This is a genomic window from Paraburkholderia sacchari (genome assembly GCF_000785435.2).
In the GTDB taxonomy this organism is placed as follows: domain Bacteria; phylum Pseudomonadota; class Gammaproteobacteria; order Burkholderiales; family Burkholderiaceae; genus Paraburkholderia; species Paraburkholderia sacchari.
On record NZ_JTDB02000011.1, the window covers coordinates 1 to 115,343 of the forward strand.

At 64.0% G+C, this 115,343-nt stretch carries 95 protein-coding genes and 8 pseudogenes (1 of these 103 running past the window's edge); 43 read left to right on the forward strand and 60 right to left on the reverse strand.

Annotated features, from left to right (window positions below):
* Nucleotides 1-187 precede the first annotated feature (187 nt).
* From NH14_RS27950 to tssK, 3 genes and pseudogenes are all read right to left on the reverse strand, one after another.
* A pseudogene (locus NH14_RS27950) lies at nucleotides 188-964 on the reverse strand (type VI secretion system membrane subunit TssM); the annotation flags it as partial.
* 30 nt (nucleotides 965-994) lie between these two features.
* Nucleotides 995-2,326, reverse strand: coding sequence for a type VI secretion system protein TssL, long form (tssL, locus tag NH14_RS27955; RefSeq protein WP_035535412.1), 1,332 nt, complete (start codon nucleotides 2,324-2,326; stop codon nucleotides 995-997).
* Nucleotides 2,327-2,405: 79 nt separating this feature from the next.
* Nucleotides 2,406-3,401, reverse strand: a pseudogene (tssK, locus tag NH14_RS27960) (type VI secretion system baseplate subunit TssK); the annotation flags it as partial.
* On the opposite strand from tssK, the pseudogene NH14_RS27965 reads away from it, so the two are divergent.
* Nucleotides 3,392-3,706 (forward strand): annotated as a pseudogene (locus tag NH14_RS27965) (type VI secretion IcmF C-terminal domain-containing protein); the annotation flags it as partial. The pseudogenes tssK and NH14_RS27965 sit on opposite strands and share 10 nt — an antisense overlap.
* A gap of 26 nt (nucleotides 3,707-3,732) precedes the next feature.
* Nucleotides 3,733-4,464, forward strand: a complete 732-nt coding sequence (locus NH14_RS27970) for a DotU/TssL family secretion system protein (protein WP_168727165.1) — start codon at nucleotides 3,733-3,735, stop codon at nucleotides 4,462-4,464.
* A gap of 11 nt (nucleotides 4,465-4,475) precedes the next feature.
* On the opposite strand, the pseudogene NH14_RS27975 reads toward NH14_RS27970, so the two are convergent.
* The 3 genes and pseudogenes from NH14_RS27975 to NH14_RS27985 form a co-directional block, all read right to left on the reverse strand.
* Nucleotides 4,476-4,634 (reverse strand): annotated as a pseudogene (locus NH14_RS27975) (IS3 family transposase); the annotation flags it as partial.
* Between the two features lie 40 nt (nucleotides 4,635-4,674).
* Nucleotides 4,675-5,849, reverse strand: a protein-coding gene (locus NH14_RS27980; protein WP_152617377.1) for an IS3 family transposase whose coding sequence is annotated in 2 segments (ribosomal slippage) — nucleotides 4,675-5,600 and nucleotides 5,600-5,849 — 1,176 coding nt in all. Because the reading frame shifts where the segments join, the coding sequence is not laid out codon by codon here.
* A gap of 326 nt (nucleotides 5,850-6,175) precedes the next feature.
* Nucleotides 6,176-11,020 carry an NAD-glutamate dehydrogenase gene (locus tag NH14_RS27985; protein WP_035534006.1) on the reverse strand — a complete coding sequence of 1,615 codons (4,845 nt, stop codon included), beginning with the start codon at nucleotides 11,018-11,020 and terminating at the stop codon, nucleotides 6,176-6,178.
* Nucleotides 11,021-11,043: 23 nt separating this feature from the next.
* Between NH14_RS27985 and NH14_RS27990 the strand changes: the two genes are divergently transcribed.
* Entirely contained in the window at nucleotides 11,044-11,700 is a 657-nt protein-coding gene (locus NH14_RS27990; protein ID WP_152617323.1) for a hypothetical protein, read from the forward strand.
* On the opposite strand, the gene NH14_RS27995 is transcribed toward NH14_RS27990, so the two are convergent.
* The 6 genes from NH14_RS27995 to NH14_RS28020 all read right to left on the reverse strand — a co-directional run bounded on the left by NH14_RS27995 (nucleotide 11,689) and on the right by NH14_RS28020 (nucleotide 19,459).
* Complete coding sequence (locus NH14_RS27995) at nucleotides 11,689-12,864, reverse strand: glycoside hydrolase family 53 protein (protein ID WP_035534002.1); 1,176 nt, start codon at nucleotides 12,862-12,864, stop codon at nucleotides 11,689-11,691. The genes NH14_RS27990 and NH14_RS27995 overlap by 12 nt on opposite strands.
* Before the next feature lie 120 nt (nucleotides 12,865-12,984).
* Nucleotides 12,985-14,952, reverse strand: coding sequence for a beta-galactosidase (locus NH14_RS28000; RefSeq protein WP_035534000.1), 1,968 nt, complete (start codon nucleotides 14,950-14,952; stop codon nucleotides 12,985-12,987).
* A gap of 79 nt (nucleotides 14,953-15,031) precedes the next feature.
* On the reverse strand, nucleotides 15,032-15,883 hold the full coding sequence (locus NH14_RS28005) for a carbohydrate ABC transporter permease (protein WP_035533998.1): 852 nt from the start codon (nucleotides 15,881-15,883) through the stop codon (nucleotides 15,032-15,034).
* A 20-nt stretch (nucleotides 15,884-15,903) separates the two neighbouring features.
* A complete protein-coding gene (locus NH14_RS28010; protein ID WP_035533996.1) occupies nucleotides 15,904-16,809 on the reverse strand; it encodes a carbohydrate ABC transporter permease in 906 nt (301 codons plus the stop codon).
* Nucleotides 16,810-16,899: 90 nt separating this feature from the next.
* The gene (locus NH14_RS28015; protein WP_084225962.1) at nucleotides 16,900-18,183 is read right to left on the reverse strand and encodes an ABC transporter substrate-binding protein; all 1,284 of its coding nucleotides are present in this window, start codon (nucleotides 18,181-18,183) and stop codon (nucleotides 16,900-16,902) included.
* Between the two features lie 124 nt (nucleotides 18,184-18,307).
* The gene (locus NH14_RS28020; protein ID WP_035533994.1) at nucleotides 18,308-19,459 is read right to left on the reverse strand and encodes an ABC transporter ATP-binding protein; all 1,152 of its coding nucleotides are present in this window, start codon (nucleotides 19,457-19,459) and stop codon (nucleotides 18,308-18,310) included.
* 254 nt (nucleotides 19,460-19,713) lie between these two features.
* Here NH14_RS28020 and NH14_RS28025 point away from each other — a divergent pair, with 254 nt between their 5' ends.
* Nucleotides 19,714-20,754 (forward strand): LacI family DNA-binding transcriptional regulator, encoded by a 1,041-nt coding sequence (locus NH14_RS28025; RefSeq protein ID WP_035533993.1) that lies wholly within the window; start codon nucleotides 19,714-19,716, stop codon nucleotides 20,752-20,754.
* On the opposite strand, the gene NH14_RS28030 is transcribed toward NH14_RS28025, so the two are convergent.
* The 11 genes from NH14_RS28030 to catA all read right to left on the reverse strand — a co-directional run bounded on the left by NH14_RS28030 (nucleotide 20,751) and on the right by catA (nucleotide 33,123).
* Entirely contained in the window at nucleotides 20,751-21,752 is a 1,002-nt protein-coding gene (locus tag NH14_RS28030; protein WP_052148545.1) for a porin, read from the reverse strand. The two genes, NH14_RS28025 and NH14_RS28030, sit on opposite strands and share 4 nt — an antisense overlap.
* A gap of 93 nt (nucleotides 21,753-21,845) precedes the next feature.
* Nucleotides 21,846-24,416: a glucose/quinate/shikimate family membrane-bound PQQ-dependent dehydrogenase gene (locus NH14_RS28035; RefSeq protein ID WP_035533992.1), complete on the reverse strand. Its 2,571-nt coding sequence runs from the start codon at nucleotides 24,414-24,416 to the stop codon at nucleotides 21,846-21,848.
* Nucleotides 24,417-24,462: 46 nt separating this feature from the next.
* Nucleotides 24,463-25,560, reverse strand: a complete 1,098-nt coding sequence (locus NH14_RS28040; protein ID WP_035533990.1) for a porin — start codon at nucleotides 25,558-25,560, stop codon at nucleotides 24,463-24,465.
* Between the two features lie 219 nt (nucleotides 25,561-25,779).
* A complete protein-coding gene (locus NH14_RS28045) occupies nucleotides 25,780-26,451 on the reverse strand; it encodes a trimeric intracellular cation channel family protein (RefSeq protein WP_035534024.1) in 672 nt (223 codons plus the stop codon).
* Nucleotides 26,452-26,483: 32 nt separating this feature from the next.
* On the reverse strand, nucleotides 26,484-27,782 hold the full coding sequence (locus NH14_RS28050; RefSeq protein WP_035533988.1) for a M20 family metallopeptidase: 1,299 nt from the start codon (nucleotides 27,780-27,782) through the stop codon (nucleotides 26,484-26,486).
* A gap of 24 nt (nucleotides 27,783-27,806) precedes the next feature.
* The gene (locus NH14_RS28055) at nucleotides 27,807-28,259 is read right to left on the reverse strand and encodes a MarR family winged helix-turn-helix transcriptional regulator (protein WP_035533986.1); all 453 of its coding nucleotides are present in this window, start codon (nucleotides 28,257-28,259) and stop codon (nucleotides 27,807-27,809) included.
* Between the two features lie 108 nt (nucleotides 28,260-28,367).
* The gene (benD, locus tag NH14_RS28060) at nucleotides 28,368-29,144 is read right to left on the reverse strand and encodes a benzoate diol dehydrogenase BenD (protein WP_035533984.1); all 777 of its coding nucleotides are present in this window, start codon (nucleotides 29,142-29,144) and stop codon (nucleotides 28,368-28,370) included.
* Nucleotides 29,141-30,163 (reverse strand): benzoate 1,2-dioxygenase electron transfer component BenC, encoded by a 1,023-nt coding sequence (gene benC, locus NH14_RS28065; RefSeq protein ID WP_035533982.1) that lies wholly within the window; start codon nucleotides 30,161-30,163, stop codon nucleotides 29,141-29,143. Before benC ends, benD begins: the two co-directional genes overlap by 4 nt.
* 54 nt (nucleotides 30,164-30,217) lie before the next feature.
* A complete protein-coding gene (gene benB, locus NH14_RS28070) occupies nucleotides 30,218-30,706 on the reverse strand; it encodes a benzoate 1,2-dioxygenase small subunit (RefSeq protein WP_035533980.1) in 489 nt (162 codons plus the stop codon).
* Nucleotides 30,703-32,061, reverse strand: a complete 1,359-nt coding sequence (locus NH14_RS28075) for a Rieske 2Fe-2S domain-containing protein (protein WP_035533978.1) — start codon at nucleotides 32,059-32,061, stop codon at nucleotides 30,703-30,705. The genes benB and NH14_RS28075 overlap by 4 nt, the downstream gene beginning before the upstream one ends.
* 126 nt (nucleotides 32,062-32,187) lie before the next feature.
* On the reverse strand, nucleotides 32,188-33,123 hold the full coding sequence (catA, locus tag NH14_RS28080) for a catechol 1,2-dioxygenase (protein WP_035533976.1): 936 nt from the start codon (nucleotides 33,121-33,123) through the stop codon (nucleotides 32,188-32,190).
* 191 nt (nucleotides 33,124-33,314) lie between these two features.
* On the opposite strand from catA, the gene NH14_RS28085 reads away from it, so the two are divergent.
* The 5 genes from NH14_RS28085 to NH14_RS28105 all read left to right on the forward strand — a co-directional run bounded on the left by NH14_RS28085 (nucleotide 33,315) and on the right by NH14_RS28105 (nucleotide 37,611).
* Entirely contained in the window at nucleotides 33,315-34,232 is a 918-nt protein-coding gene (locus NH14_RS28085) for a LysR family transcriptional regulator (protein WP_035534023.1), read from the forward strand.
* Nucleotides 34,233-34,368: 136 nt separating this feature from the next.
* On the forward strand, nucleotides 34,369-35,487 hold the full coding sequence (locus NH14_RS28090) for a muconate/chloromuconate family cycloisomerase (protein ID WP_035533974.1): 1,119 nt from the start codon (nucleotides 34,369-34,371) through the stop codon (nucleotides 35,485-35,487).
* Between the two features lie 53 nt (nucleotides 35,488-35,540).
* A complete protein-coding gene (gene catC / locus NH14_RS28095) occupies nucleotides 35,541-35,819 on the forward strand; it encodes a muconolactone Delta-isomerase (protein ID WP_035533972.1) in 279 nt (92 codons plus the stop codon).
* 184 nt (nucleotides 35,820-36,003) lie between these two features.
* Nucleotides 36,004-36,621 (forward strand): J domain-containing protein, encoded by a 618-nt coding sequence (locus NH14_RS28100; protein ID WP_035533969.1) that lies wholly within the window; start codon nucleotides 36,004-36,006, stop codon nucleotides 36,619-36,621.
* Nucleotides 36,622-37,230: 609 nt separating this feature from the next.
* A complete protein-coding gene (locus NH14_RS28105; protein ID WP_035533967.1) occupies nucleotides 37,231-37,611 on the forward strand; it encodes a DUF427 domain-containing protein in 381 nt (126 codons plus the stop codon).
* 51 nt (nucleotides 37,612-37,662) lie between these two features.
* Here the strand turns inward: NH14_RS28105 and NH14_RS28110 are convergent, their stop codons facing one another.
* On the reverse strand, nucleotides 37,663-39,024 hold the full coding sequence (locus NH14_RS28110) for an MFS transporter (RefSeq protein WP_035533965.1): 1,362 nt from the start codon (nucleotides 39,022-39,024) through the stop codon (nucleotides 37,663-37,665).
* A gap of 377 nt (nucleotides 39,025-39,401) precedes the next feature.
* Between NH14_RS28110 and NH14_RS28115 the strand changes: the two genes are divergently transcribed.
* Entirely contained in the window at nucleotides 39,402-40,409 is a 1,008-nt protein-coding gene (locus NH14_RS28115; protein WP_035533963.1) for a zinc-dependent alcohol dehydrogenase family protein, read from the forward strand.
* 15 nt (nucleotides 40,410-40,424) lie between these two features.
* Here NH14_RS28115 and ftrA read toward each other — a convergent pair whose 3' ends face one another.
* Nucleotides 40,425-41,447: a transcriptional regulator FtrA gene (ftrA, locus tag NH14_RS28120; RefSeq protein WP_052148543.1), complete on the reverse strand. Its 1,023-nt coding sequence runs from the start codon at nucleotides 41,445-41,447 to the stop codon at nucleotides 40,425-40,427.
* 97 nt (nucleotides 41,448-41,544) lie between these two features.
* Between ftrA and NH14_RS28125 the strand changes: the two genes are divergently transcribed.
* From NH14_RS28125 to NH14_RS28135, 3 genes and pseudogenes are all read left to right on the forward strand, one after another.
* Nucleotides 41,545-41,955 carry a rhodanese-like domain-containing protein gene (locus NH14_RS28125; RefSeq protein ID WP_035533961.1) on the forward strand — a complete coding sequence of 137 codons (411 nt, stop codon included), beginning with the start codon at nucleotides 41,545-41,547 and terminating at the stop codon, nucleotides 41,953-41,955.
* Between the two features lie 90 nt (nucleotides 41,956-42,045).
* Nucleotides 42,046-42,351, forward strand: a pseudogene (locus NH14_RS28130) (NIPSNAP family protein).
* 60 nt (nucleotides 42,352-42,411) lie between these two features.
* Nucleotides 42,412-43,959, forward strand: coding sequence for a sensor domain-containing diguanylate cyclase (locus NH14_RS28135; protein WP_331253473.1), 1,548 nt, complete (start codon nucleotides 42,412-42,414; stop codon nucleotides 43,957-43,959).
* Between the two features lie 2 nt (nucleotides 43,960-43,961).
* Here the strand turns inward: NH14_RS28135 and NH14_RS28140 are convergent, their stop codons facing one another.
* From NH14_RS28140 to NH14_RS28165, 6 genes and pseudogenes are all read right to left on the reverse strand, one after another.
* Nucleotides 43,962-44,162 carry a hypothetical protein gene (locus NH14_RS28140; RefSeq protein ID WP_152617322.1) on the reverse strand — a complete coding sequence of 67 codons (201 nt, stop codon included), beginning with the start codon at nucleotides 44,160-44,162 and terminating at the stop codon, nucleotides 43,962-43,964.
* 51 nt (nucleotides 44,163-44,213) lie between these two features.
* The gene (locus NH14_RS28145) at nucleotides 44,214-44,492 is read right to left on the reverse strand and encodes an HU family DNA-binding protein (protein ID WP_027818693.1); all 279 of its coding nucleotides are present in this window, start codon (nucleotides 44,490-44,492) and stop codon (nucleotides 44,214-44,216) included.
* Nucleotides 44,493-44,666: 174 nt separating this feature from the next.
* A complete protein-coding gene (locus tag NH14_RS28150) occupies nucleotides 44,667-46,013 on the reverse strand; it encodes a glutamine synthetase family protein (protein ID WP_035533959.1) in 1,347 nt (448 codons plus the stop codon).
* A gap of 152 nt (nucleotides 46,014-46,165) precedes the next feature.
* The gene (locus NH14_RS28155; protein ID WP_035533957.1) at nucleotides 46,166-46,723 is read right to left on the reverse strand and encodes a helix-turn-helix domain-containing protein; all 558 of its coding nucleotides are present in this window, start codon (nucleotides 46,721-46,723) and stop codon (nucleotides 46,166-46,168) included.
* A 14-nt stretch (nucleotides 46,724-46,737) separates the two neighbouring features.
* Entirely contained in the window at nucleotides 46,738-48,027 is a 1,290-nt protein-coding gene (locus NH14_RS28160; protein WP_035533955.1) for an NAD(P)/FAD-dependent oxidoreductase, read from the reverse strand.
* A gap of 130 nt (nucleotides 48,028-48,157) precedes the next feature.
* Nucleotides 48,158-48,343, reverse strand: a pseudogene (locus NH14_RS28165) (dioxygenase family protein); the annotation flags it as partial.
* Between the two features lie 217 nt (nucleotides 48,344-48,560).
* Between NH14_RS28165 and NH14_RS28170 the strand changes: the two are divergent.
* The 15 genes from NH14_RS28170 to NH14_RS28240 all read left to right on the forward strand — a co-directional run bounded on the left by NH14_RS28170 (nucleotide 48,561) and on the right by NH14_RS28240 (nucleotide 66,776).
* Entirely contained in the window at nucleotides 48,561-48,740 is a 180-nt protein-coding gene (locus NH14_RS28170; protein ID WP_035533952.1) for a hypothetical protein, read from the forward strand.
* A gap of 372 nt (nucleotides 48,741-49,112) precedes the next feature.
* The gene (locus tag NH14_RS28175) at nucleotides 49,113-50,054 is read left to right on the forward strand and encodes a hypothetical protein (protein WP_035533951.1); all 942 of its coding nucleotides are present in this window, start codon (nucleotides 49,113-49,115) and stop codon (nucleotides 50,052-50,054) included.
* Between the two features lie 127 nt (nucleotides 50,055-50,181).
* Complete coding sequence (locus tag NH14_RS28180; RefSeq protein ID WP_035533950.1) at nucleotides 50,182-51,366, forward strand: hypothetical protein; 1,185 nt, start codon at nucleotides 50,182-50,184, stop codon at nucleotides 51,364-51,366.
* A gap of 45 nt (nucleotides 51,367-51,411) precedes the next feature.
* Nucleotides 51,412-51,846 (forward strand): hypothetical protein, encoded by a 435-nt coding sequence (locus tag NH14_RS28185; RefSeq protein WP_035533948.1) that lies wholly within the window; start codon nucleotides 51,412-51,414, stop codon nucleotides 51,844-51,846.
* A gap of 21 nt (nucleotides 51,847-51,867) precedes the next feature.
* Nucleotides 51,868-52,101, forward strand: coding sequence for a hypothetical protein (locus NH14_RS28190; RefSeq protein ID WP_035533947.1), 234 nt, complete (start codon nucleotides 51,868-51,870; stop codon nucleotides 52,099-52,101).
* Between the two features lie 19 nt (nucleotides 52,102-52,120).
* Nucleotides 52,121-56,878, forward strand: a complete 4,758-nt coding sequence (locus NH14_RS28195) for a hypothetical protein (protein ID WP_035533946.1) — start codon at nucleotides 52,121-52,123, stop codon at nucleotides 56,876-56,878.
* A 26-nt stretch (nucleotides 56,879-56,904) separates the two neighbouring features.
* Entirely contained in the window at nucleotides 56,905-57,624 is a 720-nt protein-coding gene (locus NH14_RS28200) for a hypothetical protein (protein ID WP_152617321.1), read from the forward strand.
* Nucleotides 57,625-58,119 carry a hypothetical protein gene (locus NH14_RS28205; RefSeq protein WP_035533943.1) on the forward strand — a complete coding sequence of 165 codons (495 nt, stop codon included), beginning with the start codon at nucleotides 57,625-57,627 and terminating at the stop codon, nucleotides 58,117-58,119.
* Between the two features lie 2 nt (nucleotides 58,120-58,121).
* A complete protein-coding gene (locus tag NH14_RS28210) occupies nucleotides 58,122-58,769 on the forward strand; it encodes a hypothetical protein (protein ID WP_035533941.1) in 648 nt (215 codons plus the stop codon).
* Nucleotides 58,766-60,850 carry a hypothetical protein gene (locus tag NH14_RS28215; protein ID WP_035533940.1) on the forward strand — a complete coding sequence of 695 codons (2,085 nt, stop codon included), beginning with the start codon at nucleotides 58,766-58,768 and terminating at the stop codon, nucleotides 60,848-60,850. Before NH14_RS28210 ends, NH14_RS28215 begins: the two co-directional genes overlap by 4 nt.
* An 11-nt stretch (nucleotides 60,851-60,861) precedes the next feature.
* Nucleotides 60,862-61,221 (forward strand): superantigen-like protein SSL4, encoded by a 360-nt coding sequence (locus NH14_RS28220; protein ID WP_035533938.1) that lies wholly within the window; start codon nucleotides 60,862-60,864, stop codon nucleotides 61,219-61,221.
* Nucleotides 61,222-61,278: 57 nt separating this feature from the next.
* Entirely contained in the window at nucleotides 61,279-61,773 is a 495-nt protein-coding gene (locus tag NH14_RS28225; protein WP_035533936.1) for a GPW/gp25 family protein, read from the forward strand.
* Nucleotides 61,766-63,214 (forward strand): baseplate J/gp47 family protein, encoded by a 1,449-nt coding sequence (locus NH14_RS28230; protein WP_035533935.1) that lies wholly within the window; start codon nucleotides 61,766-61,768, stop codon nucleotides 63,212-63,214. The genes NH14_RS28225 and NH14_RS28230 overlap by 8 nt, the downstream gene beginning before the upstream one ends.
* A 55-nt stretch (nucleotides 63,215-63,269) precedes the next feature.
* The gene (locus NH14_RS28235; protein WP_052148542.1) at nucleotides 63,270-65,630 is read left to right on the forward strand and encodes a hypothetical protein; all 2,361 of its coding nucleotides are present in this window, start codon (nucleotides 63,270-63,272) and stop codon (nucleotides 65,628-65,630) included.
* 9 nt (nucleotides 65,631-65,639) lie between these two features.
* The gene (locus NH14_RS28240) at nucleotides 65,640-66,776 is read left to right on the forward strand and encodes a hypothetical protein (protein ID WP_152617320.1); all 1,137 of its coding nucleotides are present in this window, start codon (nucleotides 65,640-65,642) and stop codon (nucleotides 66,774-66,776) included.
* A 68-nt stretch (nucleotides 66,777-66,844) separates the two neighbouring features.
* Here the strand turns inward: NH14_RS28240 and tssJ are convergent, their stop codons facing one another.
* The 5 genes and pseudogenes from tssJ to NH14_RS28265 all read right to left on the reverse strand — a co-directional run bounded on the left by tssJ (nucleotide 66,845) and on the right by NH14_RS28265 (nucleotide 71,041).
* Entirely contained in the window at nucleotides 66,845-67,438 is a 594-nt protein-coding gene (gene tssJ, locus NH14_RS28245) for a type VI secretion system lipoprotein TssJ (RefSeq protein WP_052148541.1), read from the reverse strand.
* Nucleotides 67,431-68,558 carry a type VI secretion system baseplate subunit TssG gene (tssG, locus tag NH14_RS28250; protein WP_052148540.1) on the reverse strand — a complete coding sequence of 376 codons (1,128 nt, stop codon included), beginning with the start codon at nucleotides 68,556-68,558 and terminating at the stop codon, nucleotides 67,431-67,433. The genes tssJ and tssG overlap by 8 nt, the downstream gene beginning before the upstream one ends.
* Nucleotides 68,555-68,959, reverse strand: a pseudogene (locus tag NH14_RS28255) (type VI secretion system baseplate subunit TssF); the annotation flags it as partial. The gene tssG and the pseudogene NH14_RS28255, both read right to left, overlap by 4 nt.
* Nucleotides 68,890-69,930, reverse strand: a complete 1,041-nt coding sequence (locus NH14_RS28260; RefSeq protein WP_035533926.1) for a hypothetical protein — start codon at nucleotides 69,928-69,930, stop codon at nucleotides 68,890-68,892. The pseudogene NH14_RS28255 and the gene NH14_RS28260, both read right to left, overlap by 70 nt.
* A 484-nt stretch (nucleotides 69,931-70,414) precedes the next feature.
* Nucleotides 70,415-71,041, reverse strand: coding sequence for a KPHS_23130 family T6SS system protein (locus NH14_RS28265; RefSeq protein WP_508613269.1), 627 nt, complete (start codon nucleotides 71,039-71,041; stop codon nucleotides 70,415-70,417).
* A gap of 99 nt (nucleotides 71,042-71,140) precedes the next feature.
* On the opposite strand from NH14_RS28265, the gene tssH reads away from it, so the two are divergent.
* Complete coding sequence (tssH, locus tag NH14_RS28270; RefSeq protein ID WP_508613268.1) at nucleotides 71,141-73,300, forward strand: type VI secretion system ATPase TssH; 2,160 nt, start codon at nucleotides 71,141-71,143, stop codon at nucleotides 73,298-73,300.
* Between the two features lie 3 nt (nucleotides 73,301-73,303).
* Here the strand turns inward: tssH and NH14_RS33930 are convergent, their stop codons facing one another.
* The 9 genes and pseudogenes from NH14_RS33930 to NH14_RS28310 all read right to left on the reverse strand — a co-directional run bounded on the left by NH14_RS33930 (nucleotide 73,304) and on the right by NH14_RS28310 (nucleotide 83,082).
* On the reverse strand, nucleotides 73,304-73,426 hold the full coding sequence (locus tag NH14_RS33930) for a hypothetical protein (RefSeq protein ID WP_269151864.1): 123 nt from the start codon (nucleotides 73,424-73,426) through the stop codon (nucleotides 73,304-73,306).
* A gap of 146 nt (nucleotides 73,427-73,572) precedes the next feature.
* Nucleotides 73,573-74,613 (reverse strand): DNA-binding protein, encoded by a 1,041-nt coding sequence (locus NH14_RS28275; RefSeq protein WP_084225959.1) that lies wholly within the window; start codon nucleotides 74,611-74,613, stop codon nucleotides 73,573-73,575.
* A gap of 81 nt (nucleotides 74,614-74,694) precedes the next feature.
* The gene (locus NH14_RS28280; RefSeq protein WP_035534010.1) at nucleotides 74,695-75,039 is read right to left on the reverse strand and encodes a hypothetical protein; all 345 of its coding nucleotides are present in this window, start codon (nucleotides 75,037-75,039) and stop codon (nucleotides 74,695-74,697) included.
* An 82-nt stretch (nucleotides 75,040-75,121) separates the two neighbouring features.
* Nucleotides 75,122-75,616 (reverse strand): 2-thiouracil desulfurase family protein, encoded by a 495-nt coding sequence (locus NH14_RS28285; protein WP_035534008.1) that lies wholly within the window; start codon nucleotides 75,614-75,616, stop codon nucleotides 75,122-75,124.
* Between the two features lie 49 nt (nucleotides 75,617-75,665).
* Nucleotides 75,666-77,315, reverse strand: coding sequence for a fatty acid--CoA ligase (locus NH14_RS28290; RefSeq protein ID WP_035533923.1), 1,650 nt, complete (start codon nucleotides 77,313-77,315; stop codon nucleotides 75,666-75,668).
* 136 nt (nucleotides 77,316-77,451) lie between these two features.
* Complete coding sequence (gene bktB, locus NH14_RS28295) at nucleotides 77,452-78,639, reverse strand: beta-ketothiolase BktB (protein ID WP_035533921.1); 1,188 nt, start codon at nucleotides 78,637-78,639, stop codon at nucleotides 77,452-77,454.
* Between the two features lie 45 nt (nucleotides 78,640-78,684).
* Nucleotides 78,685-79,857: pseudogene (locus tag NH14_RS28300) on the reverse strand (electron transfer flavoprotein-ubiquinone oxidoreductase); the annotation flags it as partial.
* Nucleotides 79,858-79,919: 62 nt separating this feature from the next.
* Nucleotides 79,920-81,710: an acyl-CoA dehydrogenase gene (locus NH14_RS28305; protein WP_035535305.1), complete on the reverse strand. Its 1,791-nt coding sequence runs from the start codon at nucleotides 81,708-81,710 to the stop codon at nucleotides 79,920-79,922.
* 367 nt (nucleotides 81,711-82,077) lie between these two features.
* Complete coding sequence (locus tag NH14_RS28310) at nucleotides 82,078-83,082, reverse strand: AraC family transcriptional regulator (RefSeq protein WP_035535313.1); 1,005 nt, start codon at nucleotides 83,080-83,082, stop codon at nucleotides 82,078-82,080.
* A 414-nt stretch (nucleotides 83,083-83,496) separates the two neighbouring features.
* On the opposite strand from NH14_RS28310, the gene NH14_RS28315 reads away from it, so the two are divergent.
* Together NH14_RS28315 and NH14_RS28320 are read left to right on the forward strand one after the other, a co-directional pair.
* On the forward strand, nucleotides 83,497-84,513 hold the full coding sequence (locus tag NH14_RS28315; protein WP_052148635.1) for a serine hydrolase: 1,017 nt from the start codon (nucleotides 83,497-83,499) through the stop codon (nucleotides 84,511-84,513).
* A 78-nt stretch (nucleotides 84,514-84,591) separates the two neighbouring features.
* Nucleotides 84,592-85,245, forward strand: coding sequence for a glutathione S-transferase family protein (locus tag NH14_RS28320; protein WP_035535302.1), 654 nt, complete (start codon nucleotides 84,592-84,594; stop codon nucleotides 85,243-85,245).
* Nucleotides 85,246-85,268: 23 nt separating this feature from the next.
* On the opposite strand, the gene NH14_RS34180 is transcribed toward NH14_RS28320, so the two are convergent.
* The 5 genes from NH14_RS34180 to NH14_RS28345 form a co-directional block, all read right to left on the reverse strand.
* Nucleotides 85,269-85,397, reverse strand: coding sequence for a helix-turn-helix domain-containing protein (locus tag NH14_RS34180; protein ID WP_152617372.1), 129 nt, complete (start codon nucleotides 85,395-85,397; stop codon nucleotides 85,269-85,271).
* 86 nt (nucleotides 85,398-85,483) lie between these two features.
* Nucleotides 85,484-86,923, reverse strand: coding sequence for an RNA polymerase sigma factor (locus NH14_RS28330; protein WP_052148634.1), 1,440 nt, complete (start codon nucleotides 86,921-86,923; stop codon nucleotides 85,484-85,486).
* On the reverse strand, nucleotides 86,923-87,345 hold the full coding sequence (locus NH14_RS28335; RefSeq protein ID WP_035535297.1) for a VOC family protein: 423 nt from the start codon (nucleotides 87,343-87,345) through the stop codon (nucleotides 86,923-86,925). The genes NH14_RS28330 and NH14_RS28335 overlap by 1 nt, the downstream gene beginning before the upstream one ends.
* 45 nt (nucleotides 87,346-87,390) lie before the next feature.
* Nucleotides 87,391-87,816 carry a YciI family protein gene (locus NH14_RS28340; RefSeq protein ID WP_035535294.1) on the reverse strand — a complete coding sequence of 142 codons (426 nt, stop codon included), beginning with the start codon at nucleotides 87,814-87,816 and terminating at the stop codon, nucleotides 87,391-87,393.
* Nucleotides 87,817-87,981: 165 nt separating this feature from the next.
* Nucleotides 87,982-88,335: a YciI family protein gene (locus NH14_RS28345; RefSeq protein ID WP_035535291.1), complete on the reverse strand. Its 354-nt coding sequence runs from the start codon at nucleotides 88,333-88,335 to the stop codon at nucleotides 87,982-87,984.
* 231 nt (nucleotides 88,336-88,566) lie between these two features.
* Between NH14_RS28345 and NH14_RS28350 the strand changes: the two genes are divergently transcribed.
* The 11 genes from NH14_RS28350 to NH14_RS28400 all read left to right on the forward strand — a co-directional run bounded on the left by NH14_RS28350 (nucleotide 88,567) and on the right by NH14_RS28400 (nucleotide 102,336).
* On the forward strand, nucleotides 88,567-89,829 hold the full coding sequence (locus tag NH14_RS28350) for an ROK family transcriptional regulator (RefSeq protein ID WP_035535433.1): 1,263 nt from the start codon (nucleotides 88,567-88,569) through the stop codon (nucleotides 89,827-89,829).
* Nucleotides 89,816-91,369 carry a sugar ABC transporter ATP-binding protein gene (locus NH14_RS28355; protein WP_035535430.1) on the forward strand — a complete coding sequence of 518 codons (1,554 nt, stop codon included), beginning with the start codon at nucleotides 89,816-89,818 and terminating at the stop codon, nucleotides 91,367-91,369. The genes NH14_RS28350 and NH14_RS28355 overlap by 14 nt, the downstream gene beginning before the upstream one ends.
* 51 nt (nucleotides 91,370-91,420) lie before the next feature.
* Nucleotides 91,421-92,440 carry an ABC transporter permease subunit gene (locus tag NH14_RS28360; protein WP_244143502.1) on the forward strand — a complete coding sequence of 340 codons (1,020 nt, stop codon included), beginning with the start codon at nucleotides 91,421-91,423 and terminating at the stop codon, nucleotides 92,438-92,440.
* A 117-nt stretch (nucleotides 92,441-92,557) separates the two neighbouring features.
* Nucleotides 92,558-93,511 (forward strand): ABC transporter substrate-binding protein, encoded by a 954-nt coding sequence (locus tag NH14_RS28365; protein WP_168727166.1) that lies wholly within the window; start codon nucleotides 92,558-92,560, stop codon nucleotides 93,509-93,511.
* A 147-nt stretch (nucleotides 93,512-93,658) separates the two neighbouring features.
* A complete protein-coding gene (locus tag NH14_RS28370; protein WP_035533426.1) occupies nucleotides 93,659-95,293 on the forward strand; it encodes an NADP-dependent glyceraldehyde-3-phosphate dehydrogenase in 1,635 nt (544 codons plus the stop codon).
* A gap of 14 nt (nucleotides 95,294-95,307) precedes the next feature.
* Nucleotides 95,308-96,747, forward strand: a complete 1,440-nt coding sequence (gene pyk, locus NH14_RS28375; protein WP_035533448.1) for a pyruvate kinase — start codon at nucleotides 95,308-95,310, stop codon at nucleotides 96,745-96,747.
* Entirely contained in the window at nucleotides 96,725-98,362 is a 1,638-nt protein-coding gene (gene pgi, locus NH14_RS28380; RefSeq protein ID WP_035533424.1) for a glucose-6-phosphate isomerase, read from the forward strand. The genes pyk and pgi overlap by 23 nt, the downstream gene beginning before the upstream one ends.
* Before the next feature lie 10 nt (nucleotides 98,363-98,372).
* Nucleotides 98,373-99,311 (forward strand): carbohydrate kinase family protein, encoded by a 939-nt coding sequence (locus tag NH14_RS28385; protein WP_035533422.1) that lies wholly within the window; start codon nucleotides 98,373-98,375, stop codon nucleotides 99,309-99,311.
* Nucleotides 99,312-99,325: 14 nt separating this feature from the next.
* Nucleotides 99,326-100,807 carry a glucose-6-phosphate dehydrogenase gene (gene zwf, locus NH14_RS28390; RefSeq protein WP_052148489.1) on the forward strand — a complete coding sequence of 494 codons (1,482 nt, stop codon included), beginning with the start codon at nucleotides 99,326-99,328 and terminating at the stop codon, nucleotides 100,805-100,807.
* Nucleotides 100,738-101,877, forward strand: a complete 1,140-nt coding sequence (locus NH14_RS28395; RefSeq protein WP_237179794.1) for a hypothetical protein — start codon at nucleotides 100,738-100,740, stop codon at nucleotides 101,875-101,877. The genes zwf and NH14_RS28395 overlap by 70 nt, the downstream gene beginning before the upstream one ends.
* Nucleotides 101,878-101,892: 15 nt before the next feature.
* Nucleotides 101,893-102,336 carry a hypothetical protein gene (locus NH14_RS28400; protein ID WP_052148487.1) on the forward strand — a complete coding sequence of 148 codons (444 nt, stop codon included), beginning with the start codon at nucleotides 101,893-101,895 and terminating at the stop codon, nucleotides 102,334-102,336.
* 50 nt (nucleotides 102,337-102,386) lie between these two features.
* Here NH14_RS28400 and NH14_RS28405 read toward each other — a convergent pair whose 3' ends face one another.
* The 5 genes from NH14_RS28405 to NH14_RS28425 all read right to left on the reverse strand — a co-directional run bounded on the left by NH14_RS28405 (nucleotide 102,387) and on the right by NH14_RS28425 (nucleotide 108,025).
* Nucleotides 102,387-103,814 (reverse strand): purine-cytosine permease family protein, encoded by a 1,428-nt coding sequence (locus NH14_RS28405; RefSeq protein ID WP_407947195.1) that lies wholly within the window; start codon nucleotides 103,812-103,814, stop codon nucleotides 102,387-102,389.
* A 95-nt stretch (nucleotides 103,815-103,909) separates the two neighbouring features.
* A complete protein-coding gene (locus tag NH14_RS28410; RefSeq protein WP_035533417.1) occupies nucleotides 103,910-104,842 on the reverse strand; it encodes an electron transfer flavoprotein subunit alpha/FixB family protein in 933 nt (310 codons plus the stop codon).
* Between the two features lie 26 nt (nucleotides 104,843-104,868).
* Nucleotides 104,869-105,618, reverse strand: a complete 750-nt coding sequence (locus NH14_RS28415; protein WP_035533415.1) for an electron transfer flavoprotein subunit beta/FixA family protein — start codon at nucleotides 105,616-105,618, stop codon at nucleotides 104,869-104,871.
* 26 nt (nucleotides 105,619-105,644) lie between these two features.
* Complete coding sequence (locus tag NH14_RS28420; RefSeq protein ID WP_035533413.1) at nucleotides 105,645-106,784, reverse strand: acyl-CoA dehydrogenase family protein; 1,140 nt, start codon at nucleotides 106,782-106,784, stop codon at nucleotides 105,645-105,647.
* 14 nt (nucleotides 106,785-106,798) lie between these two features.
* On the reverse strand, nucleotides 106,799-108,025 hold the full coding sequence (locus NH14_RS28425) for a CaiB/BaiF CoA transferase family protein (protein ID WP_035533411.1): 1,227 nt from the start codon (nucleotides 108,023-108,025) through the stop codon (nucleotides 106,799-106,801).
* Between the two features lie 108 nt (nucleotides 108,026-108,133).
* Here NH14_RS28425 and NH14_RS28430 point away from each other — a divergent pair, with 108 nt between their 5' ends.
* Nucleotides 108,134-109,081, forward strand: coding sequence for a LysR family transcriptional regulator (locus NH14_RS28430; protein ID WP_035533409.1), 948 nt, complete (start codon nucleotides 108,134-108,136; stop codon nucleotides 109,079-109,081).
* 53 nt (nucleotides 109,082-109,134) lie between these two features.
* Here NH14_RS28430 and NH14_RS34045 read toward each other — a convergent pair whose 3' ends face one another.
* From NH14_RS34045 to NH14_RS28455, 5 genes are all read right to left on the reverse strand, one after another.
* The gene (locus tag NH14_RS34045; protein WP_035533407.1) at nucleotides 109,135-110,400 is read right to left on the reverse strand and encodes a leucine-rich repeat domain-containing protein; all 1,266 of its coding nucleotides are present in this window, start codon (nucleotides 110,398-110,400) and stop codon (nucleotides 109,135-109,137) included.
* A gap of 27 nt (nucleotides 110,401-110,427) precedes the next feature.
* Nucleotides 110,428-110,745 (reverse strand): hypothetical protein, encoded by a 318-nt coding sequence (locus NH14_RS28440; protein ID WP_035533405.1) that lies wholly within the window; start codon nucleotides 110,743-110,745, stop codon nucleotides 110,428-110,430.
* 225 nt (nucleotides 110,746-110,970) lie between these two features.
* The gene (locus NH14_RS28445; protein ID WP_035533403.1) at nucleotides 110,971-112,500 is read right to left on the reverse strand and encodes a SulP family inorganic anion transporter; all 1,530 of its coding nucleotides are present in this window, start codon (nucleotides 112,498-112,500) and stop codon (nucleotides 110,971-110,973) included.
* A gap of 108 nt (nucleotides 112,501-112,608) precedes the next feature.
* Complete coding sequence (locus tag NH14_RS28450) at nucleotides 112,609-113,229, reverse strand: carbonic anhydrase (protein ID WP_035533401.1); 621 nt, start codon at nucleotides 113,227-113,229, stop codon at nucleotides 112,609-112,611.
* A gap of 319 nt (nucleotides 113,230-113,548) precedes the next feature.
* Nucleotides 113,549-115,343, reverse strand: partial view of a hydantoinase B/oxoprolinase family protein gene (locus tag NH14_RS28455; protein ID WP_035533399.1) — the final stretch only. Its footprint extends 1,838 nt past the window's final position; 1,795 of the gene's 3,633 nt are visible here — the last part of the coding sequence; its start codon lies off the right edge, out of view — the gene reads right to left on this strand; the stop codon is at nucleotides 113,549-113,551.

Consider the following 115,343-nt stretch of genomic DNA (forward strand, 5'->3'; position numbering starts at 1 on the left):
GGCGCCAAAGCCAGATTCAAAACCTGTCCGGCGGACTGCCAGGGCTCGCTGAATGGACACAAACGCCCTGCTGCTTCAGACGCTATCCTTCAACACGGAAAGGAGATAAAACCCGGGAAAGACAGAAGCAAACCTCATTAAAACCGGACATTTCTATTGAGCCGGGAGTCGGACATCTGTATCTGGCCGGGACATTTTGTGTAAGAGCAAAGTAGTAGTGTCGTACTTGGGCAGCCGTGTCGATCAGCACCGCATCGTTGGTGAGCCACCAGTCGACGTTGGCAGTTGGCTTCTGCGCGGCGCCTGCGGCACGCTGCATCTGTTCGGCAACCGGGAACGCGAGACCCGCGTTCAGCAGGGCGCTTGTCTTGCCCGAAGACTTCGAGCCGAGCGCGATATACCACGGCAATTCGTACAGGTAGCGTTTGCCCTGGAAAAGACGTCCGATCCCGCGCGCACCGGTTCGCATCGCCTTCAGGCGGGCGAGGGCGTCTGCCACGATGCCGCCGACCTCTTTCAGCTGTGCTGCGGCAGGCGACGGTTCCTTCTTGCCACCGAACGTCAGCATCCGGTCGACCAGCGAACGGTTGCTCTTCATCTCCTGCCAGAGGCGGAAGAGCCAGTACACGGCGAAAATGAACAGCACGACCGCGATGGCGATGATGCGTGCCGACTCCGGCGCGAAGGGCTGGGCCTTGCCAAACGTGAGCAGCGGCGTCGCGTACCAGATCAGCAGGCACAGCAACGCCACGACGACCGGGCTGGTTGACCAGCGGACCAGCCAGAGCAGGACGCCCGCGAGCAGCAGCGCGATGACGAGCACACGCATGCCTGCGCCTGCGAGCGGCTTCAGGCCGCCGAATGCGACAAAGGGTCCGACAAACCAGATCACCAGCGCGACAACAATCAGCGCGAGAAAGGCGAGGAATTGGCGCGAGACCAGAAACGACAGGAATTTTTTCATGCCTGGATGCAGACTGCTTTCATGGTTCCGTTATTCCGCGACCGTGATTTCGACACGTCGGTTCTGTGCACGACCCTGGGGCGTGCTGTTGTCAGCCACCGGGTCGGCGTCGCCCTTGCCAATGGCCTCCAGGCGGCTTGCCGGCACACCTGCGGCCTGCAACATCTGCATGACCTGCGTGGCGCGCTCTTCGGACAATGCGTCATTCGATGCAAACTGGCGGCTTCGGATCGGCACGTTGTCGGTATAGCCGAGCACCGAAACCTTGCCGGGTACCCTGGCAATCTCGGCAGCAATCTTCGCGATGAGCGGGCCCATCGTCGCCTTGACGGAAACACCCCCGGGCGGGAACATCGAATCGCCGCGGAACGTCACCGAACTGTGATGCGTGTCTTCGTCAACACTGACCGGGCCCGCGGCAATTTCGTCCTTGAGCAGCGTCTTCAGATGAAGGACCGGTGGCGCCGGTGGCGGCGTCATGTGTCCAATGTCGGCAATCTGCTTCTGGACCTCAGCGCTGCGACCCAGCAGTTCATACTTGAACCAGCCGAAGCAGCCAAGCAGGATGATCGAAAGCAGGGCTACCGTGATCCACACCGGGAAGTCGTAGAACGACGCTCGTCGACCCTTGACGTCGGACTGCCAGTGCGGCGAAAGGGCGACGGGCACGATGCCGCGCCTCGCCATGATTTCGTTGTAGATGCGCTGACGCACCGCTTCGTGCTTGCGGTGGCCGCCCGCTTCAAAACGGTAGCGGCCTTCGAAGCCCAGGCTCAGGATGCGGTAGATCACTTCGAGCAGGTCAAGATGCTCCTGCGGATCGGACATCAGCCGGCCGATGAGGAGGTAGACCTTGTCACCGCCCTGCCGGTCTTCGTGGAAGATCGTGGCCATCCCACGGGTCACCCATTCAACACCCGCGTCGTGGGTGTTCATACCCGAGGCTGCCACACCCGCATCCTTTCCACGCTGACTCAGCCCGGGCTGTACGGGCATCTTGCTGTTCTTGCCCCAGGTGGTCTGCATGGCCGCCTCGTCGATGGCGGTACACAGGCAGTAGCGGGCGCCGAGCATGTGGTCCCGCCGGATGCTGGTCTGCTCGCACAGCTTCTGGAAGGCACGCACTTCCTGCTCCAGCAGGTCGCGCAGTTGCTCAACCCGCTCATGATCGAGATGCTCCGGCATGTCAGCCAGCGCCCGCAGCAGGGGGCGCGCGGCCTCAAGCAACGGATTGTCCGCGGCCTTGATGGCCGCAAGACGTGTCGTGAGAGACTCGCCGGGCGGCAATTCGCGGCGGGGCGTTGCCTGGATTTCGTTGACGTCCGGGACTTGCCCCACCGGATCTATCGTTGCCTGTGGCATTCCTGCATTTCCTTGTCTGCTTTTCAGGTCGGGCCGGGCACGCTGTTGCCCTTTGTGGTGCCCTTTGTCATGCCCGTCGTTACCCGCGAATGCCCCACAATTCGAGCTTCAGCGAAGGGAATTCCCCCGCAATGTGCAGCGCCAGACCGCCACGGCGTTCGACGTCTTCCCAGAGCTGACCGGCGCGTGAGAGTTCGTAGTAGATGTAGCCCGCATTGAACGGGATCTGCCGCGGTGGCACCGGCAATGCCTGCAGCGTGATACCTGGCAGGTGACCCCGCACGAGATCAGGCAGGCGTTCGGAGGGACCGACCTTGGCCTGTGCAGCGAACTGCTGCTGCAGCGTATCGGGCGGCATCGCGGCGCTGACCGCGAGCACGACCGAGGTGAACCCATGCATTTCCGCCGGATCCACCACGGCATTGCGCATGCCGTAGCCGGCATCCGTCAGTTCGATGCTCTGCGCGCTGCGAACGAGTACGGCGTTGAGCAGCTGGTGGGTGTCATCGACGACCGGCTTCAGACACAGGTGCGGTGCCGTGTGCTGGTATGCCGGATGCGAATCGAGAGGCCGGCGCGTCGTGGTGCGGACATAAGTTGACAGCTCGCCCGCCATGCTGATGAGCAGGGCATAGAGGTCCGCGGGCGACGTGGTCGGCACGCGCCGCAGATGCTGTAACAGCGGTTCGTAGCGGTTGAGTGTTTGCAGCAGCAGGTAGTCCGACACCTCGGCCGCGGTGCCGGCCTTGCCGTCTGCACCGGTCAGACGCTGCGCGAGCGCCGTGGCACGCAGACGGGTGAGGTCATGGATTTTCGCAAGCCAGCTCTCGAGCAGGCTGCTTGCGCCGTAGGCTGAGACAGGCGGCACGAGGGTGTCGTCGAGCACAATGCTGCCGTCGGCGCGGATGGTCTTGACACGCGTGAGCGCAAGACCGATCCATGCATCGGTCATTTCCTTTTCGGGCACGAGACGCAGCCGCAGGTTGGACAGCTGGATTTTCTGTGAGCCCTGGCCGACCGAGTTGGTGTCGCGCAGGTCCGTGTTGAACACCGCGTAACGGGCGAGCGAACCCGCGTATCCGTCCCGACACTTCGACGATCTCAACCGATGGTCCCTGGGCCTTGATGCGCCTGCTGGCAAAGGGGCACGTCGTGGAGACGGCCACACCGGGAAAGACACGCGTGGCCTTCGATTTTGACGGGCGCAAGGCCGTGCTCGATATCGACAGCACCGGTAGCGTTGCCAACCCGCTCACCAGCGATGTCCTGAGAACGTTCCGCTGCCCAAGCTCGATGCCGGTATTTGGTCTCGCCGACAGCGGACCGCCGCCGGGCCTGCCTGCCGCGGGGCTTCCCATGGCGCCAGCCAGCCCGCATTGATCGAGCCCATCTCCGGATACGATCCCATGAGCGCGACAACCGCCTCGCCAGAACCGCGATATGACGCCGATCCTGTGGTGTCGTATCGCGCACGCGTGCGCGCGGCCGAAGGCGCAGCCAATCCCCTGCTCGAAGCCGCGCGCCCGCTGCTGGATGCACTTGCGAATACGCCCGCCGAACTCCATCCGGCCGGTGTTGCCCGGTATCGGCTGTGGCTGGTACAGCACCTCCGGATGTTCGGGAAAGTCTGCGGTGAACTCAGGCTGCCTGCGGAACACATCGAAAAGGCACGATACTGCCTGTGCTCCGCACTGGACGAAGCGGCAGAGCTGACCGACTGGGGCAATGGCTCAAAGCCTGGCATGGACTGGCGTGCTACGGGACTTGCCACCACATTCGGCCATGACCGGCAAGGTGGCGACCGCGTCTACGCCATCGCCACGGATGCCATGCACAATCAGCGTGAAAATCGCTGCCTCATTGAAGTCATCCAGCACATCCTCGACCGGGGATTCAGGGGCCGCTATCTCCTGACCTTGGGATACGCACGCAAGACATTGCTTCGGCACCGCGATCACATCTGGATGCTCGGCGGCGAAATGATTCGAAGCCGCCATGAAGATCCCGATCGCCTTGCCCTCCCGGTGGAAACCCTCCTGGACGAACTCATCGAAGAAGATGGCGGACCCCTCATTTGGCCAGCTATCTCCGAGTCCGAACAGGATTCTGAGGTTGCCCGCGAATTTCGTATCCGCTAACTGAGCGTTCGTTATGCCGCCTGCTGTCGCTGTGCAGCGTACCAACTTCTCTCGAACTGCATAGGACTGACGTAGTTCAACGTCGAGTGCAGACGCCCATGATTGTAGAAGCTCAACCAATCAATCACCTCGTCCATCGCCTCGCGACGCGTCGCAAAGCGCCGGCCGTGAGGTTGCCCGCGAATTTCGTATCCGCTAACTGAGCGTTCGTTATGCCGCCTGCTGTCGCTGTGCAGCGTACCAACTTCTCTCGAACTGCATAGGACTGACGTAGTTCAACGTCGAGTGCAGACGCCCATGATTGTAGAAGCTCAACCAATCAATCACCTCGTCCATCGCCTCGCGACGCGTCGCAAAGCGCCGGCCGTGAATGCGCGCTTGCTTGAGCGATCCCCACAGGCTCTCGGTGGGCGAATTGTCCCAGCAATTGGCCTTGCGGCTCATCGAACAACGCATGCCGTAGCCCTTGAGCAGGGTCTGGAATTCATCGCTGCAATATTGGCTCCCACGGTCGCTGTGCAGGATCAGGCCGACCTCGGGGCGACGGCGGAACCACGCCATACGCAACGCGTCAGAAACCAGCTCGGTGCGCATGTGCGGCTTGAGCGACCAGCCCACGACCTGACGGCTGAACAGGTCCAGGATGACGGTGAGGTACAACCAGCCCTCGTCGGTCCAGAGGTACGTGATGTCTGTCGTCCAGACCAGATCAGGCCTGGCCGGCGAGAACTCACGCTGCAGCAGGTTCGGCGCGACCGGCAGATTGTGTCTGCTATCGGTCGTGGCCTTGAACCGGCGCTTGGTGCGCGCCTTGACGCCATGCAGTTTCATGAGCCGTTGAACCCGGTCCTTGCTCACGCGGATGCCTTGAGCCAGCAGCTTTTTCCAGACGCGCGGCCAGCCGTATTCGCCTTTGGATTCGGCGTACACGGCACGGATGTGGACCAGCAGTGCGTCGTTGCTAATGCGTTGGCGCGGCCGCTCGGGATCGACATCAACAGCCTTGCGTCGGTGATAGCCACTGGGGCTGACGCCCAGCGCCTGGCAGGCTACGGAAACCGGCCATTGCCGGCTGTGTCGTTCGATCCACGCGTACTTCACACCGACCCCTTCGCGAAGTACGCCGTCGCTTTTCCCAGGATATCGCGCTCCATCTTCACGCGGGCCAACTCGGCGCGCAGCCGGGCAATTTCCATCTGCTCGGCCGACACCTGTTTGCCCGCCCCATTGAGCTTGCCCGCATCGTCGGCCTTGATCCATGCATTCAGCGTCTGCGTACTGATGCCCAGAATCTTCGCCGTCGCCGCCTGGCTCTGGCCATTACGCACCATGCGCACCGCTTCAATCTTGAATTCCAATGTGTACCGCGCTCTCGGGTTGCCCATCATTCCTTCCTCCTTCACTGAGTTTTACACACTCTCAGCAAGGGATACGTTTTTCGAGGGCAAGGTCTTTCCTTCGATGCAACATGTCGCAAGCTCTATAAGTATCGGGATCGAGCTTCACCCGGCTAGCCGCGCACAATAATTCACCCATAGATTCCGCCGACGATCCATATTTATTAGTTATCGAAATAATTTGGATGTGGATTTACATTGAATTCCGATTATAAAATGCGGTCGGCTTGATTGACTGGCGCAGCGCCAATTCGAGAATGCTTCACGGGAACCACCCGCATTGAGCCGACGGTTCCCGCGAGTTGTCTAGCACCTCAAGATCGCTCCAGCGCCGCCATCGCGCGCACGATTACCAGCAGCACGGCAAGGCTCACGCCGCTCGTCGCACGCAACTCCGTGAGCAGGTGTCCGTAACGTTCGAGCGCGGCCTCGTGCTGTTCGCACCAGGCATCCACGAGGGCTTGCGCATCGGCGCTGTCTGGCGCGGCGGCAAGCGCGTTCGTGGTGAGCGCGCGCTTGAGGCGCGCCACCTCCGCAAGCGCGGCTGCACGCGCCATCGTGTCCCAGTGCGTGGGCGTAGGCAGTGCCGCCGCGCGTTCTCCGATCCAGCCGTAGTTCAGGCGCATGTCCAGCGCGAAATACGCTGCCGCCACGTGCTCGAGCGGCCGGTCGCACGCCGCCGCCACATCGGCGATATCGAGCAGCGCGATGGAAATTTCACCGCTGGCCACACGCACCGCCAACGCGCTTTCCACGCCCGCGTTCACGAGCGCCGCCTGGCGCGCCGACAACGCTTCGAGATCGCCAGCGGGCAACAGCGCCGGCAATTGCGGCGCGAGCCGCTGCGCCGCGTCGCGGCAACGCGCGAGCAACGCGCCTTCGCTGTCCACCGCGCCCGCCTGCAGATGCCGCAGGAACCAGAGCGCAGCGCGTTCGAGCAGCCGCGCAACGTCGACGAACATGCGTGCCTGCACGTCGTCGGGCACGCGATTGTCGAGCGCGTCGATGTCTCGCCACACATCGTTCAGGTCGAACACGTCGCGCGCCATAATGCATGCGCGCACGATGTCGCCGGGCTGGACGTCGGTTTCTTCCATCAGGCGATGCACGAACGCGCAGCCCACGCGGTTCACGAGTGCGTTCGTCAGATGGGTCGCGAGAATCTCCCGGCGCAGCGGATGGCGCTGCATCGGTTCGCTGTAGCGCTGCTGCAGCGGCTTCGGAAAATAATCGATCAGTAAGTTGGCAACGAGCGGATCTTCCGGCACGTTCGACTCGAGCAGCGCGTCGTAGAGCCACATTTTGCTGTAGGCGAGCAGCACGGCGCGCTCGGGCGACGTGAGGCCGAGCTTCGCGGCCTGGCGTTCCGCGATTTCATCGTCGGTCGGCAGGAACTCGATGGCGCGGTTCAGGCGGCCAGCGCGTTCGAGCCAGCGCATGAGCCGCGTTTCCGCGTCGAGTAGTTCCGCGCTGTAGCGCCCGGCAATCGAGAGCGCCTGGGTCTGGTAGTAGTTGTCGCTGAGCACGAGCAACCCTACCTCATCAGTCATGTCGGCGAGCAGCGTATTGCGCTGCTTCATGGTCATCTCGCCATCGGCCACCACGAGGCCGAGCAGGATCTTGATGTTGACTTCGTGGTCCGAACAGTCGACGCCCGCTGAATTGTCAATGGCGTCGGTATTGATGCGCCCGCCGCGCTGGGCGAATTCGATGCGGCCGAACTGCGTGACGCCCAGGTTGCCACCCTCGCCCACTACCTTGCAGCGCAGTTCCGCGCCGTTCACGCGCACTGCGTCGTTCGCCTTGTCGCCTACCTGGGCGTGTGTCTCGCGTGCGGCCTTCACATAGGTGCCAATGCCGCCGTTGTAGAGCAGATCGACCGGCGCAAGCAATATCGCGCGAATCAATTCGGTTGGCGGAAGCGAGGCCGCTTCGATGCCAAGCGCGCTTTGCACGGCGGACGACAGCGGAATGGTCTTCACGGTGCGCGCGAACACGCCGCCGCCCGCCGAAATGGCTGCGGGATCGTAGTCGGCCCAGCTCGAGCGCTCGAGCGCGAAGAGCCGGCTGCGTTCCGCGAAGCTCGTTGCCGGATCGGGATTGGGGTCGAGAAAGATATGCCGATGATCGAACGCGGCAACAAGCTTGATATGCGGCGAGAGCAGCATGCCGTTGCCGAACACGTCGCCAGACATGTCGCCGATACCGACCACGGTGAAGTCGGTCGACTGCGTATCCACGCCCATCTCGCGGAAGTGCCGCTTGACCGATTCCCACGCGCCGCGCGCCGTGATCGCCATCTTCTTGTGGTCGTAGCCCACCGAGCCGCCCGAAGCAAAGGCGTCGTCGAGCCAGAAGCCGTATTCGTGCGAAATTGCGTTGGCGTAGTCGGAGAAGGTCGCGGTGCCCTTGTCCGCCGCGACCACCAGATACGGATCGTCGGGGTCGTGGCGCACCACGTCGGGCGGCGGTACGATCGCGTTGTTCACGAGGTTGTCGGTGAGATCGAGCAGGCCGCGCAGGAAGGTCTGATAGCACGCCACGCCTTCGCGCATCCACGCTTCGCGGTCGGTGAGCGGCGGCGGATTCTTCACCACGAAGCCGCCCTTCGAGCCCACCGGCACGATCACCACGTTCTTCACCATCTGCGCCTTCATGAGGCCGAGCACCTCGGTGCGGAAATCCTCGCGCCGGTCGGACCAGCGCAGGCCGCCGCGCGCAACCCGGCCGCCGCGCAGGTGCACGCCTTCCACACGCGGCGAGTAGACCCAGATCTCGAACATCGGCTTGGGCTCGGGCAGCCCGGGCACTTTTGCCGGATTGAACTTGAACGACAGTGACGCAAGCGGCGCGCCGTCCGCATCGCGACGGTAATAGTTGGTGCGCTGCGTCGCGTTGATGACGCCCAGAAATTGCCTGAGTATGCGGTCTTCGTCGAGATTGGGCACCTGGTCCAGCGCGCTTTCGATGGCTTTGAGCGCGCGCTCGGCGCGCGCTTCACGCGCTTCTCCCACATCGTCGACCACGGGATCGAAGCGGATGACGAACAACTCGACGAGCTGGCGCGCGATGGCCGGGTTGCCAGTGAGCGCGCGCTCGATATAGGCGTCGCTGAACGTCGATCCCACCTGGCGCAGATACTTCGCATACGCGCGCAGAATGGTGACTTCGCGAGCGCTCAAATAGGCGCGCAGCACGAGGCGATTGAAGTCGTCGTTCTCGATGCGCGCGGTCCACACGGCTTCGAATGCGTCTTCGAACAGGTCTTTCACGCGTTCGATGTCGAACTCCGCGTCATCTGCGAGTTCGAGGCCGAAATCGTGCACCCAGGCAGGGTCGCAGCCTGGCGCTTCGATGACGTATGGCCGCTCTTCATCCACGCGCACGCCCAGATGTTCGAGCATCGGCAGGCTGCGCGACAGCGCGATGGCTTCGCCCGTGCAGTACACCTTGAAGCGGAACGCGCGCGGTCCGGATTCGATGGGCCGGTAGAGATTCATGGCAATGCGCCGCGTGCCCTGCACGCGCTCGATCAGATCGATATCGCGCACCGCCGTGCGCGCCGGATAGTCGTCGCGGTAGCCAGCGGGAAACGAATCGGCGTAGCGGCGCAGGAGCCGCGTGCCCTGCTCTTCGCCGAATGCGTCGAGCAAAGCGTCGGCCAGATCGTCCTGCCAGCGCCGCGTGACCTGAACGAGCCGCGCCTCCAGCTCGCGTGTGTCCACTTGCGGCATCGTGCCGGTTTTCGAATGGACTACGAAATGAATGCGCGCGAGCGCCGACTCGGAAAGCAGCGGTGTGAATTCCACCGATTCGCCGTTGAACGCTTCCTTGAGCAGATTTGCAACCCGCAGGCGCAGATCCGTGTTGTACTTGTCGCGCGAAACGTACACGAGGCAGGACACGAAACGGTCGAAGCGGTCGCGCCGCACGAACAGACGCGTGCGCTGGTGTTCCTGCAAGCGCAACACGCCCATGGCGACATCGAAAAGGTCGTCTTCGTCGGCCTGGAAGAGTTCGTCGCGCGGCCAGGTTTCGAGCACGGTGACGAGCGATTTGCCCAGGTGCCCTTTGGGCAGGAAACCCGCACGCCGCACGATGTTTGCGCATTTGCGGCGCACGATGGGGATTTCGGAACTGGAAACCATGTAGGCCGTGGAGGTGTAGAGCCCCAAGAAGCGCCGCTCGCCGCACACCTTGCCGTCCTGCCCCACGAGCTTTACGCCCACATAGTCGAGATAGCCGGGGCGGTGCACGGTTGCGCGCGAGTTCGCCTTGGTCAGGAAGATGGGCCACGCGCCCGCGACGATTTCCGTCGCCGCGCTGGGCAGCGGGGTAACGTCGGGCGCGCCGGGCACGCGCAGCGACTCGCGCAGGATGCCGAGGCCCGAGCCTTCCACGCCGCGCAGGGCGAAGCCGTCGCCATGCTCGACGAGCGCGTAGTCGCGCTGGCCGAGGAACGTGAAATGGTCGGCCGCCATCCATTCGAGAAACGCGCGCGATTCGACGTCTTCGGCGCTGCTTTCGCGCGCCTTCATGCTCTTGATCGTGGCGCGCACCACCTCCACGATCTTCGGCCAGTCCTCAACCGCAGCGCGCACATCGCCTAGCACCTTGGCGATGGAACTGCGTAATTCTTCGAGTTTTGCTGCATCGCCGCAGCGGTCGACTTCGAAATGGATGAACGAGGCGAGCTGCGATTGACCATCGTCCGCGCCCGCGCCGCCCACGTCCACCCGCACGATTGCGCCATCCTTGCCGCGCCAGATCCGAAACACCGGATGCATCACCGAATGCAGCGCGAGCCCGAGCTTGTTGACGGCCATGGAGACCGAGTCGACGAGAAACGGCATGTCGTCGTTGACGATCTCGATCACCGTGTGGTCGGAGTGCCAGCCGTGCTGCTCGAGGATCGGGTTGTAGACGCGCATGCGCTCGCTGCCCGGCACGAAGCGCTGCGCCGCTTGCCAGTGCGCCATGGCGGCGCCGTAAAGATCGGCCACGCTGCGGCTGCGCAGGTCTTCGGCGTCGACGAAGTCGTAGTAATGCCTCAGAAAAGGTTCGACGATCTGGAAAGTGGATTCGGGTAAACGCTCACACGCGAATTCCACTAGATCGGAGAGCAGATGGGTGACGAATTCCTCGTTTCTCACTTGCATGGCGGACTCCAGAAAGGACGGCCATGGACTGCATCGGCGGGAGTCCATTATGCACCGGCCTCACGCTGGAAAGGGTCTGGATGTGCGCTTCGCGTGCGGTGCTGAATGGCGTGGCGCGCCGCATCGCAGCATTTTTAGTGCCACATTTGCCGGTGCGCTGTTCCATTTACGGGGCTCGAATACCGGTTGCGGGAAAGCGACAATTAACGCCTGAAATGACTGCATTTCGTTTAATGGACTCGTATACTCCCGGCGTAAAGTCGAATCTGCCGGAGCAGCTCCGCTGCCAGCGCTTCCCGGCTTTCAGGAGACATGTGGTGGATTCGTTTAGCAATACGAGGCAATTGACGCTGTACGCGATGATCGCGTGCGCAGCGCTATTGGCTCCGGCGCTTGCTCAGGCGCAGGAAGCCGGCGCCGCGGGCGGCGCCCTTAGCGGAGCGTTTTTCAACGGCTCCAGCGTTTCGATCAAGGCCGCGCGCAACGTCCTCGACAGCGCCAGGGTCGACAATCTCACCCTTCCCCAACCCGATTCATCCGGAAAATCGAAGGCGCCGCCGCCGCGCGTGATGCCTTTCATCGACGGCGGCTATGGGCGCAGGCGGCCGGCAGTAGGCCTCGACTTCTCGTTCGAGTTGGGCCAGACACGCAACAGCCAGCCAGCATCGTCACCGGTTTAGCTTGAATACGTCGATGGACGACAACGCGCGCCCCTGGAAGTCGAATAGTGTGTTGTTGTCCCACTGATCGCCCGTCCCCACTTTCCAGCCCACATTGGGCGTGGGTATCCATTCGGGCTCCCACCAGAAAACGCCCTTGCCACGCCCGTTGGGAATCCCCTTCACGACCTTCGTAAGCGCTGCAAAAAATTGCGCTTGCCCCTCGGGCGTGGGCGCAAACGTGAGCGTGCCGGTGTTGGTCATCGTGTCAGGTTCGGAATCGCCGTCGCTCGTGGTCCACGGGTAGGCGGTCTCGACCACGACAATGTCCTTGCCGTAACGCGTCGCGAGATCGTTCGCGTTGTTCTGCAGGTCGTCGAGCGAACCCTGCCACTGCGGGTAGTACGAGAGGCCGATCAGGTCAAAACTCACGCCGCGCTGCACCGCGCTGTCGAACCACCAGCGACTTGTGGCGTTATTGCCGCCGCTGTCGATATGCAGCATGTGCTTGATTCGCGAGTCGACTGACTTCACGGCATCGTGCGCCGTTTTCAGCAGCGTCGCGAGATTGTCCCACTGGTCGTACTTGCCGAGCGGCCAGAGCATACCGCCCGTGATCTCGTTGCCGGTTTGCACCCATTCGGGCCGCACGCCGTCCTCGCGCAGCATGCGCAGCACGCTGGAGGTGTAGTCGGCGAGCAGATCGCAGGTCTGCGCGAGATTCTTGCCCGCCCACGCATGCGGCGGGTACTGCTTGCCGGGGTCGGCCCACCAGTCGCTGTAGTGGAAGTCGATCAGCACCCGCAATCCCAGTTCGGCCGCGCGCCGGGCAAGCACGCGCACATGCTGCGCGTTGTTGTATCCAGTCTTCGGGCTTTGGTCCGCGGGGAAATAATCAGGATTGCCAGGGTCGTTCCAGACTTTGATGCGGATGGCGTCCAGGCCGTGGCGCTTGAAGATGTGCAGGCAGTCGTCGGCCTTGCCGTGGTCGTAGAAGCGCGCGCCGTTCGCCTCTAGTTCCAGCAATGTCGAGAGGTCCGCCCCCATGGCAAAGCGCTCGCCCGCTCCCGCTGCCCCATCCTCTCCCTTCGACCCGGCGGCGAGCGCCGCCGAAGAAAACGAAGCGCCCATACCCGATGCAAGCGCGGTACCGGCCAGCAAGGACAGCATCTCTCTTCTATTCATCTGTGCTCCTCCGTGGGTTGTGGCGGACCGTGCAGGCGTTGCGGCGGTCCGCTTGCTGATGCGAAGCATGGCGCCGTCGCGGCGATGGACGGCGTGGTGTCGAATATTGCTATGGCGCGCTCAGTGCGGGTCGCGCCAGGCGCATACGTCACCCGTGCAGAGCGCGGCTTCTCCGAGCACGAATTGCGCGCGTGCAGGCGCCGGGGCCTGCACGCGCGTATCGCCGAAGTTGAATGCGAAGGTCAGCCCGCCGCGCCGCGCAAGACGCAGGCCCTCCGGCAGCGCTTGCGGCACGAGTCCCGACGCTCGCGCGGCATCGCCGAGCACGGCGTAATGCAAGCCGTGAGTAAGCCACGCAGCCACGTAGCGCACGCGGCCCCGCGAAACGAGCGCGGGCCAGCCGTCGTCGAATCGGGCATCGACGCGTGCGCCGTCGTTCGGCCGCACGTGCTCGCGCCAGTGAATCGCAGTTCCGCTCGCTTCGCCGATGGAGATTGCGGGCGCGAGCGTGGGCCGCAGCGACTCGGCCTCCAGCACCTGGAACGGCAGCACACGCTGCAACGCGCCGGGCGGCAGCGTGTCTGGAATGGCGAAGTTCGTCGTCTTCGAACCGCTGCGCGGCCCGATCACCCAGTGCGCGTCGCTACGTTCGATCTGCGCGACAAATGCATTGTCGATCACCGCCAGCGACGGTACCACCACGAGTCGGTATGCCGAAAGATCCGCGTGACGCGAAACGATGTCCACGTCGAACCCTTGCTCGCGCAGCGCGCTGTAATAGTCGAACGCGAGCGTCTGATAATCGAAGCCCGCACCGTGACGCTGGATCTCGAAGATCCATTGCGTTTCGTAGTCGAACACGAGCGCGACCGCGGCGCGCTCCGTGGGCGCGAGCGAACGCAGCGCCTCGGTCCCCGCAATCTCACGCGTGGCCTGCGCCACCTCCTTGCCGCCCGGCGAAAGCTCGTCGTTCGGCAGATTCAAGCCGGAATGCATCTGCTCCTGTGCATACGGGCACTGACGCCAACGGAAATACGAAACGAGTTCGGCACCGTGCGCGAAGGCCTCGTAGGCCCACAGACGCACCATGCCGGGCGCCGGCACCGGGTTCCAGGCCGCCCAGTTGACCGGTCCCGCCTGCTGCTCCATCACCCAGAAGCGGCCAGCGCCAACGCCGCGATAGCGGTCGTGGTCAAACGCCGAGACGTCCGGATGCGCGGTGCGCGCATAACGGGCCTTCTGCGCGTCGGGCAAGCCAATCGACTCGGTGCGCGCAATCGGATAGCTATCCCAGGTTGCGACATCGATGGCCTTATCCGCCGCGAAGCGGTAGTGATCGAAGGTCGTGAAAAAACCCATGAAGTTGTGCAACACGTCCGCGTGGGGCGCATGGCGGCGCAGCACATCCGCCTGTTCGCGATGGAAGCTCGCCACCTCGTCCGACATGTAGCGACGGAAGTCCAGCAGGTGTGAAGGATTGGCGTCGGTAGGCGTGAGCACCGGCAGCCCGACCTGCTCGAACGACGGATACTCCATGCTCCAGAACACATTGCCCCACGCGGTGTTCAGCGCCTCCACGGTACCGTAGCGCTGCTGCAGCCACGCCCGAAAGCGCCGCAGCGCGGCGGGCGAATAGCTCGGCACGGTTTCGTGGCAGCCGAGTTCGTTGTCGGTCTGCCATGCCACCACGGCGGGATGCTTGCCGTAGCGCTGTGCCATCGCCTCGGTAATCCGTACGCATTCCTGACGATAAATATCAGAAGCAATGTCGTAATGCCGGCGCGATCCCTGATTCCAGCGCGTACCGTCTGCGCGCACGGGCAAGATCTCGGGATGACGCTCGATGAGCCACATCGGCGGCGCAGCCGTGGGTGTGCCGAGCACGAGCTTCAGGCCTTGCGCGGCCAGCGTCTCGATCGCCTCATCGAGCCATTCCCAATCATGGACGCCCGCGCGCGGCTCCATCCGGCTCCAGGCGAATTCGGCTATGCGCACGTGCGTGATGCCCAGTTCGGCCATGCGGCGTGCGTCGTTGGCCCACATCGAGCGCGGCCATTGTTCGGGGTAGTAGCAGACACCGATTTGCATGAGTAAAAAATCCAGTTCAGAACAGAGAAGCAATCGAGACGACTAGAAAAAGGACCTTCGGCGCTCGCAGGGGGGGAGATCAGCCCTTGCTCGCGCCGAAGGTCAGTCCCGCGACAAAGTGTTTCTGCATGGCGAAGAACATCAGCACGGAAGGCAGCGCCGCGAGCACCGAGCCGGCGGCAACGAGGTTCCATGCGGTGGTCCACTGCCCCTTGAGCGCGGCCACGCCCACGGTGATCGGCGCGGCGTCGTCGCCTTGCGTGAGGCACAGCGCCCAGAAGTAGTCGTTCCAGACGAACGTAAAAACGAGGATGCCGAGTGCGGCGAGCGCGGGCCGCACCAGCGGCATCACGATGCGCCAGTAAATGGTCCACTCGCTGGCGCCTTCCACGCGCGCCGCCTCGATCAGCTCGAACGGCAGTTGCTTGATGAAATTGCGCAGAAAGAGCGTGCAAAAACCGGCCTGGAATGAAACATGAAAGATGATGAGCGCCCAAACCGTGTTGTAGAGCCCGAAGCGCAGCGCCATGTCGCGCACCGGAATCATGAGAATCTGGATAGGGACGAAGTTGCCCGCGACGAAGGCGAACAGCACGGCCGTGTTGCCGCGAAACCGGTAGGTAGAAAGCGCGAAGCCCGCCATCGAAGCCAGCGCAATCGCGCCGATCACCGAAGGTACGGTAATCAACAGACTGTTGGCGAAATAGTGAAGCATGGGCGTTTGCGTGAGCGCCGTGCCGTAGTTTTCGAACAGGGCGAAATGCTTCGGCCAGCCCCAGTAATCGCCTTGCTGCAGTTCGTCGGTGGAGCGGGTGGACGTGAGCAGCACCGCGAGCATCGGCAGCAGCCAGACGATCAGCGTAATCGGCAGCGAGATTTTGTAGAGCGTGCGGCTCGCGGGTTTCCAGCGTTCTACGGGAAGCGGATACATGGGCAATGACTCCGTCGATTTCAGCGTTCTTCGCGCAGCATGCGGCGCAGGTGGAACACGATGTACACAAGCATGATGGCGAACAGCACCACGGCAATCGACGCCGAATAGCCTTCGCGGTAGTACTTGATCGCCTGGTCATACATGAAAAATGCCAGCACGGTCGAGCTGTCGAATGGACCGCCTCCGCTCATCACCGCGATGAGGTCGAAGCTGCGCAGCGCGCCAATCACGGTCAGCACGATCGCCATGAAGGTGACCGGGCGAAGCTGCGGCAAGACCACGTGCCAGAAAAGGCGCCAGCCCGTCGCGCCTTCCATGCGCGCGGCCTCCACGATCTCGGGATTGATCGACGTGAGGCCGGTGAGATAGAGCACCATGCAAAATGGCGTTTGCGGCCACAGCGCGGCGAAGATGATGCCCAACGTGACGAGCTTCGGGTCGCCCAACACCGGCACGCCATGGCCCATGATCAGGCGCAGCAGGCCGAATGTAGGGTCGTAGAACCACGAGAACACGAGACCGACCACCACGCCCGAAAGCACGAAAGGCGCAAAAAACAGCGATTTCACAAGGCGGATGCCGCGCACGCGTTGATTGAGGTACAACGCGAACAGCAACCCGAACGGCGGCGCGAGCAGGAACAACACGAGCCACAGCAGGTTGTTCTTGAGCGCCGTGTAGAACGTATCGGTGTGGAACAGTTCGACATAGTTCGCGAGTCCCACGAAGGTCTTCGCGGTCATGCCGTCCCAGTTGTAGAAGCTCAGGGTGATGCTGCTGAAGATCGGGTAGATCACGCACAGGGTGAATAGCACGCAACCGGGCAGCAGGAACAAGAGCGCGGCGCGATTCTGCTGGCGGCGCGCCGTGGACGCGCGGTGCGTTCGCGACGCCGTAAAGGGGCGCGCCATTGTGTCGGACATAGATGAGTTCTCGCGAGACATTACGCAATACGAACGATGTAAAATGCCGTCATCGCGCGCCAGCGGACTAACCGCCGGCGCGTGCGGCGCTTACTTGTGATAGATGCGCTGACGCGTGGTTTCGAGGCGTGCGAGCAGCGCATCGATCTGCGACGGATCGCTGTAGAACTGCTGCATCGCCTTCATGCCCTCGTCGGCCATCTCCTTTTGCATGTCGCGGTCGTAGAACTGCGCAATGCCGCCGCGCGTGTTCGAGAGCGTCTGGAAGCCCACCTTCGAGATGGCGTCCTCAGGCTCGGGCGCCTTGTTGTTCGACGGCAGCGTGCCCCAGCCGCGTGCGAGATCCGCGTTGATTTGCGGGGTTTCCATGAATGCCAGCAAGCGCCGCGCATCGGCCTTGTTCTTCGCCTTGGCGGGAATCAGCAGCACGTTGACCGGGCCGTCCTCGGCCATCGGCACGCTGGCGTCGATCACCGGAAAGCGGAAAAAGCCCACGTCCTGCTTCATGCTGGCCGGAAAGCTCGCGGAGAAGAACGTGCCCATCAGCATCATCGCGGCCTTGCCGTTCACGAGCACCGGCGCGATCGAATCGACGTCGTAGGACAATGCGTTGTCCATGAAGTAGTGGCTGTCGATCAGCGTCTTCCAGGCGGTGAAAACTTTTTTGACGCGCGCGTCGGTATAGGGAATCTCGCCGGCCATCAATTGCTGGTGAAACGCGTTGCCGTTGATGCGCAGGTCGAGATAGTCGAACCATGCGGCCAGCGTCCAGCTATCGCGCGCGGCCACGGCAATGGGCTGCACGCCGCTCGCCTTGAGTTTCTTGCAGGCGTCGAGAAACTCGTTCCATGTTTTCGGCTCGGCCTTTATGCCAGCCTTCTGGAACAGGTCCTTGCGATAGAAAAAGCCATACGCGTCGTAGCCTAGCGGCGCCGCATACTGCTTGCCTTTGTAGGTCGAAGGCTCCTTCACCGATGCGTACTGTTCATTCCAGCCGTTCTTCGCCCAGTCGGCCGAGAGGTCCTCCAGCAAACCGCGCTGCGCGTAATAGGCCATGCGCTCGCCGTCGTGCCAGGAGACCACGTCGGGCGGATCGGTGGCGAGCCAGCCGCTCATCTGCACCTTGTAGGCTTCTTCGGTGATATAGGACACCTTGAGATCGACGTCGGGATTGGCCTTCTTGAACTTGTCAAAGGCGTCCTGCCAGGTCGAGCGCTGGTTGCCGCGCGCAGCAACGTTGACGGTGAGCGTCGCGGCATCGGCCACGCCGCTCGCGAACGAGCCTGCCACCACGGCCACCGCAGCCACGGCGGCCGTGGTCCGCGCCAGAGTGCTCAAGTTGCGAAAGCGGGTACGAAAACGCTGTGCAAACATCGGTTGTCTCCTGTCTTGCTGCCTGGTTTGACTTTCGTGTCCGGCAGCGGGCTGCCGCCGGTCGTGCCGACCCGCTCTTGCGGCGGGGTGAAATCGATTCATTGTTTCTCATGCACCGCCGCGCTCAGGCCGCCGCTATCAACGGCACCCCCGGCGCATTCGTGACGGTCAAGCGCCGCCGCGCCGCACCGCTTTGCTCGAACAGATGGCAAGCTTCGGCGGGCACGCGTACGCGCAGCCGCTCGCCCACGCCAACGGGCGTATCGCCGGGAGCTTTCGCCACGAGCGTGCCCGCCGCATGATCGGCGTGCAGGTAGCTGTGCTCGCCAAGACGCTCGGCCAGCACTGTCGTGCAAGCGATCGACTGGCCGTCGCCATCGAGACGCAAATGCTCGGGCCGCACGCCCAGCGTCACGCGCTCGCCGCGTTGCAGGCCGCGCCCGTCCACGCTGGCGTGCAGCAGCTCGCCGCTCGCAAGCGTCACTCGCACGCCAGAGTCTTCTACCGAATCCACTTGGCCATCGATGAAATTCATGCGCGGCGAGCCGATAAAACCAGCCACAAAACGCGACTTCGGATGGTGATAGAGCTCGAGCGGCGCCCCGCTCTGCGCCACGCTGCCGTGGCGCTCCATTTCCGCGCCCGCATGCAGCAGCACGATGCGGTCCGCCAGCGTCATCGCCTCCACCTGGTCGTGCGTGACGTAGACCACGCTCGCGTTTTCGAAGCGCTGATGCAGGCGTGCAATCTCCACGCGGGTGTGGCTGCGCAATGCGGCGTCGAGGTTCGAGAGCGGCTCGTCGAAAAGGAACACGCCTGGCTCGCGCACGATCGCGCGCCCGATGGCCACGCGCTGACGCTGTCCGCCCGAAAGCGCCTTCGGGTGCCGGTCGAGCAGCGCTTCGAGTTGCAGGCTGCTTGCGGCGGCGCGCACGCGGCGCTCGATTTCGGCCTTCGGCACCTTGGCGATCTTCAGGCCGAACGCCATGTTTTCGAACACCGTCATGTGCGGGAAGAGCGCGTAACTCTGGAACACCATCGCCACGCCGCGCTCGGCTGCGCTCACCTCGTTGACCACCCGGCCGCCGATACGCAGCTCCCCTTCGCTCAGGTCTTCGAGACCCGCGATCATGCGCAGGAGCGTGGACTTCCCGCAGCCCGAAGGGCCAAGGAACACGCAGAATTCGTGATGGCCGATGTCGAGATCGACACGCCGGATCACGGGCGCGTGCTCGCCGTATTGCTTGCCGACGTTCGTCAACTGGATCATCGCCATGGATTCGTCTCCTCCAATTCGTTATCGCGGCCCGCCGGATTTAAGCGCTTAAATTTTTAGCCACAAATTTAGCCGGGGGACTTGCGCGACGGGTATTTAACCGCTTAAATTTCTGCACGGTCCTGCCGCGCGCTGATCGATTCCCGGCTGGGTGTGCACGAAAATTATCAATCCCCGCGGCGGATTGCAACATTTGAGTCGCCGTCCCTGAATATGGGAAATAGCGGCTAAACGACGGCGAGAAAAGGCAGCACATGGTCACTTTGTCAGAAGTCGCGCGGCGTGCGCGCGTCACCGCCGCCACCGTCTCGAACGTGCTGCGCAATCGCGAGAAGGTTCGGCCGGAGACGGCGGAGCGCGTGCTCAAAGCCATCGCGGAACTGGGCTATCGGCCGAACCTCAACGCGCGCGCGCTCGCGCAGGGCCGCTCGTCCACGCTCGCGCTGATGCTCTCGAACATCGCCAACCCGTTTTATCCCGAGTTCGTAGTCGCGGCCGAGCGCGCCGCGCGCCAGGCCGGCTATTTCCTGATGGTCTGCAATACCGACGACGACGCGCAAATCGGGCGCGCCTACCTGAACCAGATCGCGGGCACCCTGGTGGACGGCGTGCTCGTGATGAACACCGACACGGCCATGAACGAGCTATGCATCGCCGCCATGCGCAGCGCCCCAATCCTGCTGGCGATGTGGGAGCACCCCGAGAAGCCGCCGGCCCTGCCCTGCGTGGCCGTCGACTTCGCGCAGGCCGGCGCGCTCGCGGCACAGCATCTGCTCGGGCTCGGGCATCGCAACATCGGCATGTTGATCGGCGACGGCTGCGGCGGTTTGCAGGATGCGCGCTCGAACGGTTTTCGCACCGCGCTCGCGGCGGGCGGCGTGGTGCGCGCCACGGTGGAAATGGTGGTGCGCGATTCAATCGATTCGGGATACGAAGCATGCATGACGCTGATGGCGACTCATCCCGGGCTCACGGCAATCTTCGCGACGAACGACCTGCTTGCGATTGGCGCGATCCAGGCGCTGGTCGGCATGGGGCATGCGGTGCCGGGCGATGTCTCGGTGATCGGCATCACCGACATCGCTCTCGCTCACCAGGTGCGCCCCGCGCTCACCACCGTTGCGATCCAGACCGAGGCCTCGGCGGCATTGTCGATACGCAGCCTCATTCGCCTGATCGACGAACCCTTGCAGGGGCCTTCGATGGTGATCGCGCCCGCGCCCGCGCTGATCATGCGCGACTCGACCGGGCCGCGCAGAAAGCGCAACGCGCGCGCTGCGAAGGCCGGCGCCTAGAACCGGTCGATCATCCCGAACTGCACGCCGCGCACTGTTGCGCCCGGCCACGATGGCGGGAGGCCGGCGACGCTCACGCCGCGAAGCGTCATTTCGCCTTGCCCGTGATTGCGCAGCCAGCCGGCGCTCGCGTAAAGCAATACGCGCCTGGAGACGTCGTACTCGCACGCCGCGCTGAACTGGTCGGCGTCGTTGTCGCCGCCGGAGCGGTCGCGCATATAGGTGTAGCCGAGCGAAGCGCGAAAACGCGCGCTCACCGCATAGCGCGCCGATACCGACACACCGTCGTTGTGATAGCGCGGCGTGCCGCCATCGCCGTTGAAGAACGAGATAAACCCCGTGACCGGGCCATATACATACGAAACGCCGCCGAGGTTCGCACGCAGCGCGCCATTGCCATGCGTTTGCTGGTGCGCGTATGAAATACGGAACGGGCCGTTTTGGTAGTCGAAGGTTTCGATGTTTCCCGCGATGCCGTTGCCATCGCCATCGCTCGCATTGCGCAGCGCGATCATGAGCGTCGTCGAGAAGCCGTGGAATTCGGGCGAGAGATAAGTGATGGCATTGCTCACGTACGGCGTGATCTTCGAGAGATTGTTGAGCCCCGAAGCGATGGTGCCCGCGCCGAACGCATCGAGCTCGCCCTTGAACGGGATGTAGATGGGCGAGTACTGGCGGCCCATGCGCAGCGTCCCGTATTGCGTGCCCAGGCCGATCCACGCCTGGCGGTTGAAAACCGTGTTCGGCACCGCGAATGTGCCATCGTTCGAGCCGAAGCCGTTCTCGAGGGCGAACAGAATCTGCACGCCGTTGCCGATGTCCTCGGCGCCGCGCAGGCCCATGCGCGAGCCGCGATACGCGCCCGAGTCCATGCGCGCGACCCAGCCCGCGCCGGGGTTGGTGACTTCGATGCTCGTGTCGAGCAAGCCGTAGAGCGTGACGGTGCTTTGCGCATGCGCGTCCCGTACATGCGCCGCCAGCACAAAGAGCAAGACCAGCGAGACGAACGCAACGAGCGCGCCTCGCGGCGCGCTCCGTTCGCCAAAGCGGGCGCGAAACCACGCCCGGGACCGCACACGAAGCCGCACGCGTTACTTCGGCAACGCGTAGGCGATCACATAGTCGCCGAGCTTCGTGCCGAACGAGCCGTGCCCGCCAGCCGCGATCACCACGTACTGCCGCCCGTCGACCGAATAGCTCATCGGCGTGGCCTGGCCGCCTGCCGGCAGACGGGCGCGCCAGATTTCCTTGCCGGTGTTCACGTCGAACGCGCGGATATAGTTGTCCGCCGTCGCGCCGATGAACGCCACACCGCCCGCCGTGACGATCGGGCCACCCAGCATCGGCATGCCCATCTTGAACGGCAGCGGGATCGGCGAGCTGTCACGCACCGTGCCGATGCGCTTCTTCCACACGATCTCGTTGGTCTTCAAATCGATCGCGGCCATGTAGCCCCATGCCGGCTGCTTGCACGGCAGGCCGAACGGCGAGAGGAACGGGTTGAGCGTCACGCCATAGGGCACGCCGTATTGCGGCTGGATGCCCGACTCCGTGCCGCTGCCCTTGGCGCCCGGCTCCGGCTCCATCGGGTTGCCCGGTCCGCGCGGGATCAGCCGCGAGACGAACGGCAGCGCAATCGGGTTGGCGATGGCGATCTGGCGGTCCGTATCGACGGCAATGCCGCCCCACTCGAACATCCCGAGGTTGCCCGGGAACACCAGCGTGCCTTGCAGCGAAGGCGGCGTGAAGGTGCCTTCGTAGCGCAGCTTGTGGAACATCACGCGGCATACGAGCTGATCGTACATCGTGGCGCCCCACATGTCGGCGTCGGTGAGCAGCTTCTTCGGGCGGAACGTGAGCTCGGAGAACGGTTGCGTCGGCGAGACGTGGTCGCCGGGCGCCGCGCCCTGCGGCACCGGCATTTCGGGCGCCGGCACAACGGGCTCGCCGGTGCGGCGGTCGAGCACGAACAGATTGCCCGTCTTCGCAGGGCCGTACACCACCGGCACGGTCTTGCCGTTCTTGTCGGTGATGTTGTCGAGCGTGGGCTGCGAGGGCATGTCCATGTCCCACAGGTCGTGGTGCGCGGTCTGGTAGAACCAGGCGAGCTTGCCCGTGGACGCATGCAGCGCCAGGATGCCGCTCGCGTAGCGCTCCATCAGCGGCGTGCGGTCGCCGCCCCAGATGTCCGGCGTCTTCACGCCCATCGGCAGATAGACGATGTCGAGCTTCGCGTCGTAGGCGGCGGGCGCCCACGAGTTCGGCGAATTCCACGTGTAATGCTCGCCCGGGCCTGGAATCTTGTTTGGATCCTCCGCGCCCGTGTCGAACACCCAGAGCAGTTCGCCCGTGCGCACGTCGAAGCCGCGGATCACGCCCGACGGTTCGCGGTTCGAGAAGTTGTCCTCCACCGCGCCCGTCATGACGATCACCTTGTTCGTGACGACCGGCGGCGAGGTGGGCTCGTACATGCCCGGCGTATTGACCGGCATCGCGTGCTGCAGATCGAGGTCGCCGTTGTTGGCGAAGCCCGCGCAGCGCTCGCCCGTGATCGCGTCGAGCGCGTAGAGGTGGCCGTCGTTCACGGGCAGCAGGATGCGGCGCGTGCAGGCGCCGTTTGCCGATGCGGTGGCGGATGGCGCGGCCGGAACGGCCGCGGTGGCATCACTCGCAGGCGCTGCCGCTTGACTGGCCGATGCGGCTGCGTCGCTCGCGGGCGCAGCACCCAGCGTCGACGAAGCGGCTACGGCGTCCGATGCCGCGGCTTGCGCGGACGAAGCGCCGGCTGCAACGTCGCTCGCGGCGGCCGCAGGCGTTGCGGCCGCATTCGCCGCGAGATCGATGTACGACACGCCGCGGCAGGTCACGTGCTGAAACGACGGATCGGCTTGCAGCTTCGGATCGAATGTCCACTTGAGCTCGCCCGTCTGCGCGTCGAGCGCAAAAAGCTTCTGGTGCGGCGAGCACAGATAGAGCAGATTGCCGATCTTCAGCGGCGTGACCTCATTGGTGATCTCGACCGGATCCTTCGGACCTTTCATGTCGCCCGTGCGGAAGGTCCACGCTACCTGCAGGTTCTTCACGTTTTCCGGCGTGATCTGTTGCAGCGGCGAATAGCGTGTGCCTTCCTGGGTGCGCCCGTACGCGGGCCAGTCGGAAGGATCGATGCCGTCGGGATTCGCAGCAGGTGTCGTGCCAGCCGATGCGCCGAACGTGCCGTTGATCGTCTGCGGATCGTTGAAGCACGCGTAGACCAGCACGCCCGCCCAGATCACAAGTGCGCCTGCGAGCGCGCTCACGCCAGGCTTCCTCGCGCCTTCAAGCCGCCCGCTCACGAGCAACAGCAGCCATACGCCAAAGACGACCAGCACGCCGGAGCGCGGCGCGAGCGCCCAGAAGTCGGGGCCCGACTCCCAGAGCGACCAGAGTGCCGTGCCCACCAGCACGAGCGCATAGAGCACGAGCGCGGCGGGACTGCGCCGGAACAACAGCCACGTCACGCCGAGCAGCACGACGCCGGTCACCACGTAGTACGGGGAACCGCCGAGCGAAAGCAGCCATGCGCCGCCGATCAGTAGGTAGAGCGCCGTAAGCGAAGTGAAAACTAGCGTAATGCCGCCGATAACTCCGAGCGACGTCGACGATGCAGGTTGCCTGGACATGATGTTCTCAACCTCCGTTTGAGGGCGCCGCTTTCACCGCTCCTGATCAGAACACGTGCATCATGCCGATGTACGCTCCAGTCTGCGACTCGCCGGCCATCGGGCTCGTGGGCGAGCTCGAATCGCGCGGCGTGGCGAACACCGAAAAGGTACCGTTCTTGCTGTTGTTCACGTACGCAACGGTGCCGTAAAGGAACGTGCGCGTGCTCAGGTTGTAAGTCGTCCCGAGTGCATAGAGCATGGCATGGCTCGACGGATCATGCGCGGCATCGCCACCACCCTCGCCCACGTGAATGTAGAAACCCGCCGCCGTCATGGCCCAGCGCGGCGTGGCCTGGTAAGTCGCGCCCAGCCAGTAGTGGTCGGCGCTATGCGCCACGCCCACGGGCGAGTCGGGCGCGGAATAGTGCGTGTAGGCAGCCTGAATCTTGAACTTCTGCACGCGCAGATTGCCGCCCGCGAAATACTCGCGCGAGGCGGTGAAGATGTTCGAAAGGCGGCCGTTCTGGTCGCGCAGTTCGTCATAGATGCCGCGCACGTCGAAGAGCGGCGAGTGATACGAAAGCATGATGCCGTCCGAGCGGCCGAATTCGCCCGGTGCACCGCTATTCCATGAGCCCGGCTGATTACCGAACGCATATTGCCCCTGCACGTCGAAGCCGTTCCAGACAGGGCTGTGATATTCGACATTGTTGCTGGTCTGCTGCCAGTTGCGGCCGCGCACGAGCGAAGCCGACGACACCGCCTGCTGCACGAACGGATCGAATTCCCATACGCCATCACTGTCGATGAAGAGATTACGGCCCGCCTGCAACTGGCCCCACGTCTCGTTCTTCATGCCGACATAGGCGCGGCGCGAGAACAGGCGGCCGCCGCCTGTAGTGCCGTTCATGATCTGCACGGCGGTTTCGAGGTCGAACAGCGCGCTGGTGCCGCCGCCCAGATCCTCGGTGCCCTTGAGGCCGAACATGCTGGTGCCCCAATCGCCGCCTTCCGCGCTCCAGCGGCTCGAACTGCCGCCTTTGCCGTCGGCGATATGGTTCAGGTATTCGATGCCGCCGTCGACGCGGCCGTACAGCGTCACGCTAGATTGTGCCGAGGCAGCCGTGCTGGCTGCGAGCAAGACACACGCGCCCAGTTGCATTTTTCTCATCGCAGCTCCCAGGTGGATTTCTTGCTTCGATTTTCCGTACCGCTGGGGATGCTTCACGCAGCACCGGCGGCCAGACATCGTTCGATGCACACCGGTCCAGCCGCACTGCGTCTTGAAAAATATAGCGCGTCATTGAAGCGAATGCATTTTCGCTGCGCTCCGCGATAATGCGCGGCATGGACGGCGGCGCTTCATCCGCCCTTGAACGCGCTACAGTCCGTTCTGCGGGTCGTCGGCTGGATTGGTGCGCGTACGCTTCGCGCCTTCCCGCGTATGAAACACCGGCAGGCGCCAGCCGAAGTGCAATGCCGCGAGCCGCAGCGTCACACAGGCCGCGGTCGCAACCCAAGGCGTCCAGGACGACGACCACTCGGCTACGTTGAGTCCGATCTGCAATGCTGCGCCCAGCAGTGCTGCCGACGCATAGATCTCGCGCTCCAGAATCGCGGGCACGCGCGAAAGCAGAATGTCGCGCAGCACGCCGCCGCCCACTGCGCTCACCATGCCGAGCAGGATCGCCGTCTCCGCGCTGTTGGTCCAGATCCACGCCTTCTGCGCACCCGATACCGCGAACAGTCCCAGCCCGATCGCATCGAAGAACAGCACCGGATGGCGCAGCCGCCGCACTTTCGGATAGGCGGCAATGGTGAGCGCCGCCGCGAGCAGCGACACCGCCAGATACGCCCAGTTGGACAGCCCCGCTGGCGGGATCGCGCCGATGCTCACATCGCGCACGATGCCGCCGCCGCAAGCCACCATGAAGGTAACGACGATAATGCCGAACAGATCGAGCCGCCGCTGCCGCGCGGCCACGGCGCCCGAAATCGCGAACGCGAAGGTGCCGACCAGATCGAGGACCGTGTACGCCGTATGGGCGTTCATATGCGCACCGACGTGCGCACCCAGTACTGCACTCACGCTGCCTCGCTTTCCTGTCCGGTTGTGCGTTCGCTCTGCTTCTCGCGACCGAGCCACGCGCCGGCGGCGCACAGCATCGCTTCGATCCCTGCGCGCAACGTCATGTCGATAACCGGCGCGAACAACGGCGAGTGATTGCTCGGAATCTCGTTGATCTTCTTCGCCGCTTTGGCTTTCGCGTAGATCTCGGGATCGGTGCCGCCGACGAACCAGAAGGCGTACGGCACACCCCATTCGCGGCCAAACACGCTGAAGTCCTCGCTGGCTGCCGCAGGCTGCGTTTCATAGGCGCGCTCGCCAAAGTGCGCTTCGAATGCCGTGCGCAGGCGCGCGGTCGTGGCGTCGTCGTTCACGGTGAGCGGGAGGCTCGAGATCGTGGTGAATTCGGGCTCGCGCGGTGCGTTCGACGCCGCGCATTCCGCACAGCAAATGCGCCGGATCGCGCCGAGCATGTACTCGCGCACGTCCTCGTCGTACGTGCGCACATTGAGCTTGAGCGTGGCATCGTCGGGAATGATGTTTTCCTTCGTGCCCGCCTGCAATGAACCGACCGTGAGCACAGCGCGATCGCTCGGCGCAATCTCGCGCGAAACAATGGTCTGCAGGCGCAACGTGGTGGACGCCGCCATGATCACGGGATCGATCGACGTCTGCGGCTGCGAACCATGCGAGCCGCGGCCGAAGAGTTTCACCTTGATGCTGTCGCCGGCCGAGAGGATCGTGCCGCTGCGATACCCGACCGTGCCTGCGGAGCCCACCATCACGTGCTGACCGAGGATGACGTCGGGCTTCGGAAAGCGCGCGATCATGCCGTCGTCGACCATGCTGCGCGCGCCGCGCCCCACTTCCTCGCCGGGCTGGAACACGGCCATGAGCGTGCCGCGCCAGGCGTCGCGATGCTCCGCCATCAGACGCGCGGCGCCCAGCAGCCAGGTCACGTGCATGTCGTGGCCGCAAGCGTGCGCGACACCCACCTGCATGCCGTCCTCGTCCTTCACGGTGACCTTGCTCGCATAGGGCAAACCCGTGGACTCGGTCACGGGTAGCGCGTCCATGTCGGCGCGCAGCATCACCACCGGCCCCGCGCCGTTGCGCAGCAGCGCCACCACGCCGGTCACGCCAACTTCGCGCGCGACTTCGAAGCCGAGCTTCTCCACATAATCGGCCACGATTTGCGCAGTGCGGAATTCCTGCATCGAGAGTTCGGGGTGCGCGTGCAGATCCTTGTAGATCGATTCAAGTTCGGGCAAAAGCGCGTCGATGGCGGGTGAGAACGATGAAGCCAGATTGGGCATGAGTCACTCCTTGTTGGCAGCTTGTCAGGTTGCGCCGGTGGCGCTCCCCAGCAAACTACCCGAAAGTTTTTCCAGCAGGCGGTCAAGCGTCTTGCGCTCGCCAAGCGCGAGGGCGGCCGAGAGTTCGGCTTCGAGCGCGGCGCCAGCCTTCGCCGATGCCCGCGCCACCTTCACGCCTTCGGGCGTGCCGCTCAGTGCGACGCTGCGACGGTCCTGAGCATGCGTGTCGCGAACGATCAGGCCGCGCGCTTGCAGTTCAGCCAACGTTTTGGAGAGCAGGGTTTTTTCGATCAGGGCGCGCTGCGAGACGGCTTTGGGCGTGATGCCAGCCTCGGCGCAAACGAGCCGCAGCACGCGCAGCGCGCGCACGTCGAGGCCCCAGCGCTCGCGGTAGACGGCGTTGGCGCGCTCGCTCAGGAGCGCGCTCGCGAGATCGAGCCTGAAGGTGAGAAAACCGGAATAGAGTCCTGTGGACAAGCGCGTACTCCCATGGCGTCACCGGCAAGACGGCGACGCATGGGAGTATAGTTATTTAGTTGAAAATTTCAACTAGTGTCGTGTAAATGACGCTCGGACACTCGTGGGTCAGCCGTTGTCTCCGCCCGCGACCGGCAACACGGCTCCTGTGATATAGCTGGCCTCGTCCGATGCCAGAAAGAGAATCGGCGCGATCTGCTCGTCGAGCGTGCCGTAGCGCTTGAAGAACGTCGATTCGGTCACCTGCTGCACCGCTTCGTTCATCCACATCTGTTCCTGCTCGGTGTCGCCGGCCGCATTGCGCGGAACCCGGCGCGGCGGCGCACTGGTGCCGCCCGGCGCGCTCGCGACCACTCGGATATTGTGCCAGGCATATTCCATCGCGAGCGATTGCGTGAGCGCATTGACACCGCCCTTCGCAGCCGAGTACGGCACGCGACGAATACCGCGCGTCGCGTTCGACGAAACGTTGACGATGGTGCCGCCGCCACGTGCAAGCATATGCGGCAGCACCGCGTGACACGTATACAGCGTGGGCATCAGCGAGCGGCGAATTTCCGCGTCGATCTGTGCCGGTTCGAATTCGGCGAACGGACGCATGCGAATCGCACCGCCCACGCAATTGATAAGAATGTCGATGCGACCGAATTTCTGGGCGGCAAACTCCATCGCCGCTTGCGCACCCGCGTACGTCTCCAGATCGGCGACGAATCCTGCAGTCTCGGCGCCCTTGGCTTCCGCTGCGACTTCCGAAACAAAATCGGCCCGATCGACAAAAATTACCTTGCCACCCTCGGCAGCCGCACGCAGCGCCACGCCCCGCCCGATGCCCTGCGCGGCGCCGGTGACGACGATGACCTTATCTGTGAATCGTTGCATGTTCATGCCGCCTTCGCCGATGCGTTGGGTGTGAACTTCTCGTAGTGGAAGCTGTTTGGCTTCACGCCCTCGTCGTCGAAATACTTGCGCACGGCGTCGACCATCGGCGGCGGCCCGCACAGGTACACGTCCACATCGCCGTCGTTCAGCGCATCGGCCGGAATGTGCTGTGTGACCCAGCCCTTGCGCGGATGATTCGACTCCGCTTCGGCCACGACCGTCGCATAGCTGAAATTCGGCAGCTTCGCCACATACGCCTCGATCTCTTCCACCTGCACCAGATCGAGATCGCGCGTGACGCCGTAAATCAGATGCACCTTCTGTTGCGGGTTCGTGCGCGCCAGCACTTCGAGCATCGAGAGGAACGGCGCGAGGCCCGTGCCGCCGGCAAGGAACAGCAACGGACGCTGCAAGTCACGCAGATAAAAACTGCCGAGTGGCCCATGCAACTCCAGCTTTTCGCCAGGCTGTGCCGATTCCAGCCACGTGCTCATCACGCCGCCGGGAATCTTCTTGATGAGGAAGCTGATTTTCGCTTCGCCCGGCGCCGATGAAAACGAATACGAGCGATGCTGCCCGCTGCCGGGAACGTCGATGTTCACGTATTGTCCTGGCAGGAACACCGGAGCATTCGCGTCCACATTCATTTCGAGCACGACGGCTGCATCGTTGTGCTGCTCGACCTTCGATACCGTTGCAGCGAATTTGGCGTGCCCCGTCTTGCACGCGGACGACGAAGTGGGAACCGCAATCACGCAATCGCTTTGCGGCACCATCTGGCAGGTCAGCACGAGACCGCCGTTCTTTTCGTCCTCGGTCAGCGCGTCTTCGATGTAATCGTCGCCGAGATCGTAGCTGCCGCTCTCCGCGCGGCACTTGCAGGTACCGCAAACGCCATCGGAACAATCCATCGGGAGATTGATCTTCGCGCGAAAGGCAGCGTCGAGCACCTTCTCACCCGCCTTGCAGTCGATGAAACGGGTAACGCCGTCCTCGAAATTCAGTGCAACCTTGAAACTGGACATGGGAACCTCCTCCACTGCCTCTGATACCTGTCTCTGATGACCCGGAATCCGACATCAAACGTGGTAGATGTCGAGAACCTGCCGGATATAGTCGTTTTTCAACACGATCTTCTTGTATGCGATCAGCAAGTCGTCGCCAGCTTTTCGCAAGGTCACGAACATCGTGCCGAAATATTGGTCATTCACCTTGTAGCGGTGGCTCAGCGTGTGAAAGTTGTAGCGCACGTCCACTTCGTTTTCGCGTTCGGCCAGCACTTCAACGTTCGTGACGTTGTGAGTCGTGCGCGGTTCGGGCGTCGAAGCGCCGCTGCGCTCGGTCTTGATACGAAACACGCGATCCTCGAGTCCGCCCTTATCGGGGTAATACATCAGCGAGATCTGGCTTTCGTGGTCGTCGGTCAACTGGTCGTCGTCGTCCCATGCGGGCATCCAGTACGTGACGTCGTCCGCATAGCAGGCGAGCCATTCGTCCCACTGGCGGTCGTCCAGGAGCCGCGCTTCACGGTAGAGCGCGGCGCAAATTTTCCGGTAATCGAAGCTCATGCCTGCGCCCCTTGCTGTTCCTTTTTCAGCGCGTCACGCATCACGCGCACCCAGTATTCGTGCTGACACACGAACAAGCCCTCGTCTTCGCTGCGCTCGCCCGAAATGAGCGGCTTCAGTCCCATCTTGCTGGCGTTCTCGTCCGGGCCTTCGACCCACAGCGGCGCACCGCGCGAGAGGTCGTTCCACATCGCCGTAATGCCCGCGTAACCGTTCTGGCACGCGCGGAACTCTTCCAGATCGTCGGCGGTCCCCATGCCGGAGACGTTGAAGAAGTCTTCGTACTGGCGAATGCGCGTCGCGCGGTCGGCGGCGCTCTCGCCCTTCGGCGCGAAGCAGAAAATGGAGACTTCGGTTTTATCCACACTGATCGGACGCACGACACGAATTTGCGTGCTGAACTGATCCATCAGGAACACATTCGGATACAGGCAGAGATTGCGCGTCTGATTGACGATGAAGTCCGCCTTCACCTCGCCCACGCGTGCCTTGATTTCGTCTCGCTGCCGATAAACCGGCCGCACTTCGGGGTTCATCGTTTGCGTCCACAACAGGATGTGCCCGTAGTCGAAGCCATAGACGCCGGCCACGGATTTGCTCCAGCTATTCGCATCCACGGCCTGGGTGCCGTCTTCCTTGCGGCGTCCCATCGTGGCCGCGTAGTTCCAATGAACGGTGCTGACGTGATAACCGTCGCAGCCGTTCTCCATCTGCATCTTCCAGTTGCCCTCGTAGATGTACGAGGAATTGCCGCGCAGCACTTCGAGACCTTCCGGCGCCTGGTCGACAATCTGGTCGATGATCACGCGGGCTTCACCAAGGTAGTCTTCGAGCGGCACGGCATCTGCATTGAGACTGCCGAACAGGAAGCCACGGTAGTTCTGGAAGCGCGCAACCTTCTTCAGATCGTGCGAGCCGTGCGTATTGAATTGCACGGGATATTCGGTGGTCTTTTCGTCCTTGACCTTCAACAGCTTGCCGGTATTGGAAAAAGTCCAGCCGTGGAACGGGCAAGTGAAGCTGCCCTTGTTGCCATGCTTGCGCCGGCACAGCATCGCACCCTTGTGCGCGCAGGCATTGATGACAGCATTGAGCTCGCCGGTCTTGTCGCGCGTGATGACCACGGGCTGGCGGCCAATCCACGTGGTGTAGTAATCGTTGTTGTTCGGAATCTGGCTTTCGTGCGCGAGGTACACCCAATTGCTCTCGAAGATGTGTTTCATCTCCAACTCGAACAAATCGGCGTTGGTGAAAATATCTCGGCGGCAACGGAATATACCGGCCTCTTTGTCGTCCTGCACCGCGGTAGCGAGCAGATGATCCAGTTCGTTGGCTTTGTCGATAATGGCGGACATGGTTCCTCTCCGTGAACGCGAACTGGCCCCTGCACAGCACTCGCGCATCGGTATCGAATGATTCTTGCGGGATTCCGCTATGGCGGCGGCGTTATCCGGCCGCCGTCACAGCGAGATGTTGGGGCATTACGCTGTGGCTGAAACGCGCGGGCGATTGACGATCTGGTTGTCCTTGCCCTGCACCAGCGTGGTCAGTGCGAGGTTGAACTCGATGTCCTTATACGTATCGCTCTTCAGGCCCAATGCCGTACCGCCGGTTTTCTCGACGACGTGAGGAATCAGTTCCTCACGTGTGGCGTAGGCGAAGTCGTCCCAGATCAGCGGATCGCCTTCGATATTGAATTGCGTCGTGAGCTTGCGATGGTTCTCGCTGGTAACGAAGAAGTGCACGTGCGCGGGACGATTTCCGTGACGGGCAATTTCGTCGAGAAGTTGCTGAGTTGCGCCCTGCGGAGGACAGCCGTAGCCCACCGGCATCAGCGTGCGGAATTCGTATTTGCCGTCGGCGCCGGTCTTCACTGCGCCGCGCAGGTTGAAGTCGCTTTGTGCGCCGGTCGGGTCGAAGTGCGAATAAAAGCCCTTCGAATTGGCGTGCCAGCATTCCACAACGGCGCCCGCGACCGGCTTTCCATCCGGACCGGTAACCGTGCCGTGAATAATGAGCGGGCCTGCGTCCGCGTCGGGATTGATGTCGATTTTCGAAACGCCATCGCGCAATGTCGCGCCGGCGACATACAGCGGGCCTTCGATGGTGCGCGGCGTGCCGCCTTCGATGCCAGCAGCCTTGTCCGCTGCATCCATGCGGATGTCCAGGTACTTCTCGAGGCCGAGGCCCGCAGCGAGAAGCGCCGCTTCCCCATCCTTGCCGAGCTTGTTCAAATAGTGAATGCCGGCCCAGACCTCATCGGGCGAAATGTCGAGATCGTCGATGGCTTTGAACAAATCGCCCAGCAGACGATTGAGAATCAGCTTGAAGCGGGGATTGCCGTTCGGGCCGCCAAGGTTGGTGGCTGCTTTCAGCAGGTCTTGCACTTCCTGGGTGTCGAATACCTTCGCGCTCATGGCTACTGTCTCCACTTCTTTATCTCAGGGAAAATATCTCGGGCATTGCTTGCCGCTTCAATCGTGCCGGAGTTTTTATGCTCCGAAGGTATAATGAATGGCGTCGAATGCTGTGAGAGAAGCATAGTTGTAGGGCAGCAGGCGCGTCCAACACTGAATTAGTATCAGGATCATATCCGGCAGGTATGAACATGGAGCTGAGACACCTGCGCTACTTCGTGGCCGTGGCCGAAGAGCGCAATTTCACGCGGGCCGCCCAGCGGCTGCATATTGCACAGCCGCCGCTTTCGCGGCAGATCCAGCAGCTCGAGGAAATGCTGGGCGTGCAACTTTTCGAGCGCGACTCGCGCCCGCTCAAGCTCACCGACACCGGCCGCTTCTTTTATCAGCACGCGGTGCAATTGCTGGCGCAGTCGGCCGAGCTGGAATCCATGACGCGGCGCGTGGGCAAGATCGAGCGCAGTCTTTCGGTGGGTTTCGTCGGCTCGACGCTTTACGGCATGCTGCCGAAAATCATCCGCCGCTATCGTCAGGAGAATGCCGCAGTCGAATTGAGCCTCACCGAAATGTCGACGACAGACCAGATTCAGGCGCTCAAGGAAGGCCGCATCGACGTGGGGTTCGGGCGCATTCGTCTGGAGGATCCGAGCATTCGCCGCGTGGTGCTGCGTGAGGAACGCCTGATCGTCGCGCTGCCGCTCGGACATCCGCTCATCGGCGCCAAACCCACGCTTTCGCTGCGCGAGCTCGTCAACGAGACCGTCATCATTTACCCGAAGCACCCGCGTCCCAGTTACGCCGACCAGGTGCTCGCGGCCTTTCACGACCGTGCGCTCGAACCCCAGCACATTTACGAGGCGCGCGAACTGCAGATCGCACTCGGGCTCGTGGCGGCCGGCGAAGGCATTTCGATCGTGCCGAGCAGCGTCTATGGCTTGAAGCGCGATGACGTGTCGTACAAGGATCTCGACGATGCCAAGCTTGTATCGCCCATCATCATGAGCACGCGCATGCTCGATGAATCCGAGGATGTGCGCCGCATGCTCGATCTCATCTACGTGCTCTACGCGGAAGAGAAAATGGAGCACCTCGCGCCGCCCGAGCGTTAAACCCTCGCGCCATTCAATGCGCATGCGCCACCGGCGCCATACCTGGCAAGTATCGATTCAGACATTTTCGGTGTTGGACACACGGCCCGCGCGGCCTGCATACTCGGGTCAACTCACTTGATCCAATCTGCCAGGTATGAACGCAACCATCAGCTCCATTGAAGCGATCCTCGTGGATCTGCCGACCATTCGCGCGCACCAGCTCGCCATGGCCACCATGCAGCAGCAGACGCTCGTGATCGTCCGATTGCGCTGCAGCGACGGCGTCGAAGGCATCGGCGAGGCCACCACGATCGGCGGCCTCTCGTATGGCGACGAAAGCCCCGAAGGCATCAAGCTCACCATCGACACCTATCTCGCGCCCGCGCTCAAAGGCGTGGACGCAACCAATATTCACGCGGCCATGGCGCGGCTGGACAAGGTCGCGCGCGGCAACCGCTTCGCGAAATGCGCGCTGGAAACGGCACTGCTCGATGCTCAGGGCAAGCGTCTTGGCGTGCCGGTCTCCACGCTGCTCGGCGGCGCGGTGCGCACTGCCTTGCCTACGCTGTGGACACTCGCGAGCGGCGACACGCAGCGCGATATCGACGAAGCCGAACGCTGGCTCGGCGAGCGCCGCCACGACACCTTCAAGCTCAAGATCGGCCGGCGCAGCGTGCGCGAAGACGTGGCACACGTCTCGGCCATCAAGCGCGCGCTGGGCGACCGGGCGCGCGTGACCGTGGACGTCAATCAGGCCTGGAACGAAGCCGATGCGGCAACCGGCATCGCCATGCTCGAAGCAGCGGGCATCGACCTGATCGAGCAGCCAGTGCCGCGCGAACAGCGCGCGGCACTGGCGCGGCTTGCCGCACGCTTCGTGGTCCCGATCATGGCCGACGAAACGCTGATGGGCCCCGAAGACGCGCTCGACCTCGTGCGCGGTGCATGCGCCGATGTGTTCGCGCTGAAGATCATGAAATCGGGCGGTCTCTATGGCACGCTGCGCACGGCCGCCGTGGGCGACGCGGGCGGCATGGCGCTCTACGGCGGCACGATGCTCGAAGGCAGCGTGGGCACGCTCGCGGCGGCGCATTGCTTCGCGACGCTGCCAAGGCTCGCGTGGGGCACGGAATTGTTCGGACCGCTGCTCGTGAAGGACGATATCGTGATCGAGCGGCCTGCCTATCGCGACTTCTGCCTGCATTTGCCGGCAGGCCCCGGGCTTGGCATCGCAATCGACGAAGACAAGCTCGCTCACTATCGCCGCAAGTAACCATCCACGAGTATTTTGGCTTCCTGATTAATAAAATCCACCGAGGACAGAACATGCTTTTCATGGTACGTATGGACGTGCACATTCCCGCCGATATGCCCGCCGGGCAGGCCGAGGAAATCAAGGCGCGCGAGAAGGCTTATTCGCAGGACCTGCAACGTCAGGGCAAATGGCTGGCGCTGTATCGCATCGTGGGCGAATACGCGAACTACAGCCTGTTTGACGTGGAATCGAACGACGAACTGCACACGCTGCTTTCCGGGCTGCCGCTCTTCCCGTACATGACGATGCACGTCACGCCGCTCGCGAAGCATCCCTCTTCCATCCGCTGAGCGCTCCGCTCGCCGCCTGGCTCGTGCCACGACCATTTCGCCCCGTGGATCACGGATTTGGACGAGGCGCTCCAGGCCGAAAAATTCGACGACTGAGATTGCAACGTTCACAATCGGCAGCCGCTCCGTTGGAAGTGTGCCGCATGCTACGATCGACGTGACTCCACTTCAATCTATGTGAGCCATGGCGACGTTGTACGACTTGTTGAACGTCCACGCAGACGTGAGCGACGCGGAAATCAAACGCGCCTACCGGCGGGCCGCGATGAAAGTGCACCCGGATCGCAACGTGGGGCGCGAAGCGTCCGCGCATGCTGAGTTCCAGGAACTCAAGGAAGCCTACGCGATCCTTTCCGATCCTGAGCAGCGCCGTGTCTACGACGCGGTGTACGCCGAGGAGATGAGTCGCCTCGCAAGGGAGCGGGACGAGGAAGCGGCGCGTGCGCAGGCGGTTCGCGACGCGGAGTACGCGCGGCACGTGGCCGTCGCCATGCGCTTTGCCGAACAAGGCCACAATCGCGACGTCGTCTTCGGCGTGTTGCTCGCGCACGATTGCGAATCGCAGCTTGCCGGGCGTATTGCGGATGGCGCGGTCGCGCTGCATTTGTCGCGCCAGGAGCGGACATCGCCGAACGAGCAAGGTGAGGAAGCTACGTCAAGCGATGCCAGCGAGGCGCAGGAGGCAAGGCCGCAAGCCGCTGTGGAGCGCGCGCGTGGTGACGAGCCTCGTGCGAGCGCCGAGCGCACCCCTGTGGACTTCTTCAGCGCGGTCTGGCGCGGGATGTTTGGCCTGCACTCTTGAACTCCCGGATGTGCGCGTCGCGAGGGTCCTCGCTTGATCGTGCCGATTCGGAGCCTTGTTTGCCCTCCGGCCTTTCATGTCAGACATGAGCGCTGCGCATGTTTCCGGTGCAGTATAGATGGGCGGAAACCGTGGAAGACGAGGGAGCCAGACATGGGAAACACCACCAGGCTGGAGTTGTTTTGTCGGTTGTTCCTCGGGCTCTTCGTCGGCTTCTTTTGTGTGACCGCCGCTCTTTTCGTGCGTTACAAGACGGTGACTCACACTCCGCAAGTCACCGCCGTACCGTCTGAAGGCGCGTCGCAAAACCTGTCGGCACGCGCGCTGGCCACGCCGTTCACGTCCGCTTCCCGATCGCAACGCGCAACGCCGTCACTGAAACCTCAGGAAAGGATGCTCATCACGTCATCCACCTCCACGTTCATCACCTTCATTGCGGCCGCCGTGGCGAATTTCATGAGCTGGAGGGAACGCAAGCGCAGGCGGCAAACCGGGAAAAGCGGCGCGCCTTCCACGAGTCGCTCGGTTTTCGCCCTACACTGCAAGGCGTCGGCCGAGCCGCATCAGCCGGCTCCGCCCTCCCGCTTCATGCCTGCAAGGAGTGCCGCCATGCACACGAAAACCGTGAAGATTCCTGGCCCGGACCATCCCATCACGATCGAGCCCTCTCCATTGCGCGTGATCGTGAAGGTCGCGGGCAAGACCGTCGCCGATACGCGACGGGCGTTGATGCTGCGCGAAGCGAACTATCCGGCCGTGTTCTACGTGCCGCGCGAAGACGCCGACATGTCGCTGCTCGCGCGAACCGACCATGCCACGTATTGTCCCTACAAAGGCAACTGCAGCTACTACTCGATCGTGCCGGGCGGCGAACGCTCGATCAACGCGGTGTGGACCTACGAGTCGCCGCATGACGCAGTCGCGCCAATCAAGGACCACCTGGCCTTCTATCACGACCGGGTGGACTCCATAGAAGAACTGGACGCCTGAACAAAACAAAACGGCGCCCGAGGGGATTCTCGAAGCGCCGTCCGCCCACGCTCAACGCGTCTTTTGCGCAGCGGGCACCCCTATCAGCAACGCCACGCCGCTCGCCACCAGCAGCGCAGCGAGCACATAGAGCGCGTTGTCCATGCTGCCCGTATGCACCTTGATGAGCCCGATCGCCCACGGGCTCACGATTCCGCTCGTAATGCCGATACTGCTGATGAGCGCGATGCCGGCAGCTGCGGTCTTGCCCGTCAGGTAGGCAGGCGGCACGGCCCAGAAAATCGGCAGCGCGGCGAAGATCAGCACGGCTGCGAGCGAGAGAATCGCCATCATCGCGGCAAAGCTCGCCAGGTGCAGCGTGAGCAGCGAAAGCGCCACGCCGCCGCCGATGGTGCACGCTGCGAAATGCCAGCGGCGCTCGCCGCGTCGATCCGAGCGGCGCGCGATCAGCATGAGGCCCACGGCGCCTATCGCGTTCGGAATCACCGTATAGAGGCTGATCGCCAGCACGTCATGCACGCCGAAGTCGCGAATCATCAACGGCATCCAGAAGTTGAGCGTGAGCGATGCGCAGGTCAGCGAAAAATAGATGAACGCGAACAGATAGACACGTGGATTGCGCAGCGCAGCGCCGAACGAATGTGACGGCGTCTTGGCGTGCCTGGCCGTGCTCGGGACCAGCGTCGCTCCATCGCGCTGCGCGAGCAAGTGATCTTTTTCTGAATCGCTGAGCCAGCGTGCCTGCTCCGGACCGTCGACGAGCCAGAACGCCGCCATGAGGCCCAGCAGCACAGCGGGCAGGCCCTCGATCGCGAACATCCAGCGCCAGCCCTCCATCCCCATGACGCCGCCCATGTCGCGCATGATCCACCCGGAGACGAGCCCGCCCAGCACGCCCGCCACCGCGACGCCGGCAAAAAAGATCGAAAGCACCGCAGCACGGCGGCGCGGCGGAAACCAGTAGGTCAGGTACAGCACGATACCAGGGAAGAAACCCGCCTCGAACACGCCAAGCAGGAAACGCAGCACGTAAAAGTGCGTGGGCGTATGCACGAACATCATGCAGGTCGAAGCGACGCCCCAGAGCAGCATGATGCGCATGAACGTGCGGCGCGCGCCAAAACGTGCGAGGAGCAAATTGCTCGGCACCTCACATAGCACGTATCCCACATAGAAAATGGCTGCGCCGAGGCCGTACATCGCGTCGCTGAAGCCGAGGTCGTGCTTCATCTGCAACTGCGCGAAGCCGATGTTGATGCGGTCGAGAAACGAAACGACGTAGCAGACGAACAGAAACGGAATGACGTGCCACGAGACTTTGCGGTACAGCAGGTCGTCGCTGGTCGGGGAAGCGACGGCGGACGGCGCGAGCGTGGGGTCGGATGCGCGGTCCGTGATGATCGATTGTGGCATGTGCCTGTCTCCAGATTTTTTCGAAAACCCGCGCCGCGCGGATCTCCGTTTAGTGGCGTCTGACGCGCCTTCGAAATGACTCGGTAAATCTCCTATACGGCATCAAGGATTCAGGTGCGGATGACTGCTGCGCCGCCGAGCCCGTGCGACTACCGTGAGCGCATCATAGGAGCGGCATAATTTATTTGTCAATAGCTAATCATTTAGTCAAACGTAAACGATTCGGGAAAGTGCTCGCCACCGCAGCACCAATGTCTGTCAGGCGGACATATTCGCAAGCTCGCTCGTGCGCACGCGTCTATGCTTCGTCTGTTGCCTGCAACGGCAAGCTCGCCAACACTCACGACGCCGCGCAGCGGCACGTACAGGAGATCGTCATGAAAGCCATCCAGCTGATCGCGCCCGCCGGGCTCGACAATCTCAAGCTCGTGGATCTCGCCCCGCCAGGCGAGCCGCAGGCTGGGGAGATCCGCGTGCGCCTGCACGCCAGTTCGCTGAACTACCATGACCTGGGCGTCGTGCTCGGGAAGATGGGCGCCGCCGACGGGCGCATCCCCATGTCCGACGGCGCGGGCGTGGTCGAAGCCGTGGGTCCGGGCGTGAGTGAATTCGCTGTGGGCGATCACGTGGTGTCCACGTTTTTCCCGTCATGGCTCGACGGCGAGCCCACCCTTGCCGACTTCTCCACCACACCCGGCGACGGCGTGGATGGCTACGCGCGCGAGGCCGTGATCGCGCCCGCCACGGCGTTCACGCACAGCCCGCGCGGCTACAGCCACGCCGAAGCGGCCACGCTCACCACGGCGGGGCTGACCGCCTGGCGTGCGCTGGTTGTGAACGGCTCGCTCAAGGCCAGCGAGACGGTACTGGTGCTGGGCACGGGCGGCGTGTCGATCTTCGCGCTGCAACTTGCCAAGGCGATGGGCGCGACCGTGATCGCCACCTCGTCATCCGACGAAAAGCTCGAGCGTGCGCTGCAACTCGGCGCGGACCACACGATCAACTATCGCAGCGAGCCGCAATGGGCAACCAAAGTGCTGGAATTCACGAACGGCCGCGGCGTCGATCACGTGGTGGAGGTCGGTGGACCTGGCACGCTCGAACAGTCCATTCTGGCTACGCGCGTTGGCGGGCATATTGCGTTGATCGGCGTGCTGACCGGTATCGCGGGCCCGGTGCCCACCGGCACGATGATGCGCCGGCAGCAGCGCCTGGAAGGGTTGATCGTTGGAAACCGGCAGCATCAAATCGAACTTGTGCGCGCCATCGACGCTACCGGCATCAAGCCCGTGATCGACCGTTCGTTCGCGCTAGAGGCAATCGCCGATGCGTTCCGGCTGCAACAGGCGGGTGGGCACTTCGGGAAAATTGCTCTGGAGTACTGATGCAATAGCGGATGCTCACCCCAGCGGGGAAGCGGGCCGCTTTGCACTTGATGCATGCGGCCGCTTGCCCCGTGTGTCGTGCGCGAACTGCTCACGATATGCAGCGGGACTCGTAAGCGCGATGCGCCGGAAATGCCGCCGCAGTGACTCCTCGGAGCCGAAGCCCGCCAGATCCGCCACGCGGTCCATGGGTAAGTTCGGCCGCGATTCGAGCAGATCGCGCGCGAGATTCACGCGCTCGCGCACCACCCACGCATAAGGTCCCATTCCCGTTGCATCGAGAAACTGCCGTTGCAGAGTGCGCGTGCTCATCGCAGCGCGTGCAGCGAGCGAAGCCACGCTATGATCGAGGCGCGGATTCGCGCGCACCCAATCCATCAGCCTCGCGAGCGGACTACTTTCATCGCGAGGCATCGGGCGCGGCACGAACTGCGCCTGGCCGCCGTCCCGATGCGGTGGGACGACCAGTCGTTGCGCCACACGATTGGCTACCGCTGCGCCGTGATCGCGGCGCACCAGATGCAGCAGCATGTCGATGCCTGCCGCCGATCCCGCCGAGGTCAACACCTGCCCTTCATCGATATAAAGCGCGTCCGGTTCGACATGCAGTTGCGGATAGCGCTGCTGCAACCGTTCTGCGTAACGCCAATGCGTGGTTACCCGTTTACCGTCGAGCACACCCGCTGCGGCAAGCACGAACACACCCGAACAGATCGAGCATAGCCGCGCCCCGCGCGCGTACGCGGCGCGCAGTTTCCTGAGCAGCGCTTCGGGCGGATGCTCATCGGCATCGCGCCAGCCCGGTATCACGATCGTTTGCGCGCGATCGAGCATCGCCAGCGTATAGGGTGCGGACACGGTAATGCCGCCCGCCGCGCGTAGTGGACCGCTCTCGGCGGCACATACTGCGAAGCGATACCACGCAACGTCGAGCTCCGGCCGCTCGAGCGCGAAAAACTCCGTCACACAACCGAATTCGAAAGTGCAAAGGCGGTCGTAAGCGAGCGCGACAACGAGATGAGAAGTGGAATCGGACATGGCGCGATGTTACCGGAAATTGTCGATCGCGCCACTGTCGGAGCCACGGTGCGGCGCGAGAAAATCAGGGCATCGACACCACGACAAGGAAGCAGATATGTCAGCCGTATCCGAAGTCCCTGCAGCACCGAGCGCCGAGGCACTCGCCCATTTCAGCGCATTGCTCGCCTTCGAAACCGATTGCGCCGACGTACACGCCGCGTTGTCCCGCGGCGCCTCCTCAGCGGACTTCGTCCTGCTTGACGTTCGCGGTCCGGCACATTTTGCGCGCGGTCACGTGCGAGGGGCGGTAAATCTGCCGCATGGAAAGATCGTCGCTTCGAAGCTCGAAGGCTATCCGCTGGACACGCTCTTCGTGACCTATTGTGCGGGCCCGCATTGCAACGGTGCAATACGTGGTGCAATCCGGCTCGCCAGGCTCGGACGCCCCGTCAAGATCATGACCGGCGGTGTCACCGGGTGGCTGGACGAAGGGTTTGAACTGGCTGCATGCGAAGCCGTGGTTTAAGTTCACATGCACGGCAAGCGCGGCCTCTCGCGCTTTCCCGTGCTCCGCTACACTCGTTCTTCACTCATCCTCTGACCCATCACTCAGGCCATGATCACCTGCTCCCTGCGCTACGTTATCGACCCCTACCGCCTGGCCGAATTCGAAGCCTACGCAAAGATGTGGATCCCGCTCGTCGAGAAATTCGGCGGCCAGCATCACGGCTATTTCCTGCCCTCGTAAGGCGCCAATAACATCGCGCTCGCCCTGTTCTCGTTTTCGAGCCTCGCCGCGTACGAAGCTTACCGGACGCAATCGCAAAGCGACCCCGCCTGCCAGGCAGCCTTTCAATACGCAAACGATACACGTTGCATAGTCAGCTACGAACGCAGTTTCATGCGCCCGGTATTCGGGTAGGATGCGGTTTATCCGCCGCGCCGCCCGCGCTCCCGCCATCCCCATCTCAACGCACGAAACATGCAACAAGGCACACAGGCAACCGCCGCCAGCTTTGCCACCATGGGCGTCGACCTGCTCGACTTCTTCGACGTCACACCCACCTCGCTTTGGCTCGAAGACTACAGCCAGTTGCGCGCCCTGTTCGAGCGGTGGCGCGAAGCGGGCGTCACGAATCTGCGGGCGTGGCTCGAAGAAGACCCGCGCCGCGTAGCCGAATGCTCGGCCTGCATCCGCGTGCTGAAGGTGAACCAGCATACACTCGCGCTTTACGGCGCGCGCAGTCATGAGGAACTCACCGCGCGTCTCGCCGACGTGCTGCGCGACGACATGTTCCAGGCGCACGTGGGCAAACTCGAGCAAATGTGGCAAGGCCGCACGACGTTCCAGAGCAAGAGCGTGAACTATACGCTCGGCGGCCGGCGCATGGACATCCTGCTGCGCGGCGTGATTCTCCCCGGTCATGAAGGCGACTGGAGCCGCGTGCTCGTCTCGATCGAAGACGTCTCCGCGCTAGAGGATGCACGACATCGCGCCGCCATGAGCGAGCAGTACGCGCACGGCATCTTCGAGCACGCGCCCGTATCGCTGTGGGTGGAAAATTTCACGGCTATTCGCCAACTGCTGGACGAAGTGCGCATGCAAGGCATCGTCGATTTCAGGACGTTTACCGACGTGCACCCCGAGTTCGTCGAGCGCTGCATGAGCGAGATCCAGGTAATCGACGTCAATCACTACACACTCGGCATGTATCGCGCGCCCGACAAGGACACGCTGCTCTCACGCCTGCCCGAGGTGTTCCGCGACGACATGCGCCCGCATTTTCGCGAGCAGCTCCTCGATCTATGGGAAGGCCGCCTCTTCCAGCAGCGCGAAGTCGTCAATTACGCACTCGATGGCAGCGCGCTCAACGTGCATCTGCAATTCTCGGTGTTTCCCGGCCACGAGGAGTCCTGGGATCTCGTACTGCTCGCGCTCACCGACATCACCGCGCGCAAGAAGGCCGAAGCCTACCTCGAATTCCTCGGCAAGCACGATGTGCTCACGAAGTTGAAGAACCGCTCGTTCTACGTGGACGAAATAAATCGCTTGCAGCGCAAGGGGCCGTTCCCGGTGAGCGCGATCGTCGTGGACATGGACAACCTGAAGGCCGTCAATGACCAGTTGGGCCACGCCGCCGGCGACGCGTTGCTACGCCGCGCAGGCGAGGTGCTGACGAAAGCGATTCAAAAGCCTTACCACGCCGCGCGCATCGGCGGCGACGAATTCGTGGTGCTGCTGGCTGGCAGCGGCCCGCGCGACGCCGAAGTGGTTGCAGAAAGCATCACGAAACTGGTCGAATTGAACAACCAGTTCTACGGCGGACCGCGATTGAGTTTTTCGCTGGGCTGGCAAAGCTGCGAGGAAGGCGAAAGCGTGGAAGCGATGTTGCGCGCCGCGGACGCAGCCATGTATGAGGCCAAACGGCGGCGCAACGATTCGCAGCGCACTGGCGCGAACGTTGCGGGTGCTGTGGCTGATGTGTGCGACACGAGCCAGGATCACCCGGTAGCCAATAAAGGCGTATGAATTCAACGCGAGCGCGACACCTTCACGCCCACGCGGGAAGCGAAAACGCTGTAATGAACTGAAATAACCAGATCGATATTCTGGCGAATTGGCGCTGAAAAAAACTTACCGGGAGCAAGGCTTGATGCGCCCTGCTCCCGGCTTACGATGCGCTTCGCCACCGCAACCCACCGCACGATCAGCAAGACGGCGGGAACAGACACTCGCTGCCCCGCCGGCTTTCCGGTTCGTGCCGCGTGCGGCGGCGGCCAGCATCACGACGCGTTGACGGCGTCCTTGAATGCCTTGCCGGCCGTGAACTTCACCGTCTTTGCCGCGGCGATCTGGATTTCCGCACCCGTTGCCGGGTTGCGGCCCACGCGGGCAGCACGCTGGCCGGTCGAGAACGAACCGAAGCCGACGAGTTGCACGGAATCGCCCGACGTGACCGCCTTGGTGACCACTTCGAGGATCGCGTCGATTGCGGCTCCGGTGGCTGCCTTGGTCTCGCCCGTGCTTGCGGCGACTGCGTCAATGAGTTCCTGTTTGTTCATCTGCTACCTGTGTTGAGTTGAGAAAACCTGCATACCCTACCTCACACGGGCCAAACAGGCAAATTACGTTGCATATCGAAACGCAAAGCGCACGGGGCTTACAGGCCGGACGACTCCCGGGAATGATTCCTGCAAGCGATTTTCTCGCCGATTTTGTCACTATTTGGCGTCATTTTACAAAAACCAGCGATATTCCCGCGCACCGATCGAATTCATAAAATCGAGGTGGTCCTGGCGTTTATTTTCACAATAAACCATCGTGAAATCGTCGCCGAGCCCCTCGCGCACCCCGGCATGCCCGCGCATGGCGGCCACGGCCGACAGCATGTCACATGGAAAATCGACACCGCTCGTGCGGTCTTGATTGAGCGACGCGATCGGTTCGCGGCCCGCTTCCAGGCCATGTTCGATGCCCGCGAGAATGGCCGCGAGCACGAGATACGGATTGGCGTCCGCGCCCGCGAGCCGGTGCTCGATGCGCAGATTTGCTTCATCGGACTCGGGAATGCGGATGCACGCATCGCGGTCCTCGAACCCCCAACTCGCCCGGCTTGCCGCGTTGACCATCGCGCCGTAGCGCCGGAACGCATTGTGATTGGGCGCGAAGATTGGCATGCAATGCGGAAGCAGCGCAAGACAGCCCGCCACCGCATGACGCAACGCGCGCTGCTCTCGCGCGGCGAGCACGTTGCGGCCCGCCTCGTCGTAAAGGCTCACATGCACGTGCATGCCGCTGCCGGGCGCGTCGAGAAATGGCTTCGACATGAAGCTCGCCCGATAGCCGTGCCGCAGTGCCACGCCGCGCGTGCTCCGGCAAAAGAGCGCCGACCAGTCCGCCGCGCGCAAGGCGTCGTCGCAATGGCCGAAGTTGATTTCGAACTGCCCCGGCCCCAACTCGGCGGTGATGACCGTTGCGTCCACACCTTGCTCACGCGCGGCCTCTACCATCTCGTGCAGCACGGGCGCGAAACGCGAAAGGCGCTCGATATGCATGTTCGGCTGATTGTCTTCGTCATCGCATAGTGGATCGCGTGCGTGCCTGGGCAGCCCTTCGCTCAGCTTAGCATCGAACAGATAGAACTCCAGTTCGAACGCGACCACGGCCTTCAGCCCGCGCTTTGCAAAACGATCGAGCACGCGTGCGAGCACCTGGCGCGGTTCGAAGCCGATGGGCGTGGCGGTGCCGTCCGAGGTAATCAGCATCTGCGCGAGCGGCGGCTGCTCCCAGCGCACCCGCCTGAGCGTGCCGGACACCAGGCGACGCGGCACATCGGGATCGCCGTCGTGGAAGCAGTACTCGCCGATCGGATACACCCCGCCCTGCGCACCGAGCAGGATGCAGTTTTGCGGCAGCTTGAGCAGCGCGCCGGCCGCCACTTTTTCGAGCATGGCGATGGGATAGCGCTTGCCGTAGAAATGCCCGGGGATGTCGAGGCAGATCAAGTCGACGTATTGCACGTCGGGATGAGCCGCGCGAAAGGCGCGTACTTCGCTCACGAGGTCAGTTGCGGTGGTGCTCACGTCGAATTCCTCTTTAGCGGGAAATGGTGGACCAGGGTGGACCAGGGTTGGACCTGCTATTTAATACGGATTCCAAATCATTATGGAAGCACGCGCGCCGGCAAGGCGCGTATCTCCGCTAGCTTCATATCAGGCAGGCATCGAATCGGGCCTCAGGTAAACACCCAAAGCACGCGCGCGTCCTTGTCCGAGCAGTTCGCGTAACTGAAGCGGCAGCGGGCCGGCAGTTGAAAGCTGTCGCCGGCTTTGAGCGTGACCTCCTCATCCTCGCCATCGAGCCAGATCGTGAGTTCGCCTTCGAGCACGAAACCGCCCTGCTCGTCGCTATCGTCCACGGGACGCTCGCCGCTCGTCGCGCCCGGCTCCAGCAGGCTCTCCAGCATCGAGAAACCCGACGACATGCTCGGCGAAACCAGCACATCGGTAATGCCGCCGCCGTAGTAAAGCGTGCGCCGCTCGCCGGGTCGCGTGACCCATGGCAGCGCGCGCGGCTTGCTCACGCTGTAGAAGTACGTGGTGGGCGTTTGCAGCGCTTCGCCGATGGCGGTGAGATCGGCGACCGTGGGCCGCGACTTGCCGCGCTCGACCTGCGAGAGAAAACCCACCGAACGCCCGATCCGCTGCGCGAGATCGGCCAGCGTTACCTTCTTGTGCTTGCGCAGATCGCGAATGAGGATCGCGAGGCCCTCTATCTCTTCTTCCTTGTCCATGCCGGATACCTCAGTCAGACCACGTCGCGCATGCGATACCAGAGCTTGCCGAGCGCTTCGAGCGGCGCGGCCAGCGCGTCGCCGCCCGGGAAACGCGGATTATGGATGGCCTCGTAGCGCGAGAGCAAGCGCGTGTCGCCGAGGATCGCATCGGACACGGCGCGCGCCGCGGCCAGCGTCGGCAGCACGCCATGCCCCGAGAAACCCTGGAGCCAGTAGCGCCCGCGCGCGTGCCCCACGTCCGGCGTGCGCCGGATACTGATGTCGATATGGCCGCCCCACGCGTATTCGAGTTCGACGCCGCACAGTTGCGGGAAAACGCGTTCGAGGCTCGGCCGGATCGAGGCGCGAATGTCTTTGGGAATGCCGCCGAGATACGTGCATGCGCCGCCGAACAGCAGCCGATGGTCGGGGCTCAGCCGGAAGTAGTCGGGAACGAACTGATTGTCGATCACGCAACTATTGCGCGGCAAGAGCGTATGCGCGAGTTGCGGGTCGAGCGGTGCGGTCGCCACCTGATACGTGCCGACCGGCAGGACGCGGCGCGCAAGCTCGCGGTCGAGCCGGTCGATATAGGCGTTGCAGGCAAGCACGAGCGTGCCCGCGCGAATCCGGCCGTGGGACGTAGTCGCGACGAAACCCGTTGGCGTTTCGCGCCATTGCTGCACACGGGTTTGCTCGAAGATGCGCCCGCCCGCGCGCTCGATGGCAGAGGCAATGCCCAGCGCAAGCTTGAGCGGATTGAGGTGGCCGGCCTCGGGATCGAAAAGCGCCGCGAGATAGCGCGGGCTGCCCACCCATGCGGGCATGTCGGGCTCGGTGATGACGCGCAACGCGTCGTAGCCCCATTTGCGCGCGGCTTCGTCGCGTGCCTCTTCCAGCATCGCAATGCGGTTGCGCTTCACGGCGGTCCAGAGGCTGCCGGGCCGGTAGTCGATGTCGAAACCGTGGCGTACGGGCAGTTCGCGCACCTCGCGCGCCGCCCAGCGCATGCTTTCCCATAGCTCGCGCGCGCCTTCAAGTCCGAGCGACTGCTCGAGTGGCCCCATGTCGCACGACCAGCCGAGCAGCGCCTGCCCGCCGTTGCGTCCGGACGCGGCCCATGCCACGCGGCTCGCCTCCACGACCACCACGCGCCGGCCCGCGAGCGCCAGGCGCAACGCCGTATGCAACCCGCTGAAACCCGCGCCGACGATCAGGACATCGGCATCGCACTCGCCCACCAGGGCCGGGCGCTTGGGCGCCTCGCCGGGCAGCGTGCGGGCGTAATAACTCTCCACATGACGGGTCGATTCGACGAACATGGCGGCATCCGTGAAATTCTATCTGTATAATTTCATGAAAAAGTAGCACGACAATTTCACGGATGCAATCGTCTTTTCGGGCTTTCTGGCTTCGACGTTACGCCGCAGTGGCCCTGCGCAGCCGATTGATCGTCGCGCCGCGCGGTGGGCAGCCATAGCCAACGGGCATGAGCGTGCGGAACTCGTATTTGCCGTCCGCGCCCGTCCTCACTGCGCCGCGCAGTTTGAAATCGCTCTGTGCGCCCGTCGGATCGAAGTGTGAATAGAAGCCCTTCGAGTTCGCATGCCAGCACTCCACCGTCGCGCCAGCGAGCGGATGGGCCATGTCCTTTTCGCCGTCGAAACAATGAAAAGGTCGATAGCATTCATCGCGGGTTAACAACCCCTTCGTTCATTTTGTTAAGGGTTCGTAATCCGCACCGGGACGGCCTGCCCGTCCCGTGACAATCGAATCGCTTTTCCTGCCAGATATCTTTCGGATTACCAGTCGTAGCGCCGCTGTCAATGTATTCCCACCACCATCAGAAAGAACAATGACTGCAACCCCATGCAAGGCGTTCGCGCACGTGTTCGGCAGTTATCGCTACAACTCGCTACAACTCGCTACGACTCGCTATGCTCGCGCGCCGCACTGGGGCGCGGTGCAGATCGGTGTGGACTACTTCCTCGCGAAGCGCACCGATATCTACCTCTTCTGCGATTACCAGCGGTAATCAGCAACGCAACCGATGACAGCAGGAAAAACTTTGAACATGCAAAACGCATCTTCATCTGTCCTCTCGCGCAATCACGTTTCGGATACCAAAGTTTGTTTTCGAGTTTGGTTAAAAAGCTTTCACCTTTTCGAACGTGAATAAACATTCGATACTGAGACGCTTAAATAAACGTCATCGGACGAATCACGCGCACGGCGCGTCACGACTGGAGAATGGCCAATCCACAATCGTGCTGTTTCTTGACAAGATTCCCCCATCGTCTACGCTCAACGCACGGCAAAGCCTTTTGAATTTCAATTCAAAACAATGCGGTCTGTTTTCATCGTAGTGCCACGATTGTCTGCAGGCTAGCGAAGAAGGGGCGCCAGCGTGAACTTCGTCGATACGATCCTCATCAGGCTCGCTGATCCGGCGGCGCGCGGCGGCGTGTTCGACAACGACAGCCTCGCGCAAATCGCATCGACGGCTTACGACACCAGCGCGATGCCGATTCAAGGACCGTACAGCGCGGTCTTCGACGATATCCAGCTCGGCCTTGCGGTCCCGCGCGTCGCCACCCTCGAGGGATACTGGGGACGCTCGACAACGGGCGAGCGCACCGACTCGCAGTTCGTGCTGTCCGGGCTCGGCGAAAGCGCGATTCGCGTGGATGCATTCTGGCGCGGCTCGATCATCGCCCGCTCGACGCCCCCTACCGGACATGTGAGCGCCGCACGCGGCAACGTGGTTGATGCTGGACACATCGATGCGGAGATCGTGGCCGCACTCGGCGCGCTGCCCGGCGATCCGGCCGCGCTCGAAACCGAACGACGCACGCGCTTGCTAACGCATCTGCGCGCGGCGTTCGCACAGCCCGACCTGATGACCGGCGCGCTGCTCGACCAGTGGCTGCACGAGAACGGCGCGTCATCCGTGAGCGACCTGATCACGAACCTGCGCGGCGTGCTCCACGCCTGGCCCCTGCAGATCACTTTTTCGCCGCCCAACGAGGTGCCGTCGCTGCCCGAGCCGTTGCCGATCGGCACCGCGCTGTTGATCCGCGACGTGGGCTTTTCGGTCGGCGACCTGCTCACGGAATCGCGGATCGTTCGGCAGCAGCTCGGCCAGATGGGCCTTACCCGCGCGGTAGACGCCAGTTTGCCAATCCGCGAGCCGCTGCCGATCACCTGGATCGTGCCGGCTGCGGCATTCGACGACGCAGGCTGGCCTGGCGCCACCGCTGGCATGGCCGCGGACGCCGCGCGAGCCGCGCGGCGCACGGCCGCCGCCGGCTGGCTGGTGCTACAGGGAATTGGCCTCGCCGCGGTTTGAGAAACCATGTTAGCAATCCATATCGATATGAACAGATAAACCTGGATAAACCTGGCATTGCGAAGTTTCCCCGGGCCGGCATGGATCGCCCGTTTCGTGTTCAGAACTGACATCAAAGGAGCAACTTATGTCAGCAACCGTCCCTGCGGCGTTTCCCTTCATCCTGGTCAACATCGATACGTCCGCGCTGATGCCCATCGCGCAGCGCTCGCCCGGCGTGATCGCCATCGTTGGCAAGACCCCCGCCGGCGCAGACGGCGGCGATGCGGCATTCGACATGCCGACCGTCGTGGACACGGCATCCGATGTGTCCCAGCACTTCGCGAAGGTCAATGGCGACGGCAGCGTGGCCGACACGACGCTGTCGACCTCGCTCAAGCTCGCGATGCTGCAAAGCCCGACGCCGTCGAAGGTATACGGCGTCAAGGTGAACGGCAACGACTACGCCGGCGCGCTGGCGTCGCTAGAAGCCGCGGACGACGTGGACTTCGTCTGCCTCGCGAACGAAACCGACGTGGGCGTGCCCGCCGCCGGCGGCAATCCGCCGACTAACCTGCTCGCGCTCAAGGCGCATGTCGAGACCATGTCGTCGCAAGGCCAGAAGCGGCTCGGCGTGGCGATGGTCAACCCGGCGACCGCGAAGTCGCCCACTTACGTTCACGACATCGACGCCACGGCCACGCCGCTCAAGAGCGACTCCAGCCGCATGGTGCTGGTGGCCGCGCGCGGCGCGGCGGTCGACGTCGCCGCGGCCGCCACCGGCGCAATCGCCGGCTATGCGCCGCAGGTCTCGATGGTGCTCAAGCAGGTGCGCGGTGTCAGCGTGCCGACCGCCAGCCAGTACGGGCCGAGCGAAATCAAAGGCCTCTCGGAGGCCGGCATCGTGCCGATCATCCAACCTTCGCTGATCGTCGGCGGCGGCTTCTACTTTGGCGAGGGCCGCTGCTACACAACCGACGCGAGCCTGCTCTACATCGACATCGTACGCGTGCTCGACGACATCGATTTCCGGCTCAAGGCGGGCCTGATCGGACTGATCGGCGACTCGCGCATCACCAAGGCGGGCCTCACGCAGGTCAAGGTGCGCATCGACGCGATTCTCGGGCCGCTCGTCAACGCCGCCGTGATTGACGACTACTCGACCACGATTCCGGTGTTGAACATCCTCATGACGCCCGAGTCGGCCTGGAGCGCGACGGACAGCGCACTGGTCGTGACCGCGCGCGCGAACCGGACCGTCGACGTGTTTGTGTCGATCACCTACGGTCCGGCGGTGCACCAGCTTCGCGTCACGCTGGCGCCGAGTTTTTGACCGACCGCTTCCCATCCGCGCTTCCTATACGAAGAGGAGCCCAACATGCCCGACTGGAACACCCGGCTGGCCGTGTCCTATACGGCGAACAACCAGACCCGTACGATCACGCCGATCGATTCGTTCACGCCCACCTTCACGCTCACCGCGGAGCCGCTGCACTCGATCGAGCATACGCACATCGGCGTGATCTATTCGCCGCAGTCGATGACGTTCTCGATGACGGTGAAGGCCATCGGCACGGTTGCCGCGGAGCTCACCACGCTGGCGATCAAACGCACGCCGTTCGACGTCACGCTGCAGGAATCGATGAACGGCAACGACTGGGCGTACGCATCGGTGGTGATGAGCAACTGCGTCATCACGAGCGCGGTGCCTTCCACCGCAACCGTGACGGGCGCGCCCACGGCGACGTTCTCCGGCTTCTGTCTTGGCGCGGCCGAGACAGACAAGAGCAACGCCACCGCGACGCTGCCCTAGCCCCGCCCGGAGCAACCCATCATGCCCAACGGACACGACACGCCAGATCCGACCTCGGGAACGCTCGTGCACGACGGCCATTCGATCGGCTGGTCGCTCGGTTCCGAAGCGGACGAGGCGAGCGGCAGCGGCCCGCCGGAGGTGCACTACCACTTCCCGGTGGAGATCGAGGTCCGCAACACGGTGGCGGCCGTCGACGAGGACCGCCTGATTCACGCCACGCTGGAACGGCTCGCCCGCGAGCTGACCGGCTGATACCCGCTTCTTTGCGCGTATGCGGATCAACGTCAACATCCCGGTGCGTTTGTCTGTGGACCTCGATGCGATCGAGCATCGCCCGGCCGACCTCGACGCCGCGCTCGCGGCGGCGATGGCGCGCGCAATGCGGCGCTCGTCGGCGGCAACGGCGCGCTCCGGGGATCCTTCGGCCATCGTCGTGCACGACCCGACTTTCCTGTGGCGCGGCGCGAACCTGCGCAGCGTCCCGGCCGAAACCCGTCAGGATACCGAAGCGCGCCTCGCGCGCGTGATCCAGCGCTCGGCGCGCACGCAGGCGACAACCTCAGCCACGACGGCAACGGGCGCGCGCTTGCGCCGGCGGCCGTGGCGCGGCTGGCAAACGCTGACAAGCATTAATTTTCACGCCAAGGTCGGCGAATACCTCGCGTTCCTCGACACCTCCATCCACGACCGCACTGCCGATTACGCCACGCTCTACGCGGACTACGAGGAGCAGCTGAAATGGGTCTCGCTGTGGGTCGTGCGGGTCGACCGTCCGTACCGGCGCGACGATCTCTCGGCGGAACTGTCCGCTCGCGCGTTGGAGCTGAGCCGTGCGCACCCCGGACGCGAAGACGGGTTCTGGGTGATCAACCTGTCCGAGCGAGACCGGCAGCGCGTGATCGAACTCGATCAAGACAATCTCGTTGCGGGCGCCACACCCGACCTGAGAAGCAACGGCCGCTACCTCAGAATCTACGGCGGCGAGGTCTATCTGATGCCCGGCGCGCAGGTCATCTTCACGATGATGGTCCTGCCGACCATCTCTCTGGAGACCTATGCGCGGCCCGGCACGCCGGTCGACGTCGAGGTCCGCAACCGCGACCTGGAGTTCCTCGTCTACCAGGACGGGTTTCGCGATGCGCTGGGCGTGTCATGGCCCGACTTCATCGCCGCGATGGGCGACGAAACGACGACACTGCACGTGGCACCGGTCGAAGTCACCGCGCCGGTGCTTCCGCCGACGCTGCAGCAGCTCGTCGAGATGCGCGACGCGCTGCCGCCCGCCGGCTCGCTCGCCTACCGCAAGCGCGACCTCCGCCTGCTCAACCAGGACACCCTGGACACGCTGCCTGACGTTGTGCGCACAACCGTCACGCCGTTGACGACCCCGGCCACGCTGGCGCTCGATGCGGACAGCCGCTGGGGCCGCTGGCGAGTCGGCTGGCGCGGCGCGCTGCTGTCCGCGACCTTCGCGCTGAGCGAGGACCAGCAGTTCGCGGTCGGCCATCGTGCGCGGGCCGAGCAGATCGCGGAGGCCATCGTCGCGCTGCTCGGCAGCTATCCGCAAGGCGATTCGCTGGCTGAAATCCCGTGGTGGAGCAGACTCGACGCGCTCTGCACCAGCGACCTCGGGGCGCGCGCCAGCGGGGCCGGGCGCCTCACGATGTTCGACCTCATCATGGAGGCGCTAGAGCGGCGTGAAGGCGGCCGGTGGTTCGATGCGCTGCTGGACAAAATGGCGAGCACGCGCGGCGACGCCGCCCTGCATTTCATCCAGGCGGCCACGACGTCGGCGCGCTACAACGCGCATCCGCGCATCAGCCAGATGCGCAGCGACTACAACAACGCAACGCGCGCGGCGCTCAGGAACGCCTACTTCCCCGATACCGGCGCGATGTGGCTGTTCCACGACGCCGAGCGGCGCGTGGCACGCAACGGCGTGGTCGCCGACGCGTACGCCGACTATGCATCGCACGCGCGCGTGAAGCACCTGCGCGAAGAACGGCGCGCCGAGTTCGACGCCGCGCTGGAGACCGCGGCCAATCAACTGCTCGCGGACATCATGGCCGGCCGGGTTGCGAAGGACTTCAACAACCAGGAGTTCGCGAACGAAGCGATCAACCGCGCGGTAGCCGCAATCCACCTCTCGAACGACGACTTCGAAACCGTCACCCAGATCACGTCATTGCGCGTGACCGCGATCGAGTTTGTCGTCGACCGCGGCATCGAGCGCTACAACGTGACCTTCAACATGGTCCAGAAGATCGAAGGCGAAGCGAACTGGACCGATCTTCCCGGCACGAGCCGCACGTCCACGGAACTCGAATTCGAGTGGCTCCTGTTCGGCTGGGATCTGGGCCGCATGGGCGACCGCCTGGAGACGGTCGGGCTCGTGATCGGCGGCATCGCGGTGATTGCCGTCGCGTGGGAAGCCGGCATCGTCACCGCGCTGGTCGAGGCGGCCGGCGGCACGGGGGCCGTGCTGACCTCGGTGGTCGTCTCGGAGATCCTCTATCTCGCGACCGCGAAGCACTACAGCCTCGAAGGCTTCGTGATGGCGGCGATCGACGGCTATCTGTTCGCGCTGACCTTCCGCTTCGCGGGCATCGGCGGGCGCGCGATCGCACTGCGCATCGGGCGCGCGACGATGCCGCAAATCGTCGGCGGCTGGGTCGCGGAACGGCTGTTCGTGGGCATCGTCGGCGGGTCGCTCGGCGGCGGCGCAGTGGTGTTCTCGCATGGCCTCGCCGACAGCCTGCTGCACGATGGGCCGGGGCCGAGCCTCGGCCAATACGTGCGCGGCATGACGATGGGCGCCGTGTTCGGGCTGTTCGGCGAGTTCGTGATCGGCCCGGCGCTGCAGGGCGCGTTCCGGGTCGGCGGGCAAACCGTGCTGAACACCGCCGACGAGGCCATCGCCGTGATCCGTCGATCAGGCGTCTCGCCGGCCCGCTACGCGGCCGAGATCTCGCAGGCGCTGTCTGCGATCCGCCAGCGTCTCGCGACCTTCCTCGAAGAGTCGAGCGTCCAGACGATCATCACCGGCCTGCGCGAGCGCATGGCGACGCTCGGCGAAGGGCTGAGCCTCGGCAGCATCGGGCGGCGCTTCGAGTTCTCGATGTTCCGCCGGGTGTTCGAACTCGCCGACATCGGCATGGGTCCAGTCGAGACCGACGGGCTCGAACGGCTGTTGTCGACGACCGAGTCCGGCGCGGCGCGCATGTCGCAGGAGGAACTGCTGGCGTTCCTGAACCGGGTGGCGGTCGACAAAGGCCGCGCGCAGAAACTGCTGAACGCGCTCGGGCGGCTTACCGACGAACGCGCGGGTGCGCTGATCGGCGGCGGGCAGCTCGACGGTCTGGCGTCGTCGCCTAATCTGCTGCATCACCTGACGGCTGGCGACATCAACCGCATCTGGGACGTGCTCGCCGGTCCGTCGTTCCGGCTTTCGGCCGCCGATTGCGAGGCCTTCCTCGGCCGGCTCGCGCCCTTTGCCGACGAACAGCAGATCGCGGCGCTGGAAATACTTCGTCGTCCGGAGCAACTCGTAACGCCGGAAGGCGTCGCTCAGGCGCTCGAAAAAGGCGGCTTGAATGCTGGCGTTGGCGAGGGACTCGACCGCCTGTACGGCGCGCTGGAGTCGGCGGCGGCCGATACATTGATGCGCGCGATCCCGGCCGCCGATGCGCCCGGCTACCTACGCTGGCTCGGCGCGCAGCGCCAGGAAATCGTCAACCAGCTTGCGCAGGACGGTTTTCTCGAACCGTTGGCGAGCGCGCCGCACGCGCTCGATTTCATCGGCCGCAACGGGCTTGACTCGTTCCGCACGCTCGCGGCCGCGCATGGCCCGTTCGGCGCCACGATTGCCGAGGCGGTGGCCGGTCTCGATGCCTTCGCAGGAGCGCTGCGCGCCTTCTCGCAAGACCAGCAGGATCTCGCGGTCGCCACGCTGCTGCGGGCCGGCAACCGGGTTCCGCCGGACTCGCTGCTGTTCGTGTTGCAGCAGCATCTGACGCTCGACGCGGAACTCCAGCGCGCGCTCGACAACGTCTACGTCGAACGCTCGGGCATGACCGTGCAGGAATTCCAGCGGCTCACGGGCGCGCGCTTCGACGCGGCGCTGCGCGGGTTGTATCGGGACGACCTGCCGTACTGGAACGAACTGGGACACGCCGAGGCCATCATACGTCATGACGAAGTGATGGAAATGCTGCGCCAGCGCGCCAATCGCACGCCTTTCCGGAACTTCGTGGGCCGCTACCCGGGCCACGAAGGCGCGGCGATCGACGCGCTCGGCCGGCTCCTCGCGCGCGTGCGCGCGCTGAGCGGCGGCACCCTGCAGCGCTTCGAGATGACCGACCTGATCCAGGCGCTCCAGTCGGTGACGACACGCGGACCGACGCCGATCGCCGAAATCGACCAGATCGCCGCCGATATCGGCCAGTCGGGATTCCCGACCCGCACGGTCGGCGCCGGGGCCAGGGCCACGACCTTCCCGTCCGCGGCTGAGGAAGCGCGCGCGTATGTGAGGCTGCTGGGCGACAACGTCTCGCCGGCTCAGGCGCAAACCATGCTGACGCTGCCTGCCGATGTCAATGTGGCTAGCGTGGAAGTGGCCGGTGAAGGCGAGAGAGGTCCGGACGTCCTGCTCACGACCGACACCGGGCAAACCATCGGCCGCGAGTCGGTGGCCACGCGCATTCCCACGGTCGACCGTGCCGATCCGCTCAGTTCGCTTCAGCGGAACTTGAATAGCGCCAGTCTCAGCCACAAGATCGACGAATACGCCGCCGGCGGCATCTATGCCAGGCGCGGGGGGATTCGCTGGTTGCGCAGGGAGATCGACGTGCGCATCGACCCATCTGTGGATAGCTTCTCCTATGACGCTCTGCTCGCGCAAATGCAGGCGGACGGCTCGCTCGCGCCGTTTCTGGACCGCGTGATCCGCGATAACGCGGGCTGGACGAATATCAGCCGGATTCGCTTCTACAATTCGCAGGGCGCCTTGGTTCACACCTGGACACCCTGACCGACGAAACCTTGCGGGACGAGACGATGCACGCAATAGACCTGATATTGGAGCTTCCATCGACAGGCGGTCCGGCCAGCGATCCGACCGGGATCCTCCGTCGCCTCGTGGAGCGCTGGTCCCCGGAGGTCTTTCTGCCGATGGAGTGCCGCGCGGCCGTTTCCGGGGAGCCGTTCTGCTGGCCGCCCTCCGCTTCGCCCGATCGCGACGCCGCCCCCTGGACCGGCGAGACGGTCGCGCAGTGGCCAGTCACGAAGCTTGACGGACATGCCGCAGTGACGCCTGACGTTTTCGATCGCCTTCCCGCCGGAGATCGCTATGCGGTGCAGTTGATCGGCGGCCTGCGCTTCGTCGAGCCGGACGTGTCTGCCGAGCCGGCCTGGTACGGCCGCGTCGCGGCTGTGGACACCGCCGGTCAGCCGCCGATTCTGCTCACGCTTGCCTACGTCAGCCTCCATTGGCAGGCGAACTGGCGCGAGATCCGCCTGCGCTTTCCGATGCTCGGCTACCCGCTGAGCGGCCAGCTCCCGCGCTTCGACGACGAAGGCAGGCCATCCGGCCAACAGCCGACGGACGTGGTGGAGCGCAACCGGCGTAGCGTAATCGAAGCGTTCTCTCACTGCGCGAGCGCCCTCGGTTTCGAGCCGGAGCAAGTGTCGTGGTCGGTGGAAACAGAAGAAGGCACGCCCGCGGCCGTGCACGAAGCGATCGCCGCGTTACTGCAAGAAGCAACCGGGAGGATATAGATGGCCTCCAGCTACCAGAACTACGCGAACATCCCGTCGGCGATCATCTCGGACGGCATCCTGCCGATTCCGATCTGGGCCGTCACGACGATGAAGCTCACAGAGACCTACCACCTGCCGCCGATCGGCTCCACCGGCGCGCGGGCGATCGTGGGCGTGCACGACGACACTATCGACCTGACCGGCGTGCTGGTCGGCATGGAGCGTTTCGCGTGGAAGCTCGCGCTCGAAACGCTGGCCGAGTCGAGCAAGCGCGGCACGGCGCTCGGCTCGTTCACGGGCGGCAAGGTGTCGGGCCTGATCCTGATCACCGCGATGACGATTCGCACCGACATGCAGATCCAGTCGCTGACCTTCACGGCCAGCACGACCAAACGCGAAGCGCTCGACGTGTCGATCCAGCTTGCCTACATGCCGCTGCCCGGCGCGCTCGGCAAGCTGCTCGATCTCGCGAGCGTCGGCGTGGGCGCACTGATGGACGTCGGAGGGAACTGACCATGCCTGCGCCGCCCATCCCCGTCGACCGTTATCTGACGCCCGCCGACCCGCCGGCCGCCCCCGACGGCTTCGCGACGCTCGCGCAGAAAATCATGACCGGCATTCCGCAGCCCATCACGCTCGACGCCGACTTCACCGCCGTGCTCGCGGTGCCCACCGGCCTTGGCGGCGAATGGCAACAGCCAGACCCGGCCGCCGTGGTGTCGGCCAGCACCGTGCAGACGGATCCATGCGATCCGGCCGCCAATCCTGCTGCGAGCGCGCCGGTCTGCAATGTCGAGCGCTCGACCGCGCGGCTGCTGATCCAGCGCGGCGGCACCAACGTGGCGTCGATCCCGCTCACGGCCGGCGCGACGTTCAGCGTGCCCGCCGACGGCGGCGGCACAGCGGGACGTCTCGAAGTATCGGTGCTGTCGTGGGATCTGCGCGCGGGCTCGATGATCGGCCCAGGCGACTACGGCTCGACGCTCACGCTCGCGTGGCGCCGCAACGACACGGGCGTGCAGACCTTCGGGCCGGTGCCGCTCAACCCCTTCCTGCGCCTGCGTCTGCCGCCGAGCATCACGATGCGCTCGGTGGTCAGCCTGAACCTCGCGCAGGCGCTCTACGACCGGCTGCGCATCACGATCCCGAGGGTCTTGCGATGAGCCTCCCGACGCTGTCTGCGAACCAGGTGATGATCGGCAACGCGTCCGGCTGGGCGCTCACGTTCCACACGGAAGTGAACGGCAAGATCTCAACCGCGCCCGCCGTGCTGACCGTGTGCTCGGCCGACTACGAAGCGCGGCTGAGCGCAACGCTGCCGGCCGGGCTCGAAGCCGGCGCATGTTCGATCACGATCGAAGGCATGACCGACGCCGATTACGCGACAATCGCCCAGACCGGCGCGGCGTCGCAGCCGACGGTCGCGCAGCTCTACCTGTATTGGATCGACGCGAACGCGAGCCCGCTGGGCTATCTCGCCAACCTCGGCGGCCTGACCGACACCCTTGGGCGCTTCGATCCTTCGTCGATGGCGTCGTCGCTGGTTTCGGTGCTGCGTATCGTCAAGGTGACGCGCACGGCGGGCGTGCGCCGCTACGAAGCGACCATCGAGTGCAAGGAGCGCGTCTATCAAAACCTCGCGACGATGCGGATCGCGCAGCCGGTGAGCGGCAACAAGCTCAGCGATGCGGTCACGACGATCGGGCAGCGCACGGGCATCGACATCCAGTTGCAGGGCTTCGGCGCCGATGGCTCGATGCCGACGGCGAGCGGCAATTCAAGCGGTAGTGCAACTAGCAGTTCAGGCGGCAGCGCCGGAACGAGTCCCGGCGACGAACAGATATCGATCGACTCGGGCGGCACCTATGCCGCCGCGCTCACGGACCTCGCGACCAGGATGGAGCACGCAAGCGGCAAGTACGGGCGCGGCCTGATGGTGATCCGCAACGGCACGCTCTATTTCGGAGTCCGTCAATTCCCGCTCGATGGCGACTCGAAGCCGCTGACGCTCGGCAGCGGACTGCTCGGCACCGAAACGCTCGACCCGGTGCAAGCCGATCCGGACGCTTCCCCGGACTCGACCACGCCCGCCACCGCCCCTGCCCCCAAACGCCGCCAGTTCAAGCTCACGCTCAAGGGCCGGCCCGATATCAAGCCAGGCGACATGGCGACCTTCGACAGCCCCCCAGACGAAATGAAGACCCAGCCGGGCTTTCTGGATTCGCTGCTCGGCGGCGCGTTCGCCGGTTCGATTCTTCCCGGCATGGGCGCGGACACGATCACGCATCCGGTCAATCTTTACGTGACCTCTGTGACGCACGCGCTCGGCCGGGCGACCGGTTTCGTCACGACCGTAACGGGCGTCGAGATCGCCGACCTGTCGCAGCCGTGGGATACCGCATCCGGCGCGGGCGCACATACGCCGGGCCGCACGACGGGCACCACAGGCGCCCGCTCGGATGGCGCCGCATCGGCAGCTTCCGCGATCCGCCAGGCAGTGCGCGAAGGCGCGCAAACGCCGCGCAGCGTCGACATCGGCGAGGTGCGCGGCTTTCATCCGTCCGGCGGCGGCTCGGCCGAGCCGCCGGGCCAGACCGAGCGTGTGTTTCGCGGCCTCGTGGATCCGGACGGGCGCGCCAATCAGGCCCGGCGCCTCGACATCCGGCGCGATACCCCCGCGCCGCTCGAAGGCGTGAGCTACGCGTCGCCATTCGCGTGGGGCAAATGCGGGCTGGTGCTGCCGCGCTACCCCGGCACGCGCGTGGTGCTCGCGCATCGCAACGGCCGCGCCGAAGATCCCGTGGACATCGGCGCATTGTGGACATCGGGGCACGGGCCGGCATCGCAGCCCGGCGACTACTGGCTGACGCTGCCCGCCGGCGTCGACCAGGGAAACCGCAGCCAGGTGGACGACACGAAAACGCCCGCCGAGTACGCCGGCAAGGTCACGAACGACCTGATCGACGCCGACGGCAACCGGATCATCGAGGTCGGCGAACTCACGGTGCGAGTGGGCAGCGACCATCTCGGGAACGCAGGCAAGCGGCCCGACCGGCCGGAGCAAAAAAACCAGGGCTCGGTGACGATCGAGCACACCAGCGGGCAATCGTCGATCGTCATGAAGCAGGACGGCAGCGTGACCATCACGGCGAAGAACATCACCATCGACGCCGGGGACGGGACCATCACGATGAAAGCGAACAGCGTCGATGTTCAGGTGAAGTCCAACATGAACGTTCATTGAGGAGCATCGCCATGTCTGGAGTGCTAACCACTGCGAGCAACGTGACCTGCGGTCACGCGGGCAACGTATCGACATCGAGCTCCACGAAGCTGCAGGTGAACGGCGCGGCCGTTTTGCTTCAAAGCGGCATTGCGGGCCAGTCGATCGCGGGATGCTCGACGCCGCCCGCTTCCGATGCGTCCGGCCCGACCGCGAAGCCATGCACGACGGTCGCCTCGGTGACCGGCGGCCCCGCTGGCAAGCTTCAGGCCGACAGCCAGCCGGTGATGCTCGACACGCTGGCGGGCACCACGGACGGCATGGTGGCCAAGACCACCCCGCAACAATTGCTCGCGGGCATCGCCGGGCAAACGAAACTCACCGCCAGCTAGCGGCAGACCACAGGCAAGCACACGGACGTACGTCAGGGCACCCCTCAGGGAGGACCGATGACCGACCAACAGAAAGACCCGTTGCGGCGCAGGGTGCTGGGCTGGGGCATTGCGTGCGCCCCAGCCGAAGCCAACGCCGATATCGGACGCGACATCCGCTTCGTGACCACGAACGGCCTGCTCGATCTCGCGTGCGTCGAGCTGATCGACAACCTGGGCCAGTCGCTGTCCATCGCGCTGACCACCGCGCTCGGCAGCGACCTGTTCAACGTCGGCTACGGCTTCGACGGCATCAACGCCATCGCCGAGGAGACCAACCCGGTCCTGATGCGCGAGCGCATTCGCATCGCGGTCATCAAGGTGCTGCGCGCCGACCCGCGCATCCGGCGCATCGTCGACGTCAAGCTCGAAGATGGCCGCCTCGACCCCATCACGGCCGGCAGCCGCATCCTCGATGTGCGCGTAGCGTTCGAGACGCTCTCGGGCGATACGTACTCGGTGAATATCGATCAAATCGCGCTCGGCGCGGGCCAGGTGACGACGAATGGCTGACCAGAACCCCACCAGTATCGACACCGCCGACGTGCTGGCGGTGGACGCGTCCGTGATCCGGACGACCAGCGCGGCCCCTTACGGCGTCACGCCGCAAGGGTTCTACGCGAAGCCGTTCGCGCGACTGCTCGCCGAAAAGCTCGCGCTTGGCCGCGCGCTGTTCGGCACCGACCTCGACCTCACCTCGGGCTCGGTCGTGCGCAAGCTCTTCGAGGTCGCGGCGCTGGAAGACGCCCGCACCTGGACGGCGCTCGGCGCGATCTACGACAACATGTTCGTGGTGTCGGCCGAGGGCCAGGCATTGAGCAGCCTCGGCGCGGAACTCGGCCTGCCGCGGCCCTGGCTGGAGGCGACCGGCAAGATCACGCTGAAGCTCACAGGCACGTTGCCGGCCGGCTTCGCGCAGATCACGATCCCGCGCGGCGCGCGGCTGCTGACACCGGGCGGGCATCACGTCGCGACCGACGAATCGGCGACGATCACCGCCGCGAGCCCGCAGGCCGATATCGCCGTCGTCGCGTTCTACCCGGGGCCTTCGCACAATCTCGACCCAGCTGTCACGGCAGCGGATGGCAGCCATCCGCAGCGAATCGACCGCTGGAATCCGTACGACACGAAGCTCGCCGATTTGCGGGCCGCCGAAGAAGCCGCGAACAAGGAACTCATCAGCATCACGCACAGCGAGAAGCTGACCGGCGGCGAACTGCAATGGCCCGACGCGCGCTACCGCTCGATGCTGCTGCGCGCGCCGCGCTCGATCTGGACCGTCGACGCGATCCAGATCGCGGTGTCGCTCGTGCCGGGCGTGCGCCAGGCGCTGATCCGCGACGCGTGGGGCGGGCTCGACATCAACCAGTCGATCTTCGGAAACTTCAACTTTGTCGAGCGCGTGTTCGGCAGCGAGCGCGACCTCGGGAATCCTTACTATTTCACCGTACTCGTATCGCCCACGGATTCGGCAATCTGGGACGGGCCCGACGGCCTCGAAGCCTCGGTGCTCACGGCCATCGAGGATCTGCGCCCGATCGGTATCTTCCCGCAGGTGCAGCAGGCCGAGCAGATCGGCATCTGTGTGAACGCGGACCTGGTCGTGCGCGGAATTCCGATGCCGTTCGGCTCGAAGGCGTCCGTCAACGCATCGGCTCCGGCCCAGGCGCTGAAGGCGCGGCTCAACGAACGGCTGCGCCGCTACATCGACAGCCTGTCGTTCGGCGAGCCGGTGCGAGTTTCGGAAGTGATCTGGGCCATGATGAGCGAGCCCGGCATCACCGATGTCCAGAACGTCATGCTGCTCCGCTATCCGCCCGCGATGGAAAACATCGACTTCACCCAGGCGCCGACGAACGGCCCCGCCGGGCCCGGCTGCGGTCTGAACATCGATCTGGCGATCAACCAGGTGGCCGATTTCGTGGACACCGCAACGATGCTGACGATCATATGAGACGCGCAACCGCCGAGATGGGCCACGCGCGAACGCTGCGCCGCAAGGAGGCGCCATGGCTGACATTCTGAAGCCCGACCGCTGGGCGGCGGCGTCGCAAGGCAATATGTTCGCGAATCTCACCGCGCCGTTCGCGGGCGGCGCGCAGGTGCGGGACATCGCGTGCGACGCCACGGGCCACGCGGCGATTCCCGACGTGACCCGCGACCCGCTGCTCGTCGTCGCGCCGGCCGCCGCGCTCGGCGCAAGCGGTCTGCAGGTCAGCGCCGTGCTGCTTCCGGGCAACGCGCCGGCAAGCTTCAGCACCGCTGTATTCGCCCCGTGGACCGAAGCTGGCGCGTTCGTGCCGCTCCATCTGCCGACGGTCGATCCGGACGTCCGGACAGCCGCGCCGTTCACGCTCGTGCTCACGCTAGCCGCCATAGCGGCCGATGGCACGACGAGCGCCATCGCCGCCAATCAGATCGCGAACCTGATCCAGCTTCAATTGATCGAAGGGATCTTCGGCCGGCTCCTCTACGCGCTTTCGGCCGAGAAACACACGATCCGACGTCAGGCGCGCGAATTGGCCGCGATGCGGCAACTGGCCGGCGCGGCAGGCGACGCGCTCGACCGCGTGGGCGCGGAAGTGGCCGTGCCGCGTCTCGCCGACCGGCTCGCCGCCGATGCGGGGCACATCGTTCTCCAGCCCTGGACCGATGCCGGCGGCGCACCGGTTCCGGAACCCGACGACAATTACCGTCGCCGGCTCGCCCTGTTCAGGCCATTCCTGCGCGCGACCCGCGCGCGACTCGACGAAGCACTGAACGGCCCCGGCTTGCCCAGCGCGCCCAATGCGGGGCTCCTCGCCGGCCTGGGGGTGCAGGCGCGCTTCCAGATCGACGAACGGGTCAATCCGTTCGCGGTCGCGGTCCATCTGATCAGCACGGGCAGCGACGCGGTGCGCACGAACTTCCTCGCTTACGTTCGCGCGGTCCATCTGATCTGGCCGCAGGACGAGCCGACGGCGAATGGCGTTCATCTGGCGCGGGCGCTGTCGACGGAACGCCGCGCGAGCGTCGAGACCTTGCGCGCGAGCCTGCGCCAGAGCTTCGATTTTCCGGCTCAGGCCGCGCTGGCGCCGCTGCTCGCATCGGCGCTCGATCGTGTCGGGCGCTGCCGGCGCGCGCTCGGCCAGGCCGCGCACTGGAGCGTCACGCGCGCGCAGGATGGCGCCGCGAACAGCCGCTATCAGCTCGGGCTCGGCGTCGACCTCAAGCCGCCCGCAGCAGCAGACCTCGACGCGCTCGCGGCAGCCGTCGCCCACCCGCCGGCCATCGCCGACGCCGAACTTGCGGCGCTCGTGGGCACGATGACGCCGGTATCATCCGCGACCGATCCCGCCGGTGCGTGGTTCCTGAATGCGTGCGGCCTGCAGACCGTCTATGCGGTCGACGCCGCAACGCTCTACGTTTCGCATCTGCCCGCGTTCGGGCTCGTGATCGCCGGGCCGGCCAACGCCGCCGTGAACGCATCGGCCACGCTGCAAGCCGCTTACCAGGCGCCGGGCGACCCGGCGGCGAATGTCGTGATCCACGATGGCCTGGCGGCCACGCTCGCGCAATGGACGGCGTCCGGCGGCACCGCGTGGGCCGCGCTATCGGCCGTCGATGCCACCACCGCATGGAACGCCGCCGCGCCTCACGCGGCGGCCGACCCGCCGCTCGCCGTGTTCCGGGCCGCCGGCCTCGCCGATCTCACGGCGCCCGCGCCCATCGTCGCGCAGCTCGAGGCGCTCCCGCCGGAACTGGTCACCACGATCGCCCTGCCGGCCGCGCTGGCCTCGGCGGTGCTGGCCGGCACGCCATCGGCCGCCGGCGACCTCAAGCGGCTGGTCGGCCTCTTCGCGGCGAACGGACTCGCCTCGGCGCTGCCGCTCACCACCACCGACCACCGCGTAATCCTGACCATCGGTGCAATCGGCCTGCCCGGCGCGGGCGTGAATCTCTCCGATCGCCGCTCGGTCGGCTTTCGCTGGTACACCGTCCCGCTCACGGGCAGCGGCGGCCAGGTCAAGCCGATCGGCAGCCGGACCGTCTTCACCTCCGCAACGGCCGGACTCACGGCGGTCGTGGTGCTCGGCTACGCGCGACGGCCGGGCCTGAATGACCCGTACGAATTCCGCGCCAGCGTGCCGAACGGCACCCTGCTCACGATCCCCCAGTACGAGTACCTGATGAACACGCTCGGGGAGATCCTGCCGATAGGCGTGCTGGTCAATACCTTCACGCTGCGCCAGAGCGGCGTCGACCTGAACGGCGACGGCCACGCCGATCCGCTCCCGCCCAGCGCCGCGCGCACGTTCCGCCCATTCCGGCAAGACCGCCATCGCGGTCTCGTCGTTCCGCCACTGCCCGCCGCCGACACCGGCGCATAGGAGACCGAAATGGCTGTCGATACACTACAACTCGATGGAATGGCGATCTCCGATGTGATGAAGTCCATTCGGGATACGGGCGTTGGCGATTCGGAAGCATCGATCATCCTCGGCAACTGGCTGATCCAGCAAGGCGCGCGGCAGCAGCGCGTCTTCAACTATCAGACCGATTTCCCGGCTGTCGAGACGGACTGCGTCGAGACCTTCACGCCGGCCTTCCACCACACGGACTGGGTGGACGGCGAGAGCGTGGTGCAGGCCCAGCAAACGGCAGGGGAAGAGGGTTTCAACTCGCGCCTGCACAAGATCGAGCAGGACTTTGCAGCAGTGCGCACAGACCTCGGCAAGGTGTTCGCGTGCCTCGCCAACATGCGCGCCGAGATCCGCAGCCTGCTCGACGAGATTCGGACCCAGATCAATCTGATCAACGCAGATCTGTTCAACCTCGCGCAGAGGCGCGCGAGCTACGAGCCGCCGAGCTTCCCCCCGGTGTCCTTCATCCCGCCGTTCGACGCCACGAATGCTCATTTCGTTGGCTCAACGAAGTATTTCGACAAGGACGTCGCCGTCTGGCAGACCAGCCAGGGCACCATCATGCTGCCGAACGTAACGCCGACGCCGTCGAACCCCGCCAGCGATCCGCGCGTGTCGGGCCCCGCGAGTCTCGCGAAGTTCATGTCGTCGAATCCGCAATTCCTCCAGCAATTTGGCGGCAAGACGGTCAGCAAGGCCGACCTGGTCAAGAACTACGGGACGCAAACGCTCGACAACGGCATGACCGTGGCGGACGCCGTGAGCATTCTTCCAGATACAGCTTCGTTTACGAACTCGGACGCGCTGGTGTCAGACCTCTCCGAGCGCCAGGCTGGCGCGATTCGTTCGTCGGGCGGTAGCGACGTCGTTCATGCGGCGCTTGGCGTTCAGGGAGCGGCCGGTGCGGCGTCCAGTGCGCCGGTCACCAACCTGCCCGGCTTGTCATCGAGCGCCGCCGCCGCGTTGAGCAAAGGCGGCATCACCACGATCGGGCAACTGGCGGCCGCCAATCCCACCGATGTCAACAAGGTCCTGTCGACAGGAGGCGTGGCGATGAATTCCGGCGATGTGGCCGCGACGTCGGCGCTGGCAAAGACGTTGACGCATCTTTAGGGCAACGCCGATCAACGAGCCCAACGCCAAGTGCCAGGCATTCAAGACATCGAGCCACACAGCCGGCATCACTTCGATGCAGTTGTGGTAGTCGAAGTAGCCGTGGCGTCATCGGGTGACTGCAGACGGCTCGCCACCAGTTCGAGCTTCAACGGCTTCTCAGGATCGAGGTTCTTTGTCGAGATCACGCGTCGCCATGCACCGTCTGTACCCGGCTGCCTGACGAGTGCGATGATCGCCACGTAGTTCGTCTCCGTTTTCATCGGCTGCGTGAGACTCGACGATGCACCCGGGTTCACGACCACGGCCATGCTGTCGGCGAGATCCTGCGCAAGCACCGTACGGTCGTTCTTGAGCAGATCGTCGTAGGACGCGGCATCGAAACTCTTGCGGTCCCTGAGTTGATAGACGCGCACGGCCACGGAGTTCGCCTTGCCGGCATCATCGAGATTAAGCCCTTCGCGTGCGGCGAGGTCCACGTTGAGCACCTTGACCTTGCGGTAAAAGACGGCGTGCCAGGCCGCCGACGTGGTATCGGATACGCCCTGCCACACGCCACAGCCCGAAAGCAGAACCGTGGGCAGGAGAGCGGGCGCGGCCGCAATGGCGACCGTGATGCTCGCCGCGGCGAGGCGGCGGGAACGGCTGAGAAGTTCAGGCATGGCGAGGTGTCTGTGATGTCGGGAGCGTCAGGTAGGGATTCGGCGCAGGCGCCGGAATGGCTTCGTGCACGCCAAGCGCGATGGTGATCATGCGCTCCTCTTCGGCGGGTAAGACTGTGGTCCAACCGAGACGCGGTGCCGTGGTTTCATGCACCGTGGCGACGGCTGGCGCCGGCACCAGGCGCGTCGACAGTTGCATGCGCAGATGGACGTCGGCCTTCTCGCCGATATAGAGCTGCACGAAGGCCTTTACCTCGCGGTGCAGCCAGCCGCCAGGCAGCAGATCATGCGCCTGCTGCGCGTTGGCCGGACGCAAGGTGACACGCACCGCGCGGCTGCGATACGCGAGGCGCTTGCCGAGCACGTAGCCCGCACCCAGTCCCCTCCGGCAAGCGGGGGAAGTGACCTCGCGAGTAGACCGGCCCGCTGTCGGCCGGGAGGTCAATGGCACCGGCGTACCGGCATTTGCCCGCGCCGGATAAAACTCATCGACGCGCACCTCGACACCCGGGACGGCCAGTGCGATCACCCCCGAGAGCCCCTCCGCCGTGCGCGTATGCTGGATCAGCAGCCCCAGCAGCGCCAGCATGCGTGAATCCGGGAGGCCGGCGCGCGCGGGTTTGTCGCCCCAGCCAAAGCCACCCAGATTGAGCAGGTAGCGCGAATGCTCGTCGGCTCCCCCCGGACGAAAACTCTCCGGGTAGCGATATTTCTTCCAGGCCCGATAGAACAGCGTGACCGTGCGATGGTTGTACTGGTCGAGAAAGGCCTCAACCGCCTCATACCCTTCCTCGCGCAACGCGATGTCGTCGATCAGGTGCGGCGGCATCGCCGCGTCCACGCCGTACAGTCCCATGAAGGTCGTGCGGATGGTGGGCGGCGCGCCGGGGCGTTCTTCGTCGAATTCGATCGAGGCGATCTCGCCCGCCGGAAAACCCATGCGCGGGCGCGGACGGAATCGCACAGGCTCGCCAGCAAGCCCGTCCTGCGTGCCGAACCCGGCACCATCGGGCATGCGCTGCTCCAGCATCCGGCATAGCTGCATGAAGCTCATGCGCGGCGCTCGCGCGAGCAGTGACGCAACCAGCGGCTCCAGTTCGGGCCAGTCTGCGCGTTTCATAGCGGCACCCTGTACGTCTTGCTGCGCGGCCAGAGCGTGCGCGTCTGCGATGGCAGACTCACGATCGACAGTTTCGTGAAGAGATTGATCTCAGCGTAGAGTTCGAAAAAGCGATGCAGCATCTCGCCGAAAAGCATGACGTCGCCCTCGCCCGCAAACGCGTGCGAGTCGAGCGTCACTTCGATCAGCACACCGCGCTCCACCGAGCCGCCCGACACTTCCTCAAGCAGTTCCTGCGAGACCCAGAGAATGCCGGCGAGACGCCGGCTGTTCAGCTCGTCGTTGGTCCAGTCGTAGAGCGCGAGCGCGCCGCGCAACACCTCGGCGTTCATCATCGAAAGAAAGTTCGGCGCCAGATGCGAGAGCACACGCCACTGGAAGCGGTCACCGGTGGGCGGGTACCCGCCGCCTCGCGTGCCCGGAACAACGGAGCAAAGACGAGTCCGTGGACGGCATGCCTCCAGTAACGCGACTGGGCGATCTGCGCAACCAGCGCGATCAGATCCGTCCGCCGCTCGTCGATGTGGCGCGAGAGCAGCGCTGGATAACGGTCCGCATGACTGTTGATCAGGCGCGCCACTCCGGCATCGGCGAGGTTGTGCGACAGGCTGCGCAGCGAGCGGTCGACGTCTTCTTCATGCACGCGCGGCGCCGACCAGGTAAAGCCAATGGGATCGTCGGGAATCGTGGGATCCCCTTCATCAAACTCTGTTGCGTTCAGCAGATAGACAGGTGCCGCCCAACGCAATGCACGCGCATGACGGGCAAGACGCTGGGCCAGCCTGTCGGCTTCGGCCCGCATGCGGGGACCGTCATGCGCGCGCGCTACAGCCACAATGGCATCCACGGGACACCGGCGTCGCAGGCGGCGAATCTGGCCAAGCCACTCCGTTTCAAGCGTATCGGTGGTCTGGGTGGCATGCAGCAGGACGATGTCTCCCGTGAACGCGTATCCTTTTTCGGTCAGCCCCGGCGCGATCCGCTTGACAAGCGGCGTGTCGCCCGCGATGACGATCCAGCGCTCGCGGTAATTCCAGCGCCACCCATGGCGATCCCGCAGGCCGCTCCGCAGCGCTGCCGCCCGTGTACGCTCTGCTGATGTAGCGTCATCAGGTTGCCCGGAAGACAGATTCAACTGTTGCAGGACCCAATATCGGACTCGCCTTGCGGCCACGGCCGGGCGCGACGAAGCATCGAAACTGAACCACAGGAACAGCAGAACAAAGACGATGCAAAGAGCGACAATCCATCCAGCACGCTTTTCGGCAGAATGCAGACCCAGCCATGAGTCGCCCCTGAACCAGATCAGCAATCCGGGCAGGACAACCAGTATGAGGACGCTCAGAACGTCGATCCGGAACTTGCGCAGCATATTCTGATAAAAACTGAAAAGTGATTTCCGATATTCCGGTAGCAGCCAACCCCCTTCATTTACTGCTGCCGGGGAGATTGACGCGTTGCCCGTCGCATTCGCTCAGCAATCGACGTAAGACGAGTTTTGCGAGGGAAGCAGACGTGGTGGTGGATCGCATTTGCACACACAAAGGTCATCGCTGAGTGCACCCTCCCTTCCGTCTGGCCCCTTGTTCGGCCAGCGCGGCCCGTCGCACACGATACGCCCCATCGACTGGCATTCAGGACACCAGACATCATCCTGCTCATAAGCCTGCTCACGATCGCCGACCCTGTCTTTGGGATCGCCTCCCATCACAGTCCCGTCTGCCGTTGTTCGGTCGCCTTTCAGAATGTCATACCTGCGGACCAAGATTTGCCCTCCCAAGTTGCACCTGGAATGGAGCGTCGTATCGCTCCGCTATGACCACCATGCTCATCGGATCGCTCGCACAAGGTTTGCTCTACTTGACGTTTCGAATGACCGAAAAGCATTCGCCACCTTTACCCGCTGTCACAACGAGTTGCGGCGCGTTTTCCTCGACAACTGATCGGGTCGCACACGCTACGTTAAGCCACGGCGCAACCTCCCCTGCATTGCCGACCAGGTAGTCGATGCTGGTGAGCTTCGTAGCAATACCCGCCTGAACTGTGGCTTTGGTTGCAGCATTCGCCGAAGATGCATCAAGTCCACCTTGCCAGATCCGCTTGACTTCACCTGGCTCGACGCGTCCCCACTGCAAGGCACGTGAGAGGGCTTCGTTGACTGAACAATTAGCCATTCCATTCGGTCGATGTAGCATGACGGCAGGCGCGAGATTGAACCTTCGGCATGCAGCTTCAGGGACGAGAAGAAGCCCAACAACTGCTTCCGCACTTCCGTCAGGTGGAAGCGCCTGATGAACCGCATTCAGCCGGACGCCGACCAGAAGCCTTGCCTCCTCATCGAGCCTCCGGTTGAGCCGGTCAAGCCACGCATCCACATACATGAGATCGGGAGTCTCCGGCAGGATGCGGGCCAGAGCCGGCCGAAGATCGGACGTCGCCCAGTGTCTTTTCCAGATAGCCAGTGCGTCGTCTGTATTCGCGATGCCGGGTAACCATTAGCCCCCGAGGCAGCCGCTTCGGGATTGTGATGCCCGGCATCCTGCCCCGGGCGTAGTAAGCAGTACGAAACAGGAGTAGTGAATATGGCGATTCCGTCCTATATGTGGCTCAAGGACGACGGCGGCGCGGACATCAAGGGTTCGGTGACCGTCCAGGGGCGTGAGGGCACCGTGCCGAACGTGATCCGTGACGTGCGCATCCTCACGCTCGATCTCGGCCTCCTGCAAGCCGGCGCCGGCGTAAAGGGCGAATTCGAGCAGCGCCTGAAAACCGTCATCGACGAAGTCCAGGCTTCGGCCGTGCCGATCCTGCTCTTTATCGACGAAGCCCATATGCTGATCGGAGCCGGCAATGCCGCGGGCGGCGCGGATGCGGCCAACCTGCTCAAGCCCGCGCTCGCGCGCGGCGAGTTGCGCACGATCGCGGCCACCACCTGGTCGGAATACAAAGAATATTTCGAGCGCGACGCGGCGCTTGAGCGGCGCTTCCAGATGATCAAGATCGAGGAACCCGACGATGAAGCCGCCTGCCTGATGCTGCGCGGCCTGAAAGAGCGTTACGCCACGTACCACAACGTACACGTGCGCGACGAAGCGCTCGTGGCCGCCGTCAAGCTCTCGCGACGCTACATTCCCGCGCGCCAGTTGCCCGACAAGGCCGTCGATTTGATCGACACCGCGGCCGCGCGCATACGCATGGGACTCGAATCCCCACCGTCCGAGTTGCAGCGCGCACGCGCTGCGCTCGCCGCGATCGAGCTTGAACGCGCCACGCTCGAATCCGATCGCCAGGCGGGCATCGACGCATCGCCTGAACGCTGTGAAGCGCTGGACACGGCGCGCCTAAATGCCCAGGCGGCGCTCACCGCGCTGCAAACACGCTATGACACCGAGCTCGTGCTCGTGCGCGCCATTCAGGCCCAGCGGGAAACAGCGCCTGAAGCGCGCAACGCGGCGGAACTCGCGCGCGCACGTGAATCCCTCGCCCACGCCCAGGGCAGAACCCCGCTGATCTTCGCCGACGTCGACGCCCAGGCGATTGCGCGCGTCGTGGCCGAATGGACGGGCGTGCCCGTCGGCAACCTGGTCGAGGATGAAGTACAGAGCCTGCTTACCCTCGAAGCGCAACTGGGCGAACGCGTGGTGGCCCAGGATGATGCACTGGGCGCGCTGGCCGAGAGTCTGCGCACCGCCAAGGCGGGGCTCAAGGGCGAAGATGCGCCACTGGGCGTGTTCCTCCTCGCCGGCCCCTCGGGTGTAGGCAAAACCGAGACTGCGCTCGCACTCGCCGACGTGCTGTTCGGAGGCGAAGCGGCGCTCACGACGATCAACATGGCGGAGTATCAGGAAGCACACACGGTTTCACAGCTCAAGGGCTCGCCGCCGGGTTACGTTGGCTACGGCCGCGGCGGTGTGCTCACCGAGGCTGTGCGCCAGCGTCCTTACAGCGTCGTGCTGCTCGACGAGGTGGAGAAGGCCCATCGCGACGTCCAGGACCTGTTCTACCAGGTATTCGACCGGGGCACCATGCGCGATGGTGAAGGACGAGAAATCAATTTCCGCAACTGCGTGATCCTGATGACATCCAATCTAGGCAGCGCGCAGATCATCGAGGCTGTGCTCGACACGCCGCCAATCGCGCAGACGGCGCTACTGGACGCCATCCGGCCCGAACTGCTCGCGCACTTCCAGCCGGCGCTGCTCGCGCGATTCCGGACACTGGTGTACCGCCCGCTCGACGTCGATGCACTCGCGCGTATCGTGCGCCTGAAGCTCGCGAAGGTGGCCACGCGCCTGCTGAGGCAACACGAAATCTCGCTGGCCTGCGACGACTCGCTGATCGGGGCCATGGCGCAGGTGTGCCTCGACCGGCATTCGGGCGCGCGTAACGTCGACGCGTTCTTGAACCAGCAGGTGCTGCCCGCCGTGTCGCGCGAGCTGCTCACGCGCATGGCCAGCGGAGTCCAGCCGGCACAGATTCGCCTGCCCGATCTCACGAACATCTACAAGGCACTGCCGGCTTCGGCGCATCAACTGCGTGACCAGATGCAACTCACCCTGGTCAAGTATGAGCCGCGCATCCGCTCGGTCGACATCACCATCCTGGAGAACAAGGATCCCGGCGTGCTGGTGAGCTTCGAGATGACCTGCCATCTCAGCAAGAAAGGTCTGGTGCGCTTTGGTACGTACTTCGAACCACCCGGAAGACTACGTCTGCAGCATCGCAGTGTCGGACTGGATTAGTCTTCAGCGTGGCGTCTGCTGATAGACCAGTTCCCACTGGTGGAAAGCCATTGAGCAGCAAACGCAACGGCGCACCCGCGTACGCGGCGACGGCGCCTTGCCATTGGCGGGAACGGTATCGGACATCCTTGGCATCTCCTCGCCTGGATTCGGATGCCGATTACACGGCGAAGCTGTGGCTCCATGAGTCGGCCCAGTAAAACGCATTCACCCAGGGCCAGCGCGCGAACCCGGCCTATGCTAGATTCGCGCCGCAGTTTCACTTTCTCGCGTCACTTTCTCGCGATCGTCTTGCGTGCGGGGCGCAGCGGCTTCGCCGGGGTATCCGCGGAACGCCCCGTGCGCCGCTGCACGCGCTGTGCCGGCGCCGCACCGGCGGCCTTGCCCGTACCACTGCCCTCACCTGCCTTCTTGCGCAGCGCATCGAGTTCCCGCGTCTGCGCCGCATGCGCCGCGCGCAGCGCCTCCAGACGCCCTTCCTGCATGCCCGCCTGGTGCCGCAAATCGCCAAGCTGCCCCTGCAGCGATTGAATCTCCGCCCGCGCGCTTTCTTCGGCCCGCGCAGTGCGTTTGCTGGACGCCTCGAGTTCGCGCTGCAAGCGCGCACTGGCCGAGCGCTCGCGCTCGATTTCAAGCAGCGCGCGCTTTTCCGCGGCCTGCAAGCGGGTTTCGGCCAACTCCGCTCCGGCACGAAGCTTGTCGAGTTCGACGGCGAAATCGGCGCGTGCCTGCGCGAGCGCGCCATCGCGCTCACGGCCATCCTGCTGCAGCCGCTCGACTTCGCGCTCCAGCGCGTTGCGCGTGGCGGCGGCAGCGGCCTGTGCCTGCTCCAACTCCTGGATACGCACCTGCGCCGCGAGCAATGCGCTCGTGCGTTGCTCGAGCGCCGTCTCGGTGCGCGCGAGATCGCCCTCCATGGCGGTAACGGATGCCTGGGCCGCCTGTCGCGCCTGCTCGACCTCTACGCGCAGCGCCTCCAGCGCGTCCTGCGCGGCTGCCGTGGCGCGCGTCCAGAGCGCGGCCACAAGTTCGCCCGCCGCGCCCTGCAGTTCTTCCGGCAAGTCCGCGTGCTCGATGCGCACGCGGCTTTTCTCGCGCAACTCGGCCCAGAATTCGGACAGCACCGCCGTGGGCGTGCCCATGCTGCCCCGCCGCACGAGTTGATAAAGCCGGTTGGCGGTAGGCGTAACGCCGAAACGAAAGAACAGCAGCGCGCACACTTCGCGATAAAGTTCGCGGGTTTTGGGAAATTCGCTCTTGAGCCGCTCGATTTCGGCGGCAAGACGGACTTCATCGAGCGTGGCGTCGGACATGGCGAGAAGGGGCAGAATCAATTCGATGGTGAATAATACAACGTAAAACGTTGAATTCCTACCTCACGCTGGCGAACAACATCAAGGCTTTGGAAGATCAGGATCCGCGTGAATCAATGCCCCCAGCTTTTGCCGCTCCAGCGCGAGTTCGTCCACGCCAGATGTCGGCCAATCGAGCGCCACGCCGTTGGCGAGCGAGTCGCGAACCAGCGTCTGATACCGCCAGTCGCTGATCCGTCCGTGATCCATCGCATCAGAGATTTCACGCCGGAACGCAACCGGAAAGCTCGTATAGGCACGCGACAACGCCGCGTACTGCCTTGCATCGACTTCCTTCGAGGAGGGCACCGCAGCCCAGATAACGACTGCCACAATTGCTGTGAACGGAATAGCGGTGTAGCGAAGAACGAATTTAATCGGTGTCATCAAGCGCCAGGGGATCTCATTGCGAGCGATGATTGTATTCGCCCCAAGATCGGTGCCAATTACGTCTGGCTGAGTTTGGGAATCAGCCTTCGCGCGCCAGCCGCGCATTGAGTGCGTCGATTTCCGAATCCGCGAAGACTTCGATGCCGTGCTGGCGCAACAACGCAGCGGTCACCCCTGCCCCGGCGCGGCGCTGGCCCGAGAAACTCCCGTCGTGGATGAAGCGGCTGCCGCACGATGGACTCCCGTCGATCAGCAATGCGAAGCGGCAATCGTGCTCGCGCGCGAGTTCCAGCGCCGCCTGCGCACCGGCGAGAAAAAGCGCGGTGACATCGGCGCCCGCGACGTCGACCACGCGCGCCGCGCCCGCAAGGACAGCCTCGCCCGACTGTGCGCGGGCAATTTCGGCGGCCGAACGAGGCACGCCGAATCCCCCGCTCAACTCCGGACAGACGGATACGACGCGCCCCTCGCGCCGCCAGGCATCGAGCGCCGGGTGGACGAGCGTTTTTGCCGCGCCGTTATAACGTACCGGACTGCCGAGCAAGCACGCGCTTACCAGTATTTTTCGAGTCATCGCGAGTTGTCGTGCTTCATCGTGCGTCTTCGCGAACGAAGCCGTCACCTCAGTCGAAGTTCTCGCGCAGCCACTTCTTGTTCATCTTGCCCACGCTGGTCTTCTCCAGCGCGTCGACGAACTTGACGACTTCCGGCACCGCATACTTCGAGATCTGCCCGGTTTCGCTGAAGCGCAGGACATGCTGCTTGATTTCGTCTTCGCTCACCGGCGCGCCATACTCCGGACGCAGCACGACCACGGCCGCCGGGCGCTCGCCCCACTTCTCGTTCTTGATGCCGATGACCGCCACTTCGGCCACGGCGGGATGCTGCGAGATCAGGCTCTCGATCTCCAGCGACGAAACCCACTCGCCACCCGACTTGATCACGTCCTTGATGCGGTCCGTGATCTGCAGATAGCCATCCGTGCCGATGCGCGCCACATCCTGCGTATGCAGGTAGCCGCCCTCCCACAACTGCTCGGAGGCTTCGGGATTGTGCAGATAACCCTGCGTGAGCCAGGGCGCGCGCACGACCACTTCGCCGCTCGCCACGCCATCGTGCGGGAGATCCTGCATTTCGTCGTCGACGATGCGCAGGTCCACGAGCGGCACCGGAAGACCCGTGCGGCAGCGCAGACTGACTTCCTCGTCGATGTCGCGAGGCTCGGCGGCTGGCTTCAACTGCGCCAGCGTGAGCAACGGACACGTCTCGGACATGCCGTAACCCGTGAAGACATCGATGCCGCGCTCCAGCGCGGTGCGCGCGAGACCATGCGGCAGCGCCCCGCCGCCGATCACGACCGTCCATTTGCTGAAGTCGGCAGTCTTGGCCTGCGGGCAGCTCAGCAGCATGTGCAGAATCGTGCCCACGCAATGCGAGAAGGTCACGCCTTCGTCGCGCATCAGCTCGACGATCCGGTCCGGCACATAGCGGCCCGGATACACCTGCTTCACGCCCATCACGGTCGCGATGTACGGGATGCCCCAAGCGTGCACATGGAACATCGGCGTGAGCGGCATGTAGACGTCGCCGCGATGGAAGCGCTGGCCCGATGCGGGGCTCGCCAGCGCCGCCATTCCCGTGATGGTGTGCAGCACCAGTTGCCGATGCGAAAAATACACGCCCTTGGGCAAACCCGTGGTGCCCGTGGTGTAGAACGTCGTGGCGCGCGTGTTTTCGTCGAAGTCGGGGAAGTCGAAGCGCGTGTCGCTGGTCTCGAGCAGATGCTCGTACTCATCGGCGAATTCGATCCCGGACGAGGCCGCCCCATTGCCTTCGTCGTCGATCAGCACGATCGCGCGCACGTGTTCGAGCTTGTCGCGAATCGCCGCCAGCACCGGCAGGAAATCCGCGTTGACGAGCAGCACTTGTGCGCCCGCATGATTGATCGTATAGGCGATCTCGGCCTGCGAAAGACGAATGTTCACTGTCTGCAGCACGGCGCCCATCATCGGCACTGCAAAGTAACATTCCAGATAGCGATGGCTGTCCCAGTCCATCACCCCGACCGTGGTGCCGTGCTCCACGCCAAGCCGTTGCAGGCCGTTCGCGAGTCGCGCGATGCGCTCCTGAAGCTGGGTGTAGGTCATGCGGACCTTGCCCCGGTAGACGATCTCCTGATTCGGCGCGTGCGCCATCGGCGTGCGCAGCAGATGCTTGATCAAGAGGGGGTAGGCATAAGCCGATGACATTGCTTCGCTAGCCTGGTCGTGCATGGCGGTCCCTAACAGTCGGTGTATCAATCACAAGTCGCAACTACAAAGGCGCGCCGCGTTCAATCGACGAGGCGCGCCGGCACTATCGATGCGTTTTCGAGTCCTTATCGAACCCGTTTTGAACCCGCTCTGAACCTTAAGCGAGGTTCTCGAAGATCGCCGCAATGCCCTGGCCGCCGCCGATGCACATCGTCACCAGCGCATAGCGACCGCCGATGCGCTGCAACTCGTGCAGCGCCTTCACGGTGATCAGCGCACCCGTCGCGCCAATCGGATGACCGAGCGAGATGCCCGAGCCGTTCGGGTTGACCTTGGCCGGATCGAGGCCGAGTTCCTGCGTCACCGCGCACGCCTGGGCCGCGAAGGCTTCGTTGGATTCGATCACGTCGAGGTCTTCGACGCGCAGGCCCGCGCGCTGCAGCGCGAGGCGCGAGGCCGGCACTGGGCCAATGCCCATGTGCAGCGGATCAACGCCCGCGTGCCCGTACGCCACGAGTCGCGCCATCGGCTTGACGCCGCGCTGCTCGGCAGCTTCGCGCGACATCAGCAGCACGGCCGCGGCCGCGTCGTTGATGCCCGAAGCGTTGCCGGCCGTCACGGTGCCGTTCTCTTTTGCGAAGACGGGCTTGAGCTTCGAGAAGTCTTCGATCGTTGCGTCGGTGCGCAGATGCTCGTCGGTGTCGAACACGACTTCACGGCCCCGCACCTTTTGCGTAACGGGCACGATCTGGCTCGCGAAACGGCCTTCGGCGATCGCACGCGCCGCGCGCTGATGCGATTCGAGCGCCAGCGCATCCTGACGCTCACGCGAAATGTCGAACTTGCGCGCGACGTTTTCGGCGGTCACGCCCATGTGCACCGTATTGAACGGGTCGTGAAGCGCGCCGAGCATCATGTCGACGAAACGCGCGTCACCCATGCGTGCGCCAAAGCGCATGTCGGGTGCGGTATACGGCGCGCGGCTCATGTTCTCCGCGCCCGCACCGATCGCGACATCGGCGTCGCCCAGCAAAATGGTCTGCGCAGCCGAAACGACGGCCTGCAAGCCCGAGCCGCAGAGGCGGTTCACGTTGAAAGCCGGCGTCGACTCGGGAATGCCCGCATTGATGGCCGCAACGCGCGAGAGATAGAGATCCTTCGGCTCGGTGGTGATCACATTGCCGAACACCACGTGGCCCACGTCTTCGGGCTTGACCTCGCTACGCGCGAGCAGCTCGCGCAGCACGATCGCGCCGAGCTCGGTGGGCGCGAAATCCTTCAGGCTGCCGCCGAATTTGCCGATTGCGGTTCGCACACCGCCTACCACCACGACTTCTTTGCTCATTTGCGTTCCTTGTTCATTGGCTCGCTCGCGATTACGCCACGGGCATTACATATTCGGATAATTGGGGCCGCCGCCGCCTTCGGGCGTGACCCACACGATGTTCTGCGTCGGATCCTTGATGTCGCAGGTCTTGCAGTGTACGCAATTCTGCGCGTTGATCTGCAGGCGATCCTCGTCTGAATCGACTTTGACAAATTCGTAAACACCTGCCGGGCAGAAGCGCGCTTCGGGTCCCGCATAGGTTTTCAGGTTGATGCCGACCGGCACCGTTGCGTCTTTCAACGTCAAATGCGCGGGCTGATTCTCTTCGTGATTCGTATTGGAAATAAACACCGAAGAAAGGCGGTCGAACGTGAGCTTGCCATCGGGCTTCGGGTACTCGATGGGCTTGCATTGCGACGCCGGCTTGAGCATCTCGTGATCGCGGTGCTGGTGATGCAGCGTCCACGGCACATTGCCACCCAGCAGCTTCTGTTCGACACCCACCATCAGCGTGCCCAGGTACAGGCCCTTGCTCATCCACTGCTTGAAGTTGCGCGCCTTGTGCAGCTCCGTGTAAAGCCACGACTGCTTGAACGCTTCCGGATAGGCCGCGAGTTCATCGCTTTGACGGCCGGCCTGCACCGCGTCGAACGCCGCTTCCGCTGCCAGCATGCCGGTCTTGATCGCCGCATGGCTGCCCTTGATGCGCGCCGCGTTCAGGAAGCCCGCATCGTCGCCTACGAGTGCGCCGCCCGGGAACACGAGCTTCGGCAGCGACATCAGACCGCCCGCCGTCATCGCGCGTGCGCCGTACGAAACGCGCTTGCCGCCTTCCAGATACTTGCGGATCGCCGGGTGCGTCTTGTAGCGCTGGAATTCCTCGAACGGCGAGAGGTACGGATTCTGGTACGCAAGGCCGACGACGAAACCCACCATCACCTGGTTATTTTCAGTGTGATAGAGGAACGAGCCGCCGTAGGTGTCCTTTTCGAGCGGCCAGCCCGCCGTATGGATCACGAGGCCCGGCTTGTGCTTGGCCGGATCGATCTCCCACAGTTCCTTGATGCCGATGCCGTACACCTGCGGATCCGCGTCCTTGCCGAGCTTGAAATGCTCGTTCAACTGGCGGCCAAGATGACCCCGGCAGCCTTCGCAGAACAGCGTGTACTTGGCATGCAGTTCCATGCCGAGCTGGAAGTTCTCGGTAGGCTCGCCATCCTTGCCGACGCCCATGTTGCTGCGATCAAATCGTTCGTATTCATGCTGCGTTTCCTGTTTCGGCCGGCATCAGGCCGGTATCAGAACTGCTCTTCCGTGAGTGCCAGCACGCCCTGCGCGCCGCGTGCACCCAGCGCTGCCGTCGCGAGGCCATTGGCCTGCGAGAGGACATGATCGCCATAGAACTGCGCCATGGCGATCTTCGCGCCGTAAAACGACGGATCGTCGGCGAGATTGCGCTGCGCCGCGAGCAACGCGCGCCCCTGCTGCCAACCGCACAGCACAATGCCCGCGAGTTTCAGATAAGGAACGCTGCCCATGAACGTGCCGTTCGGATCGCGCTTGACGTTCTCGATCATGAAGTCCACGACTCGCGAGAGTGCCTGCGCGCCTTGTTCAAGTTGCGTGCGCAACGAAGCGGCTTCCGCGCCATCGGCCTGGGCGAGCGATTCGATCGTCTTCGCCACTTCGCCGAGCAGCGCCTTCGCGACCGCGCCGCCGTCACGCACCGTCTTGCGGCCGATCAGGTCATTTGCCTGGATTGCCGTGGTGCCTTCGTAGATCGCGAGAATGCGTGCGTCGCGATAGTGCTGCGCCGCGCCCGTTTCTTCGATGAAGCCCATGCCGCCATGCACCTGCACGCCAAGGCTCGTGACCTCGTTGGCCATCTCGGTGCTCCAGCCCTTCACGATCGGCACGAGGAATTCGTAGACCGCCTGATGATACGCGCGCACGGCTTCGTCCGGATGACGATGCGCGACATCGCAGTGACCCGCCGCGACATAGGCGAGCGCACGCGCGCCCTCGGTCATCGAACGCATGGTGGCGAGCATGCGGCGCACGTCGGGGTGCTGCACGATGGTCACCGACTGCTTCGCCGAGCCATCCACCGGACGGCTCTGAACGCGCTCCTTGGAGAACGCCGCCGCCTGCTGGTACGCACGCTCGGCAATCGCCACACCCTGCGTGCCCACGCCGAAACGCGCCGCGTTCATCATGACGAACATATATTCGAGGCCGCGATTCTCTTCGCCCACGAGATAGCCGATCGCGCCGCCGTTGTCGCCGTACTGGAGCACGGCCGTCGGGCTCGCCTTGATGCCCAGCTTGTGTTCGATCGATACGCAATGCACGTCGTTGCGCGCGCCGAGGCTGCCGTCTTCGTTGACGAGGAACTTCGGCACGATGAAGAGCGAAATGCCCTTCACGCCTTCGGGTGCGTTCGGCACGCGCGCCAGCACGAGGTGGACGATGTTCTTCGCCATGTCGTGCTCGCCCCACGTGATGAAAATCTTCGTGCCGAAGACGCGGTACGAGCCGTCGGCCTGCGGCTCTGCGCGCGAGCGTACGAGAGCGAGGTCGGAGCCGGCCTGCGGCTCGGTCAGGTTCATCGTGCCGGTCCACTCGCCCGAAATGAGCTTCGGCACGTAGCGGGCCTTTTGCTCTTCGGTGCCGGCGGTCAGCAGCGCCTCGATCGCGCCATCGGTCAGGAGCGGGCACAGCGCGAACGACAGGTTCGCGGCGTTGACCATTTCATTGCAGGGCGTGCCGATCAGCTTCGGCAACTCCTGGCCGCCGAACTCGGCGGGGTGTTGCAAACCCTGCCAGCCGCCTTCGGCGAACTGCTCGAACGCCGCCTTGAAGCCCGGCGAGGCCGTGACTTCGCCGTCATGCCAGCTGCTCGGCGTGCGGTCGCCTTCCACGTTCAGCGGCGCGAGCACTTCCCCGCACAGCTTCGCCGCTTCCTCCAGCACCGCCTGGGCGGTGTCGAAGCCGGCATCTTCGAAACCGGGCAAGGTGGCGACTTCGTCGATGCCGGCCAGCTCTTTCAGCACGAACAACATGTCTTTGACGGGGGCAGTAAAGCTCATGGCGAACCCTTTTTAACGCGTGGATCTCGGGAGCCGCGGCGCGTGCTGGCTGTGGAGCCGGCGCACCAGAGGCGATGTCCGTTGGATCGTAGCCGCAAAACCCGCCCGCGAAACTGTCCAAACCGGCCCATCTAGTGACAAATCTTGCCACGCCCCGCCGGATTTCGCTGGGAAGTTCGGGGGACCAGGGTTGAACCTGGTGTCTTCGGCGCACACGCCCCCCTGACGGCGGGGGGCCATTTCCGGCGTGAAATCCGCATGGAGACCGCGTTGGGGTTCAGTATCGGGTCGGTGCGTATCGAGTGCAAAATCGGACACTCGAGCAGCAGGAATCGCACCCGCGACTGTTCAAACCTGGACGCGCTCTTCAGGGCCGCCCGCGATAGGTGCCGGGCGTGCTGCCGGTCCAGTGACGAAAGGCGCGATGAAAGGCGCTGGGATCGTCGAAACCGATATCGGCGCCGATCGCGGCGATGGTGTCCTGCGTATCGGTAAGGCGCTGGATCGCCACGTCGCGCCGCAAGTCGTCCTTGAGCACCTGAAACGACGTGTCTTCGGCCGCGAGCCGCCGGCACAGCGTGCGCACCGAGCAATGCAAATGCATGGACGCCGCCTCGATGGTCGGCAGATCGGGCAGCGTGCTGGCCAGATACTGGCGCACCTGATGGCTCACGAGTTGCTCGCTGAAGGACTCGAAAATCCACTCGCCGGGCGAGCGCTCGAGAAACTGCCGGAGATTGCGCTTGCTCTGCCGAATCGGCATGTCGAGGTAGGCGGCGCTGAAGCGGAACAGCGCAGTCTCGCAGCCGAAACGCACCGGGCAGGAGAAGAAGTAGCGGTGATCGAGCGCGTGCGGCTGCCGCGCACAAGCCAGCTCGACCTGCAGCAGCGGGATCTTCTGGCCGATCAACCAGGACGACACGCCGTGCGCCAACTTGAGCATCAACTCCTGGCCGAGCGGACCGATAGGCCCGAACGCGGCATGCGGGCGCAATTCGACCTGGGCCACGAGTTCGCTGCGGCGCGATTCGAGCCGGAAGTCGTCGAGCACGATATGGAAGAACTGGCCGAAGCGATGCAGCGCAGTTTCGAGGTTGCGTGCATCCAGCAGGCTCAGGCAGAGGAATTTCAGTGTGCCGCTCCGAAACGGGCGGCTGAAGATGCCCGGCATTTCGTCGTCGAGCTCGATGGCGAGCAAGCGGTAGAGCGTGGAGAACTGCTCCTCCGTCACGCGCGCGCCGAGTTCGTCGAGCAGTTCGGCGGGAATGCCGGCCTGCTCCAGATAGTGGCCAACGACTTCCGGCCGCGCCTGGGCGGCAGCAAGAAAACCGCGTACGAGAGAAATAGGGACTGTCGAGCCCGTGAGTTGCATGCGTGAATAAGCGGCCAGGCGGCCGGACCAGAATTGAATTGTCTTGTTGGGTGCGCTGCAGCGCAAACCAGCATGATACTTCCGATCCGCGCCTTGCCATTGAGCGGCTCGCACGCGGCGGCGCCTGCGAACGACGCGGTCACCAACAAACTGCCCCGCGCAGCAATGTACCTGTACCATCGAGGCCTCGCGCGCACCATGGCGCGGACTCGTACCTCCAGGCCCATATCCCATTCGATGCGAAATTCACGCCCGAAACTCGCCTGGGTATTCAACTCATCCGTACTCAAGCTTCGATTGCGTCCGCCGGTGATTTCCCTTTCCCGATTCCCATTTGTTCTCTGTGCCCTGCTCATTGCGAGCCTGACCGCAACGGTCGCCTTCGCCGCCACGCCACAGCCGCATCACACCGAAATGCGCACCCAGGCGCCCGTTAAAAAGAAAAAGATCACGCGCAAGCGACGCTCCGCGCAACGCACGTCGCCGGCCCTGGCGAGCGGCGAAGCGTCCGATGCGAAACGCCACGCAAAGCGGCCAAAGGTAAAAGCCGCACCGCATACGTCGCGTCCGCCGCGGGCAGCAAATAGCCGGCACGCCGCGCGCACGACACACGCGGGCGCAACCCGCACGGCATGCACGGCCGTCCCGCGCCTGATCGCGCGCTGCGGCTTCACGCCGGCCTCGCGCGGAAAGCTCTTCTCACGCTCGGTCTATGTCGTCGATGAAAAAAACCGCACGCCGCTCTACGCGCGCAACGCCGACGCCGTCGCCCCCATCGCATCGGTCTCGAAGCTGATGACCGCCGTGGTCTGGCTCGATCAACACGACGCGCCGCTAGCGCGCCACCTTGCCGTGACCGACGCCGACCTCGACACGCTCAAGTTCACACATTCCCGGCTCCCGGTGGGCTCGAGCCTCTCTCGCGCCGACATGCTCCATATCGCACTGATGTCTTCGGAGAACCGCGCGGCAGCGGCCCTTTCGCGCGACTATCCGGGCGGGCGCTCCGCATTCGTGGCGGCAATGAATGCCAAAGCGCGCGACCTCCGCATGCCGCACACGCATTTCGTCAACGCTTCGGGTCTCTCGCCGCAGAACGTCTCCACCGCGCGCGAGCTTGCGCGGCTCGTACGCGCCGCCAATGGCTATCCGCTGATCCGCCGCTACTCGACCGACAAACAGCAGTTCGTGTTCACCGCCCCCAGAAAACTCCTGTACGTGAACACCAACCGCCTCGTGCGCTACAACCGCGTCCAGGCGAGCCTGCAGAAAACAGGCTTCATCAACGAGTCGGGGCACAACATGGTCATGCGCGTGATGGTGCATGGGCGACGCCCCGTGATTGTCGTCATGCTCGACAGCGCAAGCGCCGAAGGCTCGCGCCTCGACGGCATGCGCATTGCGCATTGGCTCAGTTGCTCGCTGCGCTGACGCCGCATTCGTACAGCGTGCCGGTTTGCTGCTACGCTGCCGATGGCACAACACAAGGACACACCCCCGAGGACTATCATGAGCAAGGAATACAAGCTGCATTGCTTTGCGCAATCGGGCAACGCGTACAAAGTGGCGCTGATGCTCGCCTGCTCGGGCGTCGACTGGGAGCCGGTGTTCGTCGACTTCTTCCACGGACAAACCCGCGGCGCGGACTGGCGCGCAAGCACCAATGAAATGGGCGAAGTGCCGGTTCTCGAACATGCCGGCAACACGCTGACGCAATCGGGCGTGATTCTCGACTACCTCGCCGATCGCCTCGGCACGTTTGCCGCGCAAAACGAGAACGAGAAGCGCGAGATCTTGCGGTGGATCTTGTTCGATAACCACAAGTTCACCAGCTATATTGCCACCTATCGCTACTTTCGCTCGTTCGCCACGACGCCTCAGCATCCCGAAGTCCAGAAGTTCTTGAAGGGCCGGGCCGAGGCCGCGTATTCGATAGTCGAAACGCATCTCGCGCAGAACGAATACATCGTGGGGAAACGGCCCACCATCGCCGATCTCTCGCTTGCGGGATACGTGTTCTATCCGGCTGAGGAAACAGGCTTCGATCTTCCCTCCGCTTATCCGAACATCGCGCGCTGGGCGCAGCGAATCGCGAATCTGCCAGGCTGGAAAGATCCTTATGAGCTGATGCCAGGGGAGCGCATTGCGCCGCGCAATGTTTAGACGCGCCAGCTTCGAGTCACGCTCTAAGCCTGGATAAGGACTCCGATGTTGCCATCCAGCCCCAGTACACGCAGGACACGCATGGACGTGCCCATGGCAATCGTCGGGTCGCCGTTCTCCAGTCGACGTAATGTCTCGCGCGAGACACCCATGCGCTCGGAAAAGAGCCCGCCGTCGTCTGCGAGTAAATGGACTTGGATGCCCCATAAATTGGCCGAAAACGCGTGATTTGCCAAATTTATGGGGCATCAGGCGTTTTTCCGGATGCCCATACCCCCTTCCGGTCACCCACTGTCTTCGCCCGTTCCAGCAGCACCTCACGATCGCGCGCATTCAGCGTGAGCGCGGCGGCGCGCTCGAACTCGGCGCGCGCCTCGTCGGCGCGGCCCAGCTTCGCAAGCAGATCGCCGCGCGTGGCAGGCAGCCAGGGATAGTGGCGCAAGGCCGGCTCCTCGCGTAACTCATCGACGATGACGAGCGCGGCCTGCGGCCCATGGGCCATGCTCACCGCCACAGCACGATTGAGCTGCACCACGGGAGACGGCGCGATGCGCAGCAACGCATCGTAGAGCGCGACGATGCGCGCCCAGTCAGTTTCCTGCGTGCTCGGCGCACGCGCATGGCACGCGGCGAGCGCGGCTTGCAGCGCATAAGGTCCGAGCGCCGCATCAGCCTCTCGTTGCGCCGATCCCGCATCCGGGCTAACGCCCGGCCGCGCTGCGGATCGCTCCCCGGCCAAACTCGTCGCACACTGCTCAGCGCGCGCAAGCGCGGCGAGACCTCGGCGGATCAGCAACGCATCCCAACGCGCACGGTTCTGGTCGGCGAGCAGCACCGCGCGGCCTTGGCGGTCCACGCGCGCAGGCAATCGCGACGCCTGCAATTCCAGCAGTGCGGCAAGCCCATGCGCCTCGGACTCCTCGGGCGCCAGTTCGGCCAGCATGCGGGCGAGGCGCAGCGCCTCTTCACAAAGCGCCGGCCGCATCCAGTTCGCGCCCGCCGTCGCCGCATAACCCTCGTTGAAAATCAAATAAATAACTTCGAACACCGAATCAAGCCGCGCTGCGCGCGCGGCCTTGTCCGGCACTTCGAACGGCACCTTTGCCTCCGCCAGCGTGCGCTTCGCGCGCACGATGCGCTGCGCGACGGTGGCCTCGGCCACGAGAAACGCGCGCGCAATCTCGCCCGTGGTCAGCCCGCCCAGGAGCCGCAAGGTAAGCGCCACACGCCCCTCGCGCGGCAGCACCGGATGACTGGCCACGAACAGTAACCGCAGCAGGTCGTCGCCTATGTCGTCTTCGCGCGCCGCATCCAGTGCATCGACGAAATCAGGCGCGAAATGCGCTTCGAGCGCTTCGAGATCGGCGCCCAGCGCTTCGTGCGCGCGCGCATGCGAGGCGGCCCGCCGCAAGCGGTCGAGCGCGCGGTGCTTCGCTGCGGTCATGAGCCATGCTCCCGGATTGGCGGGGATGCCGCTCGCGGGCCAGTTTTCGAGCGCCGCGACCAGCGCGTCCTGCGCGGCGTCCTCGGCGAGTCCCACGTCGCCCAGCAGGCGGGCGGCGTGGGCGATCACCCTGGCCGATTCGATACGCCAAACAGCGGCAATCGCGCGGTGGGTCGCCACCTCGCCGGCCGCCTGGCCGGCTGCATCGTCATACTCGCGACGCGCCTCGTGCATCACGAACCGTGCGCGCCTTTCTCGACCGCTTCCGGCGACATGTACATGAGCTCCCAGATATGGCCGTCGGGGTCTTCGAAGCTGCGGCCGTACATGGCGTCGCCGCAATCCATGGGCGGGCGCTTCGAGCTGCCGCCCGCGGCCAGCGCCTTCTCCACCAGCGCGTTCACTTCGTCCCGCGACTCGCACGAAAGACACACGAGCACTTCGGTCTGCTCGCGCGCATCGACGAGCGCCTTGTCGGTGAAAGTGCGCATGAAATCGGTGGTGAGCAGCATTGCGAAGATGTTCTCGCCGATTACCATGCAGGCGGCCTTGTCATTGGTGAATTTAGGCTCGAACGTGAAGCCGACCTTGCCGAAGAAGTCCATCGAGCGCTTCAGGTCGCGCACGCCCAGATTGACGAAAATATGCTTGTGCATGATGGTTTCCTTTATCGATATCGTCTGGATTGCAGAATAAATCGCTTATTTGGCGTTGCGCTCTTTTTCGAGGAGCGCGCCAAAACGTTCGATGCCCTCGCACGGGGCGAAGTCTTCGAGTTCATAGAGTTGGCGCACTTCGATTTCGCCATCCGTGTGCTTGCCGAACGGCGCTGGGAAACGCCGCGCCCATTCGAGCGCTTCGTCGCGCGAGCGCACCTGGATCAGCGTGTAACCGGCAATGAGTTCCTTCGTCTCGGCGAATGGGCCATCGACGATGGCGGGCTTGCCGTCGGTGTAGCGCACGCGAAAGCCGCGCGAGCTCGGGTGCAGGCCCGAGGCGTCAAGCAGCACGCCCGCCTTGGCCAGTTCTTCGTGATAGGTGGCCATCTGGGCGAACATCTCCGGGTCGTTGGGGGTCTCGTCCGATTCGCTCAGCGCGTTGGCGCGCACCATGATCATGAATCGCATTGCTTTCTCCTGTCTCCATGCAGATGGGGGGTGAAGGAAGCGTCATCGTTTCGATGCGCTCATTCACACGACGCGCAACGTCCGTGCAAATCGACATCGGTTGAATATTTTTTTACTGACCCAGGGAAAATACTTAGGCCGATAGCGCCCATCGGACTCTGTTGACTAGCGAAAGCACGGACCAAGCTCCCGCACTTCCACGCTCGCCCACTCCGCAGCCGGGCATTCGCGCGCGATGGCGAGCGCCTCTGCGCGCGTTGCGCAGTTAATCAGAAAAAAACCGCCTACCATTTCCTTAACTTCAGTGAATGGCCCGTCGAGTACGCTGGCCCGCCCTTCGCGCACCTGCACGCGGGCGGCCTCCTTGTCGGAGACGAGCGATTGCGCGTCGATCAACACGCCGCGCGCGGCGAGATCGTCGGCGAAGCGCAGCATGCGCGCGTAGAGCGCCTCGCCTTCGGCCTGCGTGCGCGTGTCCCGCTGGCCGCGCGGTTCTGCAATGAGCAGCATGTATGCCATGACGTTCCTGTTCCTGTGTGTGCCTATGCGCACCGTGCACGATCGGCGCACACGGATGAAAGCCGTTGAAAGCAAGGAAAGCATAGCTCAGAAGAAAGATGTGTCGACTATAGGGCAACCGGGATTTCCCCAGGCTGACACAGAACGCTTTCCGGAATTAAATAAATCAACTTGATTTATTTAGTCGCCAGCACCGTTGCATCGAACCGCTGGCGTCACTGGAGGAGACCCGTGAGAAGTCCGCATGTCGGCCAGGGCAGCAACTCGGCCAATGTCCGCCGCTTCAACGAGCGCCTGCTGCTGCAGGCGCTGCGGCGCGCCGGCGAGGCCTCGAAGGCCGATCTCGCCCGCCTCGCCAATCTCACCAGCACGGCGGTGGGCAGCATCATCACCTCGCTCACGGAGAACGGCCTGATCGAGATGAGCGGCCGGCGTCTGGACGGCGGCCGCGGCCAGCCCGCCTCGCTGCTGCGCCTCGCGCCGCGCGGCGCGTTCGCCATCGGCGTGCGCCTGGACCGGACCAACATCGAAACCGTGCTCGTGGACTTCGCGGGCCGGATGATCGGGCGCCGCTCGCACGACATGCTGCTCCCCGCACCGCCGCTCGCGCAGGAAATCGTCCAGCGGGATATTCGCGAACTCTCAGGATTGCTTGACAAATCCGAACGCAACCGTCTTGCCGGCATTGGCGTGGCGCAGCCGTACAACCTCGGCAGCTGGCTGAGCGAGCTGGGCCTGCCCGCCGAAGCATTCCGCGTCTGGAACGACGTCGATTTCGCAAGCGATCTGGGCCGCGCGCTCGGGCTGCCCGTGTTCAGCGAAAACGACGGCAACGCCGCCGCCATCGCCGAGATCTTCTACGGCTGCGGGCGCCAGCGCGACGACTTCCTYTATCTCTTTCTCGGCGCGGCCATCGGCGGCGGCATTGCGATTGACGGCGACTGCGTGCGCGGCCTCAACGGCAACGCGGGCGACTTCGCCGTGATGCCTGTGCCGCCGAGCGCCCTGCCCTCGGCGCACAAGCCCGCCGGCAAATGGGACATCCTGCTTTCGCGCGCCTCGCTCATCGCGCTGCGCCGCCATCTGCAGTACCACGGCGAGAAAGTCGACAACCGCGCCGATCTCGAAGCGTGTATCGCGCGCGGCCATCGGGCCGTCGAGGAATGGCTCGACGACTGCATCGACGCGCTCGCGCCCGCGCTGCGCTCCGCGCTGTGCGTGCTCGACGTGCCGGCCGTGGTGCTCGACGCCGACGTGGACGCGGGCCTCATCGACATGCTCATGCAGCGCCTGCGCGTGGCCGTGGCGGCCATCGCGCCCGAGGCGCGCGGCACGCCCACGCTGGTGCGCGGCACCTTCGGCCCCGACGCGGGGGCGCTGGGCGCCGCCACGCTGCCCATGTTCTTCAACTTTTCGCCGCGTGCGGGCATCCTGATGGGCGCCGGCGCACAAACCAACGTACAAGCGCAGGAGGAGAGCCATGTCGCGCTCTGAATCGACGCCCCCGCTGCTGGAAATGCGCGGCATCAGCAAGACGTTTCCCGGCGTGCGCGCGCTCAACCAGGTGCGCCTCTCGGTCTGGCCCGGCGAAGTGCATTCGCTGATGGGCGAGAACGGCGCGGGCAAATCCACGCTCATGAAGATTCTCTCGGGCGCGTATCAGGCCGACGCCGGCGGCGAAATCGTGCTCGACGGCAAGCCGGTCGTGATCGACGGCCCGCTCGCCGCGCGCGAGCTGGGCGTGGCCGTGATCTACCAGGAGCTGAGTCTCGCGCCGAATCTTTCCGTTGCCGAAAACATTCACGCCGGGCGCGAGTTGCGCCGCGGCGGCCGCCGCTTCGGCATGGTCGACCGCGCCGCCATGGAGCGCGGCTGCGAAGACGTGCTCAAGCGTCTGGGCGCGAGCTTCGGCCCCGCGACGCTGGTGGGCTCGCTCTCCATCGCCGAGCGCCAGCTGGTGGAAATCGCACGCGCCGTGCACAGCGACGCGCGCATCATCGTGATGGACGAGCCCACCACGCCGCTCTCCTCGCGCGAAACCGAGCGCCTCTTCAAGCTGATCCGCCAGTTGCGCGAGGAAGGGCTCGCGATCATCTACATCAGCCACCGCATGGCCGAGATCTACGAGCTCTCCGACCGCGTGTCCGTGCTGCGCGACGGCAGCTACGTCGGCACGCTGATGCGCGACGAGCTCAACGCGGAAAGTCTCGTGAGCATGATGGTGGGCCGCGATATTTCGGGGTTCTACAAGAAAGAGCACGCACCCTACGATCCGGGCCACGTCGTGCTTACCGTGCGCGATGTCGCCGATCACCACCGCGTGCGCGGCTGCAGCCTCGATCTGCATTCGGGCGAAGTGCTCGGCATTGCAGGCCTCGTGGGCGCGGGCCGCACCGAGCTTGCGCGCCTGATTTACGGCGCGGAGCAGCGCGTGCGCGGAGAGATTGCCATCGACGGCCGCAAGCTCCACGTACACGGGCCGCGCGACGCCATCGAAGCGGGCCTCGTCTATCTGACCGAGGACCGCAAGCATCAGGGCCTCTTTCTCGACATGAGCGTGCGCGACAACATCAACGTGGCCGTGGCCGGACGCGATGCGCGCTTCGGCGTGCTCGACCTCGCGCGCGGCGCGTCGCGCGCGAAAGATTCGATTCGCGCGCTCTCGATTCGCGTGCCGAGCCCGCGCGTGAACGTGGGTGCGCTCTCGGGSGGCAACCAGCAGAAGGTGCTGCTCTCACGGCTGCTGGAAACCAAACCGCGCGTGCTGATACTCGACGAACCGACGCGCGGCGTGGACATCGGCGCGAAGTCAGAGATTTACCGCATCATCAACGACCTCGCCAAGACCGGCGTGGGCATCATCGTGATTTCGAGCGAACTGCCCGAGATCATCGGCGTGGCCGACCGCGTGCTCGTCATGCGCGAAGGCGTATTCGCCGGAGAGCTGGGCGGCTACACCGGCCAGCCCATCACCCAGGAAGCCATCATCGAACTCGCCACCGGCTCGCAGGGCGCGCTGGGCGAGGCCGCCTGATTCCGACGCACAAGTCGAAGAGATATTGAGGAGCACGACATCATGAAGAGCATTCTTCCCCGCCACGGCGCTGCAGCGCAGCCTGCGCAGGCCACCTCCGGCAGCACGGCGCTCGACGGCCATCGCGCCCGCATGAAATCCTTCATGCGCACGGCCGGCATGCTGCCCGTGCTCGTGCTGCTATGCATTGGCTTCGGATTCCTGACCGATGGCTTTGCCACGTTCCAGAACCTCTCGATCGTCACGCAGCAGGCGTCGATCAACATCGTGCTCGCCGCGGGCATGACCTTCGTGATTCTCACGGGCGGCATCGACCTCTCGGTGGGCTCGATCCTCGCCGCATCGGCGGTCGCGGCCATGCTCTGCTCCACCGTCCCGGGCTGGGGCTGGCTGGGCATTCCCGCCGCGCTGGGCGTAGGTCTTGGCTTTGGCATCGTCAACGGCGCGCTGATCTCGCTGCTGCGCCTGCCGCCCTTCATCGTCACGCTCGGCTCGCTTACGGCGGTGCGCGGCATCGCGCGCCTCATGGGTCACGACACCACGATCTTCAATCCGCAACTCTCGTTCGCCTTCATCGGCAACGGCACGGTGTTCGGCGTGCCCTGGCTCGTGATCATCGCGCTCGTGGTGGTGGCCGTTTCGTGGTTCGTGCTGCGCCGCACGGTGCTCGGCCTGCATATCTATTCGGTGGGCGGCAACCCCGAAGCCGCGCGTCTCTCGGGCATCAAGGTCTGGGGCATCGAGATGTTCGTCTATGCGGTCTCGGGCCTGCTCGCCGGTTTGGGCGCGGTGATGTCGGCCGCGCGCCTCTACGCCGCGAACGGCCTGCAACTCGGCCAGTCGTACGAACTCGACGCCATCGCGGCGGTGATCCTGGGCGGCACGAGCTTCGTGGGCGGCGTGGGCTCGATCGTCGGCACGCTGATTGGCGCGCTCATTATCGCGGTGCTCTCGAACGGCCTCGTGCTGCTGGGCGTCTCGGACATCTGGCAATACATCATCAAGGGCCTCGTGATCGTGGGCGCCGTGGCGCTCGACCGTTATCGCCAGCGCGGCTCGGCGCGTACCTGAAACGCCTTGCCGGCTTCATAAGCGGCTTCAAATCGGCTTAAAAAAGCGGGCGCAGGCGGTCCTCCTGCACCCGCACTGCATGGCACACACCAACCGGACCCCTCTGGAGACAACGTTATGTTCAAGAAAAAGGCTGCTTTCGCGGTTCGCGCCACTGCCGCACTGGCGCTCGGTTTCGCGCTGCAAGGCGCGCATGCCGCCGACAAGCAACTGAAGTCGATCGGCATCACCGTGGGCTCGCTTGGCAATCCTTACTTTGTGACCATTGTGAAGGGTGCCGAAGCGAAGGCGAAACAGCTCAATCCGAACGCGAAAGTCACAGCCGTCTCGGCCGACTATGACCTGAACAAGCAGTTCACGCAGATCGACAACTTCATCTCGGCGCACGTCGACATGATCCTGATAAACGCCTCCGATCCGAAAGCAATCGAACCGGCTGTGAAAAAGGCGCGCGCCGCGGGCATCGTGGTGGTGGCCGTGGATGTGGCCGCAGCAGGCGCCGACGCCACCGTGCAAACCGACAACGTGAAGGCCGGCCAGATCTCGTGTGAATACCTGGCGAAAAAGATCAACGGCAAGGGCAACGTGATCATCGAAAACGGCCCGCAGGTCTCGGCCGTGATTGACCGCGTGAACGGCTGCAAGCAGGTGCTCGCGAAGTCGCCGGGCATCAAGATTCTCTCCGACGACCAGGATGGCAAGGGCTCGCGCGAAGGCGGCATGAACACGATGCAGGGCTATCTCACGCGCTTCCCGCAAGTGGCCGGCGTGTTCACCATCAATGACCCGCAGGCCGTGGGCAGCGACCTGGCCGCGAAGCAGTTGAACCGCACCGGCATCGTGATTACCTCGGTGGATGGCGCGCCCGATATCGAAACGGCGCTCAAGACCGACACGATGGTACAGGCTTCCGCCAGCCAGGATCCGTGGAAGATGGCGCAAACGGCGGTGCAGGTGGGCTACGACATCATGAACGGCAAGAAGCCCGCGAATCCGATGATTCAGATGACGCCGCAGCTCATCACGCGCGACAACATCAGCAGCTACAAGGGCTGGTCGTCGCAGCACTGAGCAAATTCAACCGGCGTTGCCCCTGCAAGGATCAAGGGGCAACCCGGTACTGCCATCAATAGTACTACCTATTTTTTTCAGGACCTGCTTCTTCCCCGCTATTTGCACAGCATCTTAATGAATGTCCCCACAGACCCTGGAGCTCTCATGACGACCGGACACCACGCGCTCGCCCGGAATTTCCCCACAGTCGACGAAATTCCGCCGGAACACCGGCTTACCGCTCCCGTTCATCAGCGCGGTTTCCTGACTGGCGGCCAGATCCGGGTATGGGACGGCCCCTGTAAAACCGTGCTGTCGCCCGTCTGCACACGCGACGCGGCAACCGGCGACGTGAGCCAGGTGGAGATCGGCAGTTATCCGCTGATGGGCGAAGCGCAGAGCGATGCCGCGCTGGATGCCGCGGTCGCCGCTTACGACAACGGCCGGGGCCAATGGCCGACGATGACGGTTGCTGGCCGCATCGCCTGCATGCAGGCGTTCGTGAAAGGCATGGTCGAGCGCCGCCAGTCGATCGTCACCCTGCTCATGTGGGAAATCGGCAAGAGCCTCGCCGACTCGCGCAAGGAATTCGATCGCACCATCGAGTACATCCAGGCCACGATCGAGGCGCTCAAGGACGTGGAAAACGACCATTCGCGATTCATGGTCGTCGAGGGAACCATTGGCCAGGTCCGCCGCACGCCGCTCGGCGTGGTGCTGTGCATGGGACCGTATAACTACCCGCTCAACGAGACGTTCTGCACCCTGATCCCGGCCTTGCTCATGGGCAACACGGTGGTCCTCAAGCCGCCGCAATACGGCACCCTGCTGTTCGAGCCGCTGCTCGAAGTCTTTCGCGACGCGTTTCCGCCCGGCGTGGTCAACACCATCTATGCACCGGGTCAGCTGGTGGTGCCACGCATGCTGGCCTCAGGCAAGATCAACGTGCTGGCATTGATTGGCTCAAGCCGCGTTGCGGACCATTTGAAAAAGCAGCACCCGAAGTCGCACCGCCTGCGCGCGGTGTTGGGGCTCGATGCGAAAAACGCGGCCATCGTGCTGCGCGACGCCGACCTCGATCTCGCCGTCAAGGAATGTCTGCTCGGCGCGCTGTCGTTCAACGGACAGCGCTGCACGGCCCTCAAAATGCTGATCGTGCATAGCAGCGTCGTCGATGCGTTTCTCGAGCGCTTCACCGCTGAACTGGCGCGGCTCAAGATGGGCATGCCCTGGGAAGCCGGCGTGCAGATCACGCCCTTGCCCGGACCGCATCGCACCGCCTACATGACAGAGGCGATCGAAGACGCCGTGGCAAAGGGTGCGCGTGTCGTCAACGAGGGCGGCGGTGATTTCTGCAGCACGCTCTTCAATCCGGCTGTCGTCTACCCCGTGCGGGAGGGTATGAAGCTGTACCGGGAGGAGCAGTTCGGTCCAGTCGTCCCCGTGATGAGCTTCGACTCCGTGGAGGAGGCGCTCGACTACGTGATTACTTCCGATCACGGCCAGCAGGTGAGCATTTTCGGGACCGACACCGCCCAGATCGGTGCGCTGGTGGATCCGCTCGTCAATCAGGTTTGCCGCGTGAATATCAACTGCCAGTGCCAGCGCGGGCCGGACGTGTTCCCCTTCGCCGGGCGCAAGGATTCGGCGGAAGGCACGCTCTCGGTCAGCGACGCGCTGCGCGCGTTCTCGATCCGTTCGATGATCGCGGCCAAACTGACCGAGTCGAACAAGGCACTGCTCAACACCATTGTTCGCGAGCATCAATCGAAGTTCATCAACACCGACTTCATCTTTTAAGCGGAGCGAGCATGATGCGTCGAAAACGTAATGCCAAGATCGTCGCCACGCTGGGACCGTCGAGTTCCGACCTGAGCACGGTGCGCGCCCTGTTCGATGCCGGCGCCGATGTGTTCCGGCTCAACTTCAGCCACGGCACGCACGCGCAGCACCAGGAGCGGCTCGAAATCATCCGCCGTGTCGAGCGCGATACGGGGCGGCCCGTCGCCGTGCTGCTCGATCTTCAGGGCCCGAAGCTCCGTATCGGCACGCTCGCCAATGGTCCGGTCACGCTCGAGGCCGGCGCGGCGTTTCGCGTCGACCTGGACCCTGCCCCGGGCGACGCCACGCGCGCGCCGCTGCTGCACCCGGAAATCTTCGCGGCGCTCGAGACCGGCACGGAATTGCTGGTCGACGACGGCAAGGTGCGTTTGAAGGTCCTGAGCTTCGGACCGGACTTCGCCGACACGCAAGTCATCACCGGCGGCACGATATCGGATCGCAAGGGCGTGAACGTACCTTCAGTGCTGCTGCCCATTCCGGCTATGACACCCAAAGATCGCGCCGACCTCGAGTTCGGTCTGACACTTGGCATCGATTGGGTCGCGCTGTCGTTTGTGCAAAGGCCCGAGGACGTGCAGGAGGTGAAGGCGATCGTTCAGGGGCGCGCCTTCGTGCTGGCCAAACTGGAGAAACCGGCGGCAATCGACTCGCTCGACGCGATTGTCGATACGGCAGACGCGATCATGGTCGCGCGTGGTGACCTAGGGGTCGAACTGCCCGCTGAACAAGTGCCGAGAATCCAGAAACAGATCGTCAGGGCCTGCCGCGCCGCCGGCAAGCCGGTCGTCGTCGCCACGCAGATGCTCGAATCGATGATCGGCGCGCCGGTCCCGACTCGCGCTGAAGCCTCGGACGTGGCGAACGCGGTGTACGACGGCGCGGACGCGGTGATGCTGTCGGCCGAGTCCGCGTCCGGCAAATACCCGCGCGAGGCGGTGGCGATGATGGACCGCATCATCGCCGAGGTGGAGTCCGATCCGGACTACCGCAGCGCGATCGACGCATCCCACACCGCGCCGCAGGCCGCTGTCGCCGATGCGATCTGCCTCGCCCTGCGGCAGACCGCAAACCTGCTACCGGTGGCGGCCATCGCCACCTACACGCGATCGGGCTATACCAGCCTGCGCGCAGCACGGGAGCGGCCCGTGGTGCCGGTGCTGAGCCTGACTCCGGAGCTCGCCACCGCACGCCGCATGGCGCTCGTCTGGGGCGTGCATCCCGTGCATGCCAACGAGAGCGTCCGCGACGTGCCTGACATGGTGGACAAAGCCTGCGCGATCGCTCGGCGCGAAGCCTTCGCGCAGGCGGGCGATTTCGTCGTCATCGCCTCCGGCATGCCTTTTGGCGTGGTCGGCACGACCAACTTTCTTCACGTTGCCAAGGTAATAAATGTCCAAACCGACCGTGCCTGAACTGACCCAGTCACCCGCCTGGCGCGCGCTCGCCGCGCATCGCACCCGCGTCGCTCACGGTTCGATCAGCGAGCTGTTCGCCGACGATCCAGATCGCGTTGCCCATTTCTCGCTGGAAGCCGCCGGCCTTTACGTCGATTACTCGAAGAATCTGGTCACCGCCGAAACGCTCGAGCTGCTTTGCGCGCTCGCGCGCGACATGGGTGTGGAAGAACGGCGGCGCGCCATGTTCGCGGGCGAGCGGATCAACACCACCGAAAACCGGCCGGTCCTGCACGTTGCGCTACGCGAACGCAGCGCCATGCCGATTCCGGTGGACGGCAAGGACGTGGTTCCCGAAGTATCGGCAGTGCTGGAAAAAATGCGCCGCTTTACGGATGCCGTGCGCGAGGGCACGTGGCGCGGCTACACCGGCCGTGCGATAACCGATGTGGTGAACATCGGCATTGGCGGCTCGGATCTCGGGCCACGCATGGTCTGCGAAGCACTGAAACCGTACGCGCACGAAGCGTTGACGATGCACTTCGTGTCCAACGTAGACGGCGCCGATATCGCCGAGGTGCTGCGCAGCGTCGATCCGGAAACGACGCTCTTCGTCGTGGCGTCGAAAACCTTTACCACCCGCGAGACGCTCGTCAATGCCCAAACCGCACGCGCGTGGCTGCTGGCGAGCGGCGCGCCCGAAACGGCCGTCGCGAAGCACTTCGTGGCCGTTTCCACGCATGCCGAAGCCGTTGCCGCGTTCGGCATCGATACGGACAACATGTTCGAGTTCTGGGACTGGGTGGGCGGCCGATATTCGCTCTGGTCCGCGATCGGGCTGCCCATCGCGCTCGCGATCGGCATGGACGGCTTCGAGGCGATGCTCGGCGGCGCTCATGCGATGGACAGGCACTTCTTCGAGGCGCCGCTCGCGCACAACCTGCCGGTGCTGCTCGCATTGATCGGCATCTGGCACATCAACTTCTTTGGCGCGACGAGCCACTTGATCGCACCGTACGACCGCTATCTGCACCGACTGCCTGCGTATTTGCAGCAGCTCGACATGGAGAGCAACGGCAAGTCCGTCACGCTTGAAGGCGAACGTGTCGACTATGCGACCGGGCCCGTCATCTGGGGCGAGCCCGGCACCAACGGCCAGCATGCGTTCTTCCAGTTGCTGCACCAGGGGACCGCATTGATCCCGGCGGACTTCATCGTCTGCATGCAGCCACATCATGCGCTCGACGCCCATCACGAGATTCTGCTCGCCAATTGCTTCGCGCAATCCGAAGCGCTGATGAATGGCTCGCCGGCCGCAAACGAGCCGCATCGCAATTTCGACGGCAATCGCCCGACCAATACGATTTGCCTGGACAAGCTCGACCCGGCCTCCCTCGGCGCATTGCTCGCGCTGTACGAGCACAAGGTGTTCGTGCAAGGGACGATCTGGAACATCAACTCATTCGATCAATGGGGGGTGGAGCTCGGCAAGCGGCTCGCCGTGACGATCGAGGGCGAAGTCGCGCAACCGGGCAGCGAACTCGCTCATGACGGCTCTACCAACGGTCTGATCGGCCGCTTCAGGGAGCGACGCAAACAACCGGCGGCATCGGCAAATCATCGGGTCAACTGAGTTCATTCGAATGACGACGAATCTCCCCAAACTGGTCGTGTTCGGCGAAGCACTGACCGACTTTATCCGCGAAGACAACCAGCGCTGGCGCAGCGCGCCCGGCGGATCGTGCTGGAACGTCGCCCGCGTGGGCGCGCGCCTGGGCGTATCCACCGGTTTCGCCGGCACCGTCAGCCGCGACACCTTCGGCGACGAGCTGATGCAGAAAAGCCGGGAGGCGGGGCTCGACATGCGCTTCACCCGCCAGGTCGACCACGCGCCGTTGCTCGCCATGGTGGTCTCGAAGCACCCGCCGCAGTATTTCTTTATCGGCGAAAACAGCGCCGACCTCGCCTTCGACGCCCAGGCCTTGCCTGCTGGCTGGCTGGACGCGGCGCAGATCGTTCACTTCGGCTCGCTCAGCCTGGTCCGGCAGCCGCTGGCCGCGCACCTTCTGGAGATGGCAGAGGCCGCCCATGCGGCCGGCAAGCGGATCTCGTTTGATCCGAACTACCGCGATTTGATGGCCGGCCCCGCCTACCGGAGCACGCTGCGCCGCATGGCCGGGCTGGCCAGCTATATCAAGGTCTCCGACGAGGATCTGCAGGGCCTGCTTCCGGAGCTGGACGAGGCCAGCGCACTCGCGCAACTGCGCGAGTGGGCTCCCACAGCGTCAATCCTCCTGACGCGCGGCGCCGAGGGGATGCAACTGTTCACGGCGCAGGAGGCGCTGTTTCAGCCGGCGTTCGCGACACAGGTGGTCGACACCGTCGGCTGCGGCGACGCCTGCTTTGGCGGATGGCTCGCAAGTCTGCTCATGCGGCCCGATGCACCGCTGGCCGCTCATCTGGCGTTTTCCGCCGCATGCGCCGCGGTAACGTGCGCGCGGGAAGGCGCCTATGCCCCGCAGCTGGACGACGTGGCTGCGCTGGCCGAATCCGCGAGTCCTTGTCTCGATCTCCAACTCTGAACGCCTTGAACGCCATGACGAAACGAACTACCCGCGGGCCTGACCAACCACCCTTCGCCTTCGTCCTGTTCGGCGGAACCGGCGATCTGGCGATGCGCAAGATCTTGCCTGCCCTCTTCGCGGCGCACCGCGACGGCCTGCTCGCGCCCGATGGCCAGATCGTCGCCGTTGCGCAGACCGCCCTGGATACGGGCGGCTATCTGCGATGGGTACGCGAGCACGTGAAGCCCCACATTGCGGGCGCTCCGATCGAAGATTCAGTATGGCGAAGTTTTCTCGAACGCATCGTCTACGTCATGCTCGACGCGAGTCAGCCGCAAACGTACGCCGCGCTGCGCGATACGCCAGCTACGACAAGCGGCCGGCGCATTTTCTATCTGGCAACGGGGCCTGCCCTGTTCGTGCCGATCTGCCGCGCGCTGGCGTCGGCGGGGCTCACCGAAGGCTCGCGCATCGTGCTGGAAAAGCCGCTCGGATACGATCTGGAATCGTCCAATGCGATCAACGATGCAGTGGGCGAGATCTTCGACGAAGACCAGATCTATCGGATCGACCACTACCTCGGCAAGGAAGCGGTCCAGAATCTGCTCGCGCTTCGGTTTGGCAATTCGTTGTTCGAACCATTATGGCGCCGCGAATGGGTCGAGAGCATTCAAATCACCGTAGCCGAGGAACTGGGCGTCGAAAGCCGCGGCCAATTCTACGATCAGACAGGCGCGATGCGCGACATGGTGCAGAACCACCTGCTGCAACTGCTTTCCATCATCGCGATGGAGCCGCCACGGTCCATGGACGCCGACGCGGTGCGCGACGAGAAACTGCGCGTGCTGCGCGCGCTCAAACCGGTGCTCGGCGACGACATCCGGCAGAACGTGGTCCGCGGCCAATATCACGCGGGCGCCATCAAGAACACGTCGGTCTGCGCCTATCACGCGGAAACGGGTGTCAGGCAAGGCAGTTCGACCGAGACTTTCGTTGCGTTGAAAGCGGAGGTGGAAAACTGGCGCTGGGCAGGCGTGCCATTCTTCCTGCGCACTGGCAAACGGCTCGCGGGCCGCATCGCTGAAATTGTCGTCAACTTCCGGCCGGTGCCGCACTCGGCGCTGGGCCCGACGGCCTTGCGTCCGGGTTCGAACCGGCTGACCATTCGCTTGCAGCCTAACGAATCGATTCGCCTGAGCGCCCTCGCCAAGCAGCCGGGCATGGGCATGACGCTGCAAGGCGTGCACCTGGATCTCGCCTTCGATCAATTCTTCCAGCAGAACCGGATGGAGGCTTATCAGCGCTTGCTGCTCGATGTGATCGGCGGGCGGCTGGCCCTCTTCGTGCGGCGCGACGAACAGGAGGCGGCATGGCGCTGGGTCGCCCCGATCATCGAAGACTGGGCTACGCAGGCAAGCCTGCCGAAACCCTACGCGGCAGGCACATGGGGACCGGCGGCGGCCAGCGCGCTGCTCGCACGCCACAACACCTGCTGGCCGGAAGAAGAAAACTGATCAGGCACGACGCTCTCCCCTTTCCTCTTCAGCACATGGGCATGGATAAAATCTGGCACCTCGAATGGCCTCACGGCTCCCTTGACGTCCACGCAAGGGGCGGCATGCTCGGCGGCGTTTCGCTACGCAGCGGCGAGCAGCGCGTCGCGCCGTTCTACGAAGCCCCGTGGCTCGACGATGAAACACCCGCGCAGGCGGGACTCCTCGGCCAGCTAAGAAGCGAATTTCCCTGCGTTCCGTTTGGGGTGCCGTGGTCCGCCGAGGCGGTCGTGCCAAGCTGGCAGAAGAGCCTCGCCGCGTCGGTCGACGAACCCGATGATCCGCTCGATGCGAGCGATGACCTGCTGCACGGTTATGTCTGCGTGGGCGAATGGACCCTCGTGCGCCAGACCGACCTGTCGATCGAGATCGCGCTCGAGTATCCGCGCGAGTCGTCGATCGCCCGTGTCGTTCGCGTCATTCGCGCCGACCCCGATGGCCCCGCAATCGACTTTTCCGTGAAGGTCGAAGCCCGCCGCAAGACGCGACGGCCGATAGGACTGCATCCGAATCTGGCCTTGCCGTCGATGGCCGGCGCCTTGCAGATCGACCCGGGCGCGTTTAGCTTTGGCGTTGTCCACCCGGGCGGCCCCGAACCCGGCGTATCGCGCGCCGCCCCTGGCGCGATGTTCGAGCAGCTCGATCGCGTACCGCTGCGCGCCGGGGGAACCGCAGCGTTCGATCGCTTTCCCTTCGCGCACGATACGGAAGAGATCATCCAGCTTTGCGGCGTCGATGGTTTCGTCATCCTGAAGAATGAGGCGTCCGGGCTTGCATATCGCCTGAGCTGGGACGCCTCCGTGCTCCCATCACTGCTCCTGTGGATCAGCAATCGCGGCCGCACTTACAGCCCTTGGAACGGCCGCAACCTGTGCCTGGGCGTCGAGCCCGTGGCCAGCGCATTCGAACTCGGCTGCCGCCCGTCGATGGCGGACAACCCGATCAATGCCAGAGGGATTCCCACCACGGTCTCGCTCGAACCGGGCACACCCGTTGAAATCGCCTATCGATTCGAGATCATGACGCCATGAAGACCCGCCCAGGAAATGAAGCCTAATCGCAAGTTCTCTCAAAAGGCCATGCTGCTTCCCTTGCCGATGGCATACGTCAGGGATGCGTCGCTCACAGCGCATCTGGCTTTCGCGGTGTGCCGCGCCGGCCAGGGAAACCGGCATCAGCTTTTCCAGCTCATCCGGATGACCTATCTTTCGTACCTGCTATGGCAGGACGGGTATGGAGACGCCGCCTACGAACTGTATTGCGATGCCGAAGGGGCATTAGAGGCTGCTGCCGAACACGCCTACGCAACCGGCGACTGGAGCCTGAGCGACGACGCCATCCGATTAACGCAGGACATCGTCCGAATTTACGATGAGCAAATGAGCTCGGTGTGCCGTCAGCATTACCTGCAATGTTCCGCCAAACTCGACCGTTTGCTCCGGGTCGAGATACCGAACAAGATCGGCAGGAGGGAAGCGCGGGCTGCGTAATATGCATCACCCTCACATCCCTTCTTGGCGCGGCGCCACCCTTCGCACTTTCACGCGTCGCCAACCGTATCGGGCAGGATAAGCTCGTTGGGCATACGCGGCTGCACGAGACGCGTCACCGCGTAGTACAGTGCGCCAGGCACGATGATGCCGACGATCCATGAGATATCGACGCCGCCGAGCGCGTTGACCCAGCGGCCCGTATAAAACCCGGTAGCGACGAAGGGCATCTGCACCAGCACGCCCACGACATACACGGCAATACCGACCGTATTCCAGCGCCCATAGCGGCCATTCGCATCAAAGAGCGCCGGCACATCATAGCGCTCGCGCGTCACCCAGTAGTAGTCCACGAGATTGATCGCGCTCCACGGCGTGAAGAACACCAGAAGGAAGAGCAGGAACGATGAGAACGCCTTCAGGAACGTATGCTGTCCAGCGAGCGCGAGCGCACTCGATATGCCTACCGAGAGAATCACAAATGCGAGCCGCGCACCGTGAGATATTTCCCGGCGCTGTCGCAGACCGGTGACGATCGTCGTCACTGACATCACGCTGCCGTACGCGTTGAGCGTTGTGATGGTGAGCTTCCCGAGCGCAATCGTGAAGTAAAGAACCGCGGCGATGATTCCCGTTGCGCCAAGGCCGACGATAAACGCCACTTCGTGCCCGGCGAAACGGCTGCCGGCGAGCGCGGCCGCGAGCACGCCAAACGTCATGGACACTTGCGCGCCGGTCACCGTGCCACAAAAGACCGCCAGGAATGTCCTGAATACCGAAACGGATTTCGGCAGATAGCGCGAATAGTCGGCTACATAAGGGCCATACGCGATTTGCCACGATGCCGATAACGAAACGGCGAGCAGGAATGACGCTACCGTGAAGTGACGGTTGGCGAGCAGTGTGCTCCACGCATGACCATTGAGCAGGCTCACAAACAGATACAGGAAGGCGAGCGTGCCGACGATGCTCGATACGCGGCCCATGGCGTGAATGATTCGATACCCCAGCCCCGTAAGCAGAATCACGATGGATGAAAAAATCAGGATTGCTATGGTATCGCTCACGCCCAGCAATTCGCCGATCGCCTGACCGGCGAGAACCGTGCCCCCCGCCGAGAACCCCACGTACATCACGCAGACCAGGGCGAGCGGAATAATCGCGCCATAAACGCCGAATTGCACGCGACTCGAAATCATCTGCGGCAAACCGAGCTTGGGACCTTGAGCGCCGTGCAACGCCATTACGGCACCGCCAAGTATCTGTCCAACAAGCAGTCCGACCAGCGACCAGAATACGTCGCCGCCCAGCACGACGGCGAGTGCGCCGACCACGACGGCTGTAATCTGGAGGTTCGCGCCGAACCAGAGGGTGAACTGGCTGAACAGATTGCCGTGACGCTCGGCTTCGGGAATGTAGTCGATCGAACGCCGCTCGACCAGCGTGGCTCTTTCACTACGCGCTGCGGTGCAGTCCATCATTGCGCTCCTCTTTCGTAAGGGAAGTGCTGCGTGCCTGCGCGCCGCACTTTTCGTGCGGCGTGCGAAGCGTTAACAAAACCGGCAATTGGGGTTCAGAGCTGTGCGGCAAGCGTGGGCACGATCACGTTCAGATCGCCTACGACGCCATAGTCGGCCACGCCGAAGATCGGAGCGTCTTCATCGCTGTTGATCGCGACTATGACCTTCGAGTCCTTCATGCCGGCCAAGTGTTGAATCGCACCTGAAATGCCGACTGCGACGTACAACTGCGGCGCGACGATTTTGCCCGTCTGGCCCACCTGATAGTCGTTCGGGACATAGCCAGCATCGACGGCTGCGCGCGATGCGCCTAATGCCGCGCCAAGCTTGTCGGCGAGCGGCTCGAGCACCTTCGTGTAGTTCTCGCCACTGCCGAGGCCCCGGCCGCCCGACACGACGATGTTCGCCGATGTCAGCTCCGGGCGGTCCAGCCTCGTCACCTCACGGCTTACGAACCGCGAAATGCCGGCATCGGCCGCGGCGTCGATTCTCTCGACTTCCGCAAAAGCGCCTTGCGCTGCCACCGGGTCGAAGCTCGTCGCTCGCACGGTGATCACCCTGGTGGGATCAGCAGATTGCACGGTCGCGACCGCATTGCCTGCATATATCGGCCGCTCGAACGTATCCGCGGAAACGACCGCCGTGATGTCGCTGATCTGCGCAACATCGAGCTTCGCCGCAATGCGCGGGGCGATATTCTTGCCCCAAGCCGTTGCGGGAGCCAGGATATGCGAGTAATCGTTCGCAATGCTCAGCACGGTTGCTTCAACATTTTCCGCAAGGCCTTCGGCCAGTTGCGGTGCGTCTGCAAGCAACACCTTCGCACAGCCAGCCATCTTTGCAGCCGCCTGGGCGGCGCCCTGCGCCCCATGCCCCGCCACCAGCACATGAATCTCGCCGCCAATCTCCCTTGCGGCAGCCATGGTGTTCAGCGTCGCGGCCTTGATCGACGCGTTATCGTGCTCGGCAATTACCAGTATTGTCATGTCTCTCCTCTCCTCGCGTTCGTCGATCAAAGCACTCTGGCTTCGGTCTTGAGCTTCTCCACCAGCGTCTCCACATCCGCCACCTTCACCCCCGCCGCCCGCTTTGGCGGCTCGCAGACCTTTAGCGTTGTAAGGCGCGGCGTGACGTCGACGCTCAGGGCTTCGGGCCTGAGGATTTCCAGCGGCTTCTTTTTCGCCTTCATGATGTTCGGCAACGTCACATAGCGCGGCTCATTCAGGCGCAGATCGGTCGTGACGACAGCGGGCAAGGTCAGCGACAGCACCTCCGCGCCGCCATCCACTTCGCGCGACACGGTCGCTCTGCCCTCCGCCACCGCCACCTTCGACGCAAACGTCGCCTGCGGCAGACCCGCCAGCGCGGCGAGCATCTGCCCCGTCTGGTTCGAATCGTCGTCGATGGCCTGCTTGCCGAGCATCACCATCTGCGGCTGCTCCTTGTCCACCAGTGCCTTGAGCAGCTTCGCCACGGCCAGGGGCTGCAGGTCCACGTCCGCTTCGACGAGGATCGCGCGGTCCGCGCCCATCGCCAGCGCCGTGCGCAATGTTTCCTGCGCTGGCGCACTACCGCAGGAGACCACCACCACCTCGCCAGCCACACCCGATTCCTTCAGCCTCACGGCTTCCTCAACCGCAATTTCATCGAATGGGTTCATCGACATTTTTACGTTCGCAATGTCGATGCCCGTACCGTCCGACTTCACGCCCACTTTGACGTTGGCATCGACAACGCGCTTCACCGCCACCAGCACTTTCACTCTCTCACTCCTTTCACAGATTGTCGTCACGCCAGAACGGACCGGGCGATGACCGTGCGCTGAATCTCCGATGAGCCCTCGTAGATGCGCAGAATCCGCGCATCGCGCACCAGTCGCTCGATCCGCATCTCGCGCGTGAAGCCGTAGCCACCGTGCATTTGCAGTGCGGTGTCGGTGATGAACCCCACCATCTCCGACGCATAGAGCTTTGCCATCGAAGCCGCGTCCGTGAACGGCTCGCCTGCCGCGCGCCGCGTGGCCGCCTGAAGCGTCAGAAGCCACGCCGCTTCGAGCTGCGTTTTCATGTCGGCAAATTTCCATTGCAAGCCTTGCCTCGCCGCCAGCGGCTCGTTGCCGACGTGCCGCGTCTTTGCCCACTCCACGGCATCCGCGAGCGCCGCTTCGGCAAGGCCCAAACTCGTTGCCGCCACGTCGAGGCGGCTGTTGTCGAGCACTTTCATGGCGGTGCGAAAACCGGTGCCTTCGTCGCCCAACCGGTTCGCGGCCGGCACATGGCAGTCGAGCGCGACTTCATGGGCGGGCGCACCGCGAATGCCCATCAGCATTTCGGCGGACGACACCGATACGCCCGGCGTATCGCGGTCGACCACGAAAGCACTGATTCCCCTTGTGCCGAGTTCGGGCGCGGTCTTGGCATAGACCACGATGAACTGGGCAGCCGCCGCGTTCGAAATGAAATGCTTCACGCCGCGCAATCGATAGCCGTCGCCCTCGCGCACTGCATGCGTCGTCATGCCAGCCGGATTCGAGCCGGCTTGCGGTTCCGTCAGCGCGAATGCGCCAAGCTTTACGCCGGTCGCCGCGTCACGCAGATATCGCGCGCGCAGTGCATCGTCGCCGCCGATCAGGATCGAATCGGTCGCAAGATAGTGAGCACCGATCATGGATGAAGTCGACGCACACGCAGCCGCGATCTCGGCCAGCGCGAGAATGATCGCGGCAGGCGATGCGCCGACGCCGCCCCAACGCTCGGGCAGATTCATGCCCATCACGCCGAGATCGGCGAGCGCAGGAACATAGCGCGTCGTGGAAATTTCCTCGCGGTCGATTTGCGCCGCGTGAGGCGCCAGCTCCGCGTGCGCGAATCGGCGGATGGCTTCCGCGATTTCCACATCGGCTTCGGTAACACCCATTCGTTTATACATGTTCGTCATCCTGATTATTTAGCGTATTTCACCATTCCCGCAGCCTGGCCGAGCACGCCGCCATCGCGCAAGCCGGCGATGCGTTCATGGTCCAAACCAAGGTATCTCTCGAGCACCGCCTGCGTATGCTCCCCAAGCTCGGGGGCACGCGTGGTTCGCGTGGCGGGCCACGCCGAGAAGCGAACCGGTTGCCGCGGCAAGCGCAGTGTGCCGCCGCTGGCGGCCTTCGTTTCGATCAGCAGTCCACGCTCGCGCGCCTGCTCGCTCTCCAGCGCTTCGCTGATGTTCTGGATGGGCGCAACGGGAATACCCGCCTCGCTCAGCTGCGCGCTCACCTCTGCAATGCTACGGAGTTCTGACCACGACTCGATGAACACTCGCAACGCGGCTTCGTTTTCGCTGCGCGTGGCATCGTCGATAAAGCGCGCATCGCCGATGAGTTCGGGTTGACCTGTCGCATGAGCGAAACGCTCGAACAAGCGGTTGTTGAGCACGGCCACCACGAAGTAGCCGTCTTTCGCGCGATAGGCACCGAATGGCGCGGACGACGCGTGCCGGTTACCCACGCGCCGCGGCGCGACGCCGGTCGTCGCGTAGCGCGCGACCATGCCTGCGGTGAGGCTCAGCGTTGCGTCGAACATCGCCACATCCACGTGCGTGCCCTTGCCCGTGCGCTCGCGCGCCACCAGTGCTGCCAGCACGCCCCACGAGGCGAAAATTCCGCTGACCGCATCCGAGATCGAATCGCCCACCAGCGTCGGTGCGCCGTCGGGCGAACCGGTCGCATCCATGAGTCCGCACATGGCTTGCAGGATGATGTCGTACGCGGCCCGATGCGATTCGGGTCCGGTCTGGCCGAAACCTGAAACGCTTGCGTAGACGAGCGCGGGATTGCGCGCGGAGAGTTCCTCGTAGCCAATGCCGAGCCGCCCCGCCACGCCTGGCCGGAAGTTCTCCACCACCACGTCGGCCTGCGCACAGAGCGACTGCGCAAGCGCGCGGCCTTCGTCGTGCTTCAAGTCGATGACGACGCTTTGCTTGTTGCGGTTCATCGCATGGAAGAGCCCGCTCTCCCCCGCGGAAAACGGGCCGATTGCGCGGTAGTCGTCGCCAGCGGGCGGCTCGATCTTGATCACCTCGGCGCCCAGGTCCCCCAATAGCGCAGAGCATAGCGGCCCCGCGAGCACGCGGGAAAAGTCGATCACACGAATGCCGTCGAGCGGCAGCGCGGGCAGTGTCACAGCGTCTTCCTCCAGAACAGCCAACCCGTTCGGCTGGTGAGCTGATTCTGATCCGCCCATGCAATAAGATAAAATACTGGAATAAATTAGCTGCTATACGAAAAACCTATGGCTTTGTCGCTCAGGCTCCTGCGCTACTTCGTGACTGCCGCCGAGACGGGGAGCACGACGACCGCCGCGAAACAGTTGAACGTCTCGCAACCCTCCATCTCCGTGGCGATCCGCGAACTGGAAACGCTATTCGACGCGCCGCTATTCACGCGCGGAGCCGGCACGCGTATGACGCTCACGCAATTCGGCCGGCGCAAGCTGGATGAGGCACGGCACCTGCTCGCGTCGGCCGCCGCGTTTGCAACCGACGATGTGGGTGAAGGCGATCGCGGTCTCGTGCAGATCGGCGTGTTTCGCACCATCGCGCCCGTCTACCTCCCTCGCTTGCTCAAGCTCGCGCAGTCGCGCTTTCCAGGTCTCACCGTCCAGTTCCGGGAGGGCGATCTCGCGCAACTCGACGAATGGCTGCACAAGCGTGTGATCGATTTCGCGCTCATGTATGACGTGGGCCTGCCCGGCGATATCGAGCGCGAATGCCTCGCCGAACTCAAACCCTATGCGATCCTGCCGGGCGACTCGCCACTGGCGAAGCGCCGTCGCGCGGTCTCGCTGCACGAACTGGCCGCCGAGCCTTTTATCCAGATCGATCTGCCGCAGAGTCGCGATTTTTTGATGGCGCCGTTCTGGCAGCTTGGTCTCTCGCCAGACGTGCGATATCGTGCGACGTCCATCGAACTCGTGCGTGCAATGGTGGCGAACGGTCTCGGGGTGTCGCTGCTGATCACGCAAAGTCCGACGGTTGCGCAGACGCCGCTCGTTGTCGAGCGGCCGATACGTGAGGCCACCGTCATCCAGCCGCTTGTCCTCGCGTGGCCGGCTCGCGTGGCGCACACGCGCGCTTCCGGATTACTTGCCGCTTGCGTGCGCGACGCAATCGCTGAAGCCATGCGAGAAGGTGCGGGTTTTGCAAAGCGCCAACGCGCACCGGTCCGTGGAAACGGATGAATGGCACCAGATGCGCTCGCAGCATTGCTTGCGCATCTGCCGGCTGCGGGTCGTCACCAGACAATTCGAGTGTTGGGCAAAGCCGTTTTGAGGTCGTCGACGTTCGTGACCTTGGTGCCATAGAGAACGAGCTCGCGCAGCCCGGTCAGGCCTTTCAGTACGTCGACGTCCTTGACCGGGGCGTTGGCGAGATAGAGCTCTCGCAGACCCTTGAGCCCCTTCAGCGCATCGATGTCCTGAACGTCGGTGCGAAACAGATTGAGCGTTCGAAGGTTCTTTAGATTGCTCAGTGCATCGATGTTTTCGACGCTGGTGTCGGAGAGATTGAGTCTTTGCAGACTCGTCAGGCCCTTTAGCGCATCGATGTTCGTGACGGGCGTGCGGGCAAGAACGAGTGTGTCCAACTGGGGCAATCCTCGCAGCGCGTCGAGATTCTCGACCTTGGAGCCGTCGAGCACGAGCGTCCTGAGATCGGGCATGTGCGTCAACACGTCGATGTCGCGGACGGGCGTATTCGCGAGATAGAGCGCCTGCAGATCGTGCAGATCATTCAAGGGGTCCAGGCGCTCGACTTGTGTCTCGTTGAGATCGAGTATTTTCAACGTGCTCAACTGGCCGAGCGGCTTGATATTCCTGACGTTCCTCGCGCCACCCAGTTTGAGTGCTTCGAGGTGAGGCAGCTTCGCCAGCGTATCGAGGTCCCGAACCTGCGTATCGCGGAGATCGAGTTGCCGCAGGTCGGTCAAGTCCTTCAGCGCGTCGAGATTCGACACGCGGGTATCCCAGAGATTGAGCGATTGCAGACTCGTCAGTTCTTTGACCGCCTCGATGTTCTGGACCTGGGTGCGGTGTATCACGAGTCTTTTCAGGGAGCGCATGTCCTTTAGCGCGTCGATGTTCCAGACCGGCGTGCCCGTGAGGTCGAGCGATTCCACATCGTTCAGGTCTTTCAGCGAGTCGACGCTGTCGACCTCGGTGTCCGCGAGACTCAACTCGAGTTTGCGGTCAAGCCTGGCTAAATGCGGAACCGCAGCGGCGAGCTGAGACGTCGTCAATGCCGACTTGGCCCGCAATGCCACGCATTCGGACTCGCTTGCGAGCGCTGAATCGCCAGCGTCATTGCACGCGCCCGTGAAAAATCCGAGATCGCTCAGCGCCCGTTGATCCAGCTTTTCCCGAAACGGGCTGAACACCACCAACAGGCTCACGAGCAAAACGCCGATGCCCCCGCAGATGACCCAAAGCCTCGCTCGACGCGAGACCGATGTGCGTGCGCCTTCTGCAGCAGGCTCCTGGTTCGAAGGTGGGAATTGGGCCACCGTGGTCTCCGTCTGTGCGACGCCCGCTCACCCGTTGGGGTGCTTCATGTTTTCCGAGTCGACGGCCGCGCGCCATTCCTCGCTCGCCTCGAACGGCTCCATTGCCTCGTCTATGGAAGCCCTGGCGCGCTCGGCGGTCGCCCGCGCGTCGTCTGCCTCGCGCTCCCACTCCTCGTCGGCAACCTCAGGGGGCCGGATCATCTCCCTGATCATCGCACGCAATTCGGGGGTATCCCATGGCAGGTGGTGCTGCTTTTTCACCTTGATGTAATGCCTCACTTCAGCATCCTGTTCAGGAGTCAGAGGCAATCCCCTGAACGTGCTTTCCGGGCCGAGGTCAGTCATGGCTTCCTCCTGTCGCCGCGATCCGAACAATCACTTCAGTGTAACGCCTGCGCGATGACGTGGCACGCTCCGCGGTCACCACAGGCCCGCCCATGTCCGTGCGTACCCATCCGCCCCGAGTTCCGGGTTGCCATTGTCGAGGCTTTGAGCGGAAGCGGCTTTGATCGGCACACGATACGTTTCGTCGTCGGCACTCGTCGGCACTCGTCGGCGTTCGTCGCGCGTTCAGACGCCTGAACGCGTTGCCGGCGCAAGCACGCCTGCGGCATGGCGCACTTCCACGGCGATCGAGCGCAGCGGCGCATCTGCAACGAAGCGCTCCAGCAGTTCGCGCACGTCGTGATCGATAAAGTCGGCGCGCGTGGTGTCGACGATCACCGTCGCGCGGTCCGGAATGAGGGCCAGCATCTGCTTGAGCGGCACCTTGCCGAGAAACGACACATCCTTGCGAAACGACACCAGGAAATGGTCATCATGCCGCGCGAGCGCGATCGGCCGATGCAGATTCGCCCACAGCGCGAGCCCGGCGCTGCACAGCACGCCGAGCACGATGCCGGTGAGCAGATCGGTGGCGAGCACGCCGGCGATCGTGACGATGAATGGCCCGAACGGCGCCGCGCCCTGTTTCGCGAGCGCGATGAACAACGAGGGTTTCGCGAGCTTGACGCCGGTATGAATGAGGATGGCCGCGAGGCTCGCGAGCGGAATCAGGTTGATCACATCGGTGAGCGCGAACACGCTCACGAGCAAAAGCACGCCATGCACGATCGCGGAGAGCCGGCTTTGCGCGCCGGCGTGCACGTTCGCCGAACTGCGCACGATGACCGACGTGATGGGCAGCCCGCCGATGGCGCCCGCCACGATATTGCCGACGCCCTGCGCCTTGAGTTCGCGGTTCGGCGGCGCGGCGCGCCGCTGCGGGTCGATCTGTTCGACGGCTTCGAGACTCAGCAGCGTTTCGAGGCTGGCGACGACAGCGAGCGTCAACGCCACGATCCAGATGTCCGGGTCGGCGAAATGCGCGAGGCTCGGTTCGAACTCGCCGAATTGCAGGGCAGCGCCGAGCGCCGCGAACGATTCGATGGCGGGCAGCGCCACGCGTTGTTCGACCGGCAACGCAAACGCAGGGCCGAACGCGCTGCAAATGAGCGTGGCGCCCACGCCGGCGACCACGACGACGAGCGGCGCGGGCACGAGCCGCACGAGCGCGAAGCGTCTCAGGGCGGGGGCATCCCACGCCGCGAGAATCGCGAGCGAAAGCGCGGCAACCACGCAGACGACGGGCGAGATCGAGGCAAGCGCGCTCATCAACGATTCGGAGCCTTGGCCGGTCGTCAGCCCCAGCGCGAGCGGCACCTGCTTTATGACCAGCAGCAAGCCAATGGCCGCGAGCATGCCCTTGATGACGGGCGTGGGCACATAGGAGGCGAGCCGCCCCGCCTTCAGCATGCCGAAGCCGAACTGCAGAACGCCCGATAGCAATACCGCAATCAGGAATGCTGAGAAACCGCCGAGACGCGCGATGCCGTCCACGACTATCACGACGAGTCCGGCGGCGGGACCGCTGACACTCAGGCGCGAACCGCTGAGCGCAGCCACGACGATGCCGCCGACGATGCCGGACACGAGACCGGCCAGCGGCGCGGCGCCGGATGCTCTGGCAATGCCGAGGCACAACGGCAGCGCGACGAGAAAGACAACGGTACCAGCGGCGAGGTCGCGCGCAAGCGCGGACAGAGAAGCTCTCGAAGTCATGACGGAAGCACGAAGTAAAGGAAGGTAGAAGATTCGGCGAATGCGCTCACGCAATGGGCGAGCTGCGCCGCACGGCATATGTGTGTCCGGCCATCCCGGACGAATGGCTCAGGCCGCGGCGACGGCCACCGCGGTTTGGGGGTCGTAGCCCGACGCGAGTTCGCGCAACTGCCCGTCGCCGAGCGAAAAGATCCAGCCGTGCACGAGCGGCGCGGGCGCGCTCTCGCGCACGAGCGGATGCTCGCGCAGCAGACGCACCTGCTCGATCACGCTCAACTCGGCAACGCGGTTCACACGCGCTTCTTCCGACGGCAGGCACTCGAGCGCTGCGCGATGCGCGCGCACGAGCGCGCAAAGCGGCTCGATGCGGCGGTTCACGTGGGGCAGCGCGTCGGCGGGCGGCAGCAGCGAGGCGCGCACGCCGCCGCAGCCGTAATGCCCGCACACGATGATGTGCGCGACCCGCAGTACACGCACGGCGTATTCGAGCACGCTCATGGTGTTGTCGTCGTCGGGATGAAACAGGTTCGCGATGTTGCGGTGAACGAACAAATCGCCCGGCGCGCAATGCGTGACGCTTTCGGCGGGCACGCGGCTGTCGGAGCAGCCGATCCAGAGCACTTGCGGCTTCTGCCCGGCGGCAAGCGCGCTGAAAAAATGCGGATCGCGCCGGGCGATTTCCTGCGCCCAGGCGACATTGGCTACAAGCATACGTTTCGGAAGATTCATGAGTCGAGGCTCCATTCAGAGCGGTGGCTCCGCTCAATCCTTACGTATAGCTTTCTACCAGAAAAAAATCCGTTGTCCGCGAAAAATAAATCGAAGCGATGCGTGACGGATAAAAATAGTTCGACGTCACTCGTCAGCGTGCATGGAGATCTGCCGATCGTGAAGCGAGAACGTCTCGACCCTATGCTCGATGACTGGTTGGATCGGTACTCCTATCCTTATAGAGAGAGCGCTTTTCCCCGCTTGCGTCCAATACCGCTGAACGGGGTTGCCAGTCGACCGCTGGGCCGCGCCGCACGCACGGCCCGCGGCAACGCGCTTACGGCTTACCGAAACCGCCGCCACCGGGCGTTTCCACCACGAACACATCGCCCGCCCCCATCTCGACGCTCGCAATGTGGCCCAATGCGACCACATCGCCGTCCGCGCGCTCGACGCGATTGCTGCCCCGTCTTCCCGCACGTCCACCCGCAGCGCCGAATGGCGCGTGAAGGCGGTTGTTCGAGAGAATTGAGGCCGTCATCGGCGCGAGAAAGCGGATGCGCCGAATCGCACCGTTACCACCGCGCCAACGTCCTTCGCCGCCCGACCCTTCGCGGATCAGGTGAGATTCGAGTCGCACGGGATAGCGCCATTCGAGCACTTCGGGGTCGGTCAGGCGCGAGTTGGTCATGTGCGTCTGTACCGCGTCGACGCCGCAGAAGCCCTCGCCCGCACCGCTGCCGCCTGCAATCGTCTCGTAGTACTGGTAGCGAGCGTCGCCGAACGTGAAGTTGTTCATCGTGCCCTGACTCGATGCCACGATGCCCAGTGCACCATAGAGTGCATTCGTGATCGCGGACGATGTCTCCACGTTTCCTGAGACCACCGCCGCCGGATAAACCGGACTGAGCATCGAGCCGTCCGGAACAATCACCGAAAGAGGCTTCAGGCAACCCGCGTTGAGCGGGATATCGTCGCCAACGAGCGTGCGGAACACGTATAGCACCGCAGCCATGCAGACCGCCTTCGGCGCGTTGAAGTTGTTCGGCAGTTGCGCGGACGTTCCGCTGAAGTCGACGGTCGCGCTGCGTGTCGCTGCGTCGACGCGAACGGCGACTTCGATCACCGCGCCGTTATCGAGTTCGTAGCGGTACGCACCGTCCTTGAGCGCGCCGATCACGCGGCGCACCGCTTCTTCCGCGTTGTCCTGAACGTGCTGCATGAAGGCGAGCACCACGTCGCGGCCGGAATGGGCGACCAGGCGGCGCAGCTCGTCCACTCCCTTCTGGTTTGCTGCGATTTGCGCGCGCAGATCGGCCATGTTCTGCGCGACGTTGCGCGCCGGATAGCGCCCGGACGCAAGCAGCGCGCGCGTTTCGGCGTCGCGCAGCACACCCGCCGATACGAGTCGCCAGTTATCGATCAACACGCCCTCTTCCTCGATATGCGATGAGGCGGCGGGCATCGATCCGGGCGTGACTCCGCCAATATCGGCATGATGTCCTCGCGAGCCGACATAGAAGAGCGGATCGGTCGAATCGTCGGCAAACACGGGCGTAATGACGGTCACGTCGGGCAAATGCGTGCCGCCGTGATAGGGATCGTTGAGCATGAACACATCGCCGTCTCGCATCGCACCGCGATTTCGCTCGATGACGGTCTTGATGCTCTCGCCCATCGATCCGAGATGCACGGGCATGTGCGGCGCGTTCGCAATCAGATTGCCCGCGGCATCGAAGATCGCGCACGAGAAGTCGAGACGCTCCTTGATGTTCACCGAATACGCCGTATTCTGCAGACGCAACCCCATCTGCTCGGCAATCGACATGAACAGATTGTTGAAGATCTCGAGGCGCACCGGATCAGCCTCGGTGCCGATCGAGCGGCGCGTCGGCAGCGGTTGTACGCGTGTCATCACCACGTTACCCTGCGTAGTCAGCGCTGCCTCCCATCCCGGCTCGACCACGGTCGTGCCATTCTTCTCTGCAATGATCGCCGGACCGTCGAGCACGTCGCCTGCGCAGAGCGTCTCGCGCTGGTAGAGCGATGCGTCGTGCCAGCCGCCTCCCGAATACATGCGCACGACCGTTTGCGCGCGCGGCGCTTCGCCCGCCGCGCGCGGTGGCACAGCG

Coding starts and splice junctions, on each gene's coding strand:
- NH14_RS28100 (WP_035533969.1), top strand. CDS start 36,004: ATGGCGACGTTGTACGACTTGTTGAACGTCCACGCAGACGTGAGCGAC.
- NH14_RS28275 (WP_084225959.1), bottom strand. CDS start 74,613: ATGTCCGACGCCACGCTCGATGAAGTCCGTCTTGCCGCCGAAATCGAG.
- NH14_RS28385 (WP_035533422.1), top strand. CDS start 98,373: ATGACGACGAATCTCCCCAAACTGGTCGTGTTCGGCGAAGCACTGACC.
- NH14_RS28000 (WP_035534000.1), bottom strand. CDS start 14,952: ATGCAAATCGGTGTCTGCTACTACCCCGAACAATGGCCGCGCTCGATG.
- NH14_RS28335 (WP_035535297.1), bottom strand. CDS start 87,345: ATGCACAAGCATATTTTCGTCAATCTGGGCGTGCGCGACCTGAAGCGC.
- NH14_RS28160 (WP_035533955.1), bottom strand. CDS start 48,027: ATGTTCGTCGAATCGACCCGTCATGTGGAGAGTTATTACGCCCGCACG.
- NH14_RS28320 (WP_035535302.1), top strand. CDS start 84,592: ATGAGCAAGGAATACAAGCTGCATTGCTTTGCGCAATCGGGCAACGCG.
- tssH (WP_508613268.1), top strand. CDS start 71,141: ATGGCGATTCCGTCCTATATGTGGCTCAAGGACGACGGCGGCGCGGAC.
- NH14_RS28370 (WP_035533426.1), top strand. CDS start 93,659: ATGACGACCGGACACCACGCGCTCGCCCGGAATTTCCCCACAGTCGAC.
- NH14_RS28445 (WP_035533403.1), bottom strand. CDS start 112,500: ATGACTTCGAGAGCTTCTCTGTCCGCGCTTGCGCGCGACCTCGCCGCT.
- NH14_RS28090 (WP_035533974.1), top strand. CDS start 34,369: ATGAACGCAACCATCAGCTCCATTGAAGCGATCCTCGTGGATCTGCCG.
- NH14_RS28340 (WP_035535294.1), bottom strand. CDS start 87,816: ATGCGATTCATGATCATGGTGCGCGCCAACGCGCTGAGCGAATCGGAC.
- tssL (WP_035535412.1), bottom strand. CDS start 2,326: ATGCCACAGGCAACGATAGATCCGGTGGGGCAAGTCCCGGACGTCAAC.
- NH14_RS28430 (WP_035533409.1), top strand. CDS start 108,134: ATGGCTTTGTCGCTCAGGCTCCTGCGCTACTTCGTGACTGCCGCCGAG.
- NH14_RS28225 (WP_035533936.1), top strand. CDS start 61,279: ATGACCGACCAACAGAAAGACCCGTTGCGGCGCAGGGTGCTGGGCTGG.
- NH14_RS28240 (WP_152617320.1), top strand. CDS start 65,640: ATGGCTGTCGATACACTACAACTCGATGGAATGGCGATCTCCGATGTG.
- NH14_RS28105 (WP_035533967.1), top strand. CDS start 37,231: ATGCACACGAAAACCGTGAAGATTCCTGGCCCGGACCATCCCATCACG.
- catA (WP_035533976.1), bottom strand. CDS start 33,123: ATGAGCGCGAAGGTATTCGACACCCAGGAAGTGCAAGACCTGCTGAAA.
- NH14_RS28145 (WP_027818693.1), bottom strand. CDS start 44,492: ATGAACAAACAGGAACTCATTGACGCAGTCGCCGCAAGCACGGGCGAG.
- NH14_RS28205 (WP_035533943.1), top strand. CDS start 57,625: ATGGCCTCCAGCTACCAGAACTACGCGAACATCCCGTCGGCGATCATC.
- NH14_RS28450 (WP_035533401.1), bottom strand. CDS start 113,229: ATGAATCTTCCGAAACGTATGCTTGTAGCCAATGTCGCCTGGGCGCAG.
- NH14_RS28345 (WP_035535291.1), bottom strand. CDS start 88,335: ATGGCATACATGCTGCTCATTGCAGAACCGCGCGGCCAGCGGGACACG.
- NH14_RS28110 (WP_035533965.1), bottom strand. CDS start 39,024: ATGCCACAATCGATCATCACGGACCGCGCATCCGACCCCACGCTCGCG.
- NH14_RS28035 (WP_035533992.1), bottom strand. CDS start 24,416: ATGTCCAGGCAACCTGCATCGTCGACGTCGCTCGGAGTTATCGGCGGC.
- NH14_RS28230 (WP_035533935.1), top strand. CDS start 61,766: ATGGCTGACCAGAACCCCACCAGTATCGACACCGCCGACGTGCTGGCG.
- benD (WP_035533984.1), bottom strand. CDS start 29,144: ATGAACATGCAACGATTCACAGATAAGGTCATCGTCGTCACCGGCGCC.
- NH14_RS28280 (WP_035534010.1), bottom strand. CDS start 75,039: ATGACACCGATTAAATTCGTTCTTCGCTACACCGCTATTCCGTTCACA.
- NH14_RS28190 (WP_035533947.1), top strand. CDS start 51,868: ATGCCCAACGGACACGACACGCCAGATCCGACCTCGGGAACGCTCGTG.
- NH14_RS28025 (WP_035533993.1), top strand. CDS start 19,714: ATGGTCACTTTGTCAGAAGTCGCGCGGCGTGCGCGCGTCACCGCCGCC.
- NH14_RS27985 (WP_035534006.1), bottom strand. CDS start 11,020: ATGCAAGTGAGAAACGAGGAATTCGTCACCCATCTGCTCTCCGATCTA.
- benB (WP_035533980.1), bottom strand. CDS start 30,706: ATGAGCTTCGATTACCGGAAAATTTGCGCCGCGCTCTACCGTGAAGCG.
- NH14_RS33930 (WP_269151864.1), bottom strand. CDS start 73,426: ATGTCCGATACCGTTCCCGCCAATGGCAAGGCGCCGTCGCCGCGTACG.
- NH14_RS27970 (WP_168727165.1), top strand. CDS start 3,733: ATGAGCGCGACAACCGCCTCGCCAGAACCGCGATATGACGCCGATCCT.
- NH14_RS28310 (WP_035535313.1), bottom strand. CDS start 83,082: ATGCAACTCACGGGCTCGACAGTCCCTATTTCTCTCGTACGCGGTTTT.
- NH14_RS28400 (WP_052148487.1), top strand. CDS start 101,893: ATGAAGCCTAATCGCAAGTTCTCTCAAAAGGCCATGCTGCTTCCCTTG.
- NH14_RS28075 (WP_035533978.1), bottom strand. CDS start 32,061: ATGTCCGCCATTATCGACAAAGCCAACGAACTGGATCATCTGCTCGCT.
- NH14_RS28135 (WP_331253473.1), top strand. CDS start 42,412: ATGCAACAAGGCACACAGGCAACCGCCGCCAGCTTTGCCACCATGGGC.
- NH14_RS28050 (WP_035533988.1), bottom strand. CDS start 27,782: ATGCCCAATCTGGCTTCATCGTTCTCACCCGCCATCGACGCGCTTTTG.
- NH14_RS28215 (WP_035533940.1), top strand. CDS start 58,766: ATGAGCCTCCCGACGCTGTCTGCGAACCAGGTGATGATCGGCAACGCG.
- NH14_RS28235 (WP_052148542.1), top strand. CDS start 63,270: ATGGCTGACATTCTGAAGCCCGACCGCTGGGCGGCGGCGTCGCAAGGC.
- NH14_RS28395 (WP_237179794.1), top strand. CDS start 100,738: ATGGGGACCGGCGGCGGCCAGCGCGCTGCTCGCACGCCACAACACCTG.
- NH14_RS28040 (WP_035533990.1), bottom strand. CDS start 25,560: ATGCAACTGGGCGCGTGTGTCTTGCTCGCAGCCAGCACGGCTGCCTCG.
- NH14_RS28170 (WP_035533952.1), top strand. CDS start 48,561: ATGACTGCAACCCCATGCAAGGCGTTCGCGCACGTGTTCGGCAGTTAT.
- NH14_RS28405 (WP_407947195.1), bottom strand. CDS start 103,814: ATGGACTGCACCGCAGCGCGTAGTGAAAGAGCCACGCTGGTCGAGCGG.
- NH14_RS28410 (WP_035533417.1), bottom strand. CDS start 104,842: ATGACAATACTGGTAATTGCCGAGCACGATAACGCGTCGATCAAGGCC.
- bktB (WP_035533921.1), bottom strand. CDS start 78,639: ATGAGCAAAGAAGTCGTGGTGGTAGGCGGTGTGCGAACCGCAATCGGC.
- NH14_RS28220 (WP_035533938.1), top strand. CDS start 60,862: ATGTCTGGAGTGCTAACCACTGCGAGCAACGTGACCTGCGGTCACGCG.
- NH14_RS28155 (WP_035533957.1), bottom strand. CDS start 46,723: ATGGACAAGGAAGAAGAGATAGAGGGCCTCGCGATCCTCATTCGCGAT.
- NH14_RS28315 (WP_052148635.1), top strand. CDS start 83,497: ATGCGCACCCAGGCGCCCGTTAAAAAGAAAAAGATCACGCGCAAGCGA.
- NH14_RS28045 (WP_035534024.1), bottom strand. CDS start 26,451: ATGAACGCCCATACGGCGTACACGGTCCTCGATCTGGTCGGCACCTTC.
- NH14_RS28330 (WP_052148634.1), bottom strand. CDS start 86,923: ATGCACGAGGCGCGTCGCGAGTATGACGATGCAGCCGGCCAGGCGGCC.
- NH14_RS28260 (WP_035533926.1), bottom strand. CDS start 69,930: ATGCTGCGCAAGTTCCGGATCGACGTTCTGAGCGTCCTCATACTGGTT.
- NH14_RS28180 (WP_035533950.1), top strand. CDS start 50,182: ATGTCAGCAACCGTCCCTGCGGCGTTTCCCTTCATCCTGGTCAACATC.
- NH14_RS28085 (WP_035534023.1), top strand. CDS start 33,315: ATGGAGCTGAGACACCTGCGCTACTTCGTGGCCGTGGCCGAAGAGCGC.
- NH14_RS28005 (WP_035533998.1), bottom strand. CDS start 15,883: ATGTATCCGCTTCCCGTAGAACGCTGGAAACCCGCGAGCCGCACGCTC.
- NH14_RS28285 (WP_035534008.1), bottom strand. CDS start 75,616: ATGACTCGAAAAATACTGGTAAGCGCGTGCTTGCTCGGCAGTCCGGTA.
- tssG (WP_052148540.1), bottom strand. CDS start 68,558: ATGAAACGCGCAGACTGGCCCGAACTGGAGCCGCTGGTTGCGTCACTG.
- NH14_RS28420 (WP_035533413.1), bottom strand. CDS start 106,784: ATGTATAAACGAATGGGTGTTACCGAAGCCGATGTGGAAATCGCGGAA.
- zwf (WP_052148489.1), top strand. CDS start 99,326: ATGACGAAACGAACTACCCGCGGGCCTGACCAACCACCCTTCGCCTTC.
- catC (WP_035533972.1), top strand. CDS start 35,541: ATGCTTTTCATGGTACGTATGGACGTGCACATTCCCGCCGATATGCCC.
- ftrA (WP_052148543.1), bottom strand. CDS start 41,447: ATGTCCGATTCCACTTCTCATCTCGTTGTCGCGCTCGCTTACGACCGC.
- pgi (WP_035533424.1), top strand. CDS start 96,725: ATGTCCAAACCGACCGTGCCTGAACTGACCCAGTCACCCGCCTGGCGC.
- NH14_RS28440 (WP_035533405.1), bottom strand. CDS start 110,745: ATGACTGACCTCGGCCCGGAAAGCACGTTCAGGGGATTGCCTCTGACT.
- NH14_RS27995 (WP_035534002.1), bottom strand. CDS start 12,864: ATGAATAGAAGAGAGATGCTGTCCTTGCTGGCCGGTACCGCGCTTGCA.
- NH14_RS28015 (WP_084225962.1), bottom strand. CDS start 18,183: ATGTTTGCACAGCGTTTTCGTACCCGCTTTCGCAACTTGAGCACTCTG.
- NH14_RS27990 (WP_152617323.1), top strand. CDS start 11,044: ATGGACTGCATCGGCGGGAGTCCATTATGCACCGGCCTCACGCTGGAA.
- NH14_RS28305 (WP_035535305.1), bottom strand. CDS start 81,710: ATGAGCTTTACTGCCCCCGTCAAAGACATGTTGTTCGTGCTGAAAGAG.
- NH14_RS28020 (WP_035533994.1), bottom strand. CDS start 19,459: ATGGCGATGATCCAGTTGACGAACGTCGGCAAGCAATACGGCGAGCAC.
- pyk (WP_035533448.1), top strand. CDS start 95,308: ATGCGTCGAAAACGTAATGCCAAGATCGTCGCCACGCTGGGACCGTCG.
- NH14_RS28185 (WP_035533948.1), top strand. CDS start 51,412: ATGCCCGACTGGAACACCCGGCTGGCCGTGTCCTATACGGCGAACAAC.
- benC (WP_035533982.1), bottom strand. CDS start 30,163: ATGTCCAGTTTCAAGGTTGCACTGAATTTCGAGGACGGCGTTACCCGT.
- NH14_RS28125 (WP_035533961.1), top strand. CDS start 41,545: ATGTCAGCCGTATCCGAAGTCCCTGCAGCACCGAGCGCCGAGGCACTC.
- NH14_RS28195 (WP_035533946.1), top strand. CDS start 52,121: ATGCGGATCAACGTCAACATCCCGGTGCGTTTGTCTGTGGACCTCGAT.
- NH14_RS28010 (WP_035533996.1), bottom strand. CDS start 16,809: ATGTCCGACACAATGGCGCGCCCCTTTACGGCGTCGCGAACGCACCGC.
- NH14_RS28290 (WP_035533923.1), bottom strand. CDS start 77,315: ATGCACGACCAGGCTAGCGAAGCAATGTCATCGGCTTATGCCTACCCC.
- NH14_RS28115 (WP_035533963.1), top strand. CDS start 39,402: ATGAAAGCCATCCAGCTGATCGCGCCCGCCGGGCTCGACAATCTCAAG.
- tssJ (WP_052148541.1), bottom strand. CDS start 67,438: ATGCCTGAACTTCTCAGCCGTTCCCGCCGCCTCGCCGCGGCGAGCATC.
- NH14_RS28365 (WP_168727166.1), top strand. CDS start 92,558: ATGTTCAAGAAAAAGGCTGCTTTCGCGGTTCGCGCCACTGCCGCACTG.
- NH14_RS28200 (WP_152617321.1), top strand. CDS start 56,905: ATGCACGCAATAGACCTGATATTGGAGCTTCCATCGACAGGCGGTCCG.
- NH14_RS34180 (WP_152617372.1), bottom strand. CDS start 85,397: ATGGGTGTCTCGCGCGAGACATTACGTCGACTGGAGAACGGCGACCCG.
- NH14_RS28210 (WP_035533941.1), top strand. CDS start 58,122: ATGCCTGCGCCGCCCATCCCCGTCGACCGTTATCTGACGCCCGCCGAC.